Origin of the sequence: Brachybacterium timonense (assembly GCF_900258505.1) — a bacterium.
GTDB lineage: Bacteria > Actinomycetota > Actinomycetes > Actinomycetales > Dermabacteraceae > Brachybacterium > Brachybacterium timonense.
In genome coordinates, this window is record NZ_LT984895.1 from 2,523,817 (window position 1) to 2,639,159 (window position 115,343).

Sequence of the window (115,343 nt, forward strand, 5' to 3'; positions counted from 1 at the left end):
GCAGCCGGGGTGGGCGCGGCAGGCCGGTCTGCTTCGCGATTGCTCGGCCGACGGCGGTGCGGATGAATCGGGTGTAGGCGTCTGCCATGGCGATCACTTCCCGTCGGACTCGAGCAGGGCCACGGTGCCCTGGCCGCCAGCAGCACAGATGGAGATCAGGCCGCGCACGGTGCGACCTTCCTCCTGGGCACGCCGGTGCAGCACGGTGGCGAGGGTGGCGACGATGCGGCCCCCGGTGGCGGCGAAGGGGTGACCGGCGGCGAGCGAGGAGCCGTGCACGTTCAGGCGGTCGCGGTCGATGGCGCCGAGCGCGCCGTCACGGCCGAGCCGTTCACGGCAGAATTCGTCGGATTCCCAGGCGGCGAGGGTTGCGAGCACGGTGGCGGCGAAGGCCTCATGGATCTCGTAGTAGTCGATGTCCTGCAGAGTGAGGCCGTGGGCATCGAGCAGCTCAGGCACGGCATAGGCCGGCGCCATGAGCAGGCCCTCACCACCGTGCACGAAGTCCACGGCGGCGCTGCGCTGGTCCACCACGCGGGCGAGCGGGGTCAGGGAGCGGGCCTCGGCCCATTCGCGGCTGCCCAGCAGCACTGCGGAGGCGCCATCGGTCAGTGGCGTGGAGTTGCCGGCGGTCATGGTGGGTTCGTCGACCTGCGGCGAGCGCACACCGAAGACGGGCGTGAGGGTGGCGAGTTTCTCGAGGGTGGAGTCCGGCCGCAGGTTCTGATCTCGGTCAAGACCTCGGTAGCCGGTCACGAGGTCGTCGAACAGGCCCGCGTCATAGGCGGCTGCCAGGTTCTTGTGGGAGGCGAGCGCGAGCTGATCCTGCGCCTGCCGGGTGATCCCCCATGCGGCGGCGGTCAGCGCCATATGCTCGCCCATGGACAGCCCGGTACGGGGCTCAGCGTTCGCTGCGGCCTGCGGGACGAGGTCGGCAGGGCGGATGCTGGCGAGTGCTTTCACGCGCTGCATCGGGCTCTTCGCGGCGAAGGCACGGTGAAGGATGCGACGCAGGCGAGGAGTGACCTCGATCGGTGAGTCGGAGGCGGAGTCCACGCCACAGGCGATCGCGGAATCGATCTGTCCCAACCGGATCCGGTTGGCGACATGCCCCACGGTCTCGAGGCCGGTGGCGCACGCCTTGGACATGTCGAGGGCGGGGGTGCGTGGATCGAGCGGGGTGCCGAGCGCACTTTCGCGGGTGAGGTTGAGATCGGCGGCAAGCTTCAGCACGGCACCGCCGGCGATCTCACCGAGCAGCTCGCCCTGCAGGCCGAAGCGTGCAACGAGCCCATCGAGCGCGGCGGTGAGCAGGTCCTGATTGGAGATGCCGGCGTAGGCGCCGCCGGCGCGAGCGAAGGGAATGCGGTTGCCTCCGAGAACGTAGGCGTCGCGGGGGGCTGCGGTCACGGTGCACCTCTTCGGAGCTGGGTCACGGGCACGGGTTTACATCGAACCCTGAGTACTTGGTACTGTAGGTTCTGTGAACGAGACCACGCAAGCCCCCGTCGATGGCCGATCTGCCCGCTGGGCCCAGCACCGCGAACAGCGTCGCCTCGAACTGCTCGACGTGGCCCGACACCTCATCCATGAGAAGGGGCCCGACGTCACGATGGAGGACATCGCCGCCGCCTCCGGCACCTCCAAGTCGATCGTCTACCGCTACTTCGACGACAAAGCACAGCTGCAGCGCCTGCTCGGGCAGCGCATCTACGCCACCATGCACGAGCGGCTGCGCTCAGAAGTGGCCGAGCTCGAACAGCACCTGGGCCGCGCAGTCGGGGCCGATGATCGCGTGCGCGCCATGATCAACGCCTACGTGGTCACCGTGCAGCGCTCCCCGAACGTGTACCGCTTCGTGACTCGGCCGTCCGACGGGCTCCACCATTTCCTCCACTCCGTCGCTCGCCTCATCACCACCTTCCTGCCCGACGGGACGCCCTCGCCCGAACTGTGGGCTCGCGGCGCCGTCGGCTTCGTCGAGCGCAGCGTGGAGACCTGGGTGGACCAGCAGAACACAGACCCGAGCGCCGCCATCAGCGCATCAGACCTCGTCGACCATCTCGTGACCTGGCTCATGAAGGGACTGAACCCATGACCACCACCGATCATCCGCTCACCGACTCCTCCCCCACACCCACCGGGCCGATCCCGATCCCGCTGCCCGGAACGGCCAGACTCGATGTCGAACTCGTGGCCCGTGCACTCAAGGGCCGCTGGATCCAGGCCCGCGACACCGCTCGCGAACGTGCCGCCCGCCCGGAACTCGCACGACCATTGGACATGTCAGTGGCCGAGCATCGCGACCGCGTGCTCGACCAGATGCACATGTTGGCGGCAGAGAACGTCTCCTGGCCGATGCTGCCGGATTCCCTGGGCGGCCCCAATGACAACGGCGCGAACGTGGCCGCTTTCGAAGAGCTCGTGGTGGCGAACCCCTCCCTCCAGATCAAAGCCGGTGTGCAGTGGGGGCTGTTCACCTCTGCAATCCTGCAGCTCGGCACCGAGGAGCACCACCAGAAGTGGATCCCAGCCGCCATGAGCCTGGAGACCCCGGGCGCATTCGCCATGACCGAGATCGGCCACGGCTCCGACGTGCAGTCCCTGGCCACCACTGCCACCTACGACGCGCAGACCGAAGAGTGGGTGATCCACACACCGATCCGCGCAGCCTGGAAGGACTACCTGGGTAACGCTGCCCTTCACGCCCGCGCCGCCACCGTGTTCGCGCGGCTCATCACGCAGGGGGTGGACCACGGTGTGCACTGCTTCTACGTGCCGATCCGCGATGAGCACGGGGGGCTCCTGCCCGGCATCCGTTCCGAAGACGACGGCCCCAAAGGCGGCCTGAACGGGGTGGACAACGGCCGCCTCGCCTTCGACCAGGTGCGCGTGCCCCGTACGAACCTCCTGAACCGCTACGGGGATGTCGCCCCCGACGGCACCTACACCTCCCCCATCGAATCGCCAGGTCGTCGTTTCTTCACCATGCTGGGCACCCTCGTGCAGGGACGCGTGTCCCTGGATGGCTCCGCCGTGCGTGCCAGCCAGCTCGCTCTGCACATCGCTCTCACCTACGCCTCGCAACGGCGCCAGTTCTCTGCCGCGGACCCCACCCAGGAGACGGTGCTGCTGGACTACCAGGCGCATCTGCACCGTCTGCTGCCGAAGCTCGCCGCCACCTACGCGGGTGCCTTTGCTCACGAGCAGCTGCTGATCGCCTTTGACGACGTCTTCTCCGGCCGCGGCGACACGCCACAGGCCCGGGAGGACCTCGAAACGCTCGCCGCTGCCCTCAAGCCCACCTCCACACGCCTGGCGATGGACACGATCCAGGAGTGCCGCGAGGCCTGCGGAGGCCAGGGCTTTCTGGCAGAGAACCAGCTGGTGGGCCTGCACCAGGACCTCGACGTGTACTGCACCTTCGAGGGCGACAACACAGTGCTGCTGCAGCTGGTTGCCAAGCGTCTGCTGTCGGACTACACCTCGGAGCTGGCGTCGATCGACCGTGCCGGGATCGGCCGTTTCATCGCGCAGCGCGCGGAGACCCTCGCCAAGCGTCACACGCCGTGGTCGGATCTGGCGCAGGGCCTTGCCGACCGCGGTGACCGCGAACGAGCCTTCGCCTCTCTGCGCGCCGTGGAGTTCCAGGAAGAACTGTTGGCCGAACGTGCCCGCGTGAAGGTCGAGGAGGTGGCGCTCGCCCTGCGGCCCGCCGCCAAGATGTCACCGGCCGACGCCGCCGCACACGTGAACAAGCACCAGGTGGCGATGCTCGCTGCCGCCCGCGCACACGCCGATGTGGTGCGCTGGCGCGCATTCACCGCAGGCATCACCGCGATCGAGGATGAGGGCAGCCGTGACGTGCTCACCGATGTGCGTGACCTGTTCGGGTTGACCCTGATCCACGACGACCTTGCCTGGTTCCTGCTGAACGGCCTGCTCTCCACCCAGCGTGGTCGGCAGATCACCTCCGATCTACGGCGCCTGCTGTGGCGCCTGCGGCCTCATGTCCTAGACCTTGTGGCGGCCTTCGATATCCGCGAGGGCCACGTGCGCGCTCCCATCGCCCTGGGAGCGGAGGCAGAGCGGCAGCGTGAAGCCGCAGAGCATTTCCGGGCGCAGCGAGCCAGCAGTGACAGCCCGGTGAGCGAGAAGGTTCTGCGCGAACGGGAGAAGGCCCGGCGCACGCCAGCACGCTGATCTCGTAGACTCGATACGTCCTCGGGCGCCTGCGTGCGCCCGTTCCCGTGACCGAGATGGGATCCGCGAGCACCATGACCTCGTCCGAGCACGCTTCGCTCCCCGACACCGTCGAGAACGCCGCCGCCACGCCCGACGTCGACTTGCCATACGCCGACCTCGGCCTCAAGGCCGACGAGTACCAGGCGATCCGTGAGCTGCTCGGGCGCCGTCCCACAGCGGCAGAGCTGGCCATGTACTCGGTGATGTGGTCCGAGCACTGCTCGTACAAGTCGTCCAAGATCCACCTGCGGCGCTTCGGCGAGCGCACCACCGACGAGATGCGCGAGCACCTGCTGGTGGGTATGGGCGAGAACGCCGGCGTCGTCGACATCGGTGACGGCTGGGCGGTGACCTTCAAGGTCGAGTCCCACAACCACCCCAGCTTCGTGGAGCCCTACCAGGGCGCAGCCACCGGCGTGGGTGGCATCGTGCGCGACATCATCTCGATGGGCGCCCGCCCCGTGGCGGTGATGGATCAGCTGCGCTTCGGAGCGATCGACCATCCAGATACCGCCCGCGTGGTCCACGGCGTCGTCGCAGGCATCGGCGGCTACGCCAACTCTCTGGGGCTGCCGAACATCGGCGGCGAGACCGTGTTCGACGCCTCCTACCAGAACAATCCGCTGGTCAACGCCCTGTGTATCGGGGTTCTGCGCCATGAGGACATCCACCTGGCCTCCGCCACCGGCCCCGGCAACCACGTGGTGCTGTTCGGTGCCCGCACCGGCGGCGACGGCATCGGCGGCGCCTCCATCCTCGCCTCGGAGACCTTCGAGGATGAAGGCCCGGCTAAACGGCCCAGCGTCCAGGTGGGCGACCCGTTCATGGAGAAACAGCTGATCGAATGCTGCCTCGAGCTGTTCGCCAGCGGCGTGGTCGAGGGCATTCAGGATCTGGGTGCTGCCGGGATTTCGTGCGCCACCAGCGAGCTCGCCTCCAACGGCGGATCCGGCATGCACGTGGATCTCGAGAATGTGCTTCTGCGCGATCCGACCCTCACCGCCGGTGAGATCCTCATGTCGGAATCCCAGGAGCGGATGATGGCCGTGGTGACGCCGGAGAACCTCGAGCGCTTCGAGGAGATCACCCGACGCTGGGATGTGGAAGCCGCGGTGATCGGGACCGTCACCGGCGATGGCCGCCTCACCATCGACCACTTCGGGCACCGCATCGTCGACGTCGACCCCGTGACCGTGGCCCACGGCGGACCCACCTACGATCGCCCCTATGCGCGCCCTGAGTGGCAGGACGCCCTGAACGCCGACCGCGCCGAAGATCTTCCCCGCCCAGCGGGCGCTGCGGAGCTCACTGCACAGATCCGTACGCTCATCGCCTCACCGAACCTGGCCTCTGCTGCCTGGGTCACCGATCAGTACGATCGCTATGTCGGTGGCAACACAGCCCTCGCCATGCCCGATGACGCCGGTGTTCTGCGTGTGGACGAGACCACCGGCCGCGGCATCGCGCTCGCCACGGACGCGAACGGCCGCTTCACGAAGCTTGACCCCCGCACCGGCGCCCAGTTGGCCCTCGCGGAGGCGTACCGGAACGTCGCCTGTGTCGGTGCGCGGCCGCTCGCCGTCACCGACTGCCTGAATTTCGGCTCCCCCGAGGATCCCGGCCCGATGTGGCAGCTCGTGGAGGCGATCGAGGGTCTCGCCGACGCCTGCCAGGAGCTCGCTGTGCCCGTCACCGGTGGCAACGTGTCGCTGTACAACTCCACTGGTGAACCCGGCAAGATCGACTCCGCGATCCACCCCACGCCCGTCGTCGGCGTGCTCGGCGTGCTCGACGACGTCTCCCGCCGTGTGCCCTCAGGCTGGCAGGCCGAGGGCCTGTCCATCCATCTGCTGGGGACGACGCGAACGGAGTTGTCCGGGTCCGCCTGGGCCGACGTGATCCACGACCATCTGGGCGGGCTGCCACCTCAGATTGATCTTGCAGCAGAGCATGCGCTTGCCGAGGTGCTCGTGGCCGCCAGTGAGCGTGGCCTGGCCGCCGCCGCACACGACCTGTCCGAAGGCGGGCTCGCGGCGGCCCTGGCCGAGGCCTGCACACGCTTCGGCGTCGGCGCTGACGCGGATCTCACCGCAGTAGCCGAGCGCGACGGCGTGGATCTTGCCACGCTGCTGCTGTCGGAGTCGTCGGCGCGGGCGATCATCGCGGTCCCCGCTGAACAGGACGACGCTCTGGTCACCCTGTGTGCCGAGCATGGCGTGCCGCAGTTCCGCATCGGCACGACGGGCGGTTCATCGCTCACGGTGACGGGCCTCGAGGAGCTGACGGTCGCCGAACTGCACGCGCTGCGCGAAGACACCCTGCGCCGCCAGTTCGGCTGACGACGCACCGCACGTGGGCCCTGATTCCTCACGGGAACAGGGCCCACTCATGGTCAGGACGACATCATCGCAAGCGCGGGTGATGACACGCGTCGGACGGTACGCATGAACCGGCATGCCGGCTGCCAGGTGCCGGCTCGGCGCCGCGACTCAGAGCCGCGCGAAACGGTCTGCCTCGCCGCTGAAGGTGTAGCGCACCACCGAGGCGCCCGGCGCGAGATCCGCGACCACGGCATCCAAAAGCAGATCCGCTTCCCAGGTCTCCCCTGGCTCTAGCTTCACATCCGGCAGTACCGCCTCAACGACCTGCCCGTCGCTGAGCTCCACGCCCAGCTCGAGGAGGCCAAGATCCGCCGGCTCGGTGCCGTCGGCCGTGAACATCGCGTGGATAAGCACGCCCTCGGGGGTTGAATCACGCAAGTACGTGAGCGCAGTGAGCGTCACCGGCTCTGCCCCGAGGATGATGGGGATCTCCATCGCAAGCGCGTCATCAGCAGTATCGGGCTCTGCGGGCTCTTCTTCCTCGATTGCCGGCGCCGCCTCGACGTCGGCAGGATCGGGCTCGGCCAGGGAGTCGTCGGGGATCGGAGCCGGCTCCCCTTCGTCCACGACCTCGAGCTCCGGGGGGTTCATGGGGTACGGCATGCGGGCACTCCTTGGTCTATGAGCCGGTCGTTCAGATGAACGGTCGTTTGATCAGCGGACGGACGAAACGGGTGGCGCTAAGCTGGCCCGCATATGGCCTCTCGTGTGTGTTCGCGCCGTACGTAGATGACACGTTTGCTTCGATGATGCGGCCACCCCCCAGATAGATCGCGACGTGGCGGACCGTGCCGCCCCGATCGCCCCAGAAGATGAGGTCTCCGCGCTTGCGCTCGCTCAGCTTGAACGTGGCTAGCCGCTTATCCGAGTACAGCATCTGACTGGTCCGGTACGTCGGCTCGGCATGTCGCACGACGTTGATCGGCTGCGGGTCAAGGCCGGCGGAGTACAGCGCCTGCAGCACGAGACCCGAGCAGTCGTAACCGGCCACCGAGTGGTTCGACCAGCCGGCACCACCCCAGGTGTAGGGCGAGCCTTTGCATGACTGAGCGAAGCGGATCATCTCCTCGATGCGCTGGTTGCGCGTGGCGCTACGGGCCACACGCACCTTCGTCTGCCAGGCATCCATCGTGAACGGGTACTCCCGAGCGAGCTTCTGCCAGGTCGCAGGACCCACAACGCCGTCGGCCTTCAACCGGTTACGGCGCTGGAAAGCCTTCACCGCTTTCTCGGTCGCGTAGTCATACGTCTGCGCGGAGCCGGAACGAGAGATCCCCAGCTTGCGCTGGATGATGCGCACTCGGGTGCCGTTCCAGCCGCGCCGGATCGTCACCCCGCCACGTACAGACTTCGGTGCCAGAACCGGCCCGTGCAGGTGCTCTGGCGGATTCCAGCCGCTGTAGTACGTGCGGTACCCACCTTCGTAATCCTGACGCCAGCCCGCCCCATAGCCATAGATTGCGCTGCGCGGAAAGCCCAGCTTTCCCGTTACACCACCTGCGGAGGCCCACTCGCCACGGATGCCCCCGCGTACGACTCGCGCACCAGTCCTCGACGAGTACGTGATCGTTCCGCCGTTGAACTCCTGCATCCATCCCTGCACACGCGAGGCACCGGAGATCACTTTCTTGTGGTTCGCCTTCGGCTTGCCGAGCGGCCCCCAGATACCCCCGCTCGCCCAATACTGCTCCGCGATGGCACCCGCAACGCGGACACCGCGACCGAACACGCCACCATTGACGTAACGGTAGAAGAGCGCGGCGATCGCATCCCGCAGAATTGACTTCATCGGGCGGTAGGTGTTGTTGTCCCAGCCGGTCATGTAACCGACGTTCCGGGCCCAGCCGATCTCTTGTCGGAAGACGTAGCCGGGCGGCACGTCCTTATAGGCCGCGAACCCACCAACGCTCGGCGAGCCAGACAGGCGGTACAGCACCACAACAGCCTGATCGCGCTGGATCGGCAGCATCGGGCGGAATGTTCCGTCGTCCCAGCCCCGGAAGATGCCTTCGTGGCGGCACCACGTGATCTCCTTGTAGAACGTTGTGGTTGGGGTGACATCCCTGAAGGGAGAGCGAGATGGCGGGGTGAATGCCGGCTCTCCCGCGAGACGGTAGAGGAAGGCCGCCATTTCCGCGCGACGGGTCGGCTCATACGGCCGGAAGGTTCCATCACTCCAGCCGCGGCTGATCCCCCGATCAGCCATCCACTGAATCTCTTTCGCGAAGGGCTGTGAGCTTGGTACGTCACGGAAGCTCCGAGCCCACGCTGTTTCCGGCATGGCCATCGCGCCAGCGGTTCCCAGTCCAGCTGCCATGGCGCCAGCTTCAATCATGCGCCGGCGGCTGGGCCGTGGCATCTCATTCATATGCTGCGGGTGCTCCACTGGTCCCCCCTGGTTTTCATCATCACCCACGTCGTGCGACGTGAGCGCTTTCCGGCATGACGTTCCGGACTCACAGCGTGATCCTAGCTGTCGCTAGAGCCCCATACTCGCCTTTCGTCCCAACTGCATGCCTCTGCACCGAGAACACAATCGTCACATGCCCGGATACAAAGAACGCGCTTCCGCAAGCTTCCGGCGATGCGCATCCGCAACATCCCCGGGGAACGGCAGGAGATCGAGACTCGGAACCGTCTCATCGGTACCGTCCGTGAGCACCCAACCTGAGCCGAGAGCCTTCACCGAATTGTGTTTGACGTCGTAATAACCCTTTTTGCCGGACAGGGCAACGCCTCGAGCCCCATGCGCGGAGGCCACGAGGTGGTGATGGAAACGGCTGCTGACCCACACCTGGTGCGGCCCCATCGAGAAACCATCGCGCCACAGCGCCGAGAAGGGAACGAAGCCGTCCTCGGCCACGAGATCGTGCAAGGCTGCATATCCCGCGTAATCCCCACCCGGGATCGCCTCGACATAGCGCACACGCTCCCGCGGCACCTGCCACGTCTCCACGCACCGTCGCGCATACGCCACCAGGCGTTCGAAAACCCCGTCATCCTGGGCATCGTTCTGCACGCAGAGCACCACTTCGATCGGCTCGTCAGCGCCGGACGATACGCCGCCGGGAAGAGCGAGCAGCGCATCGTCGACGCCGACCTCGCAGTCCAGCAGGAACGCGCTGCCGCGGTCACGTACCGAGACGTGGTCGAACCCTGTGAAACGCTCGCCGACATCCGGCAGAAGCCCCTGACCGGTGGCGATCAGCCGGGCCCCGCCAACGGACTTCACCGCCCGCATCGCCTCGACAAGCAGCTGATTCTCTGGCCAGACGGCGTTGACGAACCCGCCACCGAGCAGATGCACCGTCGTGGCCTCACGCAGCACCTGCAGCGGGAGGTCATACAGCGGAGTCCCGAGCTCGCGCACGATCTGCGTCACCGACCGACCGGAGCCGTGCCTCGAATCCTCTACGGCGCGGAAAACTGCGTCTGTGGTGTGCAAGTGCGGATGCATCCCAGCAAAGAGCGCCGAGGCGTTCCCCGGATACCGGGTATCGAGCCAGACCTCAGCCTCGGGACGCGCCTGGGCGAGGAAACGCAGCCACGCAGCGGTGATGAACTCATCCCCATAGTTTGGATACGCGCCAATAGAGATCACGTATATACGCTCGTTCATGAGAGCCGCACTGCTCCTTCACTCGTTCTGGATGCGGTCGCCCGCTGCGTCCTAGTCTGCCCTACGACAACGCAGTCCGGGCCCCGTTCCGGGGCCCGGACTGCGTGTTCTGCGGCTCAGACGCGACCGGTGTGGCGCATCCAGCGATTGACGAACGTCGCCATCTGATCACGTTTGATGTTCACGAACGGCCGGAATGTGCCATCCGGCCAGCCGCGAGAGATCCCCGTCTCCGCGAGCCATCCGATCTCCTTATCGAAGACGACATCTGAGGTGACGTCCTTGAACATCTTCGAGCCTCGGGCCGACGTCTTGGGCTCCCCAGCGGCGCGGTACAGGAAGGCCGCGACGGCATCACGTTTGACGGGAATGAGCGGGCGGAATCGTTTGTCGGACCAGCCGCGCGCGATTCCAGACTCGTGAGCCCAGCACAGTTCCTTGTAGAACACGAAGTCGCGTGAGACATCGACGAACGGCGAGTTACGCGGCGCCGTGTACCGGGGTGAACCGAGGGCACGATAAATGAACACGATCATGGCGTCGCGCAGGTTGTCGTTATCCGGCCGGAAGGTGCGATCGCCCCACCCCGTGGTGACCTTCTTCGCAGCGAGGTCCTCGATCTCCAAGAAGAACACGCGCTCGGGCGGAACGTCCTTGAAGGTCCGCGTGACGAAACGCGTACGGCCACCCTCCAGCGCCGCAAGACCATGCTCGAAGGCCTGGATGGTGCGGGAACCGTCCTTCACGGGAGTACGGACAGGATGCCCCCACGACGGCTTCCAGGCCTTCGCGAAGGGAGAGGGCCACGCCTTCGTCGGTCGGCCTCCACCGGTGAGGATGATGCCGTTGGTGAGCAGTGTTGCGGTGTACCGACCTGCGGTATGCGCCCCATGCGTCACGGTGCCCAGGGCACGCTGACCGCCCGCCGCGTTGTAGGCGTCCAGATGCACCCGCCAGCCGCGGTCGATGAACGACTGGGCGCGGTTGCGGATCGCCCCCATCTGTCCGTAGAAAGCGTTGCCCGGGCAGTCGGTGTAGTTGACGTCGCGATGGGCGAACACACGCTGAAGTGAGATTTGCACGCCCGGTTTGAAACGGATCCGAGAGGTGGTCGGGGTCCAGGACTCTGTGGCCGAGACGCGATCCTTGAATGTGGTCAGCAGCTTCCACCCGATGATCTGCGCAACGGCTTCACGCGCGGCCCACGGCGGTGCGGCCGTGGAGTAATCGCCCATGACGGAGATGCCGAAGCTGCCAGTGTTGAAGCCGCGGGCATGGGCACCGGCGATGTTGCGATGCAGGCCTCCGCCGCGGCCCTCGAAGATCCGCCCGTACTTGTCGACCAGGATGTTGTAGCCGACGTCGGCCCAGCCCAGGGTTTGCGTGTGGTAGCTGTAGATGCCGCGCACGATCTGTGGCGACGTGGCGGAGCTGTACGAGTTCGAGCCTGCCGTGTGGTGGATGACGACAGCCTTCAGGTGATCAGCAGCCGAGGTCGAGCGCGCCCAGGACTCGTTCGCGCCCCACCCGGCGCGCGAGGTGTAGCTCGGCGACTGCGGGCCCAGCCGTGGGGTGGAGGGGTTGCTGGCGTTCGGGGTCGCGGAGGCCGCGGCATGTGCGCCTGCGGTCGCGGGACTCGAATCCTCGTCCGTCGGCGATGTTGTCACAACGTGGGCGATCAACTGGTCAGTCACGTCGGCGCCGTCCTGCGTGCCACGCACCTGGACGGCATCAACCTCTCCGAGCCAGGCGAGCTCGGTAGCGGTCGCCTCATCCCCGGTCTCGGGATCGATCGCAACCTCAAGCTGGTACCAGGGGGACCACGTGCCGTCGAGCTGACGACCCCTCGCCTCCACGACAGGGTCAGACAGTGTATCGACCCACGTCACACCAACCATGGTCGCGAGCACATCGGTAATCTCGCGAGCCGGGGCACCGTCCTCGTCGACTGCACCCGCGGCCTGCAGCTCATGCTCAGTGATACGCGTGTCACCACCGGTCACCGAGGGGTCAGCGTGCGCAGGCTTCGAGGCGGCGATGACGAATGCCGCTGGCACACCCGCAGCTGTCGCTGCGAGAAGACCGCGACGGCTGAGTCCATCACGGCGAGTGGCATCGGATCGAGCAGGATCGGACGGGAACATGGGGGAAGCTCCGTGCAGTCGGGGATGATGTGGGGGGCTCTCCGGCGCTCACGCGCGGGTCGAGAACGCGCCGATAAGGACGCCTCCACTGTAAAGCCGACTGTCCACAAGAACCATGAGACGGTTGACACCGGTACCTGTTCGTGCCGTCCCGTTCACTGAGCTGTGACCGGGATGTTGCACAGCCCGTGCCCCAGCCACTCGGTGATCACCCCGGGCATGCACAGGGCGGGCCACCCGTCTGGGTGACCCGCCCTGTGCATGGGTACAGAGATAACTCCGCGGAAGGCTCAGGCCTCCTTGGCCGACTCCTCCGACGTCGCATCCTCTGCAACCGTCTCGTCAGATGCCGCATCCTCAGCAGCCGGAGCGTCGTCGTCCTTGGCGGCCTTCTTCGCGGCGCCCTCGGCCTCCTTCACAACGGCCTGCTTCGGCGAGTACTCCTCCTGAACCAGCTCAATGACGGCCATCGGGGCGTTGTCACCCTTGCGGGGGCCGACCTTGGTGATGCGGGTGTAGCCGCCGGGACGCTCGGCGAACATCGGCGCGATCTCCTCGAACAGGACGTACACAACGCCCTTATCGCGCACTGTGCGCATGACGCGGCGACGCGAGGCGAGATCACCCTTCTTCGCCTGGGTGATCAAGCGCTCTGCAACCGGACGCAGCCGCTTGGCACGCGACTCCGTGGTGCGGATGGACTTATGACGGAACAGTTCCGTCGCGAGGTTCGACAGAATCATCCGCTCATGGGCGGGGGATCCGCCGAGGCGCGCGCCCTTGGTGGGTGCAGGCATGGTCGTTCTCCTAGATCAGATGAAGGTCAGTACTGGTCGCCGAAGCCGTCGGAGTAGGAATCCAGCGAGGACGGGTCGAACCCGGCCGGGGAATCCTTCAGCGACAGGCCGAGGTCGGCGAGCTTCGCCTTGACCTCGTCGATGGACTTCTGGCCGAAGTTGCGGATGTCAAGCAGGTCCGCCTCGGAGCGGGCCACGAGCTCGCCCACAGTGTGCACGCCCTCGCGCATGAGGCAGTTGTAGGACCGCACGGTGAGGTTCAGCTCGTTGATCGACAGGGCGAGGTCTGCGGCCATGGCCTGGTCAGTGGGCGAGGGGCCGATCTCGATACCCTCCGCCTCCTGGTTCAGCTCATGGGCCAGCCCGAACAGCTCCACCAGGGTCTTGCCTGCGGACGCGATGGCGTCACGCGGGGAGATAGCGGGCTTGGTCTCGACGTCCACGATGAGGCGGTCGAAGTCCGTGCGCTGCTCGACACGGGTGGCCTCGACCTTGTAGGTCACCTTGAGCACAGGCGAGTAGATCGAGTCGACCGGAATGCGACCGATCTCGCCGTCGACGCCCTTGTTCTGCGAGGCGGACACGTAGCCACGGCCACGCTCGACGATCAGCTCGATCTCCAGCCGGCCCTTGTCGTTCAGGGTCGCGATGTGCAGATCCGGGTTGTGGATCTCCACGCCGGCAGGCGGGGTGATGTCGCCAGCGGTGACCCGGCCCTCGCCCTCCTTGCGCAGGTACATCACGACAGGCTCATCGTTCTCCGAGGAGACGACGAGGTTCTTGATGTTGAGGATGATCTCGGTGACGTCCTCCTTGACTCCGGGAACGGTGCTGAACTCATGCAGCACACCGTCGATCCGGATCGAGGTGACCGACGCACCAGGGATGGAGGAGAGCAGAGTCCGACGCAGCGAGTTGCCGAGCGTGTAACCGAAGCCGGGCTCGAGCGGCTCGATGACGAACCGGGAGCGGTTTTCCGACACGACCTCTTCGGTCAGCGTGGGGCGCTGTGCGATGAGCACGGTATGTGTCCTTTCTGCGAGCGTCCGCTATATGACGCTCAGAAGGGGGCGGTGGCCAGGTGGAGGTGAAAGGTCCGGTGCGCACGACCCAGCGGGGCCGTGAGCGGCTGGCCACGATCAGCGCCGACGGGCACGATCGCGGCCGGAATGCTCAGACGCGGCGGCGCTTCGGCGGGCGAGTGCCGTTGTGGGCCTGGGGGGTGACGTCCTGGATGGAGCCGACCTCGAGACCGGTGGCGGTCAGCGAGCGGATCGCGGTCTCGCGACCGGAGCCCGGGCCCTTCACGAAGACGTCGACCTTCTTCAGGCCGTGCTCCTGGGCGCGGCGAGCAGCGGCCTCGGCGGCCATCTGCGCGGCGTACGGGGTGGACTTGCGTGAGCCCTTGAAGCCGACCTGTCCGGCGGAGGCCCAGGAGATCACAGCGCCGGTCGGGTCGGTGATCGACACGATGGTGTTGTTGAAGGTGCTCTTGATATGAGCCTGGCCGTTGACGATGTTCTTCTTGTCCTTGCGGCGAGGCTTGCGCGCCGCGGACGAGCGGGTCTTGGTTGCCATGCGGGAGAACTCCTCGAGTGGGTTCAGGTGATCGATGCGCCGGCTGCCTCAGCGGCGCGGAGTGTCTGCGATACGGCGGCGCACCGGGCGAGCCCAGGGCCGCCGCGGATCAGCGGGCCTTCTTCTTGCCAGCCACAGTGCGCTTGGGGCCCTTGCGGGTGCGCGCATTGGTCTTGGTGCGCTGACCGCGCACGGGAAGACCACGACGGTGACGCAGTCCCTCGTAGCTGCCGATCTCGACCTTGCGACGGATGTCTGCGGCGACCTCGCGCCGCAGGTCACCTTCGACCCGGTAGTTCGCCTCAATGTGGTCGCGCAGCTTGACGAGCTCGTCGTCACTCAGTTCGCGCACGCGCTTGTCGCCGGAGACGCCGGTTGCGGCCAGGGTCTCCTGGGCGCGGGTGCGTCCCACGCCGAAGATGTACGTCAGGGCGACCTCGAGGCGCTTTTCGCGCGGCAGATCGACTCCTACCAGACGTGCCATGTGCAGTTACTCCTACTGTTGCGGAGGCCTGAGTCGACATCTCGCCGGGTCTGCTCCCGACGCCGCGGCCTCCGTCCGCGGGTGGCCGGCCCTGAGGCCGGTGATGTCGTCTCTTCTGTTGTGGTGCCGCGGTGCGGCGGTGTCACGCAGGTGACCGGGTGAGCTGTGCTCAGCCCTGGCGCTGCTTGTGACGAGGGTTCGTGCAGATCACCATGACGCGTGCGTGGCGACGGATCACCCTGCAGTTGTCACAGATCGGCTTGACGCTCGGCTTGACCTTCATTTCTTCCTTCTCCCCGGAGGGGCGACGATGCCGCTCCCCCGACGCTTCATGACCTGGATGGCCCGGTCGGGCTCACTTGTAGCGGTAGACGATGCGGCCACGGTCCAGGTCGTACGGGCTCAGCTCGACGACCACGCGGTCCTCGGGAAGGATGCGGATGTAATGCTGGCGCATCTTCCCGGAGATGTGCGCGAGCACCATGTGGCCGTTGTCGAGCTCCACCCGGAAACGCGCATTCGCAAGCGCCTCCGAGACCGTGCCCTCGACCTCGATCACGCCGTCCTTCTTGGCCATGCCTCCCCAATCTCCATACTGCCGATGCAGTACGGTTCCGGTGTCGTCCCGTGCACTCGCCAGCCCGGCGGGCTCACGGTGCGCACAGCAGGCGGCCGTTTCCACGTCATCGATCCGTCGCCGACGACACAGACACCCGGCACACCCGATCGACCAGCCTACACGCCGCTACCCCCACGCGCGAGAGGTCTGGCGGATGACGCCCGTCACGCCTGTGGGTCTGCATTCACCCCTGGAGAGGGTCCGGTGCGGCAGTGATGCCCAGCTCGGCAAGTCGAGCCGCTCCCCCGTCGGCGGCTGTGAGCACCACCAGGCCCTGCGCAGTGACCGCGACGGAGTGTTCCCAGTGGGCGGCGCGCCCACCGCCGGTGGTGCGGACCGTCCAGTCATCGGCCTCGATGCGGTAACCGCCCGGACCTTGAATCAGCATCGGCTCGATCGCCACGCACATGCCGGGGCGAACCCTGGGCCCGCGCGAACGGGTGCGGTAGTTCATGACGTCCGGCGGCTGATGCATGGCACTTCCGATGCCATGTCCACCGAAGTCCTCCAAGTGGGAGAGGGTCTCCCCCGCTGCTTCGGTGACGAAGTCTTCGATGGCTGCGCCGACATCGCCGACCCGCTGGGCGGTCGCGAGCGCCGCGATACCGGCCCACAGTGCTTGTTCGGTGATCTGAACCAGGTCGACGTCGGCCTGACGACGAGGCGATCCCACGATGTGCGTGCGGGCAGCATCGGAGTGCCACCCCTCCACGATGCAGCCGCCGTCAATGGACACCACGTCTCCCTCGGCGAGCGCCTGATCGTCGGGGATGCCATGGACCACCACGTCATTCACGGAGATGCACACCGTGGCGGGGTAGCCCATGTATCCCTTGAAGTTCGACGTGGCGCCAGCGTCTCGGATCATGCGCTCAGCGAGCTGATCGAGCTCTTTCGTGGTCACGCCGGGCCTGATGGCCTCCTCAAGCGCATCGTGGACGCGATGGAGCAGCAGGCCGCTGCGGCGCATCAGCGCGATCTGCTCGGGGGTCTTCAGCTCAACGCGTTCGCGTCGCAGACCGCGCATCAGGCGCCGAGAACCTGCAACAGGGCGGTGGTCACATCATCGATGCTACGCATGCCATCCACCCGGCGCAGCAGGCCGCGCTTCTCGTAGACCTCCACCAGCGGCGTGGTCTGCTCCCGGTAGACCTCGATGCGCTTGCGGATGGTCTCCTCGGTGTCATCACTGCGACCCTGCTCGGCGCCGCGGGCGATCAGGCGCTCGACCACGGCGTCGTAATCCACCTCGAGCATGAGCACGGCATCCAGAGCGGAACCGGCCTCATCGAGCATCGCGTCGAGGGCGTCAACCTGCGCGAGGGTCCGCGGGTAGCCGTCCAGCAGGAAGCCTGCCTGCGCATCATCCTCGGCAAGGCGTGAGCGCACCATGTCGTTCGTGACCTCATCGGGCACGTACTCACCCTTGTCGATGTATGACTTCGCCAGCACGCCCAGCTCAGTCTCGCCCGAGACGTTGGCCCGGAAGATGTCGCCGGTGGAGATGGCGGGGATGGATAGCGCGCTGCTGATGCGGGCCGCCTGCGTGCCCTTGCCCGCTCCCGGCGGGCCGACGATGAGCAGGCGACGAGCGGCCGCAGGGCCGTCAGGGGTGGTAGTCACCGGAGGATCCCTTCGTAGTGGTGCTGCTGGAGCTTGGCGTCGATCTGCTTCACGGTGTCCAAGCCGACGCCGATGATGATCAGCACGGAAGCGCCGCCCAGTGGGAAGTCCTGCGAGGCACCCAGCAGGACGAAGGCAAGCAGCGGCATCAAGGCGATCACCGCGAGGTAGATCGCGCCCGGCGTCTGGATCCGGTTGATCACGTACTGCAGGTAGCGCTCCGTGGGTTTACCGGCGCGCACGCCCGGGACAAAGCCTCCGTACTTCTTCATGTTGTCGGCGATCTCCTCAGCGTTGAAAGTGATCGACACATAGAAGAAGGCGAAGAAGATGATCAGGGCCACGTACACCACGGCGTAGACCCAGGAGAAGGAGAAGCCCATCACCAGGTTGGAGTTGATCCACTGCACCCAACCGTCCGAGGGGTTGCCGAAGGAAGCGGCCATCTGCGGCAGGGCGAGGATCGACGTAGCGAAGATGACCGGGATGACACCGGCCTGGTTCACCTTGATCGGAATGTAGGTCGAGGTACCGCCGTACATCCGGCGTCCTACCATCCGCTTGGCGTACTGCACGGGGATGCGGCGCTGGGACTGCTCCACGAACACCACGCCAACCATCACCACGAGCGCGACGAGCGCCACGAGCGCGGTGGTCAGCCACCCCTTGATCTGGTGGATCTGTCCGAAGGCCATGGGGAACGACGCGGCGATCGACGTAAAGATCAGCAGCGACATACCGTTGCCCACGCCGCGTTCGGTGATCATCTCACCCATCCACATGATCAGCACGGTGCCGACGGTCATGGTGAGAACCATGAGCAGAAGGGTCGGGATCGACTCGTCCGGCACGACATCCAGCTGGCAGCCGACGAAGAAGTTGCCGGAGCGCACCAGCGTGATGATCGTGGTGGACTGCAGGATCGCCAGACCGATCGTGAGGTAGCGGGTGTACTGGGTGAGCTTCGCGGTGCCGGCCTGCCCCTCCTTGTGGAGCGCCTCGAAGCGAGGGATCACCACGCGCAGAAGCTGCACGATGATCGAAGCCGTGATGTAGGGCATCACGCCGAGGGCGAAGACCGACAACTGCAGCAGAGCACCGCCGGAGAACATGTTCACCAGTCCCAGCGCGCCGCCGCCCTGGGCCGTGAGTGCCTGCTCGGAGCAGATCGTCACGTTCGTGTAGTCGAAGCCGGGGGTCGGCACGAACACACCGAAGCGGTAGATCGCGAGCAGGCCGAGGGTGAAGAAGATCTTCGCCCGCAGCTCGGGGGTGCGCATCGCGCGGATGAACGCGTTCACCGATTTTCCTCCTGGAGGTCCCGGGACGGGCCGGGTCTCCCATCGTGCATCACGGCACGAGGGCCCGCAGCGCAGTGGGGCGTCCCGACGGGGCCTGCTGGCCCTCGAATGAGATGACGGGGCACCGCGGCACAGGCTATTGCGCGCCGCGATGCCCCGTCAAAAAGAGAGATTCACGCAAGCGTGACGGATCCGCCCGCCGCCGTGATCTTCTGCTCCGCCGAGGCGGAGAACTTCTGGGCGGTCACGTCGAGCTTGACGCTGACGTCACCGGTGCCGAGCACCTTGACCGGCTGATTCTTGCGCACGGCGCCCTTGGCAACGAGGTCCTCGACCGTGACAGTGCCGCCCTCGGGGAACAGCTCCTGCAGGGTCGCCAGGTTCACCACCTGGTACTCAACGCGGAAGGGGTTGGTGAAGCCGCGCAGCTTCGGCAGGCGCATGTGCAGCGGCATCTGGCCGCCCTCGAAGCCCGCCGGCACCTGGTAACGAGCCTTCGTGCCCTTGGTGCCTCGGCCAGCGGTCTTGCCCTTGGAGGCCTCACCACGGCCCACGCGGGTACGCGCGGTCTTAGCACCGGGCGCGGGGCGCAGGTCATGGAGCTTCATCGGAGAGTCGGTGCTCTCCGTCGTGTTGTCCTTGCTCATGGTCAGTCCACCTCTTCGACCGTCACCAGGTGGGTGACGGCGCGGATCATGCCGCGGATCTCGGGGCGGTCCTCCTTCACCACGGTGTCACCGATGCGCTTGAGGCCGAGGCCGCGCAGGGTGGCACGCTGGTTCTGGTTACCGCCGATGACGGAGCGGGTCTGGGTCACCTTCAGCTGCATCAGGCACCCACCTTCTCGGCGCGGGCCGCGGCGCGACCCTCAGCCTGTGCACGCAGGAGCGGCGCCGGGGCGACGTCCTCGACCGGCAGGCCGCGGCGGGCGGCCACAGCCTCGGGCTCCTCGAGCTGCTTGAGAGCATCGACGGTGGCGCGCACGATATTGATCGCGTTAGCCGAGCCCATCGACTTCGACAGCACGTCGTGCACGCCGCCGCACTCGAGGACAGCGCGCACCGGACCACCGGCGATCACGCCGGTACCCGGAGCCGCGGGGCGCAGCAGCACGATGCCGGCCGCGTCCTCGCCCTGCACCGGGTGGACGATCGTCTTCTGGACGCGGGGGATGCGGAAGAAGTTCTTCTTCGCCTCCTCAACGCCCTTGGAGATCGCTGCCGGCACCTCCTTGGCCTTGCCGTAGCCGACTCCGACGGTGCCATCGCCGTCACCGACCACGACCAGCGCGGTGAAGGTGAAGCGACGGCCGCCCTTGACGACCTTGCCCACGCGGTTGATGCTCACCACGCGCTCGAGGAAAGCGTTCTTGTCGTCCTGCTGGCCGCGATCGCGGCCACCACGGCGACCGCCGCGCTCCTCGTTGTTGCCGCGGCGACCGCGCTCGCGATCCTCGCCGCTGTTCTCGCCCCGCCGGCCGTTGGCCGCGGGACCGTTGTTCCGCTGCTGTGCAGCCATGTTCAGATCCTCTTCTCGTCCAGTGTCCGGAGGGCGTTCACAGTGCCAGGCCGGCTTCACGGGCACCGTCGGCGACGGCAGCCACGCGACCGTGATACTTGTTGCCGCCGCGGTCGAAGACAACAGCCTCAATACCGGCAGCCTTGGCGCGCTCGGCGATCAGGGCGCCGACCGAACGTGCCTTGTCCGACTTCGTGGCCTCCGCACCGCGCAGGTCCGCCTCCATGGTCGAGGCCGACGCGAGGGTGCGGCCCTCGGAGTCGTCCACGATCTGCACGAAAACGTGACGCTGGGAGCGGGTGACCACCAGGCGCGGCCGCTCGGCCGTGCCGATGATGCGACGGCGCACCCGCAGGTGACGACGACCGCGCGAGCGCAGCTTGGAGCCGCGGGATCCCTTGGTGTGCTTGAGTGCGTAACCCATGGTCACTTACCAGCCTTTCCGGCCTTGCGCAGGACGACCTCGTCCGCATAGCGCACGCCCTTGCCCTTGTACGGCTCCGGCTTGCGGATCTTGCGGATGTTCGCGGCAACCTCGCCCACCTGCTGCTTGCGGATGCCGCTCACCGAGAACTTGGTGGGGGACTCCACGGCAAAGGTGATGCCCTCCGGCGCCTTGACGACGACGGGGTGCGAGAAGCCGAGCGCGAACTCAAGGTCATTGCCCTTGGCCACGACGCGGTAACCGGTGCCGACGATCTCGAGCTTCTTGGTGAAGCCCTCGGTGACGCCAAGCACCATGTTGTGGATGAGGGTGCGGGTGAGGCCGTGCAGCGCCTTCGTCTCGCGCTCCTCGTCGGGACGCGAGACGACGATCGAGCCGTCCTCGCCGCGGTCGACGGTCAGCGGAGCGGGCACGACGTGCTCGAGCTCGCCCTTGGGGCCCTCGACCGTGACGGTCTGGCCCTCGATGGTGACGTTCTTGATGGCAGCCGGGACGGGAACCGGCCGCAGTCCAATGCGGGACATGTGACTGTCTCTCCTCTCCCGCTCACCAGATGTAGGCGAGGACTTCCCCACCCACACCCTTCTTGGCTGCCTGCTTGTCGGTGAGCAGACCGGAGGACGTGGACAGGATCGCCACGCCCAGGCCGCCCAGGACCTTCGGCAGGTTGGTGGACTTCGCGTACACGCGCAGGCCCGGCTTCGAGATCCGGCGCACACCCGAAATGGCGCGCTCCCGGCTGTCGGAGTACTTGAGCTCGAGCACGAGGTTCTTGCCGACCTCGGCCTCCTCCTCGTGCCAGCCCAGGATGTAGCCCTCGGCCTTGAGGATGTCAGCGATGCGGCTCTTCAGCTTCGAATACGGCATGGACACGGTCTCGTGGTACGCCCCGGAGGCGTTCCGGATCCGCGTGAGCATGTCCGCGATCGGATCGGTCATGGTCATGTCTGTGTGCTTCTTCCTCACCTGGTTTCCTCCGCGGACACCCGCGGAAGACCTGTGGCGATAGTCCTTACCAGCTGCTCTTCGTGACGCCGGGGAGCTCACCGCGGTGAGCCATCTCGCGCAGGCACACGCGGCACAGCCCGAACTTGCGGTACACCGAGTGCGGACGCCCGCACCGCTGGCACCGGGTGTAGGCGCGCACCGCGAACTTCGGCTTGCGCTCCGACTTCTTGATCAGGGCGGTCTTGGCCATATCAGTTCTCCTTGAAGGGGAAGCCGAGCAGCTTGAGCAGCGCCCGTCCCTCGTCGTCGGTCTTCGCGGTGGTCACGACCGTGATGTCCATGCCGCGGACGCGGTCGATCTTGTCCTGGTCGATCTCATGGAACATGACCTGCTCCGTGAGTCCGAAGGTGTAGTTGCCGTTGCCGTCGAAGTGCTTCGGCGACAGGCCGCGGAAGTCGCGGATGCGGGGCAGTGCCGTGGACAGCAGACGGTCCAGGAACTCCCACATGCGATCGCCACGCAGCGTCACATGGCAGCCGATCGGCATGCCCTCGCGCAGCTTGAACTGCGCGATGGACTTGCGGGCCTTGGTGACCTGCGGCTTCTGACCGGTGATGGCGGTGAGGTCGCGGATGGCGCCGTCGATGACCTTGGAATCGCGGGCGGCGTCACCGACGCCCATGTTCACCACGATCTTGGTCAGGCCCGGGATGAGCATGACGTTCTCGTAGCCGAACTGGTCGGTCAGCTGGCCCTTGATCTCCTCGCGGTACTTCGCCTTGAGGCGGGGCAGGGTCTTCGTGGTCGTCTCGCTCATCAGATGTCCTTCCCGGAGCGCTTGGCATAGCGCACGCGGATCTGCTTGCTGCGGCCGTTCTCGAGCTCGACGGTCTCCACGCGGAAGCCCACCTTGGTGGGCTTGTTGTCCTCGGGATCCACGAGTGCCACGTTCGAGACGTGGATCGGGGCCTCGCGCTGCTCGATCCCGCCGCCACCGCCCTGCGGAGTCGGGCGCAGGTGGTGAGTACGGCGGTTCACGCCCTCCACCAGCACACGCTGCGAGTCGGGGAACACCTCGAGCACGCGGCCCTGCTTGCCCTTGTCGCCGGGCTCGAGGCCACGCTTGGCGGCCTTGTCGGCGTCGCTCGTGCGGCCGGTGATGACCTGCACGAGGTCACCCTTCTTGATCTTCATCTTTGCCATGTCACAGCACCTCCGGTGCCAGCGAGATGATCTTCATGAAGCGCTTGTCGCGCAGCTCGCGGCCCACGGGGCCGAAGATGCGGGTTCCGCGCGGCTCACCGTCGTTCTTGAGGATCACCGCTGCGTTCTCATCGAAGCGGATGTAGGAGCCGTCGGCACGCCGACGCTCCTTGGTCGCGCGCACGACGACCGCCTTGACGACGTCACCCTTCTTGACGTTGCCGCCGGGGATCGCGTCCTTCACAGTGGCGACGATGGTGTCACCGATGCTGGCGTAACGGCGACCGGAGCCGCCGAGAACACGGATGCACAGAATCTCCTTGGCACCCGTGTTGTCAGCGACCTTGAGTCGCGACTCCTGCTGAATCACTACGTTCTCCTTGCGTCTCGCCGGTTCTCGCCCTCCACGGTGGGCTGGCCGAGCCTGGCGGAACGGACTGTCGGACTTGTCGCCCGACCTGTGCGAGTGCACAGACCGGCCGTCAGTTCCCGGGCATAAAAGAACCCCGAGCCGGACTCACACAACGACCATGGCCGCTGCGAGGTCTCCGACTGGGCTGGACGGCGCAGAGCGTCGCCCGGGTCCGGGACCGCTCCTGATGGATCCGATCCGCTGTGACGCGACGTCGGCTCGTCCCAGGAGCAACCCGTCCATACTACGCCACGCACACATCGCCGCGTAACCCCTATGGCGCGGGCGTCAGGTGTGCGCTTGGTCTCTCGCGTCTGTACGTGCCCGCATCCGAGTACGCACGTCGGCTCAGACCTACGGTGCGCCATGGCGCTCGCGCACGCGTTGAATCCCGCTACGGACCGACCGTGCAAGATCGGGCACTCCGCATGGCAGCAGAACGGGCCAACACCGAGGGTGTTGGCCCGTTCTCATGCCGCGTCCGCCCGTCGGGCGGTCAGCGGATCACTTCGCGCGCTCGAGGATCTCGACCAGGCGCCAGCGCTTGGTGGCGCTCAGCGGACGAGTCTCCATGATGAGGACGCGGTCGCCGATGCCGGCGGTGTTGTCCTCGTCGTGAGCCTTGAACTTATGGGTCTTCGTCATGACCTTGCCGTACAGAGCGTGCTTCACGCGCTCCTCGACCTCGACCACGATCGTCTTGTCCATCTTGTCCGAGGTCACGTAGCCGCGCATGGTCTTGCGGTACGGCCGGTCAGAGGACGACGCCTGGGCGCCCTCCTTGTCCAGCTCCTCGATGTCGGTGGCGTCGTTGTTCATCGTTTCGGTTCCTCGCTTCGCGGTCACTCGGCGCTACCGGGCGCCTGGCGGATCCCGAGCTCACGCTCGCGCACGATCGTGTAGATCCGTGCGATGTCCTTCTTGACGGACCGCAGCCGGCCGGAGCTCTCCAGCTGACCGGTGGCTGACTGGAAACGGAGCTTGAACAGCTCGTCCTTGGCCTTGGCCAGCTCATCGGCAAGCTTGGAGTCATCCAGCTTGTCGAGCTCCTCGGCGGTGAGCTTCGTCGCTGCCATCAGATGTCACCACCCTCTCGGCTCAGAATGCGGCACTTCATGGGGAGCTTGTGCATCGCCAGGCGCAGCGCCTCGCGAGCAACCTGCTCATCAACGCCGGCGATCTCGAACATGACGCGACCCGGCTTGACGTTGGCGACCCACCACTCCACGGAGCCCTTACCGGAGCCCATGCGGACCTCGGCAGGCTTCTTGGTGAGCGGACGGTCGGGGTAGATGTTGATGTACACCTTGCCGCCACGCTTCATGTAGCGCGTCATGGCGATACGGGCAGCCTCAATCTGACGGTTCGTGACGTACGCAGGCGAGAGCGCCTGCAGGCCGAACTCGCCGAAGGCCAGCTCGGTGCCGCCCTTGGCCATGCCACTGCGGCCGGGATGGTGCTGCTTGCGGTGCTTGGTCCTGCGGGGAATCAGCATGACCCTCAGGCCTCCGTTCCGGACTCAGCGGGCGCAGCGGCCTGCTCCGCGGCGGGCGCCGAAGCGTTCTGCTTCTGCTCCTGCTCGCGACGTGCGGCAGCGTTGCGCTCGTTGCGACGACCGCGGGGACGCTCAGCGCGGGGTCCGCGGCCTGAGCGGGGAGCCTGCGCGGCCTGCTGCTGCGCGAGCTCCTTCGCGGTCATATCGCCCTTGTAGATCCACACCTTCACGCCGATGCGGCCGAAGGCGGTACGTGCCTCGTAGAAGCCGTAGTCGATGTTCGCGCGCAGGGTGTGCAGCGGCACGCGCCCCTCGCGGTAGAACTCGCTGCGGCTCATCTCAGCACCGCCCAGGCGGCCCGAGACGGCCACGCGGATACCCTTCGCGCCAGCACGCTGCGCGGACTGGATGCCCTTGCGCATAGCGCGACGGAAGGACACGCGGGCGGCGAGCTGCTCGGCGATGCCCTGAGCGACCAGCTGAGCGTCAGCCTCGGGGTTCTTCACCTCGAGGATGTTCAGCTGGATCTGCTTACCGGTGAGCTTCTCCAGCTCGCCACGCAGACGCTCGGCCTCAGCACCACGACGCCCGATGACAATGCCGGGGCGGGCGGTGTGGAGGTCGACGCGGACACGGTCACGGGTGCGCTCGATCTCGACCTTGGAGATGCCGGCACGCTCGAGCCCCTCGGACATGAGCTTGCGGATCGCGACGTCTTCCTTCACGTAGTCGCGGTACCGCTGCCCCTCCTTGGAGGAATCGGCGAACCACCGGCTGGTGTGCTCCGTGGTGATCCCGAGGCGGAACCCGTTCGGATTGACCTTCTGGCCCATTCTTCGGTTCCCCTTACTTCTCTGCGGGAGCGACCACCACGGTTACGTGGCTGGTGCGCTTCTTGATCTGGAAGGCACGACCCTGAGCACGCGGCTGGAACCGCTTCATGGTCGGACCTTCGTCGACGTACGCGGCGGAGACGACGAGCTCACGCTCATCGAACCGCTCCCCCGCCTGGTCTGCCTTCACCCGCGCGTTGGCGATCGCGGACTTCACGAGCTTGGCGACGGGCTCGCTGGCGGCCTGCGGGGCGAACCGCAGGGTGTCCAGTGCCTCGACGGTGCTCTTGCCACGAATCAGGTCCACAACGCGGCGAGCCTTCATGGGCGACATGCGGAGATACCGCACCTGCGCCTTGGCTTCCATTGCTGTCCTGCTTTCTTCTTCGAGTTCTCGACGAGCTGCCGAACTGACCGACGGGTCAGCGACGGCGGCCCTTCCTGTCGTCCTTCTCGTGGCCCTTGAAAGTCCGCGTGGGAGCGAACTCTCCGAGCTTGTGGCCGACCATCGACTCGGTGACGAACACCGTGACGTGCTTGCGGCCGTCGTGCACTGCGAAGGTGTGGCCGAGGAAGTCCGGGGTGATGACCGAACGACGCGACCAGGTCTTGATGACGTTCTTGGTGCCCTTCTCGTTCTGGGCGTCCACCTTCTTCTGCAGGTGGTCGTCGACGAACGGGCCCTTGGCGATACTGCGAGGCATCTGCTTTTCTCCCTATCAGCGCTTCTTGCCCGTACGACGACGGCGAACGATGAGCTTGTCGCTCTCCTTGCCCGGACGGCGGGTGCGGCCCTCGGGCTGGCCCCAGGGCGACACCGGGTGACGACCGCCGGAGGTGCGGCCTTCGCCACCACCGTGCGGGTGGTCCACCGGGTTCATGACGACACCGCGGACGTGGGGGCGCTTGCCCTTCCACCGCATGCGGCCGGCCTTGCCCCAGTTGATGTTGGACTGCTCGGCGTTGCCGACCTCGCCAATGGTGGCGCGGCAGCGTGCATCGACATTGCGAATCTCCCCGGAGGGCATGCGCAGCTGCGCATACTTCCCCTCCTTGGCGACCAGCTGCACGGAGGCGCCGGCGGAGCGGGCGATCTTGGCCCCGCCGCCGGGGCGCAGCTCAATGGCGTGCACCACGGTGCCCAGCGGGATGTTCTTCAGGGGCAGGTTGTTGCCCGGCTTGATGTCCGCGCTCGGGCCGTTCTCGACGACGTCGCCCTGACGCAGCTTCGACGGGGCGAGGATGTAGCGCTTCTCGCCGTCGGTGTAGTGCAGCAGTGCGATGCGTGCGGTGCGGTTCGGGTCGTACTCGATGTGTGCGACCTTCGCGTTCACGCCGTCCTTGTCCGCGCGGCGGAAGTCGATCACGCGGTAGGCGCGCTTGTGGCCGCCACCGCGGTGGCGGGAGGTCACACGACCGCTGGCGTTGCGACCGCCGGACTTGCTCAGCGGGCGGACCAGCGACTTCTCCGGCTCGGAGCGGGTGATCTCGACGAAGTCGGCGACGCTCGAGCCACGACGGCCCGGCGTAGACGCCTTGTGCTTACGAATTCCCATGGTGGGTTTCCCTCAGACTCTCTTCGATCCTCGTGCGTCGGCGCCTCAGGCGACCGACCCTCCGAAGATGTCGATGGTTCCGTCAACCAGGGTGACAATGGCGCGCTTGGTGTCGTTGCGCTTGCCCATGCCGAAGCGCGTGCGACGCGCCTTGCCCTGGCGGTTGATGGTGTTCACCGAGGCGACCTTCACGTCGAAGATCTTCTCGACAGCGATCTTGATCTCGGTCTTGTTCGCGCGAGCGTCCACCAGGAAGGTGTACTTGCCCTCGTCCATCAGGCCGTAGCTCTTCTCGGACACGACGGGCGCGAGCAGGACGTCGCGGGGGTCCTTGTGCAGGGTGGTCACTTCGACTCCTCCTCAGTGGACGCCCGCTGGGCGTTCACGAAGCCGGCGGCCTCAGCGGCCTCCGTCGTCGCGAACCAGACCTCGGCCTTGGTGCGGCCGTACCACGGGGAATCCTCGGTGTGGAACTTCATCGAGTCCTTGTTGCCCTTGATGGTGAAGCCCTCGGGGGCGGAGCCGTCGGCCAGAGCCGCAGCGGATCCCTCGCCATAGGGGGCGTCGACATCGGCCGCGGCAGCCGTGGCCGTCGCGGGGGCGTCCTTCTTCTCATCGGCCTTCTCATCGACCTTCGTGGTGCCAGCCTGCTTGGCGGCAGCGAAGGAGGAGACCGGCACGGACAGCGTGGCCAGAGCCACGAAGTCCTCGAGCGCGCCAGCGGTGAACACGACGTCGTCACTGATCATGACGTCGAGCGTGTTGAGCTGGTCGGCGTACAGCACGTGCGCGGAGGCCAGGTTGCGGGTGCTCAGCGCGCCCAGGTTGTCATCGCGGGTCACGACCACCAGCAGGTGGCGGCGATCCGAGAGACGAGCCAGGGTCTCGCGAGCTGCGCGGGTCGAGGGGACATCACCCTCCAGCAGGGAGGAGACCACGTGCACGCGGCCGTGACGCGCCCGGTCCGAGAGAGCACCGCGCAGAGCCGCGGCCTTCATCTTCTTCGGGGTGCGCTGCGCGTAGTCGCGCGGCACGGGGCCGTGCACTGTGCCACCGCCGGTGAACTGCGGGGCGCGGATCGAGCCCTGACGAGCGCGGCCGGTGCCCTTCTGCTTGTACGGCTTGCGCCCACCGCCGGAGACCTCACCACGGGTCTTCGCCTTGTGGGTGCCCTGACGGGCGGCAGCCTGCTGGGCCACGACGACCTGGTGGATCAGGGGGACGTTGGTCTGCACGTCGAAGATCGACGCGGGGAGCTCAACGGAGCCGGTCTTCTTGCCGGCCGGGTCGAGCACATCGACAGTCAGATTCGCTGCCATCGCTCTCAGGCCTCCTTCGCGGGGCTCTTGACAGCCGAGCGGACCAGCACGAGACCGCCCTTGGGGCCGGGGACGGCTCCCTTGACGAGCACGAGGCCCTTCTCGACGTCGACCGCGTGCACGGTCAGGTTCTGAACACTGGTGCGGGCGTTACCCATGCGGCCCGCCATACGCAGGCCCTTGAAGACGCGGCCCGGGGTGGACGCGCCGCCGATGGAGCCCGGCTTGCGGTGGTTGCGGTGCTGACCGTGGGAGGCGCCCACGCCGGCGAAGCCGTGGCGCTTCATGACACCAGCGGTGCCCTTGCCCTTGGAGGTGCCCACAACGTCGACCTTCTGGCCGGCCTCGAAGACCGAGGCGTCGATCTCCTGGCCGACGGTGTAGTCGGCGGCATCGATGGTGCGCAGCTCAGCGAGGTGCCGGCGTGGGGTGACGCCAGCCTTCTCGAAGTGGCCGCGCAGCGGCTTGGACACCTTGCGGGGGTCGATCTGGCCGTAGGCGATCTGCACAGCGTCGTATCCGTCGGTCTCCACGGACCGCACCTGGGTGACGACGTTCGGGCCCGCCTGCACGACGGTCACCGGGATGAGCTTGCCCTGCTCGTCCCACACCTGGGTCATACCGAGCTTCGTGCCGAGCACGCCGGCCACGGCGCGCGCACGCTGCCCTGTCAGTTCGTTGCTCATGTCGACTTACCTCAGAGCTTGATCTCGATGTTGACGTCCGCCGGCAGGTCGAGGCGCATGAGCGAGTCCACGGCCTTGGGCGTGGGATCGACGATGTCGATCAGTCGCTTGTGCGTGCGCATCTCGAAGTGCTCACGGGAGTCCTTGTACTTGTGGGGGGAACGGATCACGCAGAACACGTTCTTCTCCGTCGGCAGCGGCACCGGGCCCACGACCGTCGCGCCCGCACTGGTGACCGTGTCGACGATCTTGCGCGCCGAGCTGTCGATCACCTCGTGGTCGTACGACTTGAGCCGGATGCGGATCTTCTGTCCCGCCATGGCGTCCTGTCTCTCTCTCGTCTGGCATGAATGCGGCCTCACACCGACACCCGAGGACGGGCGTGTCGGCCTCCGCGGGGCGCACAGGCCTCCCGTCGGCCGCCGATGTTCGGCTGCGTCTGCTGACATCCCTGCTGCGATGCGCCATCGGTGCGGGGCACCGTTCGCATCCTCGGGTTGGGCCTCATCCGGTGATCATTCGCCGCCGATGTGTCGACAGAGAACGGAACCGGGCATGTCGGCCCACGCAGACAACTCGAACAGTCTGCCACCGCTGGGCCACTGCCGACAAGACATGGCGGCGGTCTAGCCCGTCACATGCGGCACAGCTCACGTGGAAGCTCGGGCAGCGCCTGCGGGACAGCGAGGCAACGCCCGATCATGCTGCAGCTCGGCCGGGCCCTGCACGGGCCCCGGTGAGTCATTTGTTCGTGCTGGGATCAACGCCGCCCTGCAGCTGACGCTGGAAGATCACGTACACCACGAGCACGGGCACCACCGTGATGACCACCGACGCGAACATTCCTCCCCAGTCGGTGCGATACCCCTGCTGGGCCTGCAGGTTCACCAAGCCCTGCGCGAGAACGTAGTTCTCTTTCTCGGTGTTGAGCACCAGGGGCAGCAGATACTGGTTCCACAGCCCGAGAAAGTTGAAGATCGCCACCGAGATCAGCCCCGGCTTCGCCATCGGCAACATGATCTGGAAGAAGGTGCGGAAATCGCCGGCGCCATCGATAGCCGCCGCCTCACTGATCTCCTCGGGCAGACCCACGAAGAAGGAATGCATGAAGAAGACCGTGAACGGCAGCGCGAAAGCGACGTAGGAGAGGATCACACCAACCAGCCCCAGCCTTCCGTCCAGGAGTCCCATGTTCTTCAGGATGAAGAACAGCGGCAGCACCGCAAGGAAGATGGGGAAGGTGAGTCCGGCGACCATACCGAAGTAGATCAGCCGATTGCCGCGGAAGCGGAAGCGCGCCAACACGTAGGCACACATCGATCCCAGCAGCATCACGAGGAAAAGAGCCGCTCCCACCACGATGATCGTGTTGAGGAAGTACTCTCCGATGCGTGCCTCATCCCAGGCTCGCGGATAGTTGCCGAACTGCGGCACTGCGGGCAGGCCGAACGGATCGGTGAGGATCTCTTTCGACGTCTTGAACGATGTGTAGATCGTCCACAGAAGTGGGGCGATCACCATGATTGCCCACAGCGCGAGCACAAGGTGGGACACGATCCCCACGCCAGCATCACCGGTGGCGCGGCCTTCACGGCCTCGAGCCGCGGTCTCGCCCTCGATGCTCTCGCCCGCTACCTGCTGCCTCGTGTTCATCGCTTGCTCTCCTTCGACCGTCCCAGCGTGATCACGACCAGGGCCACAAGCATGGTCACCACGGCCATGACCACGCCCATCGCAGAGGCAAGACCGAACTTCCCCTCACTGAACGCGGTCTGGTACAGGTGCAGTGAGACCACCTTCGTGGAATTGGATGTTCCCCCGTTCGGGGTCATCACGGAGACGAACGTGAAAGCGTCCAGCGCGAAAATGCCCATGTACACCAGCGCTGTGGAGACGTTGTCGCGGACCATCGGCAGGACGATCTGCACTGCAGTCCGCACTCGACCAGCGCCGTCGATCCGAGCCGCTTCGAGCACCTCCTGGCCGATGCCCTTGATCGCGGCAACGAAGAGCACCATGTAGAAGCCCACGAACGTCCAGACGATCGCGAACGACACCGCGCCCAGCGCGAACCGCTGGTCACCGAGCCATGCGATACGGATCGGCTCCAACCCGAACACGCGCGCCGGAATGTTCAGCACCCCGTTGAGCAGGCCGCCGCTGGGGTGGTAGATGAAGTTGAACAGGATGGCGGTGATCACCGCCGGCACGGCGTAGGGGAAGAAACTCACGACCCGGTAGAACCCGGCGCCGCGCACACCGCGCACTCCACCTCGACTCTGACCGCCGAAGGTCAGCATGACCGCCAAGGCGTAGGCCAGCGAGATCGTCACCACCGGCAGCACGAGCAGCAGCACAAGGTTGTTGCGTAGCGAGGCCCAGAAGACCCCGTCCCGGTAGAGGGTGAGGTAGTTGTTCAGCCCGATGAACTCGATGTTCTGGGACAGCCCGCTCCAGCTCGTCAGCGAGTAGTAGAACGACTGGACGAACGGTGACACCACGAACATGAGGTACACCGTGACCGGGATACCGAGGAAGACGAGGAAGAAGAGCATCCGAGCAGGAGTCGGACGCCGCCGGCGGCGCCGGGCCGGGGAAGCCGTCACTCCCCCGGCCTGGGGCTGCGCGGGTCTTGCTGTGACCGGGAACGTCACTCGGCGACCTCGAACTTCGTGATCGAGTCGTCCTCGCGGACCGCGTCGATCATCGCCTGCTCCTTCTCACGCAGCTCGGCCGCGTCGATGTCACCCTTGAGGAACGAGGTCCAGTTGGTGACCGAGTCAGTGCCCAGGCCGTACCAGTCGGAGAAGTTGTAGGTGAAGGTGTTGTCGCCCGCCGCCTGGATGAGCTTGTTCACCGAGGCGAGAGCGGTCGAGCCGAAGCCGTCCTCGGGGACAGTGTCCTTGACGACGGACGGGGCCTTGGTGAGCTCGGAGAAGTTCGCTGCCTGCTCCTTGGAGAGCATGATGCGCAAGAACTCGGCGCCGCCGGCCGGATTCTGACCGCCGGAGGGCACGAAGAACTGCTCGGCCGCGGTGCCGTGGATGGCGCCGTAGGGCAGGGCTCCCTCGCCGACAGCCGGGTACGGGGCCGCTGTCATGTCATAGCCCTCTGGGGTGACGTCGGCCTGCTCGTTCTCGATCCAGGAGCCCGAGGGATAGAAGACGGACTCGCCCTGCACCCAGGCGGTCTGGGCGTCGGTGTGCTTGATGCCCTCACCACCGGGCTGGAAATAGCCGGCCTTGACGGCCTCACCCATCGCGTCGTAGGCCTTGACGACAGCATCCTGCGAGAAGGCGTCTGCCTCGAGACGGTCAATTGTGGTCATGACCTCTTTGCCACCGAGCTGGGCAGCCATGGACAGGGCCATCTCCTGGTAGTAGTTGGAGGCGTTCTGACCGCCGAAGGAGAAGAGATAGCGGCCCTCCCCCTTGACCTTTTCCCCGAGTGCCATCAGGTCATCCCAGGTCTGCGGAACCTCCCAACCCTTCTCTTCGAACTCCTTGGCGGAGTACCACAGGGCGAACACGGTGTAGACGTAGTTCAGCCCCAGGAACTTATCGCCGAACATGCCCGGGGATTTCACGCCGGGCAGCAGGTTGTCCTCGATGGTGCCCTCGCCGTCCAGCATGGGGGCTGCCAGCAGGTCCTCGAGGCCCGCGAGCTGCGGAACCAGCCCGTCGATCGACAGTTTCTGCGCCCCGGAGTTGTCGAACAGATCAGGCGGGTTGCCGCCAGCGAAACGAGGCTGCAGGTCCGGCTGGATGTTCACGGTCGAATCGACCGTGACGTCGGCCTCCGAGTACATCTCCTTGTACTTTTCACCGGCATCCTTACCGTACTGGTCGCCATACCCGCCGTTGAAGATCACGACCTCCACCGGAAGACTGCCGTCAACGGCCAGCGGGTTGTCGTCGCTCTTCTCCCCTTCGCCGGTGACGGAGCCGCCGCTCTCCTTCGAATCGCCGCCTCCGGCAGCACACGCCGCCAGGGCCGACGCCCCAACACTGGCGCCCGCCAGTGCAAGGAAATGACGACGCGACGCCCCGAGGCGCTCAAGGGGGGTCATCATGCGGGTGGTGTCTGCCATGGTTCCTCTTTCGTCGTTGAAAGGCCGGAAGACGCGGGTCCTCCGCCGGCTACCCGGAGTGAGACGACCGGGCGCTGTGCCTCATAGGTACCCACCATGCGCCACGGACGGAATGTCCGGCACAGCCAGGCCGCTGCAAGGCAAGAGCAGGATACCGATGATTTGCCGACCATTGTCTACATCGACACGGCAGCATCTCGCTACGTGAACAGCTCCTGCTCTTCCCTCCCCTTCCTAGCGTCAGCGCACACGACGCATGACGCGTTGCGCGCTGAATACCCGCACAGACACGTATTCACTGTCAAGCTCCTCCAGGCAGCTCCCGGTCGCGGCGGATAGCGTGACCTCATGGCACAACAGACCCGCGGCTACTCTCCCCTGACCGCCAAGCTCTACGAGCTCGATCATCCGCGCTCGCTCGGCGTGTATTCCACCTACGCCGAAGTGCAAGCTGTGGTGGACACGCTCGCTGATCATGAGTTCCCCGTGCAGCGCACGATGATCGTGGGAACCGACCTCAAGCTGCTCGAACGCGTCACGGGCCGCCGCAGCTGGGGCAACGTGATCGGCAGCGGAATCCTCTCGGGCATCTGGATGGGCCTGTTCCTGGGGCTGCTGTTCGTGCTCCTCACTGACGCCCCGTTCATCATGGTGCTCACCTCCATCCTGATGGGCGTCGTGTTTTTCACGACCTGGTCAGTGATCGGATATGCCGCCACCGGTGGCCGACGCGATTTCACCTCGATGACTGCCACAGTGCCGATGCAGTACGAGCTCATGGTTGAGCACACCGACGTCGAGGCTGCACGCCGGATCCTCATCGACACCGGCGCGATCACTCCCCCACCTGCACCTGCACGCTCCGAGCAGCCCCGCTCTGATCGTCCGAGCTACGGTCTGCCCGGGCCACGTCCCGAGACCGAGCAGACTGCGCAGGGCCGCTCTCGTCCCTCGTACGGACAGGCGGCGCCCGCGGAGCACGACGACGCGGGCTCCCCAGGCACGGACCGGTCTGACGTGCCTGGGGGTTCACGCGCATCCGCCGACGGCATCGAGGATCCTCGCGACCGCTGATACAGCGTGCTACAGCTCCTCGCGTTCCGGCGCCGACGACGCCACCGCGTCGGCCCGGACTCCGAGTACGACACAGCCCCCGGACCCTGAGGTCCGGGGGCTGCTGTGTGGTCGTGCAGACCGCGTCATGGACGCGGCTGCATCACCTGCGGGCGAAGCCCGCTGCGATCACTTGGTGATCTTGGTGACGCGGCCGGAGCCAACGGTGCGGCCACCCTCACGGATGGCGAAGCCGAGGCCCTCCTCCATGGCGATCGGCTGGATGAGCTCGACCGACATCTCGGTGTTGTCGCCGGGCATGACCATCTCGGTGCCCTCGGGCAGGGTGATCACGCCGGTCACGTCCGTGGTACGGAAGTAGAACTGCGGACGGTAGTTCGAGTAGAAGGGGTTGTGGCGGCCACCCTCGTCCTTGGACAGGATGTAGACCTGAGCCTCGAAGTTGGTGTGCGGGGTGATGGTGCCGGGCTTGGCCACGACCTGGCCGCGCTCGACGTCCTCACGCTTGGTGCCACGCAGCAGCAGGCCGCAGTTCTCGCCGGCCCATGCCTCGTCCATCTGCTTGTGGAACATCTCGATACCGGTGACGGTGGTCTTCTGCGCCGGGCGGATACCGAGGATCTCGACCTCGGAGTTCACCTCGAGCTTGCCGCGATCGACCTTGCCGGTCACCACGGTGCCACGGCCCTGAATGGTGAAGACGTCCTCGATCGGCATGAGGAACGGCTGGTCGAGATCGCGGACCGGGTCCGGGATGCTCTCGTCCACGGCCTCCATGAGCTCCTCGACGGACTTGACCCACTCCGGGTCGCCCTCAAGAGCCTTCAGCGCGGAAACCTTGATGACCGGCGCGTCCTCATCGAAGCCCTGGGAGCCCAGCATCTCGCGGACCTCCATCTCGACGAGCTCGAGGATCTCCTCGTCGTCGACCATGTCGGCCTTGTTCAGCGCGCACAGCAGGTAGGGGACGCCAACCTGCTTGGCGAGCAGAACGTGCTCGCGGGTCTGGGCCATCGGGCCGTCGGTGGCGGCCACCACGAGGATGGCGCCGTCCATCTGCGCCGCACCCGTGATCATGTTCTTCACGTAGTCGGCGTGGCCGGGGGCGTCGACGTGCGCGTAGTGACGCTTGTCGGTCTGGTACTCGATGTGCGAGACGTTGATCGTGATACCGCGCTGCTTCTCCTCCGGCGCGTTATCGATGGTGTCGAAGTCACGCTTCTCGTTCAGATCCGGGAACTTGTCGTACAGGACCTTCGAGATCGCGGCGCTCAGCGTGGTCTTGCCGTGGTCAACGTGACCGATGGTGCCGATGTTGACGTGCGGCTTGGTCCGCTCGAACTTGGCCTTCGCCATGGTGGTGTCCTCCTAGGACTGTCTATCTCGGGTACTTCTGGATCGGGAGGGAGCCCGCCGGTTGCGGACGCCCGCTGGAGGGCGGGGCGACGAGGCAGAGACTACCCCGACGCCCCGACGTCTCACTCGCCCCGGGTCTTCGCGATGATCTCGTCGGCGATGTTCGACGGGACCTCCGCGTAGCTGTCGAACTGCATGGTGTACATCGCACGGCCCTGGGTCTTGGACCGCAGGTCGCCGACGTACCCGAACATCTCCGACAGCGGGACGAGAGCACGGACGATCTTGACCCCGCTCGCGTCCTCCATCGACTGAACCTGACCGCGACGCGAGTTCAGGTCGCCGATGACATCTCCCATGTACTCCTCCGGCGTGCGCACCTCGACGCTCATGACCGGCTCGAGCAGGCACGGCTGCGCCTTCTTCAGAGCTTCCTTGGTGGCCATGGAACCGGCGATCTTGAACGCCATTTCGGAGGAGTCGACGTCGTGGTAGGCGCCGTCGATGAGCGACGCCTTCACGTTCACAACCGGGTATCCGGCGAGGATGCCGGAGGCCAGTGCGTCCTGGATGCCGGCGTCCACGCTCGGGATGTACTCGCGCGGGATGCGGCCGCCGGTGACCAGGTTCTCGAACTCGTAGAACACGCCTTCCTCCGCGTCCACGAGGGGCGCGAAGGTGATCTGCACCTTACCGAACTGGCCGGAGCCACCGGTCTGCTTCTTGTGCGTGTAGTCGAACTTCTCGACGGTGCGCTTGATGGTCTCGCGGTAGGCGACCTGCGGCTTGCCGATATTCGCCTCGACCTTGAACTCGCGCTTCATGCGGTCCACAAGGATGTCGAGGTGGAGCTCGCCCATGCCCTTGATAACGGTCTGGCCGGTCTCCTCATCGAGCTGCACCTGGAAGGTCGGATCCTCCTTGGCGAGCTTCTGGATGGCGACGCCCAGCTTCTCCTGATCACCCTTGGTCTTGGGCTCGATGGCCACCGAGATCACGGGCTCAGGGAAGCTCATGGACTCCAGCTGGATCGGGTTCTGCGGATCGCAGAGCGTGTCACCGGTGGTGGAGTCCTTCAGACCGATGAAGGCGTAGATGTGGCCGGCGAACGCCTCATCGACGGGGTTCTCCTTGTTGGAGTGCATCTGGAAGAGCTTGCCCACGCGCTCCTTCTTGCCGGTGGTGGCGTTGAGCACCTGGGCGCCCGTCTCCACGTGACCGGAGTACACACGCACGTAGGTGAGAGCACCGAAGAACGGGTGCGCGGCCACCTTGAAGGCGAGCGCGGAGAACGGCTCGTCGGTGGAGGGGGCGCGGGTCAGCTCGGTCTCCTCATCGCCCGGCTTGTGGCCCACCATCGGGGGCACATCCAGCGGCGAGGGCAGGAAGTCGATGACGGCGTTCAGCATCGGCTGCACGCCCTTGTTCTTGAAGGCGGAGCCGCAGAACACGGGGTACGCCTCGGAGTTCACGGTCAGCTTGCGGATGCCGGCCTTGAGGTCCTCGACGGAGAGGTCGCCCTCCTCGAGGTACTTCTCCATGAGCTCCTCGGAGCTCTCAGCAACGTCCTCGACGAGCTTGCTGCGGTACTCCTCAACGGTGTCGGCAAGATCCTCGGGGATCGGGATCTCAAGCTGCACCTGGCCCATCGACGGGTCGCCCTTCTTGGCGTTGAAGGCAGGCTCGTCCTCCGGGAAGACATCCGGCCACTCGTAGGCCTTCATCTCCACCAGGTCGATCACGCCGCGGAAGTCGTTCTCCGCACCGATCGGGACCTGCATCACCAGCGGCTTGGCGCCCAGGCGATCGACGATGGTCTTCACGGTGAAGAAGAAGTCGGCGCCCAGCTTGTCCATCTTGTTGACGAAGCAGATGCGGGGCACTTCGTACTTGTCGGCCTGGCGCCACACAGTCTCGGACTGGGGCTCGACGCCCTCCTTACCGTCGAACACGGCGACCGCGCCGTCGAGCACGCGCAGCGAGCGCTCCACCTCGACGGTGAAGTCGACGTGGCCGGGGGTGTCGATGATGTTGATCTGGTTGTCGTGCCAGTAGCAGGTGGTCGCGGCCGACGTGATCGTGATGCCGCGCTCCTTCTCCTGCTCCATCCAGTCCATGGTGCCGGCACCGTCATGGGTCTCGCCCATCTTGTAGTTGACACCGGTGTAGAAGAGGATGCGCTCGGTCGTGGTGGTCTTGCCGGCATCGATGTGAGCCATGATGCCGATGTTGCGGACCTTGTTGAGGTCGCTGAGCACTGCGAGTGCCACGGGCTTGTGCCTTTCTGGAGGACTGCTGCTGGTCGACGGGAGCCGGGGAGGCGTCGGGGGCCCGCCAATGCAGGCCCCCAACGTTCTCACCAGCGGTAGTGGGCGAAGGCCTTGTTCGACTCGGCCATCTTGTGCGTGTCCTCGCGGCGCTTCACAGCGGCACCGAGGCCGTTGGATGCGTCGAGGATCTCGTTCATCAGTCGCTCGGTCATGGTGTGCTCACGGCGAGCCCGCGAGTACCCGACCAGCCAGCGAAGCGCCAGCGTAGTGGAGCGACCGGCCTTGACCTCGACGGGGACCTGGTAGGTCGCGCCGCCGACGCGCCGGGAGCGCACCTCGAGGCTGGGGCGGATATTGTCGAGCGCCTTCTTGAGCGTGGCGACGGGATCCTGGCCGTTCTTCTCGCGGCAGCCTTCGAGGGCGTTGTACACGATGTTTTCGGCGACGGTCTTCTTGCCGTCAAGCAGGATCTTGTTGATGAGCTGGGTGACCAGCGGGGAACCGTAGACGGGGTCCACCACGAGCTGGCGCTTGGGAGCTGCTCCCTTACGAGGCATTACTTCTTCTCCTTCTTCGCGCCGTAGCGGGAGCGGGCTTGCTGGCGGCCCTTCACTCCCTGAGTGTCGAGGGAGCCGCGCACGATCTTGTAGCGCACGCCCGGCAGATCCTTCACACGGCCGCCGCGCACGAGCACGATGGAGTGCTCCTGCAGGTTGTGGCCGACGCCGGGGATGTAGGCGGTCACCTCGATACCGGTGGACAGGCGCACACGCGCAATCTTGCGCAGCGCCGAGTTCGGCTTCTTCGGAGTGGTGGTGTACACGCGCGTGCAGACGCCGCGGCGCTGGGGCGAACCCTTGAGCGCCGGCGTCTTCGAGGCGGCGGACTTGTCCTGCCGTCCCTTGCGCACCAACTGCTGAATAGTGGGCACTTCTTCTCTTCCTGTGCGGCCGACGGGGCTGTTGGTCCCGACGGATCACCTTCTTCGACCGCGATTGCGGCCGACGACCCAGACGCCGCTCCCCCATGCCCGGGGAACAGGCGCCCGACCCGTCCGACCGGTGGCACCGGCCGGGCGTGCGAAGGACCGTGATCGCTGCCCTCGACGCCGGGTGGGCACACCCGCCACGCCGATTTCGGGCACACCGCAAGGATCCGCTCCTCGCGGGGGACACCCTGTGCTCCGCGCTCTCACACGGGGCACCTGGGCTTTTCGTCCCTGCTCACGACCAGAGGGCACTCCGGACGCTCTTGTGAGTCTAGTGAGGTCGAGTGGATGCGGTCAAAGGGCGGCGTCTCCTCCGACGCACATCACATGCAACGGCCCGTTTCTGCTTCTGCCGCCGCCGACGGGAGCGGCCCTGCCCTCCACCTCAAGGGTGCAGGGCAGGGCCGTGACGCTATCTGGCTGGTGTGGAACCCGGTGGGTCAGCCCACGCGCTGCCAGGAGACGGTCATGACGCCGGAGCCGGGGTTGCCGATCGCGGAGAACGCGCCGTATGACAGGTCCAGGCAGCGTCCGCCGACGTATGGACCGCGGTCGTTGATCCGGACAACGACGCTCTGGCCGGTGTTGTTGTTCGTGACGCGGATGCGGGTACCCAGCGGCAGGCTCTTGTGGGCCGCGGTCATGGCGTGCTTGTTGAAGCGCTCGCCGCTGGCGGTCGGGCCACCGTGGGTGCCATCGCCCTGGCCGTAGTGGGAGGCCTTGCAGGTCTGAGTGGCACCGACGCCGGAGCCGCTCTGATCGGTGCTCGAGGTGGAACGCTTCGGGGACTCGCGATCTGCGCCGCGTGACGACTCGCCGTCACGGTTCTTCGAGGATCCGTTCGAGCGGGTCTCCTCGCGGTTCTTCGGCTTCTCCTTGGTTCCTTCGAGAACGACCTCGGTCACGGGCTCCTTGGTGACCTTTTCGGACAGGGTCTCGGTCTCCGTCACCTTGCCGTCGACGAGGGTGTCGCGAAGGGTGGTGGTCTTCTCCCCCTTGACTCCCTTGGTCTCGACCTTGGTCTCGCCGGTGAAGAGGGAGTCCGACTTCTTGGTCTCGGTGGTGAAGGCGACCTCTTCAGTCTCGGTGCGCTCCTTCTGGCGGGTGCGCACGATCTGGTAGGTGGCGCCGTCCTCGATGGCGGAGCTCTTGTCGATCTCCTTGCCATTCAGCAGTGCTTTGTCGGCATCCTGGTAATCGCCCAGAACCTTCTTCATCGCTTCGCCGACGGTGGCGGCGTTGACGGTGAAGGTGTCCTGGCCACGCTGGCCCTTGATGGTGATGGTCTTGCTGGTGGTGACCTCGACGTCCGTCCCGTCGGCGGCGAGCTCAGTGGAGACATCCGGCGTGATCGCGGCGCCCTCGAGGTCAAGGTCGAGCTCGTCCAGGGCGTCCTGCACGGTGGTGCCGGTGGTCAGGACCTCTTCAGCGGTGCCGTCGACGGTGACCGTGGCGGGGCGGCGCTGGATGACCTGGATCTCGGTGCCATCGTCCACGGTGGTGCCGAGGTCGGGGATCACGAGATCGTTCTTGTGAACCTCAATGCCCTGAGCCTTCAGGAGGTCTTCGACCGTGGTGCTGTACGTCCGCACCGTGCTCGGGGTTCCGTAGTGGTAGACGGTGATCTCGTTCTGCATGGCGTAGGCGGTGCCACCGCCGCCAACGGCCACCACGCATGCCGCGGCAGCCGCCGCGATCCAGCCCTTCGTCTTCACGTCCACGTCCTTCGCGCGACCCGGGGTCGCAGTCCTCGCTGTGTTCACGGTTCGTGTGCGGGCGGCCGATGAGCCACCGAGCCCGGGCGAGCGCGCGCTCCGCTGGGGGCGCTGCGGGGAAGATCATCGCTCGGACTGTCGCGTCATCCATCGTGGTGCCCATCATCGGGGCAGGGAAGGCGATAGACGGGAGTTTGGACGGAGCACGCACTGTTCTTTACCGTCGCGTGACGGTTCAGGGGAGCCGGGTCACGTCCCCGACCACGCATCGGCATTGTCCGCGTCGTCGGCGACGCGGACGGGACAGCTCGGCGAGCTGGACAGCGTGGTGGGGCTCGGGATCGTGGCACCAGCAGTACAGCGGAGCACTTCGTCAACGGCGACACAGCCAGGGCCCGACGGACGACGGGGCCGCCTCCCCGTCAGGGAAGCGGCCCCGTCAGTGGTCGTCGGTGGACGACTCAGCGCAGATCGGTGCGGAACGGATCGGCGTAGTCGATGTCGTCCAGGTTCACCGCGCCGTTCGTGCCGAAGCCGGAGAAGTCCAGCTCGTCGTACCCGGGAACCTGGTACATCTGAGCCTTCGCCTCGTCGGTGGGCTCCACCACGATGCGGCGGAAACGCTGCAGGCCGGTGCCGGCCGGGATCAGCTTGCCGATGATCACGTTCTCCTTGAGGCCCATGAGCATGTCGCTCTTGCGGTTCAGAGCGGCCTCGGTGAGCACGCGCGTGGTCTCCTGGAAGGACGCGGCCGACAGCCACGAATCCGTCGCAAGCGACGCCTTCGTGATGCCCATGAGCTCCGGACGGCCCGAGGCGGGCTGCCCGCCCTCGGCCAGAACGCGGCGGTTCTCCCGCTCGAAGGTGACGCGCTCGGTGAAATCGCCCGGCAGCAGATCGGTGTCGCCCGACTCGATGATCGTCACGCGACGCAGCATCTGCCGCACAATGACCTCGATGTGCTTGGCGTGGATGTCCACGCCCTGGGAGATGTACACCTTCTGGACCTCGTTCACCAGGTGCTGCTGCACCGCGCGGGGGCCGAGGATGCGCAGCACCTGCTTGGGATCCACGGAGCCCTGCGACAGCTGCTGGCCGACCTCCGCGTGCTCGCCATCGCCCACCAGGAGCGTGACGCGCTTGGAGACGGTGTAGGAGACCGGGTCCGAGCCATCGTCAGGCGTGATCGTGATCCGACGCTGCTTGTCGGTCTCCTCGATCTCCACCCGACCGGCCACCTCGGTGATCGGCGCGAAGCCAGCCGGGGTGCGAGCCTCGAACAGCTCCTGCACACGCGGCAGACCATGGGTGATATCGCCGTCAGCGCTCGCGACACCACCGGAGTGGAACGTACGCATGGTCAGCTGGGTGCCCGGCTCACCGATGGACTGCGCGGCGACGATGCCCACGGCCTCGCCGATGTCCACCAGCTGACCGGTGGCCAGCGAGCGGCCGTAGCACTTCGCGCACGTGCCCACGGCCGAGTCACAGCTGAGCACGGAGCGGATCTTCACCTCACGCACGCCGTGGGCGATCAGGTTGGCGATCAGCTCATCACCCACGTCAGCTCCCGCCGGGGCGAGCTCAGTGCCGTCCTCGTCGGTCACCGCCACAGCCAGGGTACGGCCGTAGACGGTGGTCTCCACGTTCTCGTGCGGACGCAGCGCGCCGGCCTCTTCCACCGCGATCGGCAGCACGAAGCCCTTGGCGGTACCGCAGTCCGCCTCACGGACGATGACGTCCTGAGAGACGTCCACCAGACGACGCGTGAGGTAGCCCGACTGGGCGGTCTTCAGCGCCGTATCCGCCAGACCCTTACGGGAACCGTGCGAGGCGATGAAGTACTCCAGCACCGACAGCCCCTCCTTGTAGTTGGAGAGGATCGGGCGCGGGATGATCTCACCCTTCGGGTTGTTCACCAGACCGCGCATACCGGCGATCTGGCGGATCTGCATCCAGTTGCCGCGGGCACCGGAGTGCACCACACGGTAGATCGTGTTGGACTCCTCGAAGTTGGCGCGCATCGCCTCATCGACCTCATTGGTCGCCTCGGTCCAGATGTCGATGAGCTCCATGTTGCGCTCGGCCTCGGAGACCAGACCCAGGTCACGGTTCTCCTGCACCTGCGCGGCCTTCTTCTCGTACTTCGCGACGATCTCCGCCTTGCTGTCAGGCGCGACGATGTCGGAGAACGCGAAAGAGACGCCCGAGCGGGTGCCCCACGTGAAGCCGTAGGCCTTGAGCGCGTCGAGCGACGCGGAGACCTGGCCCTTGTCGTAGCGCTCGGCCAGCTCGTTCACGATCGAGCCCAGACGCTTCTTGGCCACCTGCCCCTGCACGAACGGGAAGTCCATCGGCAGAGTCTCATTGAAGTAGACGGTGCCCAGCGTGGTGACCAGCGTGACGGGATCACCCTCGGTCCAGCCCTCGGGAGCCTCCCAGTCGCGCGGCGGCACGATCTCACCCGCGCCGAACCGGATCGTGACCGGGGCGTTGAGATCCAGATCGCCGGCGTCATAGGCCATGACTGCCTCCGCCACGGAGGCGAACGCACGGCCAGCGCCAGCGGTGTCCTCACACACCGTGGTCAGGTGGTACAGGCCGATCACCATGTCCTGCGCGGGCATGGTCACCGGGCGGCCATCCGACGGCTTGAGGATGTTGTTCGAGGACAGCATCAGGATGCGGGCCTCGGCCTGCGCCTCTGCAGACAGCGGCAGGTGCACGGCCATCTGGTCACCGTCGAAGTCCGCGTTGAAGGCGGCGCACACGAGCGGGTGCAGGTGAATGGCCTTGCCCTCCACCAGCTGCGGCTCGAAGGCCTGGATGCCCAGGCGGTGCAGGGTGGGCGCACGGTTCAGCAGCACCGGGTGCTCGGTGATGACTTCCTCGAGCACGTCCCACACCTCGGGGCGGGCGCGCTCGACCATCCGCTTGGCGGCCTTCACGTTCTGAGCGTGGGACAGCTCGACGAGGCGCTTCATCACGAACGGCTTGAACAGCTCCAGCGCCATGCCCTTGGGCAGACCGCACTGGTGCAGCTTCAGCTGCGGGCCGTTCACGATCACGGAGCGGCCGGAGTAGTCCACGCGCTTGCCCAGCAGGTTCTGGCGGAAGCGGCCCTGCTTGCCCTTAAGCATGTCGGACAGGGACTTCAGCGGGCGGTTGCCCGGGCCGGTCACCGGACGGCCACGGCGGCCGTTGTCGAACAGCGAGTCCACCGACTCCTGCAGCATCCGCTTCTCGTTGTTCACGATGATCTCAGGGGCGCCCAGGTCCAGCAGGCGCTTGAGGCGGTTGTTGCGGTTGATCACGCGGCGGTACAGGTCATTCAGGTCGGAGGTCGCGAAGCGGCCACCGTCCAGCTGCACCATCGGACGCAGGTCCGGCGGGATCACCGGGATGCAGTCCAGCACCATGCCGGTGGGCGAGTTGGTGGTGCTGCGGAAGGCGGAGACGACCTTGAGGCGCTTGAGGGCGCGAGCCTTCTTCTGGCCCTTGCCGGTGGCAATGACCTCGCGCAGGGCCTGGGCCTCGGAGTCGAGGTCGAAGGTCTCCAGACGCTTCTGGATGGCCTCAGCGCCCATACCGCCCTCGAAGTAGGTGCCGTAGCGCAGCTTCATAGCGCGGTACAGCTGCTCATCACCTTCGAGGTCGGCAACCTTCAGCGAGGTGAAGCGCTCCCACACGGCCGTGACGCGACCGATCTCGGCGTCGTACTTCTTGCGGATCTGCGCCTGCTCGCGCTCTGCGGAGTCGCGAACCTTCCGCTTGGCGTCAGCCTTCGCGCCCTCTTCCTCGAGCTGGGCGAGATCCTTCTCCGCGGAGACGGCGCGCTCATTGATGGCGGCGTCCCGCTCGTTCTCGAGCTCCTTGATCTCCAGGTCGTGGCGGCTCTGCAGATCAGGCAGGTCTTCGTGGCGGGCCTGCTCATCGACGGCGGTGATCATGTACGCCGCGAAGTAGATGACCTTCTCGAGGTCCTTCGGAGCCAGGTCCAGCAGGTAGCCCAGGCGGCTGGGCACGCCCTTGAAGTACCAGATGTGAGTCACCGGAGCGGCAAGCTCCACGTGCCCCATGCGCTGACGGCGCACATCGGACTTGGTGACCTCCACACCGCAGCGTTCACAGACGATGCCCTTGAAGCGCACGCGCTTGTACTTGCCGCAGTAGCACTCCCAGTCCCGGGTGGGACCGAAGATGCTCTCGCAGAACAGGCCGTCCATCTCGGGCTTGAGGGTGCGGTAGTTGATGGTCTCCGGCTTCTTCACCTCGCCGAAGGACCAGGAACGGATGTCGTCGGCGGTTGCGAGGCCGATGCGGAGCTCGTCAAAAGTGTTGACGTCGAGCACGGATGTCCTTCTCTCGAATCGAAAATCGTGGGGTCTGAGGGTTCAGGGCTGCGGGCGCTCCCCGCGGCCGATGGCCGCGGGGAGCGGAACCGTCAGACCTCTTCGATGGAGCCGACGCCCTCGTGGGGCCGGCGGGACAGGTCGATCCCGAGCTCCTCGGCAGCTCGGAAGACCTCTTCGTCGCTCTCACGCAGTTCGGCGCTGGAGCCGTCAGAGGACAGCACCTCCACGTTCAGGCACAGCGACTGCATCTCCTTGAGCAGCACGCGGAAGGACTCCGGGATGCCCGGTTCGGGGATGTTCTCGCCCTTGACGATCGACTCGTACACCTTCACGCGGCCGGTGACGTCATCGGACTTGATGGTCAGCAGCTCCTGCAGGGCGTACGCGGCGCCGTAGGCCTCGAGGGCCCACACCTCCATCTCGCCGAAGCGCTGGCCACCGAACTGCGCCTTACCGCCCAGCGGCTGCTGGGTGATCATCGAGTACGGGCCGGTCGAGCGGGCGTGCAGCTTGTCGTCCACCAGGTGGTGCAGCTTCAGGATGTACATGTAGCCCACGGACACCGGCACCGGGAACGGCTCACCGGAGCGGCCATCGAACAGCTGAGCCTTGCCGTCCTCCTTGACCATCTGCACACCATCGCGGTTCGGACGGTGGTTGACGATCAGCTCGTTGAGCTCGTCGCCGGTGAGGCCATCAAACACAGGGACGGCCACCGGGGTGCCAGGCTCACCGTGCAGCGCGGCCTGCGGCAGCGTCTCCGCGGAGGTGGAGTCAGCGGGCAGGTCCCAGCCGGACTTCGCGACCCACCCCAGATGGGTCTCCATCACCTGACCGATGTTCATGCGGCCGGGCACGCCCATGGGGTTGAGGATGATGTCCACGGGGGTGCCGTCCTCGAGGAACGGCATGTCCTCCACCGGCAGGATCTTCGCGATGACGCCCTTGTTGCCGTGCCGGCCCGCGAGCTTGTCACCGTCGGTGATCTTGCGCTTCTGGGCAACGTAGACGCGGACCATCTCGTTCACACCGGTGGGGAGGATGTCTCCGTCCTCCTCGTCGGTGAACACGCGTACACCGATCACGGTGCCGGACTCGCCGTGGGGCACGCGCAGCGAGGTGTCACGCACCTCACGCGCCTTCTCACCGAAGATGGCGCGCAGCAGGCGCTCCTCCGGGGTCAGCTCGGTCTCGCCCTTCGGGGTCACCTTGCCGACGAGGATGTCGCCGGGTTCGACCTCGGCACCGATGCGGATGATGCCGCGCTCGTCGAGATCGGCCAGGACATCATCGCCCACGTTGGGGATGTCACGGGTGATCTCTTCCTTGCCGAGCTTGGTGTCACGCGCATCGACCTCGTGCTCCTCGATGTGGATCGACGTGAGCACGTCATCCTGCACCAGGCGGGAGGACAGGATGATGCCGTCCTCGTAGTTGTGGCCCTCCCAGGACATGAACGCCACCAGCAGGTTCTTGCCCAGGGCGAGCTCACCGTCGTCGGTGGACGGGCCATCTGCCAGGATCGAGCCGGCCTCGACGCGGTCACCCTCGTCGAACAGGACGCGCTGGTTGTAGCAGTTGCCCGCATTCGAGCGCTGGAACTTGTCGAGCGAGTAGGTCTGACGGGTGCCGTCGTCGGCCATCACGGAGATGAGATCGGCGGACAGCTCCTCGATCACACCGGACTTCTGGGCCACCACCACATCGCCGGCGTCCACTGCGGCGCGACGCTCCATACCTGTACCGACCAGCGGCATCTCGGTGCGCAGCAGCGGCACGGCCTGACGCTGCATGTTCGAGCCCATGAGCGCACGGTTGGCGTCGTCGTGCTCGAGGAAGGGGATCATCGCGGTGGCGACGGAGACCATCTGACGCGCGGAGACGTCCATGAAGTCAACGTCCGCCGCGTCGATCAGCTCCGGCTCACCACCGGGCAGTCGGCACAGCACCTGTTCATCAGTGAAGCGGCCGTCGTCGTCCAGCTTCGCGTTCGCCTGGGCGATGACGTGACGATCCTCGTCGTCCGCGGTGAGGTAGACGATCTTGTCGGTCACCGCACCACCGGAGACCTTGCGGTACGGGGTCTCGACGAAGCCGAACGGATTGATGCGCGCGAAGGTTGCGAGCGAACCGATCAGGCCGATGTTCGGACCCTCAGGGGTCTCGATCGGGCACATGCGGCCGTAGTGCGACGGGTGGACATCGCGCACCTCCATGCCGGCGCGGTCACGGGACAGACCGCCGGGACCGAGCGCCGACAGACGACGCTTATGGGTCAGACCCGACAGCGGGTTGTTCTGGTCCATGAACTGCGACAGCTGGGAGGTTCCGAAGAACTCCTTGATCGCTGCGGTCACGGGGCGGATGTTGATCAGCGTCAGCGGCGTGATCGCTTCGACATCCTGCGTGGTCATGCGCTCGCGCACCACGCGCTCCATCCGGGACAGGCCCGTGCGGAACTGGTTCTGAATCAGCTCGCCGACGGCGCGGATGCGACGGTTGCCGAAGTGGTCGATGTCGTCGGTCTCCACACGAATGGTGCGGGAGTCAACGCTGGTCATCTCCGTCAGGCCCTCGTGAAGCGCCACCAGGTACTTGATGGTGGCGACGATGTCCTCGAGACGCAGGACGGACTCGGACAGCTGGCCCTCGATACCCAGCTTCTTGCCGATCTTGTAGCGGCCGACCTTCGCCAGGTCATAGCGCTTCTCGTTGAAGTAGAGGTTGTTCAGCATGGCCTCGCCCGCATCGCGCGTGGGCGGCTCGCCCGGACGCTGCTTGCGGTAGATGTCCATGAGCGCTTCATCCTGGGAGGTGATGCGGTCCTTCTCCAGAGTGGAGCGCATCGACTCGAACTCGCCGAACTCCTCGAGGATGTCCGCGTGGGACATGCCCAGGGCCTGCAGCAGCGTGGTGACTGACTGCTTGCGCTTGCGATCGATGCGCACGCCCACCTGGTCACGCTTGTCGACCTCGAACTCCAGCCAGGCACCGCGCGAGGGGATGATCTTGGCGTTGAAGACGTGCTTGTCGCTGGTCTTGTCGATTGTCTCCTCGAAGTACACGCCCGGGGAGCGGACCAGCTGCGAGACGACGACACGCTCGGTGCCGTTAATGATGAAGGTGCCCTTGTTGGTCATGAGCGGGAAGTCGCCCATGAAGACCGTCTGGGTCTTGATCTCGCCGGTCTCGTTGTTCATGAACTCGGCGATGACATACAGCGGAGCAGCGTAGGTGAGGTCCTTCTCCTTGCACTCCTCGACCCCGTACTTCGGCTCGTCGAAGGTGTGATCGCGGAAGGACAACGACATGTTGCCGCCGAAGTCCTCGATGGGGGAGATCTCCTCGAGGATGTCCGCAAGGCCAGAGGTCTGCGGCACATCCTCGCGGCCAGCCTCAGCAGCTTCAGCGGCACGCTCCTGCCACCGCTCATTGCCGAGCAGCCAGTCAAACGATGTGGTCTGCAGGCTCAGCAGATCCGGGACGGCAAGGGGGTCGTCGAGCTTCGCGAACGTGACGCGCGGAGAGGCGGCGCGAAGGGCGATGTCATGGGTGAGATCGGTGCTCGAGGCAGCCAAGAGTGGTCCTTCCACAGGCCGAGAACGGTGACTCCGGCGCGGCGTGGGCCCTGATGGGCGATCGCACACGGACGACAGAGGGCCCGGCCAACGCACAGCGCAAGATACGAGCATAACGAAAGACACGGATGGACACAAGGGGTGCGTGAACACCGGTCCATCCGCGTCGGCCGCCATATGCCTGGCGCGGAAGGCCGAGCCTCTTGCCTATCTGTCTCGAGCGGGCCCGGATGGGGCCCGGCGGCAGGAACAGCTCAGTACGGTGACAAGGATGCAGGCCTGCAGGCGTGTGAGTCAAGCAGGCGCGCCATCACAGCCAGCCCGCGCGCCTCATGCCTCACCGGGCTCCATCCCCCCAGCCGACGGATCCGGCCACACGCCTGAATGCACGACGCGGGCCCTGCCGTCGAGGCGGGACCCGCGTCATGCACGGTACGGCGCAGCCGCTCAGTCAGCGGTCGTGCCGCGCTTGCGACGACGTACCAATGCTGCGCCGCCGGCCACGGCGAGCAACGCGAGCACTGCGAGGCCAGCAACCTCAACGCCGGTCACGGCGAGCGGGCCGCGAGCCCCGGGGGTAGGACGGTCGGTGCGAGAACCGTCGCCCGAGCCACCGCTGTGCTCGCCTCCGCGACCACTGCCCTGGTCATCACCCTGGCCGTTACCGCCCTGGTCACCACCCTCGTTTCCGCCCTGGTCATCGCCAGGTGCAGCCGGTTCCGTGATGCGGTAGGTGGCGTGGGACGGACCCGTGAAGGTGAGCACCCCATCAGCGAACGTCGCACGCACCGGCACCTCGCGACCGTCCTCAAGCACCCGCGCCACCGCGCTGCCCTCCACACCGGGCACCGTGATCACGGCAGACAGGGAGGCATGCTCCGTGCTCATGGTCAGCGTGCGCACACGCCCATCGGCCGTGATCGATGCCGAGAGCACATCATCGGAGCGGAAGGTGGAGGTGGCTGTCACGTCGCCGTCGCGCAGCGTGATCTCCTTGAGGTTCACCGTCACCGTCACCTCACGCTCGGCGGTGCGTCCCTGATCGTCGGCGGCGAGCACGGTCACCGTCTGCTCACCGGGAACGAGCACAGTGCCCGGGGCCAGAGACAGCTCGGCACCGGCAGCCGTCGCCGCCTTCGCGTCGCCGTCGAGCTCCGTGCCGTACTGGTCGAGCACGAGCTGGGCAAGCGCACCCTGGTCCGCAAGCTGTTCGCGGTGCACCTCCAGCGAGACCGAGTCCTCACCGGTGATCGACAGCACCGACGGGATCTCGAACACGCGAGTCTGGGTGGTCATGTTCCCGGCCAGGTCCGTTGCGACAACGCTGAGGGTGTACCGGCCCGGTGCGAGATCAGCAGTGGCGAGCGTCGTCTCCAACGCCGTCTGCTTCGGTGCGGTCTGCGCCGCCGCCACGGACACGTCGCCCGGCGCCGCCGCGTCCTCAGGAGCGTTCTGCGCAGAGCCCTCAGGCGTATCCGCTGCCGCACCCCGGGCCGACGCCGCGGAGTTCGCCGTGGCCTCATCGCCGCCGCCATCAGACGGGGCCGGGGCCTGGTCCTGTGGGGCCTGCTCGTCTGCACCCTGTTCCGCGAGCAGGTCGCGGCTGTCCACCAGCACATCCTCGACGGCCTGCTCACTGGTGCTGAGGTCGGTGGCCTGATCGGCGATCACCTCACCGTTCAGGGTGACCCGCTGAGTGGCCAGGTGATCATCCGTGGAGGTGATGGTGATCTCGCGGCCATCCTCGACGATCTCGTCGTCGGCCACCTGGTCGATGCTCACGGTCGGAGCGTCCTGGTCGAGCACCACCGGGATGCCGGCCAAGAGAATGTTGCCGTTGGCGTCCCCGTACTCCAGGAGCAACGTGTCGCCATCGGCCACCGTGAGATCAGCCGAGAACTCGCGGCGGTTGGACTGCTCGCCCGGGGATCCCCTGTCGAAGCGTTCGATCACCACGGAGTCATTCAGGCGCAGGCCGTAGCCCCAACCGTCATCAGAGGCGGTTCCGCGGAACGCGACCTCTGGCGTGGCGGTGTAGAGCGTCCCACCGATGAGCGTCGGCTCATCGACCGTCAGGGTCGGGGCGGTCACGTCGAAGAAGAAGCGCACACCGCGGTCAAAGCGGACCTTGCCCTCCTTGTCGGTGATGATCATCCGGTACCCGTTCTCGCCGGTGCTCATCGGAAGGTCGACGCTGAACGTGCCGTCCTTGGCGATGGTCGCCGGGATGTCCTGCGGCTCGGGGTAGGTGCCGTCCTCACCCAGGCGCACCTCCCGGCGCAGCACGATCGAACCGGTGTTCTCCCCCGCCTTGCCGGTGAAGGTGAACACGGAGCCGTCCTCGTTGACATCCGGGGTGTTGCCCGGGACGAAGCAGGCGCCCTGCTCGAGCAGGCACTCGACGTTCGTCTCCGTGGGCAGCGTGAAGGCCGGCAGCGGCGCCTGGCGACCAGAGATCGGGACCGTCATCGGAGCGGAGTTCTGTCCGTCGGTTCCGGTGAGCACGAAGGCGTGATCCTTGGCCCCCGGGGTGACGGTGACCTCGAAGCTGCCGTCGGCGGCGACGTCGACCGGTGTGGTCTTGCCGGCGGCGGTGAGTTCGAGACCGAGCTGAGCACCCTTGCGCTCATCGGTGATGGTTCCACGCACGAGCACCGAGCCGTTGTCGTCGAGCACGGCCGCGCCGGCGTCATCCTTCGGCATGTCGGTGATCTTCACGGTCGGAGCCGTGGAGTCGTACGTGACGGTGAGCGTCTGTGAAGCGATCACCTGGCCGTCGGCGCCGAGCCCTTCGACCAGGATGTCCTGGGTTCCTTCCGTGAGGTCGACGCCATCGCGGAAGCGCCCGTTGGCCGAATCAACCGGCTTCTGGCCCGCAATGCGCACGGCGGTGATGTCAGAGGAGACGAAGCCGGAGACCACGAGCTTCCCGTCGGAGACAACTGCCGACTTCGGGCCGAGCACCTCCTTCTGCAGCTTGTCGGCACCGGCCACGACCACCTGGGAATCGGTGAAGACCTTGCTTGCGACGCCCAGGTTCAAGCCTGCGTCGACGGAGGCGACCGTCACGAACGGCACCTGTGCGGGATCGACCTCGACGGCGTAGGTGCCGTCACCGCGATCAACCACCGGGATCTCGTCGCCGGCAGCGTTCGTCACGGTCGGGGTCTCCAGCAGTCCGGAGCCGTTCTCGACCACGGAGAAGGTGAGCACGTTCTGCTCCACGGGGCCGAACGTGATCTCGGGAGCGGTGGCGTCCAGACCGAACTCAACGTCGGTGGTCTGCCACGGGTAGTCCTCGCTCAGGCGAGCGGAGACGCGGTAGGTGTAGCGCCCATCAGGCAGCGGCTCGAAGTCGGCGGTCTGGGGGTTCCAGATCGTCCCGTCGAAGGTCGCGCCGGTCCACTGGGCATCACCCGGGTTCTCTGCACCCATGTAGTCGCCGAGCAGCGGACGGTACACGTCCTGCTCCTGGCCGATGGTCTTGATGACCTTCTTGTTCGCATCGAGGATCTCGTAGCGGACATCGGTGGCGTTGCGCATCATGGCCATGTTCATGGCCACGATGTCCATGTCACCGTCGCCGTTGGGCGAGAGCCAGAACTCGCCGAGCTCGCTGGTCAGCGGGATGGTTGCACCGCCCCAGCCGGTGAGCAGCTGCGTCTGGACGTCAAGGTCATCCGTGAGCTTCTCACCCGGAGGAAGGATGATGTTCTCCGCGTTCCAGTCACCGGCAAAACCCAGGTACGGGACGGCGAGATCCACCTGGTCGGCGGCATCGGAGGCAAGCCGCAGCCATCCGCCCATGAAGTGATCTCCTCCGGCCTCCGGGGTGACCGTGACGTCGACTGTCGCCGTGCCCCCGGCCGGCACCGTGATGGAGGAGGCGCCGACCGCAAGAGTCCCCGAGGAGACCCTCACCGTGGTCGGTTCACCGGCGGCGTTGGTCTCAGCGAGCACCTGCTGGTCAGCGGGCACCGTGAAGGTGCGCGGCTGATCACCCGTGTTGGTCAGGGTCACGGTGAAGGATGCTGAACCGTTCACCTGTCGCAGCGCGGCTGCTGCCGTTCCATCCACGGTGGCGATGACGTCGGTCGCAAGGGCCCGGTCCACCTGTGCGAGGCCGGCACCCACCTGACGCGGCGAGAACGGGACGCCGTTGTCATCCGTCGGGATCAGCGCCGTGTTCATGAGCATCGTCTTCGCAAGATCGACCCGCGCGGCCCCGGTCACGTCAGGGCGGGTCTGCTTCAGGTGCTCAAGAACGAGAGCCAGCACGCCGGCCACGTTCGGGGACGCCATGGACGTGCCGGAGTTCGGACCGTACGTGTCGTCGTTGTACGTGGAGTAGACGCCTCCGCCGATGCCGGCGATCTCCGGCTCGAAGTCGAGCGTGGGCGTCGCACCCCATGACGTGAAGGAGGACGGCTCGAGACCCGTGGGGTTCTCGGAGAGCATGAGGTCCTCGGTGATGCGGATCGTCGTGCCGCCCGCGGCGATCTCCTCGCGCATGGCAAGGCCGGCCGAGCGCGGGACGATGATGCCGGGGATGGTGAACTCCTCCACGCCGGCCATGCCGAAGGTGGCTTCTCCCCCGTCCTCGTGGTTGTACATCACCACGCCCGCGGCGCCGGCGTTGATGGCGTTCTCGTACTTCTCCGTGAAGGTCAGTCCGCCGCGCTCGATCAGGGCGTAGGCACCGTTCAGGTCGCGGCCAGCGATGCCGGCCTCATCGCCGATGCCAATGTCGATGACCTCATGGGCCTGGTCATCGGGCTGGCCGGTGGCGAGCTCATAGGCGACCTGCTTCTCGGGATCGCCGTGGTAGGCAACGGCCTGGGTGAGCTCGGTGTTGTCCAGGGACGCCACCGACAGGGCAGACCCCTGGGTCGAGGGGGAGCCGACGGTACCGTCATCGTGCAGTCCCAGAGCGTCATCCGGCCCACCCGTCGGGGAGAAGTTCTGGCCATCGTTACCTGCCGCGATCACCGTGACGACCCCCGCTTCGCGGGCCGCCTCAATGGCGATGGAGGTGCCGTTGGAGGTGTTCTTCAGGCCGTTCGGCGAGCCGAGCGACATGTTGATGACGTCCGCATCGAGCTTCACGGAGTCCTCGATCGCTGCGATGATGTCGGAATCCGCGGCGCCACCGCCCTGGTTGGAGAACACCTTCATCGCCAGCAGCTGAGCATTCGGGGCGATGCCGTCGATGCGGCCGGTCTCGACCACGTCCCCGGCGTCATCGCCGGGCGAGCCGTTCGCGGCGGCAATGCCGGCGACGTGCTGGCCGTGGGGAGTCGCGGCGGTGTCCTTCACAACGAAGGATTCATCGGCGTAGTTGTAGCCGGTGGGCACCTTGCAGGTGAAACCGCCCTCGGCGGCCGAGTTGATCTCCTGAATCTTCGCGGCTGCGCAGTCATCCAGGCGCATGTCGCGGTGGCCCGGATCAATGCCGGAGTCGATGATGGAGATGACCATGCCGGTGCCATCCACACCGTGGTCACGGAACGCGGCGGGCACGCCGTGCACCTGGCGCGCCGTGTGCTCGGCGCGCTCATAGACGCGCTCACGACGCACGGACTGGACCTCGGGCTCAAGCGACAGCGCGCCCAGCTGCGACGCCGGGATGGTGGCAGACATCCCGTTGAACAGGTAGCCAAACTGCCGGTCGATCGTGAGGTCGTAGCGGTCAGACCAGCGGGTGATGAGCTCTTTCTGCGCGGAGAGCGAGGCCGACTCGCCCGACTCGGACGGATTCGACGGCTGCTTCTTCAAGGTGATGAGCACCGGGATCCGCGGCTCGGCGCTCGGGCGCTCGCCATCCTTCTCCATCGGAGCAGGGGGCACCGGCGGCGCCTGCGGCAGCGCAGGCGCAGCGAGCGCGGGGCCTGTCAGGCCCGCGGCTCCCAGGATGAGGGCGCCACCGAAGGCGGCAAGACGGCGTACGGGATTCAAGCGCACGGGGGACTCCGGGGAATGGGGAACGGATGACGTGTGCCGCGTCACTGCGGTCTAAGCCTTCAACCTAAGCGGTTCCCGCCCCGGAGGCGTGCTGTTCAGCACATATGGACGGTCACGGTTCGGATACGACCGCTCCCGGAGCCTGTGTGGACAACTGCGTGTGCCCCTATGCGCCTGTGCCGAACGACAGCACGGGCCGCCCCGCAGATGCGGGACGGCCCGTGGTGATCGAAACGATCAGGATGCGCTCGGGATCAAGCGCGGCGTCGTCACTTGACGGTGACGGAAGCGCCAGCGCCCTCGAGCTGCTCCTTGGCCTTCTCGGCAGCGTCCTTGGCGACCTTCTCCAGGACCGGCTTGGGAGCCTCGTCCACGAGAGCCTTGGCCTCCTTCAGGCCGAGGCTGGTCAGGGCGCGCACCTCCTTGATGACGGCGATCTTCGCGGAGCCAGCCGACTCGAGGATGACGTCGAACTCGTCCTTCTCCTCCTCGGCAGCGGCCTCGCCACCGCCACCGGCGGCAGCACCGCCCGCGGCGACAGCCACGGGAGCGGCGGCGGTGACCTCGAAGACCTCCTCGAACTGCTTCACGAACTCGGAGAGCTCGATGAGGGTCATCTCCTTGAAAGCTTCGATGAGCTCGTCGTTGCTGAGCTTCGCCATGGTGGCGTTCCTTCCTGTTGGTGGGACATCGTCCCGGCTTCGGATGCGGCGCGCACGCGCCTGGGTCATGCGGTTGGCTCGCCGTGTGGCGGGCCTCGTTCAGCGCTGACGCGCTGGGCGGATCAGGCAGGGGTGAGCCGGATGGCTCAGGCCTCCTGCTTGGCCCGCAGCGCGTCCACGGTGCGTGCCGCCTTGGACAGCGGTGCAGCGAACACGGCGGCGGCCTTGGACATCGACGCCTTCATAGCGCCAGCAGCCTTGGCCAGCAGAACCTCGCGGGACTCGAGGTCCGCGAGCTTCGTAACATCGGCCTCCGAGAGCAGCTTGCCCTCGAAGTATCCGGACTTGATGACGAGCTGTTCGTTCTCCTTGGCGAAGTCACGCAGGGCCTTCGCAGGCTCCACCGGCTCACCCTTGATGAAGGCGATGGCGGTGGGGCCCGAGAGCTGACCCTCGAACACGTCGATGCCAACCTCGCGGGCGGCGATCTCCGTGAGCGTGTTCTTCACCACGGCGTAGGTCGTCTCCGAGCCCAGCGACCGACGCAGCTGCTGCAGCTGCTGGACGCTGAGGCCGCGGTACTCGGTGATGACGGCCGCGTCAGACTCGCGGAAAAGCTCCGCGATCTCGGCGACGGCGCTCACCTTCTCGGGCTTCGCCATGGCCCTCCTTCCAGAGGTCTCGCGCCACCGGGTGAAGCTCCAGACACGGAAAAGGCCCCGACACGCAGGTGCCGAGGCCCGGTGCGCACACGACGCCAGGCTCCCCACAGGGGTAACGGCGCGAATATGCGACGGTCTTCTCACTCACCTGCGCAGGCCCTCCCCGTGCGGGGCGCTTCGGTCGACTCCGGGAGGAGCCGACGACCGGCGGTCTTCGGTGCCGCCCACTGTATCCGTCCCGCTGCGCACCGCGCTACCGTGCAGACGGGCGACGTGGCTCACAGCGCATACCGCGCGCGGCGCACCGTCAACGCACCACGAGGCGCGTGATCACCGTGCGCGGCGCAGCAGCCGCTGCCATAGCACCCCACCCTCGGCGCCGTACGAGCTGTACGGGCTGCACAGGCACCGCGATATCAGCGCGTCAATCCAGGACGATCGTCCCCCGCGCACATCACGCCGCTCATCACCCCCAGCGACCGCCAGTCCGTGCGGCTCGTCCCCCAGCGCACACACTGCCAGAGAATCCCCTGGTCACAGCGGGACCACAGTCCCCGGCGTGAGCATGTGACCTGCAGCGCACACGGCCCGACCTCCGCGCGGCACAGCGACCTCAAATTGCCGCTTCGACAATAAAGAATGCGCTGACCAGCAAGTTCTCACCGCCGCCACCAGCCTGCGCGAAACGCTGGTATGCGACGCGAATCTCTCGTAGCGTCATGCTCGACGGGTCCGGCCCACCGCGAGTTCGCGGAGGCACCCAGAGCTCCGGGCTCGCATGACACAAGGCGAAGGACATGACTGAGAAGAAGAAGCAGCCCCCCGCCACCGATGCCATTGCATCGATGATCGACGATCTGGCCGCGAAGGGCCAGGCAGCCCTGAAGGCCTTCGACGCCTTCGACCAGGAGACGATCACCAACATCGTCCACCACATGGCACTCGTCGGCGTGGACCAGCACATGCCCCTTGCGCGCCTGGCCGTGGACGAGACCGGTCGCGGTCTGTTCGAGGACAAGTGCGTGAAGAACATCTTCGCGACCGAGTACGTCTGGAACTCGATCAAATACGACCGCACCGTCGGCGTCATCCATGAGGACAAGCAGACGGGCGTCACCGAGATCGCCGAGCCCGTCGGCGTCGTCGCGGGCATCACGCCGGTCACGAACCCGACCTCGACCGTCATGTTCAAGTGCCTGATCTCGATCATGACCCGGAACCCGATCATCTTCGCGTTCCACCCGAGCGCCCAGAAGTGCTCCACCGCCGCTGCGCGCGTGATGTACGAGGCAGCCATCGCCCACGGCGCGCCGGAGAACTGCATCCAGTGGATCGAGCAGCCCTCCGTGGAGGCCACCGGCCAGCTGCTGAACCACCCCGGTATCGCCCTTGCTCTGGCCACCGGCGGTTCCGGCATGGTGCGCGCGGCGTACAGCACAGGAAAGCCCGCGCTCGGCGTGGGCCCCGGCAACGTGCCGGTCTACATCGAGAAGACCGCGAAGATCTCGCGCACCGTCAACGACCTGCTCATCTCGAAGACCTTCGACAACGGCATGATCTGCGCGTCGGAGCAGGCACTGATCATCGACGAGTCGATCTCCAAGGACGTGCTCACGGAGTTCAAGGAGTACGGCGCCCATGTGCTGACCAAGGAGGAGAAGAAGAAACTCGCCTCCTACATGGTCACCGATAACGGCTCGATCCTCGCGAGCGTGGTGGGCAAGTCCGCCCTCGAGATCGCGGAGGCCGCAGGTATCGACGTCGCCCCCGGCACGAAGATGCTGCTGGTCAAGATCGACGCTGTGGGCGAGAAAGACCCGTTCTCCCGCGAGAAGCTCTGCCCGGTGCTCGCCTACACCACGGCGAAGGACACCGAAGAGGCCATGCAGCTGTGCGAGCAGATGCTGGAGTTCGGGGGCCTGGGCCACACCGCCGTCATCCACACCTCCGACAAGGAGATCGAGCGCGCGTTCGGTCTGCGGATGAAGGCCTGCCGCATCATCTCCAACTCCCCCAGCGCACTGGGTGGCATCGGCGACGTGTACAACGGCCTGATCCCCTCGCTCACCCTGGGCTGCGGTTCGTACGGCCACAACTCGGTCTCGCGCAACGTGAGCGCCGTCGACCTGATCAACGTCAAGCGCATCGCTGAGAGGCGGAACAACATGCAGTGGTTCAAGGTGCCGCCGAAGACCTACTTCGAGCGGTACGCCGTCCAGTACCTGCAGAAGATGCCGGCCATCGAGCGCGTCTTCATCGTCACCGATCCGGGCATGGTGAAGTTCGGGTACGCCGACATCGTCATCGATCACCTCAAGAAGCGCCGCAACGACATCACCTGGGCCATGTTCAGCGACGTCGAGCCGAACCCCTCCTCGGCGACGGTGTTCAAGGGTGCCCAGCAGATGCGGGACTTCGAGCCGGACTGCATCATCGCGCTCGGCGGCGGCTCCGCGATGGATGCCGCCAAGGGCATGTGGCTGTTCTACGAGCAGCCGGAGTCCAGCTACTTCGGCATGAAGCAGAAGTTCATGGATATCCGTAAGCGCACGTACCGCTTCCCGAAGCTGGGACAGAAGGCCGAGTTCGTGGCGATCCCGACCACGTCGGGCACCGGCTCCGAGTGCACGCCGTTCGCGGTGATCACGGACTCGGAGAACCACGTGAAGTACCCGCTGGCGGACTACGCGCTCACGCCGACGGTCGCGATCGTGGACGCCCAGTTCGTGGATACGGTGCCGCGTCGCACCGCTGCGGATTCCGGCCTGGACGCGCTCACCCATGCGATCGAGTCGTACGTGTCGACCATGGCCAGCGACTACTCGCGCGGTCTGTCCATTCGTGCGGCGCAGCTGATCTTCGAGAATCTGCGCCCGGCGATCCTCGAGAACGACCTGGACGCCAAGGAGAACATGCACAACGCTTCGGCGATGGCCGGTATGGCCTTCGCCAACGCGTTCCTAGGCATCGTCCATTCGCTGTCGCACAAGTGCGGCGCGGAGTTCGACATCGCGCACGGCCGCACCAACGCGATCTTCTTGCCGCATGTGATCCGCTACAACGCCACGAAGCCGTACAAGCACGCGATCTTCCCGAAGTACGACTCCTACCGGGCGGATAAGGATCTCGCGGACTTCGCACGGTACATGGGCTTCAAGGCGTCCACGGTGGAAGAGGGCGTGCAGTCGCTGATCGACGAGGTCACCAAGCTCGCTCAGGACCTCGGTATCGAGATGAGTCTGAAGGCCAACGGCGCCACCAAGGAGCACCTGGATACCGTGGTGGACGAGCTCGCCTACCGCGCCTTCGAGGACCAGTGCACCCCGGCCAACCCGAAGGAGCCGCTGGTCGCTGAGCTCAAGGAGATCATCTACGACGCCTTCGAGGGCGAGGTCGGTTACTGCAAGAAGAACAACGTGAACGTGGTGGCACCTGCCGACGCCGACGCGGTCACGCTTGCCCTGCCGATCGACGGCACCGTTGATCCGGAGCCGGTGGACGCCACAGCGGATACAGCCCAGGTTGTGGATCACGTCGATCCCGAGGTGGAGCGGGAGCAGGGCAAGGCCTGACCCCAGCAGCCGTGGCTGGCGGGAACAGGCACGACCTGAACCCGCCACGCACGAACGATGAGCAGGGCCCGTCACCGGTGAACCGGTGACGGGCCCTGCTTCTGGCCTCGCCCTCCACAGGCTTGCGGCGGGGGATGCTGCTCTGCGGTACCTACGGGGGCGTCACGTCACTCTCGCTATCGTCTTCCGGGACACATCAGAAGTAACCCGTGATTACCCCCCGTGTTATCGCGCGCGAATTCACATCGAAACGCCGCGATCACATCGAGCTCACCTGCGCGGGCACAGGAAAACGAAAGCGGCGGGGTGGTCATGAAACCACCCCGCCGCTTCGCGTCAGAAGGGACCAGAGTACGAGATCAGAAGATGCCGTCGTACCCGTAGGCGAACCCGCCCACCCGCGGCGGGTGCGCGTCAGAGATGTAGTTGCCCACCTTGTCCGAGCAGATAGTCGTGCCGACGCTCCATGCGGTGTTTCCGCCGGGCAGTTTCGTATTCTTGCCGTTGTTGTTCCACGTGGTCGTTCCACTGAGCTTCGGGCCCGAGAACACGAAGCTGCTGTTGATGGTCGTGTGCTTCTTGTAGTACTCCTGGCAGCTCGTCAAGAGCTTGCCGCTCTGGTCGTACCACCCGGCGTTCGGATTGAGCTTGATGATCGACTCGAGGGTCGGCGCAATCTGCGGAGCGCGGACAAGCTCGGCGCACACCACCGCGCCCGGAGGAGTCGCGCCGAGGGAGTTCGTGCTGGTCAGCACCATGTCGGCCGTCGAGTCCTTACCACTGCCGGACCCCAGGATCTTGCTGCCAGCGGCGGCGTCCCACACCCACTCCACCGCGGGGTAGGTGACGCCGTCCCGGGTGTAGGTGACCATCTGACGCTGCCACGCGCCTCCGTAGCTGGACGTGATCACGCTGTTGTTGTAGAAGTCCTTCTGCCAGCCGCGCTTGTCATTCCAGGTCCGGTCCAGGGTGAAGTACGTGAGCTTGACCCTCAGCTGGCGACCGCCGGTGACGATATCGTACGGCGTGTTGTTGTTGATGTTGAGGTAGGGCCGAAGTCCCGACTGGCCGTTGAGAGCGCTCACCGTGTCCACGGTCCAGTAGGCCACGAGGGACTGGTTCGTCGCATTGAAGGCGTCGTCGATCGCGCGGGTCACGCTATTAGGACAGGTGGAAGCGGCGAAGGCAGGGGCGACGGTCACCACGGCGGCGGTGGGGACGGACCAGGCGACACCCTTAGCAAGCGCCCGGCGCGAGAAGTTCGTCTGACGAGCGGACATGGGGATTCTCCTGGCTGGCATCGAGATCGACAAGCGCATGAGACAGCTCGGTATCAGATTATACCGTGTCTGCTTAATCCCGCCACATCTCGCCCGGTCACGAATCTCGCATCCCGCGTCACATCCCACTCTCCCCACGCCTCTGCCCAACACTCGCTGCACCCCGGATGCGCCCGATCAGCACCTCGTCTCGCCGATCCGCTCCTGCTCCCGCCGAGCATCCCCGCCGCGCACGCCGGAGCCCTCGTTCACCACGTGGTGAACGAGGGCTCCGACAGTAGCTCTCGGCGGGTCAGCAGCCGACCTCAGCCCTCGTCCGAATCCTCGGTGAGGTTGCGGGTGCGGTTCACATCCACGGGGATGCCCGGGCCCATGGTGGTGGACACGGTGATCTTCGAGATGTAGCGGCCCTTGGAGCTGGCCGGCTTCAGGCGCAGGATCTCGTCGAGCGCTGCCACGTAGTTCTCCACCAGCTGCTTGTCGGTGAAGGAGACCTTCCCGATGATGTAGTGGAGGTTCGCGGCGCGGTCGGTGCGGAACTCGATCTTGCCGCCCTTGATGTCGGACACGGCCTTGGCGGTATCCATGGTGACGGTGCCGGTCTTCGGGTTCGGCATGAGGCCGCGGGGGCCGAGCACGCGGCCCAGCTTGCCCACCTTGCCCATGAGGTTCGGGGTGGCCACGGCCGCGTCGAAGTCGGTCCAGCCGCCAGCGACCTTCTCGATCAGCTCGTCGTCGCCGACCTCGTCGGCGCCGGCCTCACGAGCGGCCTCAGCCTGCGGACCCACCGCGAACACGATCACGCGGGAGGTCTTACCGGTGCCGTTGGGCAGATTGACAGTGCCACGCACCATCTGATCCGCCTTACGGGGATCCACGCCCAGGCGCATCGCCACCTCGACCGAGGCGTCGAACTTCGCGGGGTTGGTCTTCTGCGCCAGACGCACGGCGTCAAGCGGGGAGTAGAAGCGGCCCTCTTCGATCTTGGCCGCGCCGTCCTTGTATGCCTTGCTGCGGAATGCCATTGTCGTCAGTCCTCCACCGTGATGCCCATGGAACGTGCGGTGCCGGCCACGATCTTGGCGGCAGCCTCAATATCGTTCGCGTTCAGGTCAGGCATCTTGGTCTCCGCGATCTCGCGGACCTGCGCCTGGGTGATCTTGCCGACCTTGTCGGTGTGCGGGGTGGAGGACCCCTTCTGCAGGCCAGCGGCCTTCTTGATCAGCTCGGCGGCCGGCGGGGTCTTCGTGACGAAGGTGAACGAGCGATCCTCGTACACCGTGATCTCGACCGGCACGATGTTGCCGCGCATGTCCGCGGTGCGATCGTTGTACGCCTTGACGAACTCCATCATGTTCACGCCGGCAGCGCCGAGCGCGGGACCCACGGGCGGCGCAGGGGTGGCCTGGCCGGCCTGGATCTGGAGCTTGATGATGCTCGCGATCTTCTTCTTGGGAGCCATTGCTCTTCCTTCTGTGTCGTGGTCCGGGCGGAGCTCATCAAGCGCTCCTCCCACTGGGCGCCCGTCATGCACCGCGCGGGTGCACAAGGGCACTGTGCGACGCTACCTGCACGTCGCGACGGCGTCGAGGCCCGCCAGGAGTGATCTTCGTCGGATCACCGCGGGATCAGATCCCGAACGCGCGGCAGGCTCAGCGCCGAGGTCTGTTCGCTCAGATTTTTGCGACCTGGTCGAAAGCGAGCTCGACCGGCGTCTCGCGCCCGAAGATGGACACGAGCACCACGAGCTTCTGATGCTCGGTGTTGATCTCGGAGATCGTAGCGGGCATCGTCTCGAAGGGCCCGTCCATGACGGTCACGGACTCGCCCACCTCGAAAGCAGGCATCTTCTGCGGCGCACTCTTGGCGGACGACGAAGACGACGAACGTTTCTTCTCCGGCAGGCCAACGGACGGAGCCAGCAGCGAGTAGATCTCGTCGAAGGTCAGCGGCGTGGGATCAGTGGCGTTGCCCACGAACCCGGTGACACCGGGGGTATCGCGCACCACTCGCCAGGACTGATCGGTCAGGTCCATGCGCACCAGCACGTAGCCGGGCACGCGCACGCGCCGCACGACCTTCTTCTGGCCGTTCTTGATCTCGGTGGCATCCTCCATCGGAACCTCGACCTGGAAGATGTACTCCTCCATGTCCTGGGTCTCGATGCGTGTGGTGAGCTGGGTGCGCACACGGTTCTCGTGACCGGAGTAGGAATGGATCACGTACCACTCGCCGGGCGCGGAACGCAGTTGACGCTTGAGCGCCACCAGCGGGTCCTCTTCCGGCTCCTCGTCCGCAGCCACCTGAGCGTCAGCGCCCGCCTCATCGGACGGTGCCGACTCCTCTGCCGACTCTGCTGCGCTCGCGTCGTCCTGGTCGGTCTGCTCCTCGGCGCCCGCGGCCTCCTGTGCAGCAGCGAAGGGTGAGTCCTCACCGGCGACGGCGTCGGTCTGCTCACCCTCCGGCGCCTGCTCGGAAGCCTGAGGGGACGACGAGAACGACAGGGTGTCGTCGATGTCGTCGTAGGAGTCCTCGTGGGGTGCACTCTGGTCACTCGCCACCGTGAACCTGCTTTCTGTGGGGCCGGGGTCTGTTGCAGCTGCGCCTCGGCGCGGGCTCAGAGCCCGGCGCCCGGATCAACGAACGCGATCTGGGACAGCCAGCCGAAAGCGAAGTCGAGGCCGAAGATGAGGACGATCATGAACGTGACGAACGCGAGAACCGTGATGGAGTACATCACCAGCTCTCGTCGGCTCGGAACAACGACCTTCCTGAGCTCGGCGATGACCTGACGAACGAACAGACCGATGGCCAGGAAGGGGTTGCGCGGCGCCCGGTCGTTGCCGGTCGACGCCGCGGCCGTCGCATCGTGCCTGGAGTTCACGTCTTGACTGTCCGATCTCGTCGTGGTCATCCACGCCCAACGGGAACTCGTCCCGCCGGACTGGCAGGGCAGACAGGACTCGAACCTGCAACCTGCGGTTTTGGAGACCGCTGCGCTACCAATTGCGCCACTGCCCTGTGCGGAAGGGTGCCCTCCCGCGGCCGATCCGAGGCTGTCCCGCCGGGGGCCGGAGGGATGGCTCGGTTTCGGGCCGACGATCAGCATACAAGCCGCACCCCACGGGAGCGAATCTGCCCGCGCTGTATCCGCCCGAGATCACAGCGCGCACCATGCTCACCCACTGCCCCACAGGATCCGACGCCGACGGCCCGTCGTCCCTCACACCGTGTCCGCACGACCGGCAGCACGTCAGACCTCTCACAACAGGGCGCACGCCATGACTGCGGTTGCCGGCGCCGAACCGGAACATCATGCCTCTGGCGACTGGGCGGCGCGTCTGCGACGATGAGCAGGTGAGCACCGATGACGCACGCCCCACCCGCCCTGCCGACTCCACCCCCGCCGATGGCCTTCGCGGCACACCCGAGGACCATACCCGGCACCGCTCGGCGACGCCTGATGCGCCCCGTGAGCGGATCTCCCAGCGGATCGGGGCGATTTCGCCCTCCGCCACCCTGGCGGTGGATGCCACAGCGAAGGCGCTGAAGGCGCAGGGGCGCCCCGTGATCGGTTTCGGAGCGGGCGAGCCCGACTTCCCCACCCCGCCACACATCGTTCAGGCCGCCATCGAGGCCGCGCAGGATCCGGCGATGCACCGCTACTCCCCCGCCGCGGGCCTGCCCGCGCTGCGTGAAGCGATCGCTGACCACGTGGGCCGCACCGATCAGATCGTCCTGGATGCGGCCCAGGTGCTCGTCACCAACGGCGGCAAGCAGGCTGTGTACCAGGCCTTCGCCACACTGTTGGATCCCGGTGATGAGGTCATCCTGCCGGCGCCGTACTGGACCAGCTACCCGGAGGCGATCCGCCTGGCGGGCGCCCGTGAGGTGGAGGTCCTAGCCGGTGCGGATCAGGGCTATCTGCCCACCGTCGCTCAGCTTGAGGCGGCCCGCACCGAGCGCACCCGCGCAATCGTGCTGTGCTCCCCGTCGAACCCGACCGGCGCCGTCATGAGCACCGGCCTGATCGAGCAGGTGGGCCGCTGGGCGCTTGAGCACGGGCTGTGGGTGATCAGTGATGAGATCTACCAGCACCTGGTCTACGACGGCACTGACTTCACCTCTGTGCTGCAGGCTGTTCCGGAGCTCGCGCAGACCACGGTGCTGCTCGGTGGCGTCGCGAAGACCTTCGCGATGACCGGCTGGCGCGTGGGGTGGATGATCGGCCCGGCCGACGTGGTCAAGGCCGCCACCAACCTCCAGTCCCACCTGACGTCGAATGTGTGCAACGTGGCGCAGCGCGCCGCGATCGCAGCGCTCACCGGCCCCATTGAGCCGATCGAGCAGATGCGTGAGGCGTTCGATCGGCGCCGCCGCACCATCGTGGAGAAGCTCTCGGCTGTGCCCGGCTTCGAGGTTCCCACGCCGACGGGTGCGTTCTACGCGTTCCCGGATGTGCGCGGTGCACTCGGGCGAGAGATCCGCTCGCGCCGCGTCGAGACTTCGACGGATCTGGCCACGGTGATCCTCGAAGAGGCTGAGGTCGCCGCAGTTCCGGGTGAAGCGTTCGGCGCTCCCGGCCATCTGCGGTTCTCCTACGCACTGGGTGATGCGGAGCTCGCAGAGGGCATCGACCGCGTGATCGCGCTGCTGTCCGAATGACCAACCCCCCGCCCGAGGGGCGCCGTGATCTGCGTGCCCTCCCCAAAGCGCATCTGCACCTGCACTTCACTGGGTCGATGCGGCCCCGCACACTGCTGGAGATGGCCCAGCAGCGCAGAATCCGGTTGCCGCGGGGCCTCACCGATGGCGTCGGCCTGCAGGTGGAGCCCACGCAGCGCGGCTGGTTCCGCTTCCAGAGGCTGTACGACGCAGCACGCGCCGTGGTGGACAGTGAAGCGGCGATGCGGCGCATCATCCGTGAGGCAGCGGAGGATGACGCCGCGGAAGGCTCGGGGCGGCTCGAGCTGCAGGTGGACCCCACCAGCTATGCCCCGCACGTGGGTGGCCTCACGCCTGCCCTCGAGATCGTGCTGGATGAGGCGGAGGCGTCCGAGCGTGCCACTGGGGTGAGCGTGGGCATCATCGTCGCTGCCTCGCGCACACGTCACCCGCTGGATGCACGCACGCTGGCGCGGCTTGCCGCACGGCATGCCGGGCGAGTGATCGGCTTTGGCCTGTCCAATGACGAGCGCCGCGGTGACACGACCGCCTTCGCGCCCGCGTTCCGCATCGCGCAGAACGCCGGACTCGCGTCCGTGCCGCACGGTGGTGAACTGCTGGGCCCGGACCATGTGCACAACGTGGTGACGTCGCTGCATCCGGACCGGCTGGGGCACGGGGTGCGCTGCGTAGAGGATCCCCGATTGCTGGAGCAGATCGTTGACTCGGGCATCGGTCTGGAAGTGTGCCCGGCGTCGAACGCGTCGCTGGGCGTCTACGCAGAGGCCACCGATGTGCCGCTGCGCGCCCTCACTGATGCCGGGGCCGCGGTCGCACTCGGCGCAGATGACCCGCTGCTGTTCGGCTCGCGCCTGCTGGAGCAGTATGAGACGGCGCGCATCATGGGTTTCAGCGATACCGAGCTCGCCGCGCTCGCAGCAAGCTCGATCCGCCTCTCCCGCGCTCCCGAGGACGTCACCGCCCGCCTCCTGGCAGGGGTGGAGGACTGGCTCAGCGGTCCTGCCCTGCTCCCTCCTCCGGAAGAGCAAGGAAGAACTGCGCAGCGGTGAATCCGTGCTCGGCGAAGGCCGACGCGATCGCCTGCGCCACCTGCTGCGCGGCATCCGCCTCGATCAGCGCGATGGTGGAGCCACCGAAGCCGCCGCCGGTCATCCGCGCACCGTACGCACCGGCAGCACGGGCCGTGTCCACGGCGACGTCAAGCGGCGCAACGGTCACCTCGTAGTCGTCGCGCAGCGAGTCATGGGAGGCGTTCAGCAGGGCCCCGAGCTCGTCCACGTGCTCACGCACCGTGCCTGCGGCCAGCAGGTCGTCGAATCGCCGCACTCGATGGATCTCGGTGATGATGTGGTGGGCTCGGCGGCGCACGACCTCGTCCTCGATCCCGTCGAGCCGGGCGAGGGCCTGCTCCTCTCCGAGGTCGGCGAGGTCGCGCAGGGTCGGCACGTCCAGAGTGCGAGCGGCGGTCTCGCTGTCGGCACGGCGCGCGGCGTACTCGCCGTCCACATGGGAGTGCTCGGCGCGGGTGTCGGTGATGAGCAGGGCGAGGTCCTGAGAGGCGAGATCCCACGGCACCGGACGGGTGGAGAAGTCGCGGCAGTCCAGGAACAGGGCATGGCCCTCGCGTGAGAGCACGGACGCGGACTGGTCCAGCCCACCGGTCGAGGCGCCGGCGAAATCGGTCTCCGCGCTGATGGCAGCTTTGACGCGTTCAAGCGGCGTGGTGCCCAGCGACAGCAGCGACTCCATGGCCTCAGCGGCGGCGCATTCGAGTGCCGCCGAGCTGGACAGTCCCGAGCCGAGCGGCACCTGTCCGTCGATCAGCAGGTCCATGCCCTGCGTGGTGGAGCCGGAGATGAACGGGCGCAGCGCCCACAAGACACCAGCGACGTACGCGGGCCAGCCCGTCACGTTCTCTGGTGACAGGTCATGGGAGTCGATCTCGAGCACCTGCTCGCTCTGCGCGGAACGCAGCCGCAGCAGATTCATAGGGGTGCGGGCCGCAGCCACGAAACAGCGGTGCGAAATAGCCATCGGCAGGCACAGGCCGTCCTGATAATCGACATGCTCACCAATGATGTTCACGCGACCCGGCGCGGACCAGACACCGTCGGGCTCATAGCCGTACGCGTCAACGAACAGGTCGCGTGCACGCTGGGCTGCGGCCTCCCGCTCAGGGGCCTGTGACAGGGCGACCTGGTCAGAATCGGTGGGCTGCCCGGCGGCGGTGGAGCTCATGAGGGTCCTTCCGTGAGGGGACGCGCTCACCTGCCCCGGTGCCCGGGTGGGGCGAGCACGGTGCTGTGCGGTCCTTGATTCTATCCACGGCCCCCGGCATCCCGGGCAGGACGCGGGGCGATGCAGGTGACGGAAGCTGAGGAGAACGGTGCGCCCGCTGTACCCAGACCGTCGGTATCACAGCGCAGAACGGTGATCACGTCGGCTTCCTGCGCCGCGACGAGCACCAGATCTCCACACACCGTGAAGTGCCGAGGGTGCGCGCCCACTGCCGCCTCCTCGAGCACGCGGATCCGCGATCCGTGCTGTGTCAGCGGTTCGTACGGGCAGCGCACGAGGGTGTCGGGGCCGCGCCTGGCCATGAGCATGGTGCCGGGCTCGGGGCCGAGCGCGATATGGGATGGCGCGTCCTGCCCGTCGGCCGGTGCACCCCCGGGGACCTGCTCGGTCAGTTCCCAGCCGGGTTCCGCATCGGTCGGGTGGAACAGCGCGATAGTGCCGTTCAGTTCGCAGGCCACGAGCAGCTCGCCGCTGCCAGGCACCTGCACCAGGTGTCGCGGCCCGGAGCCGACGGGGAGGTTCAGGCGGCCCGCAGGGATGGGAACACCGCGAGGGTCCTGCCGGAACAGATCAATGCGGTCGAGCCCGAGGTCCGGGACGGCCAGCAGGCGGGTTCCATCCGGTCGGCGTACGTGCACGATCTGATGCGGGTGTGCCTGCCGCGTCGCAGCGTCCGCATCGGCATCGGCGTCTCCCGCCTCGGCCACGTCGCTCGCGGACGCCGACGACACCTGCGGACGGTGGTCGATCGTCTCCACCGGCGCCCCGTCGGCGCCGAGCCGGACGGTTTCCACGGCACCGGAGCCGTAATGCGCCACCAGCACGGTGCCCGGTGTGAGGCCGTGCTCGAGGTGACACGCACCGGAGCCGACCAGGTCCAGATCACCGATGAGCTGGAGCTCACCGCCGCTCGGATCGACCGCAATGGCGAGCAGATGCGACGGAGAGGTCTCGGTCACCGCGAGGAGCACACGAGCGTCGTGGCTCCACAGCACGAAGCTGGGGTCGGCCGCTTCGAAGCTGCCGCGGCGTTCACACGACGTGCCGGTCAGGGCGAGTATCTCCACCCCAACGCCGCGGCCCGTCCCGGTGCGCGAGTAGCAGCCGGTGGCCAGCAGCAGCGGCGTGTCGGACGCGAGGTCGCTGCTGGCATTGAGATCTGTGGCGGAACGCTGACTGGCGGTCGTCGTCTGAGCGGTCACGGTGTCTCCTGCGGCGGATCGGTGCGAGCACTGGGAACGCTGTCGAATCGTTCGAGCTCTTCCAACATCTCCGGGGTGAGCGCCGCCATCTCAGCGGTCATCGTGGACGGCTCGATCACACCGATCCCGCGTCGTCGGCGCTGCCGGGAGATCGTGGCGCGACGGCGGCGCGGCGTGGTGAACGGTGTGGTGATCACCGGGGTGTAGATGATGCCGGTGCGGCGGGTGCGGCGGATGACGCGGGAGATGAGCAGCTGGCCCAGCACAGCGCCAGCCGCGATAGCAACTGCGATCTCCGCGGCAGAGAACAGTTCGAAACCGCCGCTGACCACGTCATCCCCGAGCGCCAGCAGACCCCGGTAGATGCGGGACCCCGGAACCAGCGGGATCACGCCGCCCATCACGAACATGAGCGCGGGTGCACGGAACCGATCGGCCAGCAGCACCGACACAGCGCCGATGATGAACGCGGTGATGCCCACAGCCCAGACGCGCTCAATCAGCAGACCGCTCAGCAGATGACTCAGCACCGAGGACAGCAGCGCGATCGCTGCCATCCACACGAGATGGCGTGCCGGCGACTGGGCGCCGATGGCGTAGCCGATGCCGATCGCGCCACCGGAGACACCCAGCACCACCACGGAGACGAGTGAGACAGGCATGGCGGCGGAGACGGCGATGTCCACACCGACGGCGTCGGCCAACAACAGGCCACCGCGCACGCCCACCACGAGACCGACCGTGAGCATGATCGTCTCCAGCACCCGTCCCGCCGCTGTGATGTACCACCCGGTGATCGCGTCCTGCATCGCGCCGATCGAGGTCAGGCCCGCGAGCATCACGATGATGCAAGCCACCACCACGATGGACGAGTTCACGGTCGGGTCGATCCGCCCCACCACTATGGCGCTCAGCACCGCCACGAAACCGGCGGTTGCCTGGGTGTAGAACAGCGGGATCTGGCGCTTGCCGAACAGGTCGGCGATGCACAGCAGCAGGCCGCTCACGATCGCCGCGGCGATCATCACGAGGGTTCCGGCGCCCAGGCCGAGCGCTGCACCACCGCCCACGACCGCGTACCCCGCACAGACCATCGGCAGGCTGTACAGCGGCTTGGACTGTGGGATCTGTTCGACGCGACGGCGCGCCTCAGCAAGGTCGAGCTCGCCCTCGACGTAGCCGATCGTGACCTTCTCGAAGGCGTCCAGGCGGGCGAAGTCCTGCACACGATCGCTGGCCGCACGGATCCTCGTGAACGGTGAGGAGGTCTCGTCGGCCAGATAGGAGATGGCGACCTCGTCGAAGGTGACCTGCACGGACACATTGCGCAGGCCGGATGAGCTGGTGACCCGCAGCATCGTGGCCGTGACCTCGGAAGCGGCGGCGCCGTTGGTGAGCATGCCTTCGCCGATCCTCATGGCGAGGTCGAACACGTCATGCAGTCGCGCGATGTCGGTGGGCACGGAGCAGATCGTGTCACACGCCCGGGGTCGGCGACCACGCCCGCCGGGCAGGTCAGAGGTTCGGCGTTCCGGCCAGGAGTGCCAGCCCCACGGCGAGCGCGAGCAGGACGCTGGCATCCACGGCTCGTGAGCGGACCGCCAATGCTCCGACGGCCTGCACCGGCAGCATGATCCTGGCCAGCGCGAGCAGCGTCAGCAGGAAGGCCAGCATCACACCGGCCAGCGGTACATGCCCCATTGCGCCCACCACCACGATCACGCCGAGCGCCACGAGCGCGACCGTGAGCACCCGCTGGCGCCGGAGGGCACCGCGCAGGGATCGAGGGGACGGGGCAACCACGTTCGCCATCGTACGGTCCCCCGGCGCATGCCGTCGGCGCTACCCTGGGTGGCGGCAGAGTCGCCGCACCCGTTCCAGGAGGATTCCCCCTATGACCGCCGCCACAGACCGAGCTTTTCGCGTTGAGAAGGACCTGTTGGGACAGCGGGAGGTTCCCGCGGAGGCCTATTACGGGATCCAGACGCTGCGGGCGACTGAGAATTTTCACATCACCGGCGTGCCGGTGAGCCACTTTCCGAAACTGATCGTGGCGCTCGCCCAGGTGAAGCGGGCTGCGGCGCGGGCGAACCGGCAGCTCGGCACGCTGGATGCGGAGCGGGCGCAGGCGATCGAGCAGGCGTGCGCGGAGATCGTTGACGGCGCCCTGCACGAGCATTTCGTGGTGGACATGATCCAGGGCGGTGCCGGTACGAGCACCAACATGAACGCCAATGAGGTGATCGCGAACCGGGCGCTGGAGATCCTGGGGCACAGCCGCGGTGAGTACACGCATCTGCATCCGAACAATCACGTGAACCTGGGCCAGTCCACGAACGATGTCTATCCGACGGCGGTGCGGCTGGCGATGCTGCTGTCCTTCCCCGATCTCACGGGGGCGATGGACACGCTGATCGCGGAGCTGCGCGCCAAGGGGGCGGAGTTCGCGGATGTGCTGAAGGTGGGCCGCACCCAGATGCAGGATGCGGTCCCGATGACGCTGGGCCAGGAGTTCCACGGCTGGGCCACGACGATCGCGGAGGACGTCGAGCGTCTCACCCGGACGGCGCGGCTGTTCCGCGAGGTGAACCTGGGGGCGACGGCGATCGGCACGGGCATCACCTCGGACCCGCGGTACGCGAAGCTCGCGGTGCACGAGTTGGCTGAGCTGACATCGATCCCGTTCCGTGTCTCCGCAGATCTGGTGGAGGCGACCAGCGATACGGGTGCTTTCGTCACGTTCTCCGGTGTGCTCAAGCGGATCGCGGTGAAGATCTCGAAGGTGTGCAACGACCTGCGGTTGCTGTCGTCGGGGCCGCGCACGGGATTCGCGGAGATCACGCTGCCTGCGGTGCAGCCGGGCAGCTCGGTGATGCCGGGGAAGGTGAACCCGGTGATCCCGGAGGTTGTGAACCAGGTGGCGTTCGAGGTGATCGGTAATGATCTGACCGTGACCTTCGCCGCGGAAGGCGGTCAGCTGCAGCTGAATGCTTTCGAGCCGGTGATCTGCTTCAACATCCTGGAGTCCACGCGGATCATGACGCGGGCGATGACCACGCTGTCCGAGCGCTGCATCACGGGGATCACGGCGAACACCGAGATGCTGGATGACTATGTGCATCGCTCGATCGGCGTGATCACCGCGCTGGTTCCGGTGATCGGGTATGGGCCGTCCACGGAGATCGCGCAGGAGGCATTGCGCACGGGCCGCCCTGTCAAGGAGCTGGTGCTCGAGCGGGGTCTGCTGGATGAGGCACGGCTTGAGGGGCTACTCTCCCCCGCCGCCCTGACGCGTCCGGTGCGGCCGACGGCGACGGGCACCATCCCGGTGCTGCCTGAGGGCGAGGAGACACGGACGGTAGAGCCTGCGCTGCGTTCGGTGGACGACACCGACTACTGAGAGTCACGCCTGGCTGCGCTCCTCTCCTCACGCTGATCGCCCTCGGCGGCGGTGCGACGCGTCGTGTCTCACCGTGCGCACAACACTGACGGTCGCTTCCGGGTGTCGTGCAGAGAATCGTTCTATCGTGGCCCTCGGGGCACGGCGGATGCCGTGCTGTTGGAGAGGAGCGCGTTCCGGCATGCGGCAGCATCGACTCGCACACGGGCATCGGAAGAATCAGATCGACGGGGGCATCAGCGTCGAGCAGCAGAGTCCCGAGCACGCGGACGGCGATGTCTCACGCCGCGGCATGCTCCACCTGGGTGCGGTCGGCGCCGTCATCGGCGGCGGGATGCTCACTGCCTGCACCGACGGTGGGACGTCCGCGGATCCCTCCGCTGGATCGGATCAGGGTGGCGACGCCTCGCAAGCGCCGGAGCCGAAGACGCCCGCGCAGCTCGCTCGTGAGGCCGTCGCCGCGTTGCCGACGCACGATGATCTGGTCGGTGACCTCACCGCGCTCGATCTGAGCGGCGCCACCGGAGCGCAGATCACACTGCAGCACTCCGCCGCGCTCACCGCGCTGTCCACCGCGCTGGATGTCGCGGTGACGAAGATCCTGCGCGAGAGCAGCCTGCGTGAGGAGGAGCCGCCGCAGATCGCCTCGCGGGTCTTTGCGGCAGGCCCCGAGCTCGTGGGCTCGGTGCTCGATGTGACCGACGGTGAAGGCACCTGGGCGGCCACCCTCTGGCACCTGTGCGACGAGGACTGCGTGGTGACCTCACCCGCTCTGATCGGTGCTTCCGCGTGGTCCGACTTCACCGAGCAGGTGCGCACTGCGCTCGGTGAGGTCGAGGGCGCCGATGCTGACAAAACTGTGGAGCAGATGGCCGAGCAGCCGCGTCCCTGGGGCAACGGCCCGGCCATCATTCCGACCGCCGAGGGCAGCGCTCAGGTGCTCTTCTCCTCAGCTCCCCTGGCTGATGCTCCGGGCGAGCTGCTCGTCGAGATTCCTGCAGAGCAGATGACCGAGCTGTGGTCCGCGATCGGTCAGCGGGCGGTGGATGCGGTGGCGTCCCCGGCGGCGGTTGATCTCGAGGCTGCGTCGGCGGCGCATCGACCGGTGAAGCGCTCTGCCCGCTCACAGCTGGAGGTGGATGGCGATTCGTCGGCTGCACCGCGCCAGAGCGAGGGGCCTGGCCCGCGCACGCAGCTTGCGCCGCTTGCCGAGGAGGGGAAGCCGCCGTCGGCGGTGGCGGCTCCGGATGCCCGCGCGCTGCGCACGGTGGCGCTGACCTTCGATGATGGCCCGGCCGGGGACCTCAATACGGTGCTGCGCGAGCATCTGGCAAAACATGGCGCCGCCGCGACGTTCTTCATGATCGGGCAGAGCGCCGAGGCTGATCCGGACACGGTGCGGAAGACCGCCACAGCAGGCCACGAGATCGGTGGACACAGCTGGTCCCATCCGGATCTCACACGGGTCTCCGACCAGAAGCTCGCCAGCCAGTTCGACCGCACCGCCGAGATTCTCACCGAGCTCACCGGCAGGGCTCCCCTGCTGATGCGCCCACCGTACGGTGCCGTCAACAAGCGCGTCGAGCAGGCAGCCAGCGATCGCCAGGAGGGCGTGCAGCTGTGGAGTGTCGACTCGCTGGACTGGAAGCTGCGCGACGTGCAGAAGAACCTCGACACGATCACCTCGACCTGCAGCCGCGGCAGCGTCGTGCTCATGCACGAGATCCATCAGGCATCGGTGGACACAGTGCCGCAGCTGCTGGAGTGGTTCACCTCCGGCGAGTACACGCTGGTGACCTGCTCAGAGATGGATCTGAACCGGCTGATGCCCGCTGAGCCCGAGGGCGATCAGCAGGGGCAGGACGGCGCTTCGGCAAGCGACGGCGGCGGCGAGACCGGGCAGTGACCTGGGCGCGGCCGTTCCGGTCGCGCCGATGCGGCGAACGCTCGCCGCACTGAGTACCACCGGCCCCCACGGCATGCGCGTGCCGTGGGGGCCGACGACTCACTCGTCGGCTTCCTCCTGTTTGCCACGCATCACGAGCTTCGGGTCTGGAGTGCCCACGACCTCGGGGTTCTTTCCCTCGTACTCGAACTGAGAGAGGAAGAAGCGCATCGCGTTGATACGAGCGCGCTTCTTATCGTTGGAGCGGATGATGGTCCACGGCGCGAACTTCTTGTCCGTGCGGCGGAACATCTCCTCTTTCGCCTCGGTGTACGCATCCCACCGGTCCAGGGACTCCAGGTCCATCGGTGAGAGCTTCCAGCGGCGCACAGGATCCAGCTGACGGATCGCGAAACGGGTGCGCTGCTCCTTCTGAGACACGGAGAACCAGAACTTCGTGACGTGGATGCCGGAGTCCACCAGCATCCGCTCGAAGTGCGGCACCTGAGCCATGAACGTCTCGTACTGCTCGGGAGTGGCGAAACCCATCACGCGCTCAACCCCGGCACGGTTGTACCATGAGCGGTCGAACAGCACCATCTCGCCGGCGGTCGGCAAGTGCTGGACGTAGCGCTGGAAGTACCACTGGCCGCGTTCACGGTCGCTGGGTTTGTTCAGCGCAACCACCCGGGCGGTGCGGGGGTTCAGGTGTTCCGTGAAGCGTTTGATGGTGCCGCCCTTCCCGGCGGCGTCGCGACCCTCGAAGATGATGATCGCCTTCTGCTCGTTGTCCTCGAGCCAGTACTGGAACTTCAGCAGCTCGACCTGCAGCTTGTACTTCTCGATCTCGTACACCTCGCGGTCCATCCGCGTCTCGTACGGGTAGCCCTGCTGCCAGGTGTAGACCGGGTTGCCCTGCGGGTCGATGAGGTCCGGGTCCGGTGTGTGACCGTCCTGGACTGTGTAGCCCTCTTCACGCAGGTGCTCGATGTATTCCCGCAGCGACTGGTTGTCGGGGATCTTCACGGACGCACTCTCCTTCAGGCCAGACTCATGATGAGGCCAAGCCTACGCGCCGTGGGTGCACAGAGCGGGTCCGCGTCGCGACTCAATGCGCGAAATGGCGCGTTCCGGTGAGGTACAGCGTCACGCCCGCCTGCTCGCACGCGGCGATCACCTCGTCGTCGCGGATGGATCCACCGGGCTGCACGATCGCGCGCACGCCCGCGTCCAGGAGGATCTGGACGCCGTCGGCGAAGGGGAAGAAGGCGTCGGAGGCCGCGACCGCGCCGCGGGCTCGCTCCGGCGCCACCTCTCCTTCTGCGTGCTCGCCGAGGGTGTTGGCACGGCTAACGGCCAAGCGGCAGGAGTCCAGGCGGTTCACCTGCCCCATGCCGATGCCCACGGCGGCGCCGTCGGCGGCAAGCAGGATCGCGTTGGACTTCACGGCTCGCACGCATCGCCAGGCGAACTCGAGGTCACGCAGCGTGGCGTCGTCCGCTGCGTCGCCGGCGGCGAGTCTCCAGCCGGTCACGGCATCGCCGTCGGCGTCGATCCGGTCTCGTTCCTGCACGAGGCTCCCACCCCAGATCTCGCGGCTCTCGACGGCGTCCAGGTCCCGCGGTGTGCCGCTGATCTGGAGAATGCGCAGGTTCTTCTTGGTGCGCAGCAGCTCCAGGGCATCCTCGTCGTAGCCGGGGGCGACGATAACTTCGGTGAAGATCGGCTTGACCTGCTGGGCCATGGCAAGCGTGACGGGGCGGTTCGCGGCGATCACGCCGCCGTAGGCGGACAGCGGATCGGTGCCGTGCGCCTTGGCGTGAGCGATGGCCAGGTCCTCACCGTCGGCGGCGATCGCGATACCGCAGGGGTTGTTGTGTTTGATGACGGCCACGCACGGCGCGGTGTGGTCGTAGGCGGCGCGCAGCGCGGCGTCAGCATCGACGTAGTTGTTGTAGCTCATGGGTTTGCCGCCCAGCAGGTCAGCGGCAGCCAGGGAGCCGTCGTTCGTCGGCTGCCCCTGGAGGTAGGCGCGCTGATGAGAGTTCTCGCCGTATCGCAGGAAGGAGATGCCCAGCGACTGCGCCTGCTCATCATCCATAGCGAACGTCCGGTCGGTCATCTCACGTTCGAAGGCAAGGCGGTCAGACTCGAACAGCTCCAGCAGACGGTCCTCGTCATCCAGCTCAGCGGCGGCCTGCTCGCTCGGCACGTCCATCGGGGTCAGGCCGAGGTCTTCGACGTCCTGCTCGGCCTGCTCGCAGAACCACTCGTCGATGGCGAGGTCGTAGGCGGCAATGCGCGTGAACGCGAGGGAGGCGAAGGCACGACGCTCCGCGATAGTGAAGCCACCGCGCGCCGCGGCCTGTGCGGCATAGGCGTAGTGCGAGGCCTCGACCACCACGCCGCAGGACGCGTGGTTCTTCGCGGCCGAGCGCACCATGGCGGGGCCGCCGATATCGATCTTCTCGATGATGTCCTGAACGCTGCCACCGGCGGCAACGGTCTCCTCGAAGGGGTAGAGGTTCACGACGACGAGATCGACTGCGGCGATGCCGTGCTCGGCAAGCTGCGCGCGGTGAGATTCCAGTCGCTGGTCAGCGAGGATGCCGCCGTGGATATGGGGGTGGAGGGTCTTCACGCGCCCGTCAAGCATCTCCGGGAACTCGGTGACGGCATCGACGGGTGTGACCGGGATGCCGGCCTGCGCGATGGTCGATGCGGTGGAGCCGGTGGAGACGATCTCGCACCCGTTCTCGTGGAGTGCGCGGGCGAGGTCAACGATGCCGGTCTTGTCGTAGACGGACAGCAGGGCGCGGCGGAACGGGCGACGGTCCGATCCGGTATCTGCACTGGTCATAACGGGTCTCCTTCGGCGGGCGGGGTGGGGGAAGTCAGGTGACGCACAACGTCCACGAGCATGGGCTGTTCGATCTGCTTGATGCGCTCGTGCAGGCTCGCTTCGGTGTCGTCATCGAGCACCTCGACGGCGCGTTGAGCAAGGATCCGGCCGGTGTCGACTCCGGCATCGACCTCGATGACGCTCGCGCCGGTGACTTTCACACCATGGGCGAGGGCGTCGCGCACACCGTGAGCACCCGGGAATGAGGGCAGCAGGGCGGGGTGCGTGTTGATCATGCGGCCACCGAAAGCCTCGAGCATCGCGGGCCCCACCAGGCGCATGAACCCGGCGAGCACAACCAGCGCCGGGTCGAATCCACCGACGGTGCTCGCGAGCTGTGCATCCCAGGCAGCGCGGTCGGGATGGTCCCTCAGGCGGACAACGGCCGTGGGCACACCAGCGCGGCGCGCATGGTCCAGTCCGGGGGCGTCGACGTCGGCGATAGCGGCGACGATCTGGAACGGCGAGTCAGGCTCGGCGTGGGCGCGCAGCAGGGCCGCGAGGGTAGAGCCGCCTCCGGACAGGAGGACAACGACACGAGCGGGGGTGGTGGAGTGCACGTGGCCAGGCTAGTCCAGGGCAGCGGGCGCCTCTTCACGCGTGTCGGCCCGGCGAGTCCGAGCGGGCGTTGCGTCGGCTCCCCGCTGCGGTGCAGCGTGCGCAGTCGATCCCCAGCGGGGACCGGGCACAATGGTGGGGTGAGCGACGAGCAGAACACGCAGGACACCAGCCCCCGTCCCAACGGCCCCGAGAACACACGCCAGTACAGATCACGGCGCACTCTCGCGGCGCTGACGGTGATGCTCCTGGTGTCCGGGATGCTGATGCTGTCGCCGCTGCCGCTCTCGCTGCTGTCCGGCGTGACCGGTCTGATCGCCGCGCTGCTGCTCGTGCTCGTGGTGGTGCAGACGGTGCGGGATGGCCGACGCAGCTCTGCGGTGATCACAGCCGCGTTCGGTCTGCCGGCGGTGGCCATGATCGTGCTCGGCGCTGCAGCCTCAGCCGTGTTCTATGGGCCGCTGAAGGATGTGCAGGACTGTCAGCGCGTGGCGATCACGGAGCGGGCACGCACCGAATGCGCCCAGGTGGCCGAGGATTCGTCGGTGGCCTGGTTCAGTTCTCTGTTCGGTTCGTGATCTGGTCGGCGACTGCGGCGGGTTCCTCGTCGGCGGCACCCGTGTCAGCTGCGTCGTCGGCTTCCGCGGCGCTGGCATCGTCTGTGTCCGAATCGTCGGGCTCAGTGTCGCCCTGACTGCGCGGTTCGGCGGCGCTCGCGCCGTGTCGCGCTTCCTCTGATTCGATGCGGCGGCGTACGTCGGCCGCGGCAGCGCGGGCTCGCTGCGGCAATGGTGAGGCCAGAACGACCAGCACCGCGCCGGTAGCCAGCACTGCCTCGCCCAGCAGCGGCAGGATCAGCGAGGCGATGTCAGGCCCGAGCCGTTCGAGCCGGCCGGTGCCCAGTGACCCGGTGGCGAGCCCCGCGAGCAGCACCGTGGCAACCACCACGAGCAGCGGATGCGCCACCCAGGCCGCGATTCGCTGCTTGCGAGGCAGCTGCGCGACATCACGGACAAGGCGTACCGCCCCGAGCGCCACAGCAGCCGCTGGCAGCAGCACGAGCAGCCAGAGTGCATCCGGCGCCTGACCTGGCTGCGGCAGCGCACCGAGAAGCGGGAGTGCGGGCAGCAGACCGCCCTGCGCACCGCCGAGGGAGTATGCGGTGCCTGTCCCCAGCGTGACCTGAGCGCCGATGAGCACCGCGAGCGCCCACACAGCGAACAGCGGCAGGAGCGCAAGGTGCAGAAGAGTCAGCACGATTCCGCCGACGATGCCGGGTCGCAGATCATCCATCAGTGCGGCTTCGGCACGGATCCCCACCAGAACCATGACCGATGCTGCGGCCATGCCCAGCGCGAGCAGACTCAGCATCGTGATCGATACCGAGCGCGCGAGCGCACCGTAGGGCTCGGGCAGCAGATCGAGTATCCGCGCATCGGAGGCCACCGCTCGGACCTGGGCGCGCACCGCCCAGATCTGGCCGGCCAGGCCACCCAGGAGTGCGATGAGTGCGCCGGAGACCACCGCAGACAGCACCACGGGGCTGGAGTCGGGGCTGCGTCCCAGAGCCGCCAGCAGCCCGGTGCCGATCGCGAAGGTGACGGTCAGAGCCCCTAGGGCTGCGCCGCTGTCGCGGAGGGCGGCGGGCCTCAGACCGCCGTCGTCCTCCACGGGATCCAGCAGCACCATGGCGCGGCGCATGCTGAGCGCCACCACCATGATCAGCAGCAGGGTGAGGCCGAGCGGGGTGAGGTTCGTGGCGCCCTCGATTGCGCCCGTGTGCAGCATGATGCCGCCGCCCAAGCCCAGCACCAGGATGTTCAGGGCGATGAGAATCGCGTCGAGCGCCGTGGCCGTGGATCGCTCGGCGACGAGCTGAGCGGCGAGCGCCGTCACCGCGACGATGGCGATCGCGGTCAGCAGAGCCCCCAGCGCAGCAAGGACTCCACGCAGGAGCGGGGTGGCGATGCTCTCGCCGCTGCTGCTCACTCGATCTCCTTCCGCCGCTGGGCTCGGCACGTGACGCATAATGTCACGGATGTCTGCCCCCGCCCGTCCACGCCACAGCACTGTCGAGGACGGTGTGCTGCATGTGCGCACCGTCCGTGTGACGGACCCCGTTGATCTGGCGGCCCATGTGCCAGCCGACGCATCCGCGGTGTGGCTGCGACACGGGCAGGGCATGATCGCTCGTGGCGAGGCGTGGTCAGTATCCACAGCAGGCGCAGACCGTTTCGCACAGGCCTCTGCTGCCTTCCGTGAGCTGGCGGCGTGCGCTGTCGTACGCGATGAGGTGGGGCGGCGCACCAGTGGGCTCGTGGCGCTGGGCACGTTCTCCTATGCCGACTCCTCGCAGCGCCCGTCCACAATGCTGGTGCCGCAGGCCGTCCTCGGTGTCGAGGCGGGCGAGGCGTTTCTCACGGTGACCGCTGTTGGTGCTGAGCCCGAGCTGCCTGAGCACTGGCAGGATCTGTTCCCGGCCACGGCGCAGCCGGACTCCCTGCAGATCACCGTGGAGGCGGACCACACGCCGCTGGAGTACCAGAAGCTCGTGGCCGATGCGGTCGCCGCAGTCGCCGCGGGTGAAGCAGAGAAGGTGGTGCTGTCCGAGCGGTCGACTGTGACCGCGGAGACTGCGATCCAGCCGTCGGTACTTGCTGCCCGCCTCTCGCGGCTGTACCCGTCGTGCTGGGTGTACCGGATCGGGGATGTCGTCGGGGCGAGCCCGGAGATGCTCGCGCAGACGGAGGATGCGCGGGTCGATTCCCGTGTGCTGGCTGGTACGCGCCCGGTGGCCGACGGCGGCCAGCTAGAGGATGCCGATCGCGCGGCGTTCCACCGGGACCCCAAGGAGCGCTCCGAGCATGCCTTCGCCGTGGACTCCGTGGTGCAGCGTCTGGCGGGCGTGGCGGAGCGGATCGAGGCGTCCGCTGAGCCGTATGTGCTGCACCTGCCGGGGCTCGAGCATCTGGCCTCGGATGTGTCCGCTGTGCTGCGCCCGGGGGTGACGAGCCTGGACGTGGCGGCGCGGCTGCATCCCTCCGCTGCGGTCTCCGGTACGCCGCGCGAGCAGGCTGACGCGATCATTGCGCGGCTGGAGCCGCATGACCGCGGGGGTTACGCCTCCCCCGTCGGCTGGATGAACGCTGCGGGCGATGGCCAGTGGGCGATCGCTCTGCGCATGGCGCACCTGGTGGATGAGCACACGGTGCGGCTGCAGGCCGGTGGTGGCCTGGTGGCCGCCTCCGATCCGGTGTCTGAGCACGCTGAGGTGCTCGCGAAGACCCGTCCGATGCTGCGTGCGTTGCGGGGCGAGGATCCCGAGCATCTCCACGGCGCCTGAGACTCCGTCGCGGGGCGCGCGGCGCTCGACGTCGTGATTCAGGGACGTGTGCTGAGCGTGACCGTGAGGGAGGTCTCCTTGCCGTCGCGCAGCACAGTGACGGTGTGTTCGGAGCCGACGGGTAGGCCGCGCACGATGCCGGTCAGTCCTGCGGCGCCGTCCACCGGTACGTCGTCGACCGCGGTGACCAGATCGTCGGTCTGGAAGCCGGCGTCCTGCGCCGCGGAGTCGGGGACGACATCGACCACTTTCGCACCGGTGTAGGTGACGTCCCCGGATGTGGCTTGTGCATCCTGCGTGGTGACCCCGAGGAAGGCGTGCTGGACGCGGCCTGTGGAGACGAGCTGGTCGGCGATCATCGTGACGGTGTTCGAGGGGATCGCGAAGCCCAGGCCGATGCTGCCTGCGGACGACCCCTGTCCGGGCAGGGCTGCGATGGAGCTGTTGATGCCGATCACTTCACCGGCGGCGTTGACGAGCGGGCCACCGGAGTTGCCGGGGTTGATCGCCGCGTCGGTCTGCAGGGCGCTGGTGTAGGTGGTCTCGCTGGCGTCGCCGTCCTTGCCGCCGGCGGTGACGGGCCGGTCGACGGCGGAGATGATCCCGGTGGTGACTGTGTTGTCCAGACCGAGCGGGGTGCCGACGGCCATGACCGATTCGCCGACGCTCATCCTGGAGGAGTCCCCGAAGGTGAGCGGGGTGAGGTTCTTCGGCGGCTTGTCCAAGCGCAGAACGGCGATATCGGTGCTGGGGTCCGTGCCGATCACGGTGGCGCTGTAGGTGAGACCCGAGGTGAAGGTCACCTGCGCGGTCTTCGCACTGCCCACGACGTGGTTGTTCGTGACGATGGTGCCGTCCGTCGAGGACACCACGCCGGTTCCCTGGCTGGAGCTGTCGCCGTCCTGGACACGGATCGCGACGGTACCTGCCGAGACCTTCTGGGCGACGGCGGTCCAGTCCACGTTCTGCCGGGAGGCGACGGGCTGGATCGGCGGCTGATCAGATGCTGCGGTGGCGCTGGCCGTGGGCTGCTCGTGCTCTGCCGTGAGGGCGTCGTAGGTGAGGACGCCTCCGAGAGTCACACCGCTGGAGAGCACCATGCCCGCCGCCACCATCGCGGTGACGCCCAGCCAGCCGGGGCCACGGCGGCCCGGCTGCGGGGTCTCCAACGCCGTCGGCATGGTCGGGGTGCTCGCAGGCTGATCTGCGACGGGGTTCTGCGTCCAGCTGGTCTGCTGCGGTGCAGCTGACGCGGGTGAGGCAGCCGCCTGCGCCGCGGCGGGACGCTCAGCCGGGGCATCGTCAAAGGACCAGCTCGGCAGCAGTTGCGCCGGCTGGTCGGGGGCTGCCGGCGGCGACCAGGGGTCGCTGGGCGGTGTGGTCTGCGGATCGTGCTCGTTGTGCATGGGGCTCATCGCACACCAGGCGTGCGGGAGGACGGTGAGTCTGCGCTGGAAGATGCCTGCACGACGAGGATCTGGCGGCCGGTGTCGGTGGCTGCGAGGGCTGACGGAAGCTCGTTCGGGGTGATGCTGCGGGCGCGTGCGCCGCATGCGGCCGCGAGCTCAGCGATGCGGGCACCGTGGGGGGTGGTGAAGAAACGTTCGAGCAGGTCGGTGGGGGCCTGGGCATGTTCGAGACCGCTGAAGATGCGTCCACCGCCGTCGTCAACGACGATCACCTGCAGGTCTGGTTCCTGCTCGAGCGGGCCGATCAGCAGTCCGGTCGCATCGTGCAGGGCAGTGAGGTCGCCGAGGAGCACGCGGACGCGGCCGGTCTGATGCCGTAGAGCAAGACCGGTGGCCATCGACAGGGTGCCATCGATCCCAGCGAGGCCCCGGTTCGCGATCACGCGGGCACGGGTGGGCCCGGCGTGCTGGTCGAGGTCGCGCACGAGTGCGGAGGCGCCGAGCACGAGCAGGTCACCCGCCCCGCTCGCCTCCCACACGTCGAGGGCGGCGCGTGCCTGCCAGGTGAGTGCGGTGTGGTCCGGCATGGCGTGCTGCTGCGCAAGGGCGGTCCAGGCGTGCACGGCGTTTGCACGGTCACGGGCGGTATCCAGCGGCGCGGGCGTGGCTGCGGGCACCACGAGGGTGGCGCGACGCGCAGCGTCGTTCCAGCGCAGTGTCGGGTCCACCACGATCTGTTCAACGTCGTCGGCGCCGAGCAGGTCCCGCATCACGGCACGGGACAGCGTGGGGTGTCCCAGGGTGACTACGCGCTGCGGGCGCAGGGGATGCCCGGGCGTGGTCATCACCGTGTGCAGCGCTGCCGGGTAGCCGGGGATGAAGGTCGCACCGTGCCGAGCGCCGGAGCTTGGTTCGGCCAGCAGCGGCAGCGAAGCAGCGCGGGCAAACTCCGCGGCCTGCGGCCCTGCGCCGTCACCGGCGAGGACGACGGTGCGGGCGTCCACCGGGATCTCCACCGGGGCGGGTGATGCGGGCGGGGTTCGCCGCGTGAGGGTGATGCGCTGAGCATCGTCGGGGCCAACGCGCCCGCCCTGTGGCACGAGCGGGTCGCGGAAGCACAGGTTCAGGTGCGCTGGGCCGGGGTCTTCCCCGGTTGCGGCGGCCATGGCGCGGGCGGCGAGGTTCGTGGCCAGACGCAGTTCGACGTCGCTCGCCCGTGGGCCTGTCGGGGCGGGTACGTCCGCGTGGAAACGCACGAAGCGTGTGAACAGGTCCCGCTGGTCGGTGGTCTGGTTCGCGCCAGCACCGCGCAGCTCAGCTGGCCTGTCCGCGGTGAGCACCACGAGCGGGATGCGGGAGTGGTGCGCCTCCATCACGGCGGCGAGCAGGTGCGCGGTGGCGGTACCCGAGGTGGTGGCGACAGCGGCGGGACGGCACGGATCGTGGCGGGAGAGCCCAAGCGCGGTGAAGGCAGCTGCGCGCTCATCGATGCGCACATGTGCATCGAGACTGGTGGCGAGGTCCGGTGCAGCAAGCGCGTAGACGAGCGGGGCGGAGCGGGATCCGGGGGCCAGCACGATCGAACCGAGCCCGCACGCGGTGAGCGCACGCAGCAGCACGACGGCTTCGTCGACGGCGCCGGAACCGGTGGGGGCGGGCGTCGCGATGCGCAGCGGATCGTTCGAGGGCATGCGCTCAGGGTAGTGGTGGCGCGGTCACAGCTGCTCGGCGCAGGCCTCAAGACGCTGCTGCCAGCGCTGCTCGGTCTCGGGCGTGGCACGGTGGCGTTCCAGTAGGGCGGCATCCGCTGCCGGTCGGGTGACAGGCAGGGCGCCGTCTCGAGTGTGCAGCGGCTGGGTGACCAGGTCTGCGGTGAGCAGGGAGGCGGTGCCCAGTCCGCAGTCATGCGGCAGGTCCGGGAGGGCTGCGGCCAGGGCGAGCCCGGCACTGAGGCCGATGCTGGTCTCGAGCGCGGAGGAGACCACTACCGGTAACCCGGCCTGCTCGGCGAGTTCCAGGCAGCGGCGGATCCCGCCGAGCGGCTGTACCTTCATCACCAGCACATCCGCAGCGTCCGCTCGGGCGACCCGCAGGGGATCCTCGGCGCGTCGCACGGACTCATCGGCGGCGATCGGCACGTCGACGCGGCGTCGGACAGCGGCGAGCTCCTCGATGGTGGCGCAGGGCTGTTCGACGTATTCGAGGCCGCCCGCGGCGCGCTCCAGCTCGGTGATGGCATGCACGGCCTCGTCGACCTGCCAGGCGGCGTTCGCGTCGATGCGGATGCGGGCGTCTGGACCCATCGCGTCGCGCACCGCGGCGAGCCGTTCGGCGTCCTGCATGAGGGTGCTGCCGGGATCGGCCACTTTCACTTTCGCGGTCCGTGCGGAGCCGACGCGGGCGACCCGGTGGGCAAGCGCCGGGGCGACGACGGGGATGGTGACGTTCACGCGCACCACCTCGCGTACAAGCTCGGGACGCGGTGCGGTGGCGTCGGCGAGGGCGGACCGCAGCCAGGCGGCGGACTCCTGGGCGTCGTAGTCCCAGAACGGGGAGAACTCGGCCCAGCCGGCAGGCCCGTGCAGCAGCAGGCCCTCCCTCTCGGTGATCTGCCGGAAGCGTGCAGCCATCGGAATCGCGTAGGCGTGGATGGCGTCGATGCCCTGGTCACGGAGCACAGCGGGGATCTGCATGCCTCGAGGGTACGCGGGGCACCACCAGTCGATCGCGGTGACGCTCGCTCCTACGAAGCTGCACCGACGATGCCACAGAACCCCGGGGCTCCGCGCCCCCGGGCGTGGCGGAGGCGAGGGGAGTGCAGACGCGACCCACACCGTCTAGCTGGCACATCTATTGCACATACAAGAACGCAGAGGCACTATGGAGGGGTGGCGCTCCTGGATGACTTCGTCGTGGCCCTCGATCTTGCCGCGGGCAATTATGGGCTGGTGACGCGATCGCAGCTCGTGGCCGAGGGGCTCTCGTCGAGCTCGATTGCACGCCTGGCCGACAGGCGGCGTGCTCTTGTTCCGCTCGGGGGTGGCCTGTACGTCGTCCCCGCCCTGGAGGATCTGCGGTTCGGCCACATGCGGGCGGCGCTGCAACGCACGGATCCACAGCGGTGGCTCGAGCAGATCGCGGCCGATCCTCTCGGCGCGGACTCCGGGGTGCTGAGCCATCACGCCGCTGCCGAGCTGCACGGTGCTCCGGATCTCCCCGAGGAGGTCCACGTGACGGTCCCGCGCCGTCGGCGCCTCTCGCGGCTCATCGCCCACACTGCGCAGCTCGCCCCCGAGGACGTCGTCATCATCGAGGGCATGCCCGTAACGTCGGTGGAGCGCACGACCCATGACCTGGGACGCTGGCCGATGGACGGTGAGCATCGATCGCGGTGGGTCGAGTACGCCCTCGACGAGGGGCTGCTGACGCCCAGCACAGCGCGCGAGCTGCTGGGCCCCTCAGCCGAAGACACCCTGATGTACCTGCCCGGAGCAGCGTAAGGTGGCCTACTCGACCTCGCGTGGCCTGGCCAGCGCCATCCAGGAGAGCGCCCGGGGAGGCGGCGGGCAGAGCGCGATGACCGAATTCTTCGCCCAGCGCCTCATCGCCCGGCTCGCGACCGCCTACCCCGACCAGTGGATTCTCAAGGGCGGCCACGCGATGCTCGCCCGGCTCCCGGACGTCGCACGCACGACCCGGGACATCGACGCAGCCTTCGCTGCCTCTTCGCGGGAGACCGCGATCGCGGAGCTCGAGCAGGCGGCGCAGACCGCACCGGAGGATCCGGACTTCCTCGAGTTCGAGCTGGTGAAGTCCAAGCCTGGCCACGTCGAGGACCTCGCCTCCCTCTCCTTCCAGGCTCGGTTCGGCGGCAAGGTGCATGGGAACGTGAAGCTGGACGTGCAGGTCGTCCACGACCGCCAGGAGCTCGGAGAGCTGGTGCCACTGGGCCGAAGAGTGGACCCCCCGAAACAGGGAGGGTGGCCGGAGCGGGTCCGTGTGATCCCGGTGGCCGATCACATGGCGGAGAAGCTCGTCGCCCTCTACAGCGTCCACAACGGGCGTCCCTCGAGCCGGGAGCGCGACGTCGTCGACCTCGCACTTCTAGCCCACTACGCACCACCCGAGCCCGGTGCTCTTGAGCCGGCGCTTGACCGGGCGCTGTCCCGACCGACGGTGCCCTCGGCCACCGTCGAGCTCCCGCCGCGGTTCGTCGTCCCGGACCGACTCCGGCCAGCCTTCGAGCGCGATGCCCAGGGCCTGTCGTGGGAGACGTCGATGCGTGAGATCGCCGCGGTCACGGATCCAGCACTCCAAGGTCATGCGGGCCCGGGGCCTCGCAGCTCATCTGGCGCAGAACAGCCCACCGAGCCGGTGCGCAAGGCTGCCACCGGACCAGGTGAGGGGGACGCCGTCGAGGGTGCGCCCGGAGCCGTGTACGTGCGTCCACACACTCGCGGCGGTCACCAAGTACCTGGGTACTGGCGCGCAGCCCCGGGTGACAGCTCGGCCGAGCCGGACTGAGACCCCCATAGTTCTTCGCGGTCGCGTCGGCGTGTGATCGGCACGAGGGGGCACATCCGCCACGCGGTGATACATCCATCCAAGGTGTTTCATTGCGTGCATGAGGAGCGCGATCGTGGATCCAGCTGAGGAACTCGCGCGAGCACTGCATCGCCGAGGGGACCCGATGAGCGCCCGCGCGTTCCTCGAGGTGCTCCAGGAGGCTGCGGGAGGATCCTCGGCGCCCCTCACGGCGGGCGAGCGGAAGTTCCTGCTCAGCCACGCGGGGATGAGCGAGGAGGACCTGAGCGAGCAGGGTCGTGCGGCGCCCCGTCTGGAGCTCGCCCGCGACCGGTTCGCGCTCGATGCTGCGGCACTGGAGGGTGCGTTGTTAACGAGCGAGGTCGCTGCTCTCCTCGGGCGCGCCGAGGCCAACGTGCGCCGGTCCCGCCTCTCAGGCGATCTCTACGCACCGAACCCCGGTGATCCGGCTGGGCTGCAGTTCCCGCGCTGGCAGTTCACCTCTGCTGGGGGTGCGGTGCCGGGACTGCGCCGGATCATCCCCGCGTTCCCGGATACCCACCCGCTGGTGGTCGCCCGGTTCATGACACAGCCCCACGACGACCTGGACGGCATGAGCCCGGTCGAGTGGCTGGCTAGTGACGGCCCGGTGGACCCGGTCATGGCTCTGGTCGAGTACCTGGGGTACGTGTGAGCCGCTCGCTCCCGAAGGCTCCCCGCGCCCCGAAGGCCCCGCTGCGACTCGACCCGCATGACGTCATCGCCTGGTCGGCGCCGCTCTGGAGTATCCATGCGATCGCTGGAGCGCACCCGGTCGCCTGGAACGAGCTGCGCGCCTTCGGACCGGTCTCGACATGACGGTGGGATCCCCATCCGGAGCCGCGCCAGCTGCACAACGCGGCCGGGTCCCCATTCCGGGGGCTGACGCCAGCGGTCGCCTACACGGCGGCGAATCCCGACACCGCGTTCGTCGAGGTGTCCCAGAACGGCATCATCACCCTGTCCCCCGACCGAGCCCTGACCGCCTGGGAGCCCGGCGGGCCCCGTCATCGTCCTGTTCCCCGCAGCCAAACGCCACTTCCCGGCAGCGCCGGCATTCACACGGGGCCTGGACCACCCCGACGTCGCAACCCTCGCCCGCCGCGCGGGCCACCGATTCGACTGGCCCGTGCACCTGTAGTCCACGAGATACTCCGCGCTCGCGCGACGCTGATACACAGCACGTTCTGATCCTGCGCTACTTCCCCATGGTCGACGGGCAGGCACCGGTCACATCGCGGGTGGCGATGGACTCGATCCTCAGGGTGGCGACCCCGTGGACGGTGCGTGCGGGCAACGGGTTCTCCCCCTTATCCACGGTCCGCCGGCACCGGACACTCATTCTGTTGAGTCAAGCCGTATACAAACGCCGCGAGATACATGACGATGACAACCCCTGTGACCACCCAGGCAGCGGTCGCATGCCTCTCCCGCCCGCGCAGCGGAAGCCCATCGTCACCCCGAGTGGACCCCGACACATGCAAAATCTGGTCGATGACCCCCCAGAACCCCCCCCCGCCACACGTGACAAGCTTGACCACTCCCAAGACCGTGTGGCCTAGATAGAATCGATCAGCGCCACATAAGCCAAGGAAAAGCGCAAGAAGCCACGTCGCCACGAATGATTTCTGTGACACTCGGCCCGCAGCGCCGATCGAAGCGTCGGCGGGCGTCGATTGGTCATCCCGCGCACCGTACGAAGATCCGGCCGACGGATGCCCCCCGGTCTCTCCAGTCGGGGCCCGCCCGCCCCACTCTTCGGCAGGCTGACCTCCGTGCCCACAAGGCTCTTCTGCCTCGCCGCCGGAATGGTGCGAACGTCCTTCGGTCATCGTGACTCCCGAGGTCCAGGCCTACCAAGCACGCCCGCAGCATCAGGGGCGTAGCGCCGTCTCATGGATTGTTCCGTTCCCTGACGTCGCCTGTGCAAATATACCCATGCTACGTACATCGGGCAGCCCGGTTCTCTCTCATCGGCCACATTCATGAGATCGGAACAGCCCAAAGCCGAACGAGAAGAGTTTCTGCTGGCGCAGGGCCGAGGCACCCGCCGTCGATGCACCATCGTGGAACATGCACCGCTGCGGCATCTCGCATGCGCCACGGGACCGTACGGGGCGTCATCACCATAGGCGAGGCCGTCGTCGGCACCGGCGTTCTGTTCGCACAACGATGGGAAAACGCTATGAGTTCTGCTGTTCATCTGCGCGCTGTCACCGTGGACGATGCGCCCGCAGTGCTGGACGTTTTCTCATCGCATCCCGATATGGAGCGCCAGGGCCGCGTCACCACGCTCGCCGAAGCACAGGCCCTGACCGCGCGGCTGTGCGGTGACGGGCAGCGTGCTGTCGCGATCTGCAATGCCACAGATCATCTGCTCGGCGTCGTCGCGCTCACGATCGATGCCGAGAACCGCAACGCCTGGTTCTTCTACTGGTTGCACGCCGCGCACCGCGGACGTGGTCTCACCTCGCGGGCTGCAGCGACCGTCGCGGCTACCGTGGAGCCCATGACATCCTCCGCTCCCCTGCCCCGCCAGGTCTCCGATACCTTCGACCCGTCGCGCTGGCGCGACATCGACGAGCGAGAGCTGGGCGGCGCTGCCTTCACCGACATCACCTACCACCGTGCTGTCGAGCGCGATGACGCGGGCGCGATCGTGCGCGACCTGCCCTGCGTGCGCATCGCCTTCGACCGGCCCGAGGTGCGCAATGCGTTCCGGCCGCACACCGTGGATGAGCTGTACCGCGCCCTGGATCATGCCCGGTTGGACACCGGTGTGGGCGTGATCCTGCTGACCGGCAACGGCCCCTCCCCCAAGGACGGCGGCCACTCCTTCTGCTCCGGCGGTGACCAACGGATCCGCGGCCGTTCCGGCTACGAGTACGCCGAGGAGGAGGACTCAGCGACCGCCCGCGCCGGATCCGCAGGCCGTCTGCACATCCTCGAGGTGCAGCGGCTCATGCGCACCATGGGCAAGGTGACGATCGCCCTAGTGAATGGCTGGGCGGCAGGCGGGGGCCACTCCCTGCACGTCGTCGCGGATCTGTCCATCGCCTCCCGTGAGCACGCCCGTTTCAAGCAGACCGACGCGAACGTCGGTTCCTTCGACGGCGGCTACGGCTCCGCGTACCTCGCCAAGCAGGTGGGTCAGAAGCGGGCCCGCGAGATCTTCTTCCTTGCCGAGGAGTACTCCGCGCAGGACGCCTACGACTGGGGCGCCGTGAACCGGGTGGTGGATCACGCCGAGATCGAGAACGAGGGCCTGCGCATGGCCTCCGTCATCGCCACCAAGTCGCCGCAGGCGATCCGCATGTTGAAGTTCGCCTTCAACCTCGCTGACGACGGGCTCATGGGCCAGCAGGTTTTCGCCGGCGAAGCAACGCGCCTGGCGTACATGACGGACGAGGCCGTCGAGGGCCGCGACGCATTCCTGGGCAAGCGCGCCCCGGACTGGTCTCGCTTCCCCCATCCGCAGGGCTGAGTATGAGCACCGAGCACAGCCTCGCCCCTGGCGGCGACGTCACCCGACAGGGCAGCGTGGAGCGCCACAGAAGCATCAGCACCGAGGATCTCTCCTCACGATCCTGGCTGCGTCCGGCGCCCTATGACGCTTCCGCCGCCTCCCTCGCCGAGCATGTGCACGCGATCACGCAGGTGATGGGCGGTCAGGGCCGTCTCTGGCTGGGCCCGTTCGACCCTCCGCCGCAGGTGCCCGCCGCTGCTCGCGAGACGGCGCTGGTGGTGCCGACGTCGGGTTCCACCGGTCAGGCGAAGGCTGTGGCGCAGACCCGTCGGGCGCTGATCGCCTCCCACGATGCGACCGCCGCGCTGTTCGCTGCCGACGGCACGGCCGCGGAGACGGCAGGGCATGGCTTCTGGCTGCCGCTGCTACCGCCCACCCACATCGCCGGTATCCAGGTGATCGCCCGCGCCTGCCGCACCGCCCAGGTGCTCGGTCTGCGGGCCCCGGCGCTCCCGGATCCGCTGCCGGATCTGCGTAGACACTTTGACGCCGACGCCTTCGCTGATGTCGCCGAGCCTGCTCTCGCCCAGGCAGAAGCGGCGGGTCTACCAGCCTTCACTTCGCTTGTGCCGACGCAGCTCGCCCGGATCATCACGGGGACGAGCGGCGCCGATGCCCGGGCCCGCGGACTGCTGCGCCACTTCGCCGCTGTGCTCGTGGGTGGTGCAGCGATCGCGCCCGACGTGCTCGCGCGCGCTCGCGGTGCACGCATCGCCGTGCGCACCACCTATGGCTCCTCCGAGACCGCCGGCGGCTGCGTGTATGACCGCAGACCGCTGGACGGGGTGCGTCTGCGGATCGAGGATCCCGATGAGGAGGGGGCTGGCCGTCTGCTGATCTCCTCCCCCACCCTGGCGCTCGGTTATCTCACCGCTGACGGCGAACTGCTGGCAGCGGGCACGACGCACGAAGGCGCGCCGTGGCTGCGCACCTCCGATCTCGCGCGGCTCGAGAACGATCTGCTGACGGTGATCGGTCGCGCCGATGATGTGATCATCACCGGTGGCCGCAAAGTGCTGCCCCAGGACGTCGAGCGCGCGATCGACCGATCCCTCATGCTGCGCGACATCGTCACCGACGCCGTCGTCGTCGGTGTGCCGGATTCAGAATGGGGTGAGCGGATCGAAGCGCTCGTGGTCCTGTCACAGCTGGTCGAGCCGACGGAAGCGACCGCCCTGGTGCACTCCGCGCTGCGCACCAGCGAGGTACCCGGGTGGATGATCCCCAAACGGGTGCATGCGGTCAGCGAGCTGCCGCTGCTGGGGATCGGTAAGATCGATCGGTCCGCCGCACAGGCACTAGCTCAGGCGCGCGGCGCCCGGGACGGAACTGGCCCGGGCATGGTCTAACCCATCCCTGAAGGAGTTCCGTGGCCACCGTTGCGCAGTGGATCGAAGGGGCGCGGCCCCGTACCTGGCCGGCCGCTGTTGCTCCCGTCGCTGCCGGTACGGGCGCCGCAGTGCTCGATCTGCGGCTCACGCAGACGGGGATCGACGTGGGTCAGCTGCTGCTGCGCTCCGTGCTCGCATTGTTGGTCGCGCTCAGCCTGCAGATCGGCGTGAACTACGCCAACGACTATTCCGACGGGGTGCGCGGCACCGACGATGACCGGGTCGGCCCGTTCCGCCTGACCGGCTCCGGCGCCGCGAAGCCCGCAACAGTGAAGGCAGCGGCCTTCGCTGCGCTCGGCGCGGGTGGTGTGTTCGGTCTCGTGCTGATCGCCCTCGCGGGGATCTGGTGGACGCTCGCAGTGGGTGCCGCCGCCATTGCGGCAGCCTGGTTCTACACCGGCGGGAAGAAGCCGTACGGGTATCTGGGGCTTGGTGAGCTGTTCGTCTTCGTGTTCTTCGGGCTCGTGGCCGTCAACGGCACCGCGTATGCGATCACCGACCGCTTCACCTGGCCCGCCCTGCTGCTCTCGATCGCGATCGGCCTGCTGGCCTGCGCGATCATGCTGACCAACAACCTGCGGGACATCCCCACCGACGCCGCCAGCGGCAAGCACACCCTCGCGGTGCGGCTCGGGGACCGACGCACCCGCCGGCTGTTCACCGCGATGACGCTGCTGCCCTTCGCGCTGCTGGTGCCCATCGCGATCGTGCACTGGCCGGTGCTGCTGGGGTTCGGAGCGCTGCCGCTCGCGATCGGGCCGGTGCGCCGGGTGCTCTCCGGTGCGACAGGCCACGATCTGATCCCGGTGCTGGGGTCGACGGGGCGGCTCGAGCTGGTCTACGCGCTCCTGCTGACGGTGGGCCTCATCCTCTGAGCACCCCGGACTGCGCTCGCCGGGCTCTTTAGGTGTGCCTGATCCACTCAACGCCGGGCAGGGCTCACCGGGCTCGTCGAGCGTCTCTGTCCCGCTCAGCGCCGCACCGTGTGCTCGCCGGACTCGTCGTCTTTCGTTCTGGAGGTCAACGCACCGGAATCAGCCGGGGCGGAGTCAGTGTCCCCGGCAGCAGCGTCGTCGGAATCAGCGTCGACCAGGGCGTCCTCGTCGTCGGCGTCGGTGTCGCGCGCCGGCCCGCGACGCGCACGTCGGCGCTCATCGGCGGCACGCCAGCGTTGAGCGGCGGCGTCTCGCTGCCGATCCAGCAGCAGGATCGACACCAGCATCGCCAGGAACGCCGCGAGCACACCCGCCAGCAGCAGGCCCACCCCGGCGAGCGTGAGCAGCCACCAGATCACAACCCACAGAGCGAGCCTCATCAGGGCATACACGGCGAACTCACGCATGTGCACCAGGGTAGCCGCGTCGCCGTCGGCACCGTGACACCGCGGCTCCCAGGTGGGCAAGACCGCCAGTGGGACCATAGAGGGCATGACCGACGTCCCTGATCCGGCGCAGGCGCTGATGCACGCTGCCGATGCCGCCCGTGTCACGTCCTCGATCAGTGATGCCGCGCAGGCGGTGCGCTCCTTCATCGCGGAATACGAGTACGGGCTGCAAGAGGTCTCCACGAAGGTGGAGATCCTCCAGGACCAGTTCCTGCTGCGCGGTGGCCACAATCCGATCGAGCACGTGAAGACGCGCGTGAAGTCACCCGAATCCATCGTCGACAAGGCGCGGCGCCGCGGTGTGCGCCTTGAGCTGTCCGCGATCCGACAAGAGATCCGTGACATCGCTGGTATGCGGATCACCTGCCCCTATGTGAGTGACGCCTATCTGGTGGCCGATGCGCTACGACGCCAGCAGGACCTCGTCACGCTCCTGGTGAAGGACTACATCGCCCACCCGAAGCCGAACGGGTACCGCTCACTGCATCTGCACGTCTCGGTGCCGGTGTTCTTGCCGGACCAAACCATCCACGTGCCCGTGGAGGTGCAGATCCGCACCATCGCCATGGACTTCTGGGCCTCCACCGAGCACGAGCTGCGCTACAAGTTCGCCGGGGATATCCCGCCGGAGGTCTCGCGCACCCTGTCGGAGGTTGCCGCCACGGCCACAGCGCTCGATGCGCAGATGGCGCAGCTGCGGGACCTGGCCTTCGGCAGCGAGCAGAGTCCAGCCCCGTAGACTTCCCCCATGGCCCGCGTCGTTCCCGTCGTCCTGTCTATCGCCCTGACGGTATTCGCGCTCGCCGACTGCATCCAGACTGAGGATTCTCGCGTGCGCGGCATCCCGAAATGGGCGTGGATCATTCTTATCGTCCTGGTCCCCTGGGTGGGGCCGATCACGTGGCTGCTCGTCGGCAAGGAGCGGGGACGCGGCGGTTTCGGTGCTCCCCGCCCGCGTCCGGTACGGCGCGATGGCCCGCTGGCACCCGACGATGATCCTGAGTTCCTACGCCGGCTCGACGAAGACATCCAGCGTGAACGCCGCGAGCGCCAGCGTCAGCAGCGCCAGCGTGACCAGGAGCGCAATGATCGTGGGGACGGGGACCCGGGCGATGACGGTCGCACCCCGAACCCGTAAGACGCAGCCCGAATGCGGGCCCTGGACGGCCGACGGGCTCTGCAGAACTGTCACGGGTGAGACGGGGAACCCGGCGCCTGCAGGGAATGGCTCACAGACCGCTATAGGAGTGGAAGCCGTTGATCACGGTGTTGACCACCGTGTAGTTGAAGATCACGGCGACGAAGCCGATCAGCGCGATCCACGCGGCGCGGCTGCCGCGGAAGAACGCCGTGTTGCGGGCATGCAGGTAGGCGGCGTAGACGATCCAGATGACGAATGTCCACACTTCCTTCGCGTCCCAGCCCCAGAATCGGCCCCAGGCCTCTCGCGCCCAGATCGCACCGAAGATCAGCGTGAACGTCCAGCAGACGAAGCCGATCGCGTGGATACGGAAGCTGAGTGATTCGAGCTGACGCGAGGACGGCAGATGGTCCAGCACATGGCCGACACGGCCCCAGTGCGTCGGCGTCCCTGCCAGGAGTGCCCGCTCGTGGCGCGCCTGCACCAGCTGCAGCGACGCGATCACGGCGCCCAGGATCGACAGCGCCGTCGCTGCGACCGCCACTGAGATGTGGATGTACAGCCAATGGGAGTTGCGCAGGCTCGGCGTGAGCGCCGCCGCCGGCACGATCCACAGGGTCTGCGCGAGCAGCATCACCAGCAGCATCGGCGCCACCACGAACAAGCCCAGGCTGCGGGCGTCACGTCGACGAGCAGCGAACAGCAAGAACACGAGCATCACACCAGCCGCGCTGGTCATCGCGAACTCGTACATATTGGCCCACGGGGCGCGCTGCGTGGCCACACCGCGCATCACCACGCCGCTCGTGTGCAAAACACAAGCCACCACTGCCATCGTGAAGGCGAAGCGGCGCGGCGTCATACCCTGCCGCTCATCATTCACGCCGCCATCGACCTGATCGCGCCCGGGTGCTGCCGTGGTGGAGCGACCTGCCGGAGCATTGTCAGCCACCGGATCTGTCGGCAGGCTCGCGCTGTCCGTGGTGCCCGCGGAGGCAGTCGCGGGGGCTTCCGCAGCGGCGGAAACGCCGGCGCCTACCAGCTCACGGTCATGCTCACGCTCACGGGCCTCGAGGCGAGCATCGCCGCGGCGCTGCGAGATAAGAGTGATGTCCGCGCCGAAGCCGAACAGCGCGAGCACATACAGGGTGATCGCAAGCACGATCGTGAGGTTGGACACCTCGGCCAGCTGCTGGTTGATCACGAAAGATCTCCTCCAGGAGTCTCGGGGCGGCGGGGTGGGCCGCTCTGGTGGGAATCCGCGTCGGGGCGCGGCTGCACAGAGGCGTCGGCGTCGACCGGGTCCGTTCGCGGCACCAGGCGCTCGGCGAGGGCGTGCACGTCATCCTCGAGGGACGCGTCCTCACTGCGTGCCAATCCTGCCACCTCAAGCCGAGCACCGTCAGCGGTGGGGTGCACGCGCACCCACACGCGGCGCCGCGGCACGAACAGCGACAGGATCAGCCCGCCTGTGGCCACGAGGGCAGAGACCAGGATCCAGCGCTCGAAGGGGTTGTGTGCGACGTCGAATGCCGCGTAACGACGCACACCGTCGACGGCGATGGTCGTGCCGTCGGGCAGGGTGGTCTCCTGCCCGGGCCGCAGGTTGATCAGCGCCGGGGAACCGCTGTCGTCGGTGACGGGGCTGAGGGCTGTGATGTCGATTTCGTAGGCGTTCTGCGGGATACCGGAGTCCAGGCCCAGATCGCCGGTGTACACGGTGGCGGCGAGCTGCGGATCCAGCAGGTCCGGGAAGATCGAGTGAGGCCCCTTCTCGTCGATCCGCCCGGTGGGCAGGAAGAAGCCGACCATGGCGAGCTGCTCGGGCTGTGCGTCGGGGGCTTTGAGCACTGCCTGCGAGGTGTAGCCGCGGTCCCCCGTCGGCACGGTGATCAGGGGGCCTTCGGCGACGACGGCGCCGCTGGGATCCGTGATGGTGATCTCCGGGGCGTACCCGTTGCCGAGCAGGAACAGGTCCGCGCCCGGCACGCTCAGGGGTTTGTTCACCTGGACTGTCTGGGAGTACGGCGCGCGGTCAGGGGTCGTGATCTCGACGTCGGCCTCGAAGCTGCGCGGCTCACCAATGGTGTGGGATCCGGGCGTGGCGTCGTACTCGGCACGGAAGTCCGTGAGGGTGAGGTGGAAGTCCGGCAGGTCCGCCTGATCGAACCAGGGGCCGGGCCGGAAGGAATCGTAGCGGGCCAGCGAATTGGAGAATCCTTCGCCCTCCACCACGGTGATCTGGCCGCGGTACTGGGTCAGGTGCCCTCCGGCGAGGCAGATGAGCACGGCCACCAGTCCGATGTGGAACAGCAGGTTGCCGGTCTCTCGCAGATGGCCGCGCTCGGCGCTGACCGATCGCGAGCGGGGTTCATCCCGGATCACAGTGCGGTAGCGGGTACGGCGCAGTTGCGTGCGCGCAACCTCCACCAGCGCATCCGGGTCAGCGCCTGGAATGTCGATCTCGCGGTGGCCCACAAAGCGCGTCAGGCGCGACGGCGTGCGCGGCGGTTCGGAGCGCAGCTGCTTCACGTGCGTGCCGATACGCGGCACGATGCAGCCGATCAGGGAGATGAACAGCAGCAAATAGATCGCGGAGAACCACGGCGAGGTGAACACCTCGAAGAAGCCCAGCGCATCGAGGATCTCTCCCCAGCGACCGTTTTCTGCCAGGAACTGTTCGGTCAGGGCGGGGTTCACGCCGCGCTGGGGGTACAGCGATCCGGGAATCGCGGCGACGGCCAGCAGCATCAGCAGGATGAGGGCGGTCTGCATGCTGGTCAGCTGCCGCCACAGGTACAGGGCGAGGCCGCGCGGGCCGAGCGCGGGAGCCTGGGTTCGGCCAGTGCGCGCCATGGTCACACCACCGGTTCGAATCCGGAGATCATCACGCTCAGGCGACCCATCCAGTCGGACCATAGCCCGGTGATCAGCAGCACGCCGATGCCGATCAGGAGCGCGCCGGAGAGGATGCCGATGGTGCGGCGGTGCTCGGCGAGCAGGCGGCTGAGCCGCAGGGCTCGCTCGAACAGCAGGGCGAACAGCACGAACGGCAGCCCCAGCCCCAGTGAATAGGCAAGAGAGAGGATGGCGCCGCGCAGGGCCGCGCCACCGTCGGCGCCGGCGTCGAGGCTGAGCGCGAGGATCGCGGCGTAGGTGGGGCCGATACACGGAGTCCAGCTGAGCCCGAACACCATGCCCATCAGCGGGGCACCCAGCAGTCCAGCGTCGGGCCGGCGAGATGAGCCGCGCGGCATGCTCAGTGCAGGCACGAGCCCCAGGAACACCAGCCCCATGAGGATCACGACGGCGCCGGCGATGCGATTGACCCACACCATGTGGGTCTGCAGCAGGTATCCGACTGTGCCGGCGAATCCGCCGAGGATCATGAACACCACGGTGAAGCCGGCGATGAACAAGGCGGCGCCCAGCACCATCCGGCCCTGTTCACTGCCGCGGGTCGCGGAGGAGACACGGGCGAATCTGCTGCCGCTGCCCCGTCGGCTGCTGCGGGCCGACGGGCCGGCCCCTGCAGCCACGACAGCACTCTGCCCGCCGAGCCCGGAGACGTACCCGAGATATCCAGGCACCACCGGCAGGACGCACGGCGAGAGAAAGGCGACCAGGCCGGCTGCGGCGGCCACCGCCATGGCCAGCAACAGCGAACCGGACAGGGCGGTGGCCTGGAAGGCCTCGGCGATGTCAGCGATCATCGCTGCTCCGCCAACACGGAATCGACCATGGTGCGCAGCACGGAGGGGTCGATCGCTCCGGAGATGCGGGCGGCCACGCGTCCTTCATGGTCCAGCACGAGGGTGGAGGGCACCGCGTTGGGCGCTACCTGGCCGCGCAAGGCGTACATGATCTGTGCGTCGGCATCGGGCAGTGAGGGATAGGTGATGCTGTAGGTCTTCTCGAAGGCCTGCGCGGGCCCGGCCGCATCACGCACGTTCACGCCGACGAACTGCACCCCGTCGGGCTCTGTCTGCTCATGAACCGCCTGCAGATCGGGAGCCTCTTTGCGACAGGGCGGACAGGAGGCGTACCAGACGTTGATGACGAGCACGTTGCCGCGAACATCGGCGGTCGAGAACTCCTCACCGTCGAAGGTGGTGCCGGAGAACTCGATCGGCTCGCCGCGATCGGCGGGTGGGATCTCCGTCGTGACACCGTCACCGCTGACGTAGCCGGCGTCGCCCTGATACCGGTCCGAGGTATCGGAGTCGCCGCATGCGGCGAGCGCCGCGCTCGCAGGCAGGGCCAGGGTTGCACCGAGCAGGGCACGCCGACGAACCGCGCGGGGCTGGTAGCCAGATGCGGGGCTCGCGGCGGGACTCATGTGAGCCTCCCGCCGGTGGCGTCGACCGTTCCGGCCAGAAGCGTAGCGGCAGGCTCGGCGTAGGGGATGCCAGCCAGGTGCGGGCCGACGAACCGCAGGCTGGTCACGGAGCACAACGAGCACTGGCGTCGCCGAGGGTCATGCCACAGGGGACGACGTTCTGCGCTGCGGCGGGTCACCCAGATGGGCAGCTGGTGCAGTACGAGCACGGCCTCGCGCCCCTCAGCTTCTGCGCGTGCCTCGTGCACGGCGGCGGTAACGCGGCGCACCTGCTCGACGTACGGTTCACCCCAGGAGGGACGGAAGGGATTCGCGAACCAGCGCCAGTTGCGTGGATCGGTCAGACGTGCCTGGCCGTGGCCCATGCGGTGGCCTTCGAAGTGGTTGAGCGCTTCGGTCAGCCGCTGGTCGTGGCTCACGGGGAGGGTGTGCACGGCAGCGATGGGGGCAGCGGTCTGTTGGGCGCGCAGCAGCGGGGAGGAGCGCACGAGGGCGATGTCAGCCTCGGCGAGGTGATCGGCCACCAGGCGCGCCATGGCCTGGCCGCGCTCGGTCAGGCGGTATCCGGGAAGACGGCCGTAAAGGATCTTCCCGGGGTTGTGCACCTCGCCGTGGCGCACGAGGTGAACGATGGTGGTGGTCATGGCGTGTTGTGTCCTCCCGGGGGCTGAGCCGCCTCACGGTACCAATCGAACCTCCATGGACGCCGAGTGCACGCCGTGATCAGCAGCAGATGTCAGCAGTCGGGGTCAGCCTCTGGGGTCGGCGGAGGTGCCGGTTCGGATCCCTCGGGGACGATATCGGCCATGAGGTCGCCGAGCTGGAGAAAGCGCTCCCGACCCAGGCGGTCCAACAGGAGACTGCGCACGGACTGCACATGCGCGGGGGCGGCACGGCGCAGCAGGTTCATGCCCGCCGGGGTCATGCGGGCTATGCGGCCACGACCGTCGGCGGCGCAGCGCTGACGCTCGACCAGGCCGCGTTTCTCAAGGCGACCCACCGTATGCGTGAGGCGGGAACGGGAGTGGACCACGGCATCGGCGAGCAGGGACATGCGCACAGCGTTCCCGTCGGCTTCCGAGAGGCGCACGAGGATCTCATATTCAGCGAGCGTGAGGTCGACCTCCGGGTCGCTCTCCAGGGTGCGTGAGAGCTCCTCGAGCAGGAGGTAGGTCGTGAAGAGGTACGTGCGCCACGCCACCTGCTCCTCGGCATCCAGCCAACGAGTCACGCCATTGGCGTCCTCACGGCTGGGGGTGGCGTGTCCCGTATCAGTGGTGCTGTTGTGGTCCTTGTCCTGCATTGCCTCTTCCACTCTGCGCTCGTGCGTGCTCGTGTGACCGAGCCGCTTGCATGATCCACCAGAATTAGTTTAGATTTCAAGCGTCAGGGCCGTGTCGCACCAGAACGGCCCGCCGATCACGAAGGAGCATCCTATGACTGCCCTACCCGAAGGCCTCACCCCCGGAACCTGGACCCTCGACGCCACCCACACCGCCGCTGCCTTCAGCGTGCGTCACGCCGGTATCTCCACGACGCGCGGCCAGTTCACCGATGTCGAGGGCACCCTCACCGTCGGCGACTCCCTGGAGAGTCTGCATTTCGAGGCGGTGCTGAAGACCGACTCGATCTCCACCGCGAATACGGATCGGGACAATCACCTCAAGAGCGCGGAGTTCTTCGACGCCGCGACCTACCCCGAGATCCGCTTCGTCTCCACCAAGGTCACCGGCGACACGCTGACAGGTGAGCTCACCATCCGCGACGTCACCCGCGAGGTCGAGCTCGACTTCAGCTACGAGGGCGCTGCCAGCGACCCGTTCGGTACGTACCGCGCCGGCTTCACCGGCCAGACCACGATCTCCCGCAAGGACTTCGGACTGACCTGGAACGCAGCCCTGGAGGCCGGCGGCGTGCTGGTGGCCGACAACGTCGCGATCTCCATCGAGGCGGAGTTCACCGCCCCGACAGCCGCCTGAGCATCTCGCTCACCACGAGCTGGGAACGGGTCGGTCGCCGCGAGGTGGCCGGCCCGTTCGGCTACCGTTGCGACCATGGCGACCACGGCAGAGCACCCACGGATCCCTGCGCCCTCCGCGGACGACGTGCGCGTCGTCTACCTCACGCGAAGCGGCTGCCACCTGTGCGATGAGGCACTGCCCGTGGTGCGCGCGGAGGCAGACAGGGTGGGAAGCGCCGTGGATGTCCTGGACATCGACGCCGATCCTGAGCTGCGCTCGGACTGGGATCACGACGTGCCTGTGGTGATCATCGATGGGCGCGTGCATGCGCGGTACCGCGTGGAGGCCGCGCAGCTGCGGGCTGCGCTCAAGCTCCCGTGGTGGAAGAAGCTTCTGCGTCGCTGAAGCACCGGTGCTCGCCGCTGAGGTACCTGCACTCGCCTGCCACTCCAGCCGGGCCCGCTCTGCGCATCGGCTCCGCGTGTCATGTCGGCCCACACGACAACGGCCCCGGACCGAGGTCCGGGGCCGTGAACGTCTCAGGGCGTCACTTCTTGTTGCGACGCTGGTGACGGGTCTTGCGCAGCAGCTTGCGGTGCTTCTTCTTGGACATCCGCTTGCGGCGCTTCTTGATGACAGAGCCCATGGGTCCCTCAGTTCTGCAGGCAGTGGCCTGCGGGTGGTGGATGCAGTCGATGCAGGTATGCGCGGCCCGCGGATGCTTCGCGCCCGATGCGCGCTCGCGGTCCGGCGCCACGATCAGCGCAACATTCTACACCCCGCTCTTCGCGCGCTTCCCCTCGGCCAGTGCGAGATCTCTCGCAGCATCTGCGGCTGCCGTGAGCGTCGTCTGCACCGGGTCGACCACGAGCTCTTGGCCAACGCTGCGCACCCGTTCCAGCAGGAGACGCCGGGCGCGGCGGCGCATCCAGGCACCCGCCGCGGCGGCGATCGCGCTGCCCGCGACGGTGAGCAACAGCCCGGCCGCAAGCCCCAGCACAATGAGCGCCACCGGTAGGGGGATCGGGATCCACAGGTCCTCGATCATCGGCATCGGTGGTGGCGGGATCGCAGCGGCGTTCAGGGCGGCGTTCAGCGCTAGCCAGCCCAGGCCCACCACCCAGGTGAGCATCGCGAGCCACTGCAGCACGTCCATCACCGGCCACCACCAGGCGCGGCGGCGCGCCCGCAGATCCGCACCTGCCACGGCACGGTCGAGTGCATCGGGCAGCTCCTCCTGCCTCATGCGGGCGGCGCGTCGCACGGCGGAACGCCAGGGATCACTGCCACCGGCGCTGGCGGCGTCGGCAAAGGTGCGCACGCCGCCGGAGGCGCGGGCCCGCACGGCCGCATCGGGCTCCGGCAGGGAGGTACGTGCGAGGTCCTCACCGTCGCGCTCCTGCCCGATGTTCCAGCGGGCCAGGGGATCAGGGCGGAACCGTCGCACCCAGCGCAGTGGCGGCCACCCCACGCGACCAGCGGCGCGGAAACGATAGGAAGCTCCTACGGCCTTCGCCACTGGCTCCACGCGGGCAGCAACTCCCAGGTCAGCAACGAGGGTGTCGACGTCGGTGGAGCGAATACGGTCACTCATGCCGGTGGGGTCTGCGCTCTCGCGCAGTGTGGCAGCGGCACCGGCAACATCGGCACGTTGACGCGCGGCGATCGCCTCGCGTGAGCGGGCGATCTCCCCCAGGTAGCCGCGCAGGTCATCGATCCCCTCGCCAGTGTGCGCGGAGACGGCGAGAACCGGCGCGGAGGCGAGGCCATCGCGGCGGGAAAGCGCCGTCAACGACGCAATAACGTCGTCACGCTCAACGGGGCGAATGCGGTCGATCTGGTTAAGCACGAGCACGGTCACGGCGTCATGGCCGGCGAAGCGGCGCACGAACTCCTGATGGAGCACGGCGTCGGCGTACTTCTGCGGGTCTGTGACCCACACAAGCACGTCCACCATCCCGGTCATGCGCTCAGCGATCGCCCGGTTGGCAGCTTCCACAGAGTCCAGGTCCGGCAGGTCGAGCATGATCAGGCCGCTCGTGGACTCGGGTGCGGCGGTGGCATCGTCGGCGCGGCGCCGGGCACGTCGGCCCGTCCGCGATTGCTGCTCGAGGGCAGCGAGGGTCACAGCAAGCGGGCCGTCCGCCGCCAGATGCCGACGATCACTCACGCCCAGCCAGTCCAGTAGTTCCTCGCTGCCGGCGTCGCCAAGCACCGCTGCAACCGGCTGGCTGGTGGTGGGTCGGCGCACTGCGGCGCGCGTGACCTCCTCCCCCACCACGGCGTTCACCAGGGACGACTTTCCCGATCCGGTGGCGCCGAAAAACCCGACGACGGTGTGCTCGGCGCTGAGGGCGCGGCGGCGGTCCGTGCGCTCGAGCACGTGCCGGGCCTCCTCGACAGCCGCGGCGGGCGCCACCCCAGCGAGGGCGTCGGCGCTGCGGGTGAGGGCGTCGATCTGTTCGAGCAGGCTTCCAGCTCGCGCGGGGCGGGGGCTCATCGTTCCTCCCGAACCTGGGCGGCGAGCTGATCGAGCCGCCGCGCATCCGCGTCGAGCTGTGCGGCGGCGTCGGGCGTCTCGAGCTCGGCCAGGCGCTCGTGGAATGGTTCAGCACGATCGGCCACCAGCGTGTCCAGTCGTGCGGCCAGGCGGCCGCGGGCGATCTTCGTCAGGCGCCGCACGGCGTCGTCACCGAAGATCGTCTCCAGCAGCTTCTGCCCGATCACGGCGGCGCCGGCGCCGGCACCGACTTCCAGACCGGTGGGGATGAAAGCGGTGGAGGCGAACACCACCACCATCAGGGCGACACCCACCGCGTTCACACCAAGCGACAGCAGGCGGGCCTTCGTACGCCGGTCAGCGCCCTCCTTCCGGACCAGGTCCAACACATCCCCTTGCCAGGCGCGCACGGCGGCAGAGACGTCCTCGCCGTACCCCTCGGGGATACGGGAGAGGTCGCGTCCTTCCGCCAGGTAGCGGCCAGCGCTGCGGGAGCGCCACGCGGTGTCAGCGCGTTCGGCACCCCGCGCGGTTTCGTCGATCACGACATGCACGAGCCCGGTGCCGAGCGCCTGCTCGGCGGCGATCGACGGGGCTGGTCGACCGCTGAGGGCGAGGCCGATGCGGTCACGCAGCCGCCCCACGAAGCTCTCCAGGCCACGGAACAGCTCACCGGTGCCCACCACGTCCTGCCAACGGGCCAGCACTTCGCCGCGCAGCAGGGAGCCGTCGCCGATAGCGTCGTCGATGCGGTCGCGGGCGTCGGTGAAGGCGGCGTCCACGTGGGATCGCAGCAGGTCGATCTCTGCTTGCTGGGTGCGGGCGTGCTCGGCCAGGGACCGGGCGGAGCCGGCGAGCGCGCTGATGCCGCCTGCGAGTGTGCGGCGCGCGATGGCACCGCGGCCCGCGTCATCGGCGGCCAGATGCTGCAGGTGGGAGCGCAGCTCGGTGATCCGCTCGGGCGGGAGCATGCCGTCGTCGTCGACTTCGTCTTCGAGCACCAGGAACAGCCGCTCCACCTCGATGCCGGCGTTCTCGAGCATGCCGCGCAGGTCCCCGCCGAGTTCCTCGGCGACACCGGGCCGCGGCGGGATGCGGTTCATGACCACATCAACGGTGATGTCGCGTTCGGCGGCGGTGCGCAGCACCTCCCAGGGCACAGCGTCCGCGTAGCGGTTGGCGGTGGTGACGAACAGCCACAGGTCCGCGGCGCGCAGCAGCTGGCGGGCGAGTTCGCGGTTCCCGGTGGAGACCGAGTCGATATCGGGGGCATCCAGCAGCGCGAGCCCCTGCGGGATCGCTGTATCGGCAACGAGCTCAAGACTGGTGGCCGGTGCCGTATTCGTCTGTGCACTGCTGGTGCCTCCAGCGGGCTGGGCCGTGGTGTCCTCGGTGCCGGTGATGCGGCTCAGTCCGGGCAGGATGCGGGTACCGGCGAACCACGCGGCATCCTCGGGATGATGCAGCAGCACGGGCCGACGGGTGGTGGGCCGGATCGCGCCAGAACGGGAGACGTGGCGCCCGACGAGGGCGTTGACCAGAGTGGATTTCCCGGCGCCGGTGGATCCACCCACCACCACGAGCAGCGGCGCGTCCAGGGAGGCCAGGCGCGGCGCGACGTGGTCGGAGAGCTGGGCGAGGGCGGCGGCAGTCTCCTCGCGGGCCTCCTGCGCACCGTCGATCGGCAGCGGCTGGTCGAGGGCGCGCAGGTGCGTGGCGACGTCCTCGAGCACGGCGGCGGTCTGGCTGCTCATCGAAACCCCTCGTCGGTCGCGGGCGGGCGCCGACGGGTGTGCGCGGCGCGAGCCTCATTGTCGCAGGCGCGTCATCGCCCGCCGTGTTCGCGTGACGCAGCTGACCTTCAGTCGAGGAACGGATCCAGGCCCCATTCGGGGAATGCGGCGCGGCGGGCGGCCTGGATCGCACGGTCGAGCGGGTCTTCGGGGTCCATGCCCTCGCTCCAGGGCCGACGCTGCGCGAGCGGGACCCTGTCACCCCAGCAGCGTCCGCCCGGCTCGTCGGGGATGCCGTGTTCAAGGCGGGCACGGGACTCCGCGGCCACGTACGCATCGGGCAGGGCGTCGTCCCCCGGGATCGGGTCACCGGTGGCGACGGCGATGAGCTGCGCCCAGGAGCGCGGCACCACGTCGATCACGGCGTAGCCTCCGCCGCCAAGAGCGAGCCAGCGGCCATCGCAGACCTCGTCGGCCACATCGCGCAGAATCTCCATCGCGGCGCGCTGCGCTTCGAGGGTGACAGTGAAGTCCGCGAGCGGATCCATGCGGTGGGTGTCCGCGCCGTGCTGGGTGACCAGCAGAGTGGGGCGGATCGCGCGGGCGAGAGCGGGCACGGTCGCTTCGACGGCGCGCAGCCAGCCGTCGGGGCCCGTGCGCGGTGGCAGCGGCACATTGATCGCACTGCCCTGTGCGGCGGTGCCGCCGCTGTCTTGGATGAAGCCGGTGCCAGGGAACAGCACCTCACCGGTCTCGTGCAAGGACAGGGTGATGGCACGCGGTTCATCCCACAGCGCCATTTCCACGCCGTCACCGTGATGCACGTCCACGTCGATGTACAGCACGCGCTCCTCACCGGCGGCGAGCGCGTGCCGGATAGCGACAGCGGCGTCGTTGTAGATGCAGAAGCCGGAGGCGCGGCCGGGTCGCGCATGATGCATGCCACCGGCCACATGCACGGCGCGGTGCACACGGCCGGAGCGGATCGCATCCACGGCCGCGATGGAACCACCCACCAGCCGCGCGGAGGCGGTGTGCATGCCGCGGAAGGCGGGCACATCGTCGCCGCCGATGCCGAAGCTGATCAGTTCGTCGTGAGCGGCGAGGTCCAGCGGTTCGGAGGCTCGCGCAACCGCATCCAGGTAGGCGTCGGTGTGGACGGTCGCGAGCTGGTCGCGGCTGGCCACGGGCGCGTCGATGATCTGCACGCCGGGGCGCTGCAGAAGTCCCGCTTCGCAGGCCAGCTCGTGTGTGAGCGTCAACCGCACCGGGGACATCGGATGGTAGGGGCCGAAGTCGTAGTCAGCCAGCTGCGGCGACCACACCACCGCGCACCCGGGCGTCTGCTCATCTCCGGACACAGGCGCGGGCAGTGTGGCGGGGGACATGACGCCGAGCGTAGCGGGGCGGCGGCCGCGCCGCGATGTCCACGGGGCCGTAGACTCCTGCCGCAGTCGGAGCACCCGCGCCCTGCTGCATGGGAGGTCACATGACACGGCGGCAGGACGACGCTGCACTGGCGCAGCAGCCCGCCGTCTCGCTGCTGGAGCGCGTCCACAATCAGGTGCGCGATGTGCTCGGCAGCGCAGCCCGTTTCACACCGGCACGGCTTGCTCTCGTGGTGCTCACGGCGATGATCGGTGTGTCGACACTGCTGCTGCTCCTCCCCGTCTCCAGTGCTCGCGGCACCCGCACGAGCCTGGTGGATGCTCTGTTCACGGCCGTCTCCGCTATCACCGTCACGGGCCTGGTGACGGTGGAGACCGGAACGCACTGGTCCACATTCGGCCTGGTCGTGATCATGGCGACGATCAAGGTGGGTGGCCTGGGTGTGCTCACGCTGGCCTCGCTGATGAGTCTGTCGGTGATGCGCCGCATGGGCCTTGCGCAGCGGGTGATCACTGCATCGGAGACGAAGGCGGAGCGGCTCGCGGAGGTCGGCGGGGTGCTGCGCACCATCCTGGTGACGTCCACAGGCTTTGAAGCGGCGACGTTCCTGGCGCTCGTGCCGTACATGATCGCCACCGAGCACCGCCCGGGGGAATCGCTGTTCCTGGGGCTCTTCTATGCGATCAGTGCGTTCAACAACGCCGGTTTCGTGCCGGAGGCGGCGGGCACCACGCAGTATCTGGGTGACCCGTTCTTCTCGATCCCGATCGCCGTGGCGGTGTTCGTGGGGTCCCTGGGGTTCCCGGTGATTCTGGTGGTGGTGCGGAACTGGCGCACCCCGAAGCATTGGACGCTGCACGCGAAGCTGACGCTGTACACCTCGGCACTGCTGTTCGTGGGTGGCTGGCTGGGGATCGCCGCAATGGAATGGGGCAATCCCGACACGCTGGGCGCACAGTCCACCGGCACGAAGCTGCTGGCCAGCGCCTTCGCGTCCGTGATGCCACGCTCGGGCGGCTTCTCCACGGTGGATATCGGCGCTATGCAGCCGGAGACCCACCTGTTCTTGGACATTCTGATGTTCATCGGCGGTGGCTCTGGTTCAACCGGTGGCGGTATCAAGGTGACCACGTTCGCGCTGCTGGCTTTGTCGATCTGGGCGGAGGTGCGCGGAAATCCGGACGTCGAGGTATTCCGTCGCCGCATTCCGCAGGAGACGATTCGCCAGGCGATCGGCGTGTTGGCACTGTCGGTCGCGATCGTGCTGGTGGCATCGATGGCGTTGCTGGCGATGACTCCGTACACGCTGGATCAGGTGCTGTTCGAGATCCTTTCTGCTTTCGGCACGGTGGGTCTGAGTACCGGCATCACGGCGGATCTGCAGACCGCCGCGAAGTATGTGCTGATCGCCTGCATGTACGTGGGGCGCCTGGGGCCGATGTCGCTCGGTGCGGCGCTTGCTATGCGCGAGTCGAAGCGTGTGGTGCGTCTGCCGGTTGAGCGGCCGATCGTCGGCTGATACCGGGCGACCGGCTGGCGGCCGAGAGGATGGGAGGCCGACGGGACGAGCACCGACCGGCCGAGAGCCGACGGGCAGCGAACAGCCCGCCTGTCGACTGCGGCGGTCGACTCTAGACTGTGGCGGACTGTTCCGCTGGCCGAGGAGGATGCGTGGCACGCAGCGTGCGCGACAACAACGGGGTGCTCGTGATCGGGCTGGGGCGCTTCGGCGTCTCCATCGCTCTGACTCTCGAGCAGCTCGGCACTGACGTGCTGGCCATCGACACCAAACCTGAGCTGGTGCAGAAGTACTCCACGGTGCTCACTCATGTGGTGGAGGCTGACGCCACGCAGATGGACACGCTCGCGCAGGTGGGTGCCGCCGACTTCTCCGTGGCGGTGGTGGGGGTGGGCACCTCGCTCGAGTCCAGCGTGCTGATCACAGCGAACCTGGTGGATCTGGGCCGCCCGGTCATCTGGGCGAAGGCGATCTCGAATGCGCACGGCAAGATCCTCGAACGCATCGGCGCCCACCACGTGGTCTATCCGGAGGCCGACGCCGGCAAACGAGTGGCTCACCTGGTCAACGGTCGGCTGATGGACTTCATCGAGTTCGACGACGATTTCGCGATCGTGAAGATGCGGCCGCCGCAGGAGATTCAGGGATTCACGCTCGCCCAGTCGGACATCCGCTCGAACTACGGGGTGACTGTAGTGGGCGTGAAGTCGCCGGGACGTGACTTCACCTATGCCACCCCGGAGACGATGGTGGCGCCGCATGACGTGCTCATCGTCTCCGGGCACACCACGCTGATCGAGCGTTTCTCGAACCGGCCCTGACCCGAGCGAACCGACGGGAAAGACGCCGACGGAGACTGGGCGGATTCAACTGGTCGTTGCAACACCCTGTCAGAGAGGGTGGTCATGGGTCGTCCAGCGGGATGGTTGAAGGAGCTCACGGGAAGGAATCCGATGATCTCGCCCGGGGCCCCATCGAGCAGGCGGAGCATCGAGCGAGAGTTCTGGGTGCGGATCGCCAGTGGGGCCTCGTCCGAGGATGCGGCGGCGGCGATCGGCGTGTCACCCGCGGTCGGGGCCCGCTGGTTCCGTCAAGGTGGCGGCATGCCGACGATCACGTTGTCCCCGCCAGGTGGACGGTACCTGTCATTCGCCGAGCGTGAAGAAATCGCGCTGATGCACTCCGGTGGTCTTGGTGTCCGCGAGATCGCACGCAGGCTCGGCCGGGATGCCTCGACGATCTCACGAGAGCTCCGCCGGAATGCGGCGACTCGGGGTGGGAAGCTCGAGTATCGGGCTTCGGTCGCACAGTGGAAGGCCGAACTGCTGGCCCGTCGCCCGAAGACCGCGAAGCTCGTAAGCAACCCAAGATTGCGCGAGTACGTTCAACAGCGCCTGGACGGGTGCCTGCGCTTGCCCGACGGAACTTGTGTCGACGGACCCAAGGTGGCGGAGTGGAAGGGCCGGAACAAGCCGCGCCGGGGCGACCGGAAGTGGTCTCTGGCGTGGAGCCCGGAGCAGATCGCTCAGCGAGTCAAGGTCGAGTTCCCCGATGATGAGAGCATGCGGATCAGTCACGAAGCGATATACCAGGCCCTCTACATCGAAGGGCGCGGAGCGCTCAGGCGTGAACTTGTCGCCGCGTTGCGGACCGGTCGATCACTGCGCAAGCCCAGAGCAAGGACGCGGAATAAGCCCCAGGGGCACGTCACTGCCGACGTCGTCATCTCCCAGCGGCCGGCCGAAGCCGCTGACCGGGCGGTGCCAGGCCATTGGGAAGGCGACTTGATCATCGGCACGAACCGATCTGCGATCGGCACCCTCGTCGAACGCAGCAGCCGCACGACGATACTGGTGCACCTGCCCCGCCTGCCTGGCTACGGCCAGCAGCCCCGAGAGAAGAACGGTCCGGCCCTGGCTGGCTACGGGGCCGGCGCGATGGCCCAGGCGCTGACCTCGTCAATCACGAACCTGCCGGCCCAATTACGCAAGACGCTGACCTGGGACCGTGGCAAAGAGCTCTCCGATCACGCGCAATTCTCGCTCGAGACGGGCACTCAGGTGTACTTCGCCGACCCCCACTCGCCGTGGCAGCGCCCGACGAACGAGAACACGAACGGGGTTCTGCGTCAGTACTTCCCGAAAGGCACAGATCTCACACGCTGGAGCGCACTGGAGCTCGAAGCCGTCGCATACACGCTCAACAACCGCCCCCGGAAAGTCCTCGGCTGGAGAACTCCCGCTGAGGTCTTCGCCGACCAGCTACACTCACTCGACAACACCGGTGTTGCAACCACCGATTGAATCCGCCCTGTCCCCCGCCGTGGTGACCGACGGAGAGGACGCCGCAGGCGTGTAGACCCCGGCGGAGAGAGGGCGCGCAGGAGGAATGCCGCACCGTGGACGGGCACTCACGCGCCGGCCACGGCGGGCACCGTCAGCCCTCGGTGAGCTCGCGCGACCGCTCTGCGGAGGCCTGCATGGCACTCGCCACACCGGCACGCACACCCAGCCGCTCCAGAACAGCGAGGCCCTCGACCGTCGTGCCGCCGGGGCTGGAGACGCCGTTCTTCGCGACCGCCGGGTGCTCGCCGGTCTGCTGAAGCATGGTGGCGGCGCCGCGCACGGTCTGCTGCACGAGCCGGGACGCGAGATCGCGGCGCAGCCCGAGCCGCACGGCTTCATCGGTCATGGCCTCGATCAGGGAGAAGACGAAGCCGGACAGGGATCCTGCAGCGCCGATGAAGGCGTGCACCTGGTCTTCGGTGATGTCGACGACCACGCCGGCGGCGGAGAACAGATCGTGCGCAAGGTCGTGGAGGCGCTCGTCCACGCGGGAGCCGTGCATGAGGCCCACAGCGCCCTCCCCCACGCTGATCGGCGTGTTCGGCATGGCGCGCAGCACCGGCTGTCCATCCGGCAGAGCGTTCTCGATGTCTGCGATGGTCACGGCAGCGGCCAAGGAGATCACGATCGTCTCGGGCCGCAGCTTGTCGCGCACCTGCAGCAGCTGGTCGAGGATCTGGTGCGGTTTCACACCGAGCACGAGAACGTCGGCGGTGCCGGCAGCCTTGTCGCGGTCAGCAGCGGTGGCGTCGAGCTCGCGGGCGGCGGCCTCTGAGCTGTCCCGGCTGGAGTTCACCACGAGCAGGTGGTGGCGTGGCACGCCGGCGGCGCGCAGTGCGCGCACGACGGCGCCGCCCATATTCCCGGCGCCGAGCACCGTGATGGTGAGGTCGGGGAGGTCCGGGATGGTGGCGGTGTCAGCGGGGCGGGGGCTGGTGCGGTCGCTCATGCCTCCAGCGTAGGGGCATGCCGCGGGGCATCTGCTCAGGAGCCGCGGCCCCAGTGGGGTGGAACGTCACGCAGCAGCTCGGCTTCATGAGCGTCCTTCGCGGTGGCGCCGCGGGGCTGCTCGGGGCTGTCCCAGGTGATCGGCTTACCGGTGAGCGACGAGATCACGACACGGCGTGTTGCTGGCCGGACATCGTCACGGCTGTCTGTCGCGGAGGACTGAGCAGTATCCGATGTGCAGGCCGGCTCTGCCGGCTGAGCACCGTCGGTGGACCAAGAAGGCTCGGAGGGGCGACGGTGCTCGGGCTGCTCGGTGCTCACTGTCGTTCCTGATAGCGGCGGATGGCGCTCGCGACGGACACGTCCAACAGAACGGAACGCTGTTCGAAGCCCAGGAAGGCACGCACCTCGGCGGCGAGCTGGTCCTCGAGCCGGGCGCGCCCATCAGAGCAGACGTACTCCACCACCGCGTCGAAGTCCTCACTGGAGTAGAACGACAGCGGGTGTCCGGCGGGGATCTGCGGGCGCGGCAGACGGTGGCGGATGGTGCCCGCTCCGGTGGGGCCGCCGCCTGCTTCGTCGGCGAGCGCGAAGGTCAGGGCGCGGTCCACGGCGCGGCGGATCCGCTCCGCTTCCCCGTCGGGGTCGATGAACAGCGCCCAGGACCACACGCGTTCAGTGGTCCATCCCACCGCCTCGAGACGCTCGGCACGCAGCCGGTCACGTTCGCGCTGGCTAGCGGTGGCAACGTACCGCTCACCATCGGTGTCGACGGCCACCAGCAGTCGGCCCGGCAGACTCGGATGCCCAAGCGCCAGTTCGATGCGCTCTCCATCAAGCCCGAAGTCGTGCTCGACCAGCAGGCCCAGGCGGGCGAGGCGATCGGCCAGATCGCGCACGAGAGCATCGGTCTCCAGTTCGCGGCGCGGCTGATCGCTGGCAGGCTCGGGGTCGGCAGTCTCTGCTGGTTCCTCGGCGGTGCCGGCGGGGTCGTCGGCGCTGCCGACGGGTTCCGCGGCGCTGTCCGCCGCACTGTGAGAGCCAGTGCCTGCCGACTGGCCGTCGGCCACGTCGCCTGCGGGCTCGGCATTCTCGTCCCGCGCGCTCTGGGAGGAGCTATCGGCGTTCTCCTCGTCGGCCCCGCCATCACGGGGCTGTCCGTCGGCCGACTCATCGGATGTGCCGTCTGCGTCCGCACCGCTTTCACGTCGTGCAAGCGCCGCCTCGATCGCGGCATCGAGATCATCGTCGGACAGCTCGTTCTCGTCCGCTGTCTCCGCTGCGTCCGCGGCGTCAGCGGGGGCCTGCGCTGGAGCGGAACTGACGTTGGCCGCATCGGTCTGCTGCGTGCCGAACGTGGGGATGTCCCGAGCCGTCTCATCCCCAGAATCCACGGGAGCGGCCTGCTCGCTGCCCACGCGCTGCGCGGTGCGCGGCACGACCGGCACGTCATTGCCGCCGCGCAGAACCCACAGAAGGGCACGCAGATCACGGGCACCTTCGGTGCGCAGCCGAGCCGGGTCCAGGTCCTCGACGCCAATGGCGCTGACCACGGTGACACGGCCACGAGCGCGGGTGAGCACCGTGGCGAGCGCTTTGCGTCCAGTAGGTTCAGACAGCGGACCGAAGGAGTGCAGCAGGCGGCCGTGCGGGGTCTTCCCGAAGCCGATCGACACGATGGTGTCATCGCGCAGAATGCTCGATGCGTGCACAGCGGGCACCACGGTGAAGAACTCCTCCGCATCAGGCGCAAAGAAGTCACGCAACGCCGGGATCACAGAAACGGTCTGCATGACGCGCTCCATGACGCGCCGGGCGTGCTCCGGCGTCAGGGTGAGCACGGCGAGGGACCGCTCGGGCCGGGTGCGGGCATGCTCGATCACCAGATCAGTGACACGACGCAGCTCCGCTTCAGTGCTCTCGACGTACTCAGCGCCCTCGACCACAGGGCCGCGACCGTTGTCCACCATGATCAGCCGATCAGGATCCAGGGGGATCGGCCCGGGCATGGCACGAACCTCACCGGCGAGCGCGCGGCGCTGGGCGAAGAGGCGAGCTCCCTCGGTGGCGGGGCGGGGATCGTGGAGCACCTCCACATGCGGGGCGATCTCCAGCATGTCGTCCAGCAGGCAGGGCTGATCACCGCCGTACTCGAGCGGGTCACCCACCACAACGGTGCGGGTGCCGCGCACGATCGCTGGCAGAGCTGCGGCGGTGGGCAGACGCCCGCCGTCGGCGATGATCACCACGTCCACGTGGCGGCCGCGCGGCAGCACCATCGGCACCAGGTACGGGGAGGCGAGCCAGGCGGGCCGGGCGCGGAAGAGGATGTCCTCGTACTTTGCAGTCAGATCTCGTACGGACACGGTCGAGGACCGGGCGAGCTCCGCGATAGCAGCGCGGGAGGTGTCCGGGTAGCGCTTCATGGTGGAGACCAGCACCTCGTCGGCAGCCGCATGAATCCGCGGCGCCGCATCGGCCAAGTACTGGGCATCCAGGCGACGGAAGCGTTCGGCCACCTGCGACAGGGACGTGCCGTCGTACTGGGAGATGGTGGGCTCGGCGCCAGCAATCAGCTCCAGCACGCTACGCCACCAGGCAAGCTCCAACTCGGAGTCAACGTCCTCGCGGGACACGCGGCGGGCACGCAGATCCTCCACGAGCTCGCCCAAGCCGTCGAAGTCCAGACGGCGCAGCAGTGTCGTGCGGCGCGGCAGATCGGCGAGGTCGTCAGCGTCGGTGTCCAGGGCGTGCAGGCGACGCTCGACTTCCTCCAGGTCGGTGCGCAGCAGGCCGTCGCCAGCCGCGGTGCCGTCCAGCAGCACCGCGAGTTCATCCACGGCACGCTGGGTCTGAGATACCGCCCGGTGCGCGACCTCGAGTCGTTCCGGAAGCATCGGCACCGCGTCGACGTCGATCGCCTCGCGGCGCCAATCGGTCAGCAACCTCGCAGCCTCTGTGAGGGAGCCGTGCAGATCCGGGGCCACAGCGGTGGGGCGTTGCAGTGCGCTGGCTCGACGCACAAGGCGCCGGCGTACGTTCCAGCCGAGCGTGACGCCATGCTCGGCACGCCAGGCCTTGTCGGCGGTGGCGGGGACCATCTCCTCGAGCTCGGCACGGAACACGGCGGGCTGGAACACTGCGAGGGTTTCACGGGCGCGGTCAATCAGGGCCAGGCGCGCCACGGCTTCATCGAGAGTTGTCGCCTCACGCAGGCCGATATCGCCGCCGGTAGCACGCAGTGCGCGATGCAGCCGCGGCAGCAGGTCCTCACGCAGATCAGTGACGAGCGTGCGGGCACGTTCGGCCTGCGTGTCGGAGGAGATCTGCGCGCCGTACCAGGCGGACTTCTCCGGGCCGGCATCGAGCACACCGGCATCCGAGGCTTCGCGCAGGGCATCGGCATAGCGTGCACGATCCTCGCCAATCATGGAGGCAGCCACCTCGGGACGCAGCCGCACGGTGGTCACCGGCGCAGGATCCCGACGGGTCAGAGCTGCGAGCGCGGAGATCGCGTCATGCGCGGAGACCCCCCAGGGCTGCTGGGTGCGGTGCATCGCCTCCACATGCCCGGTGAGGATGCTGCGGGCCTCCTCGAGCCCTTCCGGTTCCGCGGCATCCGCGTCGGTCAGACCGTGGGAGCCGGCGCGGCGCAGGCTGCGCAGCAGGGCCGCGGAGGCATTGCGCTGCAGTGACGGGTCCGGCGACAGGTCGAAGACGAGCTCCTCGAGGTCACGCTGCCGGGCGACCTCGACGAGCTGGGCGAGGTTGCGGCGGCGTTGGGAGACGATCAGCACGCTGCGGCCGCGGGCGTTGAGTTCGGCGGCAAGGTTCACCACGAGGTCGAGCCCGTCGGTGCCGGGAGCGACCGCTGCCGCCACGTCATCCCCCGCGAGGACGTGTTCGAGCACGCGCCGGTGGTCCTGATCCACGACGGCCACCAGATCGTTCTCGGGGATTCGCGGCAGCAGCTCGGGGTCCTGGGCGAGGGCGCGGGTGCGTTCACGCAGCGCCTGCCGGGCCGGTTCGACGCCCGCGAGCGCCGCGACCAGGTCGTGGCTGGCCCAGTCCTCCGGGTTCTCCGCGAGGTCACCGGCCACGGAGCCGGCGGCGTCCATGAGGTTGCCCACCACGAGGGCGTGGACGATGCG

At 67.4% G+C, this 115,343-nt stretch carries 105 protein-coding genes and 1 tRNA gene (2 of these 106 only partly in view); 25 read left to right on the forward strand and 81 right to left on the reverse strand.

Features of this window, described 5'->3' with window-relative positions; translation table 11 throughout:
• Positions 1-88: the 5' portion of a 3-oxoacyl-ACP reductase gene (locus C8271_RS11225; RefSeq protein ID WP_106508043.1), read on the reverse strand. It extends 1,253 nt beyond the left edge of the window; the window shows 88 of its 1,341 coding nt (coding positions 1-88); its start codon is at positions 86-88; its stop codon lies beyond the left edge, outside the window.
• A gap of 5 nt (positions 89-93) precedes the next feature.
• The gene (locus tag C8271_RS11230) at positions 94-1,410 is read right to left on the reverse strand and encodes an acetyl-CoA C-acetyltransferase (RefSeq protein ID WP_106507358.1); all 1,317 of its coding nucleotides are present in this window, start codon (positions 1,408-1,410) and stop codon (positions 94-96) included.
• Between the two features lie 73 nt (positions 1,411-1,483).
• Here C8271_RS11230 and C8271_RS11235 point away from each other — a divergent pair, with 73 nt between their 5' ends.
• The 3 genes from C8271_RS11235 to purL all read left to right on the forward strand — a co-directional run bounded on the left by C8271_RS11235 (position 1,484) and on the right by purL (position 6,584).
• The gene (locus C8271_RS11235; protein ID WP_106507359.1) at positions 1,484-2,098 is read left to right on the forward strand and encodes a TetR/AcrR family transcriptional regulator; all 615 of its coding nucleotides are present in this window, start codon (positions 1,484-1,486) and stop codon (positions 2,096-2,098) included.
• Positions 2,095-4,203, forward strand: coding sequence for an acyl-CoA dehydrogenase family protein (locus C8271_RS11240; RefSeq protein WP_106507360.1), 2,109 nt, complete (start codon positions 2,095-2,097; stop codon positions 4,201-4,203). The genes C8271_RS11235 and C8271_RS11240 overlap by 4 nt, the downstream gene beginning before the upstream one ends.
• Before the next feature lie 74 nt (positions 4,204-4,277).
• Complete coding sequence (gene purL, locus C8271_RS11245) at positions 4,278-6,584, forward strand: phosphoribosylformylglycinamidine synthase subunit PurL (RefSeq protein ID WP_245921115.1); 2,307 nt, start codon at positions 4,278-4,280, stop codon at positions 6,582-6,584.
• A gap of 150 nt (positions 6,585-6,734) precedes the next feature.
• Here purL and C8271_RS11250 read toward each other — a convergent pair whose 3' ends face one another.
• The 37 genes from C8271_RS11250 to ngcE all read right to left on the reverse strand — a co-directional run bounded on the left by C8271_RS11250 (position 6,735) and on the right by ngcE (position 33,297).
• The gene (locus C8271_RS11250) at positions 6,735-7,229 is read right to left on the reverse strand and encodes a hypothetical protein (protein WP_106507361.1); all 495 of its coding nucleotides are present in this window, start codon (positions 7,227-7,229) and stop codon (positions 6,735-6,737) included.
• A gap of 31 nt (positions 7,230-7,260) precedes the next feature.
• On the reverse strand, positions 7,261-8,943 hold the full coding sequence (locus tag C8271_RS11255; RefSeq protein ID WP_170957875.1) for an S-layer homology domain-containing protein: 1,683 nt from the start codon (positions 8,941-8,943) through the stop codon (positions 7,261-7,263).
• Positions 8,944-9,165: 222 nt separating this feature from the next.
• Positions 9,166-10,245, reverse strand: a complete 1,080-nt coding sequence (locus C8271_RS11260) for a polysaccharide pyruvyl transferase family protein (protein WP_106507363.1) — start codon at positions 10,243-10,245, stop codon at positions 9,166-9,168.
• A gap of 116 nt (positions 10,246-10,361) precedes the next feature.
• Complete coding sequence (locus C8271_RS11265; protein ID WP_106507364.1) at positions 10,362-12,389, reverse strand: S-layer homology domain-containing protein; 2,028 nt, start codon at positions 12,387-12,389, stop codon at positions 10,362-10,364.
• A gap of 290 nt (positions 12,390-12,679) precedes the next feature.
• A complete protein-coding gene (gene rplQ / locus C8271_RS11270; protein ID WP_106507365.1) occupies positions 12,680-13,186 on the reverse strand; it encodes a 50S ribosomal protein L17 in 507 nt (168 codons plus the stop codon).
• Positions 13,187-13,212: 26 nt separating this feature from the next.
• Positions 13,213-14,208, reverse strand: a complete 996-nt coding sequence (locus C8271_RS11275) for a DNA-directed RNA polymerase subunit alpha (RefSeq protein ID WP_106507366.1) — start codon at positions 14,206-14,208, stop codon at positions 13,213-13,215.
• Between the two features lie 151 nt (positions 14,209-14,359).
• The gene (gene rpsK / locus C8271_RS11280) at positions 14,360-14,764 is read right to left on the reverse strand and encodes a 30S ribosomal protein S11 (RefSeq protein WP_106507367.1); all 405 of its coding nucleotides are present in this window, start codon (positions 14,762-14,764) and stop codon (positions 14,360-14,362) included.
• Between the two features lie 109 nt (positions 14,765-14,873).
• Complete coding sequence (rpsM, locus tag C8271_RS11285; RefSeq protein WP_106507368.1) at positions 14,874-15,248, reverse strand: 30S ribosomal protein S13; 375 nt, start codon at positions 15,246-15,248, stop codon at positions 14,874-14,876.
• Between the two features lie 169 nt (positions 15,249-15,417).
• The gene (gene rpmJ, locus C8271_RS11290) at positions 15,418-15,531 is read right to left on the reverse strand and encodes a 50S ribosomal protein L36 (RefSeq protein ID WP_106507369.1); all 114 of its coding nucleotides are present in this window, start codon (positions 15,529-15,531) and stop codon (positions 15,418-15,420) included.
• A gap of 72 nt (positions 15,532-15,603) precedes the next feature.
• Complete coding sequence (infA, locus tag C8271_RS11295; protein ID WP_106507370.1) at positions 15,604-15,825, reverse strand: translation initiation factor IF-1; 222 nt, start codon at positions 15,823-15,825, stop codon at positions 15,604-15,606.
• 226 nt (positions 15,826-16,051) lie between these two features.
• Positions 16,052-16,894 (reverse strand): type I methionyl aminopeptidase, encoded by an 843-nt coding sequence (gene map, locus C8271_RS11300; RefSeq protein WP_106507371.1) that lies wholly within the window; start codon positions 16,892-16,894, stop codon positions 16,052-16,054.
• On the reverse strand, positions 16,894-17,490 hold the full coding sequence (locus tag C8271_RS11305) for an adenylate kinase (protein WP_106507372.1): 597 nt from the start codon (positions 17,488-17,490) through the stop codon (positions 16,894-16,896). The genes map and C8271_RS11305 overlap by 1 nt, the downstream gene beginning before the upstream one ends.
• Complete coding sequence (gene secY / locus C8271_RS11310) at positions 17,487-18,791, reverse strand: preprotein translocase subunit SecY (RefSeq protein WP_106507373.1); 1,305 nt, start codon at positions 18,789-18,791, stop codon at positions 17,487-17,489. Before secY ends, C8271_RS11305 begins: the two co-directional genes overlap by 4 nt.
• Positions 18,792-18,964: 173 nt before the next feature.
• Positions 18,965-19,438, reverse strand: coding sequence for a 50S ribosomal protein L15 (rplO, locus tag C8271_RS11315; protein ID WP_106507374.1), 474 nt, complete (start codon positions 19,436-19,438; stop codon positions 18,965-18,967).
• Positions 19,439-19,440: 2 nt separating this feature from the next.
• Positions 19,441-19,623 (reverse strand): 50S ribosomal protein L30, encoded by a 183-nt coding sequence (rpmD, locus tag C8271_RS11320; RefSeq protein WP_281260379.1) that lies wholly within the window; start codon positions 19,621-19,623, stop codon positions 19,441-19,443.
• Positions 19,620-20,309, reverse strand: a complete 690-nt coding sequence (rpsE, locus tag C8271_RS11325; RefSeq protein ID WP_106507376.1) for a 30S ribosomal protein S5 — start codon at positions 20,307-20,309, stop codon at positions 19,620-19,622. The genes rpmD and rpsE overlap by 4 nt, the downstream gene beginning before the upstream one ends.
• 37 nt (positions 20,310-20,346) lie before the next feature.
• Complete coding sequence (gene rplR / locus C8271_RS11330; RefSeq protein WP_106508045.1) at positions 20,347-20,733, reverse strand: 50S ribosomal protein L18; 387 nt, start codon at positions 20,731-20,733, stop codon at positions 20,347-20,349.
• 2 nt (positions 20,734-20,735) lie between these two features.
• Positions 20,736-21,278, reverse strand: a complete 543-nt coding sequence (gene rplF, locus C8271_RS11335) for a 50S ribosomal protein L6 (protein WP_106507377.1) — start codon at positions 21,276-21,278, stop codon at positions 20,736-20,738.
• Positions 21,279-21,300: 22 nt separating this feature from the next.
• Positions 21,301-21,699: a 30S ribosomal protein S8 gene (rpsH, locus tag C8271_RS11340; RefSeq protein WP_106507378.1), complete on the reverse strand. Its 399-nt coding sequence runs from the start codon at positions 21,697-21,699 to the stop codon at positions 21,301-21,303.
• Positions 21,700-21,766: 67 nt separating this feature from the next.
• A complete protein-coding gene (locus C8271_RS11345; RefSeq protein ID WP_010550318.1) occupies positions 21,767-21,952 on the reverse strand; it encodes a type Z 30S ribosomal protein S14 in 186 nt (61 codons plus the stop codon).
• A gap of 1 nt (position 21,953) precedes the next feature.
• Positions 21,954-22,520 carry a 50S ribosomal protein L5 gene (gene rplE, locus C8271_RS11350; RefSeq protein ID WP_106507379.1) on the reverse strand — a complete coding sequence of 189 codons (567 nt, stop codon included), beginning with the start codon at positions 22,518-22,520 and terminating at the stop codon, positions 21,954-21,956.
• Positions 22,520-22,906, reverse strand: coding sequence for a 50S ribosomal protein L24 (gene rplX, locus C8271_RS11355; protein ID WP_106507380.1), 387 nt, complete (start codon positions 22,904-22,906; stop codon positions 22,520-22,522). Before rplX ends, rplE begins: the two co-directional genes overlap by 1 nt.
• A 1-nt stretch (position 22,907) precedes the next feature.
• Complete coding sequence (rplN, locus tag C8271_RS11360) at positions 22,908-23,276, reverse strand: 50S ribosomal protein L14 (RefSeq protein WP_010532520.1); 369 nt, start codon at positions 23,274-23,276, stop codon at positions 22,908-22,910.
• A gap of 546 nt (positions 23,277-23,822) precedes the next feature.
• Positions 23,823-24,137: a 30S ribosomal protein S17 gene (gene rpsQ, locus C8271_RS11365; protein WP_106507381.1), complete on the reverse strand. Its 315-nt coding sequence runs from the start codon at positions 24,135-24,137 to the stop codon at positions 23,823-23,825.
• Positions 24,138-24,160: 23 nt separating this feature from the next.
• Positions 24,161-24,394, reverse strand: coding sequence for a 50S ribosomal protein L29 (rpmC, locus tag C8271_RS11370; RefSeq protein WP_106507382.1), 234 nt, complete (start codon positions 24,392-24,394; stop codon positions 24,161-24,163).
• Complete coding sequence (gene rplP / locus C8271_RS11375; protein WP_106507383.1) at positions 24,394-24,813, reverse strand: 50S ribosomal protein L16; 420 nt, start codon at positions 24,811-24,813, stop codon at positions 24,394-24,396. Before rplP ends, rpmC begins: the two co-directional genes overlap by 1 nt.
• 5 nt (positions 24,814-24,818) lie before the next feature.
• On the reverse strand, positions 24,819-25,646 hold the full coding sequence (gene rpsC / locus C8271_RS11380; RefSeq protein WP_106507384.1) for a 30S ribosomal protein S3: 828 nt from the start codon (positions 25,644-25,646) through the stop codon (positions 24,819-24,821).
• A gap of 13 nt (positions 25,647-25,659) precedes the next feature.
• Positions 25,660-26,013, reverse strand: coding sequence for a 50S ribosomal protein L22 (rplV, locus tag C8271_RS11385; protein ID WP_106507385.1), 354 nt, complete (start codon positions 26,011-26,013; stop codon positions 25,660-25,662).
• A gap of 55 nt (positions 26,014-26,068) precedes the next feature.
• Positions 26,069-26,350: a 30S ribosomal protein S19 gene (rpsS, locus tag C8271_RS11390; RefSeq protein ID WP_106507386.1), complete on the reverse strand. Its 282-nt coding sequence runs from the start codon at positions 26,348-26,350 to the stop codon at positions 26,069-26,071.
• Positions 26,351-26,365: 15 nt separating this feature from the next.
• Positions 26,366-27,202, reverse strand: coding sequence for a 50S ribosomal protein L2 (gene rplB / locus C8271_RS11395; RefSeq protein WP_106507387.1), 837 nt, complete (start codon positions 27,200-27,202; stop codon positions 26,366-26,368).
• 45 nt (positions 27,203-27,247) lie between these two features.
• Positions 27,248-27,550: a 50S ribosomal protein L23 gene (gene rplW / locus C8271_RS11400; RefSeq protein ID WP_106507388.1), complete on the reverse strand. Its 303-nt coding sequence runs from the start codon at positions 27,548-27,550 to the stop codon at positions 27,248-27,250.
• The gene (gene rplD, locus C8271_RS11405; protein ID WP_106507389.1) at positions 27,547-28,521 is read right to left on the reverse strand and encodes a 50S ribosomal protein L4, sunset domain variant; all 975 of its coding nucleotides are present in this window, start codon (positions 28,519-28,521) and stop codon (positions 27,547-27,549) included. Before rplD ends, rplW begins: the two co-directional genes overlap by 4 nt.
• 5 nt (positions 28,522-28,526) lie before the next feature.
• A complete protein-coding gene (rplC, locus tag C8271_RS11410; RefSeq protein ID WP_106507390.1) occupies positions 28,527-29,207 on the reverse strand; it encodes a 50S ribosomal protein L3 in 681 nt (226 codons plus the stop codon).
• An 11-nt stretch (positions 29,208-29,218) separates the two neighbouring features.
• On the reverse strand, positions 29,219-29,527 hold the full coding sequence (gene rpsJ, locus C8271_RS11415) for a 30S ribosomal protein S10 (RefSeq protein ID WP_015776378.1): 309 nt from the start codon (positions 29,525-29,527) through the stop codon (positions 29,219-29,221).
• Positions 29,528-29,948: 421 nt separating this feature from the next.
• Positions 29,949-30,860, reverse strand: coding sequence for a carbohydrate ABC transporter permease (locus C8271_RS11420; RefSeq protein ID WP_106507391.1), 912 nt, complete (start codon positions 30,858-30,860; stop codon positions 29,949-29,951).
• Complete coding sequence (locus C8271_RS11425) at positions 30,857-31,762, reverse strand: carbohydrate ABC transporter permease (RefSeq protein WP_106507392.1); 906 nt, start codon at positions 31,760-31,762, stop codon at positions 30,857-30,859. The genes C8271_RS11420 and C8271_RS11425 overlap by 4 nt, the downstream gene beginning before the upstream one ends.
• 95 nt (positions 31,763-31,857) lie before the next feature.
• Positions 31,858-33,297: an N-acetylglucosamine/diacetylchitobiose ABC transporter substrate-binding protein gene (gene ngcE, locus C8271_RS11430; protein WP_106507393.1), complete on the reverse strand. Its 1,440-nt coding sequence runs from the start codon at positions 33,295-33,297 to the stop codon at positions 31,858-31,860.
• Between the two features lie 348 nt (positions 33,298-33,645).
• Here ngcE and C8271_RS11435 point away from each other — a divergent pair, with 348 nt between their 5' ends.
• A complete protein-coding gene (locus C8271_RS11435) occupies positions 33,646-34,371 on the forward strand; it encodes a YflT domain-containing protein (protein ID WP_212591344.1) in 726 nt (241 codons plus the stop codon).
• Positions 34,372-34,539: 168 nt separating this feature from the next.
• Here the strand turns inward: C8271_RS11435 and tuf are convergent, their stop codons facing one another.
• From tuf to rplJ, 10 genes are all read right to left on the reverse strand, one after another.
• Positions 34,540-35,727 carry an elongation factor Tu gene (gene tuf, locus C8271_RS11440; RefSeq protein WP_106507394.1) on the reverse strand — a complete coding sequence of 396 codons (1,188 nt, stop codon included), beginning with the start codon at positions 35,725-35,727 and terminating at the stop codon, positions 34,540-34,542.
• 122 nt (positions 35,728-35,849) lie between these two features.
• Complete coding sequence (gene fusA / locus C8271_RS11445) at positions 35,850-37,997, reverse strand: elongation factor G (RefSeq protein ID WP_106507395.1); 2,148 nt, start codon at positions 37,995-37,997, stop codon at positions 35,850-35,852.
• Between the two features lie 86 nt (positions 37,998-38,083).
• Complete coding sequence (gene rpsG, locus C8271_RS11450) at positions 38,084-38,554, reverse strand: 30S ribosomal protein S7 (protein ID WP_106507396.1); 471 nt, start codon at positions 38,552-38,554, stop codon at positions 38,084-38,086.
• Positions 38,554-38,928, reverse strand: a complete 375-nt coding sequence (rpsL, locus tag C8271_RS11455) for a 30S ribosomal protein S12 (RefSeq protein ID WP_106507397.1) — start codon at positions 38,926-38,928, stop codon at positions 38,554-38,556. The genes rpsG and rpsL overlap by 1 nt, the downstream gene beginning before the upstream one ends.
• Positions 38,929-39,425: 497 nt before the next feature.
• Positions 39,426-40,700 carry a septal ring lytic transglycosylase RlpA family protein gene (locus tag C8271_RS11460; RefSeq protein WP_106507398.1) on the reverse strand — a complete coding sequence of 425 codons (1,275 nt, stop codon included), beginning with the start codon at positions 40,698-40,700 and terminating at the stop codon, positions 39,426-39,428.
• A gap of 461 nt (positions 40,701-41,161) precedes the next feature.
• Entirely contained in the window at positions 41,162-45,052 is a 3,891-nt protein-coding gene (locus tag C8271_RS11465) for a DNA-directed RNA polymerase subunit beta' (protein ID WP_106507399.1), read from the reverse strand.
• Positions 45,053-45,144: 92 nt separating this feature from the next.
• Complete coding sequence (rpoB, locus tag C8271_RS11470; protein ID WP_106507400.1) at positions 45,145-48,633, reverse strand: DNA-directed RNA polymerase subunit beta; 3,489 nt, start codon at positions 48,631-48,633, stop codon at positions 45,145-45,147.
• Between the two features lie 447 nt (positions 48,634-49,080).
• A complete protein-coding gene (locus C8271_RS11475) occupies positions 49,081-54,594 on the reverse strand; it encodes a S8 family serine peptidase (RefSeq protein WP_170957876.1) in 5,514 nt (1,837 codons plus the stop codon).
• A gap of 269 nt (positions 54,595-54,863) precedes the next feature.
• Positions 54,864-55,256, reverse strand: a complete 393-nt coding sequence (gene rplL / locus C8271_RS11480; protein WP_106507401.1) for a 50S ribosomal protein L7/L12 — start codon at positions 55,254-55,256, stop codon at positions 54,864-54,866.
• A gap of 146 nt (positions 55,257-55,402) precedes the next feature.
• Positions 55,403-55,918, reverse strand: a complete 516-nt coding sequence (gene rplJ, locus C8271_RS11485; RefSeq protein WP_106507402.1) for a 50S ribosomal protein L10 — start codon at positions 55,916-55,918, stop codon at positions 55,403-55,405.
• 797 nt (positions 55,919-56,715) lie between these two features.
• On the opposite strand from rplJ, the gene adhE reads away from it, so the two are divergent.
• Positions 56,716-59,490 carry a bifunctional acetaldehyde-CoA/alcohol dehydrogenase gene (gene adhE / locus C8271_RS11490; protein ID WP_106507403.1) on the forward strand — a complete coding sequence of 925 codons (2,775 nt, stop codon included), beginning with the start codon at positions 56,716-56,718 and terminating at the stop codon, positions 59,488-59,490.
• Between the two features lie 359 nt (positions 59,491-59,849).
• On the opposite strand, the gene C8271_RS11495 is transcribed toward adhE, so the two are convergent.
• From C8271_RS11495 to C8271_RS11520, 6 genes are all read right to left on the reverse strand, one after another.
• On the reverse strand, positions 59,850-60,770 hold the full coding sequence (locus tag C8271_RS11495) for a hypothetical protein (RefSeq protein WP_106507404.1): 921 nt from the start codon (positions 60,768-60,770) through the stop codon (positions 59,850-59,852).
• A gap of 305 nt (positions 60,771-61,075) precedes the next feature.
• On the reverse strand, positions 61,076-61,795 hold the full coding sequence (gene rplA, locus C8271_RS11500) for a 50S ribosomal protein L1 (RefSeq protein WP_106507405.1): 720 nt from the start codon (positions 61,793-61,795) through the stop codon (positions 61,076-61,078).
• A 5-nt stretch (positions 61,796-61,800) separates the two neighbouring features.
• The gene (gene rplK / locus C8271_RS11505; RefSeq protein WP_106507406.1) at positions 61,801-62,232 is read right to left on the reverse strand and encodes a 50S ribosomal protein L11; all 432 of its coding nucleotides are present in this window, start codon (positions 62,230-62,232) and stop codon (positions 61,801-61,803) included.
• Between the two features lie 211 nt (positions 62,233-62,443).
• On the reverse strand, positions 62,444-63,331 hold the full coding sequence (gene nusG / locus C8271_RS11510) for a transcription termination/antitermination protein NusG (protein ID WP_106507407.1): 888 nt from the start codon (positions 63,329-63,331) through the stop codon (positions 62,444-62,446).
• A gap of 56 nt (positions 63,332-63,387) precedes the next feature.
• A complete protein-coding gene (gene secE / locus C8271_RS11515) occupies positions 63,388-63,654 on the reverse strand; it encodes a preprotein translocase subunit SecE (RefSeq protein ID WP_245921116.1) in 267 nt (88 codons plus the stop codon).
• Positions 63,655-63,715: 61 nt separating this feature from the next.
• Positions 63,716-63,791 (reverse strand) — tRNA-Trp (locus C8271_RS11520).
• Positions 63,792-64,250: 459 nt separating this feature from the next.
• On the opposite strand from C8271_RS11520, the gene C8271_RS11525 reads away from it, so the two are divergent.
• Together C8271_RS11525 and C8271_RS11530 are read left to right on the forward strand one after the other, a co-directional pair.
• Positions 64,251-65,435: a pyridoxal phosphate-dependent aminotransferase gene (locus C8271_RS11525; RefSeq protein WP_245921195.1), complete on the forward strand. Its 1,185-nt coding sequence runs from the start codon at positions 64,251-64,253 to the stop codon at positions 65,433-65,435.
• Positions 65,432-66,505 (forward strand): adenosine deaminase, encoded by a 1,074-nt coding sequence (locus C8271_RS11530; RefSeq protein ID WP_106507409.1) that lies wholly within the window; start codon positions 65,432-65,434, stop codon positions 66,503-66,505. Before C8271_RS11525 ends, C8271_RS11530 begins: the two co-directional genes overlap by 4 nt.
• Here C8271_RS11530 and galK read toward each other — a convergent pair.
• The 4 genes from galK to C8271_RS11550 form a co-directional block, all read right to left on the reverse strand.
• Entirely contained in the window at positions 66,447-67,694 is a 1,248-nt protein-coding gene (galK, locus tag C8271_RS11535) for a galactokinase (protein ID WP_106507410.1), read from the reverse strand. The two genes, C8271_RS11530 and galK, sit on opposite strands and share 59 nt — an antisense overlap.
• An 80-nt stretch (positions 67,695-67,774) precedes the next feature.
• Positions 67,775-68,956, reverse strand: a complete 1,182-nt coding sequence (locus tag C8271_RS11540) for a lactonase family protein (protein WP_170957877.1) — start codon at positions 68,954-68,956, stop codon at positions 67,775-67,777.
• On the reverse strand, positions 68,953-70,419 hold the full coding sequence (locus C8271_RS11545; RefSeq protein ID WP_106507412.1) for a threonine/serine exporter family protein: 1,467 nt from the start codon (positions 70,417-70,419) through the stop codon (positions 68,953-68,955). Before C8271_RS11545 ends, C8271_RS11540 begins: the two co-directional genes overlap by 4 nt.
• Before the next feature lie 52 nt (positions 70,420-70,471).
• Positions 70,472-70,768 (reverse strand): DUF3017 domain-containing protein, encoded by a 297-nt coding sequence (locus C8271_RS11550; RefSeq protein WP_106507413.1) that lies wholly within the window; start codon positions 70,766-70,768, stop codon positions 70,472-70,474.
• 82 nt (positions 70,769-70,850) lie between these two features.
• Here C8271_RS11550 and C8271_RS11555 point away from each other — a divergent pair, with 82 nt between their 5' ends.
• Positions 70,851-72,356, forward strand: coding sequence for an aspartate ammonia-lyase (locus C8271_RS11555; RefSeq protein WP_106507414.1), 1,506 nt, complete (start codon positions 70,851-70,853; stop codon positions 72,354-72,356).
• A gap of 181 nt (positions 72,357-72,537) precedes the next feature.
• Entirely contained in the window at positions 72,538-74,262 is a 1,725-nt protein-coding gene (locus C8271_RS11560) for a polysaccharide deacetylase family protein (RefSeq protein ID WP_170957878.1), read from the forward strand.
• A 99-nt stretch (positions 74,263-74,361) separates the two neighbouring features.
• On the opposite strand, the gene ppk2 is transcribed toward C8271_RS11560, so the two are convergent.
• From ppk2 to purN, 3 genes are all read right to left on the reverse strand, one after another.
• Complete coding sequence (ppk2, locus tag C8271_RS11565; protein WP_106507416.1) at positions 74,362-75,267, reverse strand: polyphosphate kinase 2; 906 nt, start codon at positions 75,265-75,267, stop codon at positions 74,362-74,364.
• Positions 75,268-75,349: 82 nt separating this feature from the next.
• On the reverse strand, positions 75,350-77,101 hold the full coding sequence (purH, locus tag C8271_RS11570) for a bifunctional phosphoribosylaminoimidazolecarboxamide formyltransferase/IMP cyclohydrolase (protein ID WP_106507417.1): 1,752 nt from the start codon (positions 77,099-77,101) through the stop codon (positions 75,350-75,352).
• Positions 77,098-77,703 (reverse strand): phosphoribosylglycinamide formyltransferase, encoded by a 606-nt coding sequence (gene purN, locus C8271_RS11575; protein ID WP_106507418.1) that lies wholly within the window; start codon positions 77,701-77,703, stop codon positions 77,098-77,100. The genes purH and purN overlap by 4 nt, the downstream gene beginning before the upstream one ends.
• A 138-nt stretch (positions 77,704-77,841) precedes the next feature.
• Between purN and C8271_RS11580 the strand changes: the two genes are divergently transcribed.
• Entirely contained in the window at positions 77,842-78,279 is a 438-nt protein-coding gene (locus C8271_RS11580) for a hypothetical protein (RefSeq protein ID WP_106507419.1), read from the forward strand.
• Here C8271_RS11580 and C8271_RS11585 read toward each other — a convergent pair.
• A complete protein-coding gene (locus C8271_RS11585) occupies positions 78,257-79,690 on the reverse strand; it encodes a cell division protein PerM (protein ID WP_106507420.1) in 1,434 nt (477 codons plus the stop codon). The two genes, C8271_RS11580 and C8271_RS11585, sit on opposite strands and share 23 nt — an antisense overlap.
• A gap of 49 nt (positions 79,691-79,739) precedes the next feature.
• On the opposite strand from C8271_RS11585, the gene C8271_RS11590 reads away from it, so the two are divergent.
• Positions 79,740-81,044, forward strand: a complete 1,305-nt coding sequence (locus C8271_RS11590; RefSeq protein WP_245921118.1) for an isochorismate synthase — start codon at positions 79,740-79,742, stop codon at positions 81,042-81,044.
• A gap of 38 nt (positions 81,045-81,082) precedes the next feature.
• On the opposite strand, the gene C8271_RS11595 is transcribed toward C8271_RS11590, so the two are convergent.
• Genes C8271_RS11595 through C8271_RS11605 form a run of 3 tightly spaced genes read right to left on the reverse strand, consistent with a single transcriptional unit; the run spans position 81,083 to position 85,146 of the window.
• On the reverse strand, positions 81,083-82,450 hold the full coding sequence (locus tag C8271_RS11595; RefSeq protein ID WP_245921119.1) for a S1C family serine protease: 1,368 nt from the start codon (positions 82,448-82,450) through the stop codon (positions 81,083-81,085).
• Between the two features lie 5 nt (positions 82,451-82,455).
• On the reverse strand, positions 82,456-84,144 hold the full coding sequence (gene menD, locus C8271_RS11600; RefSeq protein ID WP_106507423.1) for a 2-succinyl-5-enolpyruvyl-6-hydroxy-3-cyclohexene-1-carboxylic-acid synthase: 1,689 nt from the start codon (positions 84,142-84,144) through the stop codon (positions 82,456-82,458).
• 24 nt (positions 84,145-84,168) lie between these two features.
• Positions 84,169-85,146, reverse strand: a complete 978-nt coding sequence (locus C8271_RS11605; RefSeq protein WP_106507424.1) for an o-succinylbenzoate synthase — start codon at positions 85,144-85,146, stop codon at positions 84,169-84,171.
• Positions 85,147-85,341: 195 nt separating this feature from the next.
• Between C8271_RS11605 and C8271_RS11610 the strand changes: the two genes are divergently transcribed.
• The 4 genes from C8271_RS11610 to C8271_RS13890 all read left to right on the forward strand — a co-directional run bounded on the left by C8271_RS11610 (position 85,342) and on the right by C8271_RS13890 (position 87,835).
• Positions 85,342-85,953 (forward strand): type IV toxin-antitoxin system AbiEi family antitoxin domain-containing protein, encoded by a 612-nt coding sequence (locus C8271_RS11610; protein WP_106507425.1) that lies wholly within the window; start codon positions 85,342-85,344, stop codon positions 85,951-85,953.
• A gap of 1 nt (position 85,954) precedes the next feature.
• On the forward strand, positions 85,955-86,977 hold the full coding sequence (locus C8271_RS11615; RefSeq protein ID WP_106507426.1) for a nucleotidyl transferase AbiEii/AbiGii toxin family protein: 1,023 nt from the start codon (positions 85,955-85,957) through the stop codon (positions 86,975-86,977).
• A 100-nt stretch (positions 86,978-87,077) separates the two neighbouring features.
• Entirely contained in the window at positions 87,078-87,671 is a 594-nt protein-coding gene (locus C8271_RS11620; protein ID WP_138774568.1) for a hypothetical protein, read from the forward strand.
• Positions 87,668-87,835: a hypothetical protein gene (locus tag C8271_RS13890; protein ID WP_170957879.1), complete on the forward strand. Its 168-nt coding sequence runs from the start codon at positions 87,668-87,670 to the stop codon at positions 87,833-87,835. The genes C8271_RS11620 and C8271_RS13890 overlap by 4 nt, the downstream gene beginning before the upstream one ends.
• Positions 87,836-88,326: 491 nt before the next feature.
• On the opposite strand, the gene C8271_RS14520 is transcribed toward C8271_RS13890, so the two are convergent.
• Positions 88,327-88,848 carry a TM2 domain-containing protein gene (locus tag C8271_RS14520; protein WP_106507428.1) on the reverse strand — a complete coding sequence of 174 codons (522 nt, stop codon included), beginning with the start codon at positions 88,846-88,848 and terminating at the stop codon, positions 88,327-88,329.
• Positions 88,849-89,201: 353 nt separating this feature from the next.
• Here C8271_RS14520 and C8271_RS11630 point away from each other — a divergent pair, with 353 nt between their 5' ends.
• Genes C8271_RS11630 through C8271_RS11640 form a run of 3 tightly spaced genes read left to right on the forward strand, consistent with a single transcriptional unit; the run spans position 89,202 to position 92,808 of the window.
• Positions 89,202-90,500, forward strand: a complete 1,299-nt coding sequence (locus C8271_RS11630; RefSeq protein ID WP_106508048.1) for a 1,4-dihydroxy-2-naphthoyl-CoA synthase — start codon at positions 89,202-89,204, stop codon at positions 90,498-90,500.
• Between the two features lie 2 nt (positions 90,501-90,502).
• The gene (locus tag C8271_RS11635; RefSeq protein ID WP_106507429.1) at positions 90,503-91,891 is read left to right on the forward strand and encodes an AMP-binding protein; all 1,389 of its coding nucleotides are present in this window, start codon (positions 90,503-90,505) and stop codon (positions 91,889-91,891) included.
• A gap of 20 nt (positions 91,892-91,911) precedes the next feature.
• Positions 91,912-92,808 (forward strand): 1,4-dihydroxy-2-naphthoate polyprenyltransferase, encoded by an 897-nt coding sequence (locus tag C8271_RS11640; RefSeq protein ID WP_106507430.1) that lies wholly within the window; start codon positions 91,912-91,914, stop codon positions 92,806-92,808.
• A 95-nt stretch (positions 92,809-92,903) separates the two neighbouring features.
• Here the strand turns inward: C8271_RS11640 and C8271_RS11645 are convergent, their stop codons facing one another.
• Positions 92,904-93,275, reverse strand: coding sequence for a DUF4229 domain-containing protein (locus tag C8271_RS11645; protein WP_106508049.1), 372 nt, complete (start codon positions 93,273-93,275; stop codon positions 92,904-92,906).
• A gap of 85 nt (positions 93,276-93,360) precedes the next feature.
• On the opposite strand from C8271_RS11645, the gene C8271_RS11650 reads away from it, so the two are divergent.
• Together C8271_RS11650 and C8271_RS11655 are read left to right on the forward strand one after the other, a co-directional pair.
• Positions 93,361-94,056, forward strand: a complete 696-nt coding sequence (locus C8271_RS11650; RefSeq protein ID WP_106507431.1) for a GTP pyrophosphokinase — start codon at positions 93,361-93,363, stop codon at positions 94,054-94,056.
• Positions 94,057-94,065: 9 nt separating this feature from the next.
• On the forward strand, positions 94,066-94,455 hold the full coding sequence (locus tag C8271_RS11655; RefSeq protein ID WP_106507432.1) for a PLD nuclease N-terminal domain-containing protein: 390 nt from the start codon (positions 94,066-94,068) through the stop codon (positions 94,453-94,455).
• Between the two features lie 91 nt (positions 94,456-94,546).
• Here the strand turns inward: C8271_RS11655 and ccsB are convergent, their stop codons facing one another.
• The 6 genes from ccsB to C8271_RS11685 all read right to left on the reverse strand — a co-directional run bounded on the left by ccsB (position 94,547) and on the right by C8271_RS11685 (position 100,100).
• A complete protein-coding gene (gene ccsB, locus C8271_RS11660; RefSeq protein WP_106507433.1) occupies positions 94,547-95,662 on the reverse strand; it encodes a c-type cytochrome biogenesis protein CcsB in 1,116 nt (371 codons plus the stop codon).
• Positions 95,659-97,314 (reverse strand): cytochrome c biogenesis protein ResB, encoded by a 1,656-nt coding sequence (gene resB / locus C8271_RS11665; RefSeq protein WP_106507434.1) that lies wholly within the window; start codon positions 97,312-97,314, stop codon positions 95,659-95,661. Before resB ends, ccsB begins: the two co-directional genes overlap by 4 nt.
• Before the next feature lie 2 nt (positions 97,315-97,316).
• Entirely contained in the window at positions 97,317-98,171 is an 855-nt protein-coding gene (locus C8271_RS11670) for a cytochrome c biogenesis CcdA family protein (protein ID WP_106507435.1), read from the reverse strand.
• A complete protein-coding gene (locus C8271_RS11675; RefSeq protein WP_106507436.1) occupies positions 98,168-98,797 on the reverse strand; it encodes a TlpA family protein disulfide reductase in 630 nt (209 codons plus the stop codon). Before C8271_RS11675 ends, C8271_RS11670 begins: the two co-directional genes overlap by 4 nt.
• Positions 98,794-99,441 (reverse strand): histidine phosphatase family protein, encoded by a 648-nt coding sequence (locus tag C8271_RS11680; RefSeq protein WP_106507437.1) that lies wholly within the window; start codon positions 99,439-99,441, stop codon positions 98,794-98,796. Before C8271_RS11680 ends, C8271_RS11675 begins: the two co-directional genes overlap by 4 nt.
• A 92-nt stretch (positions 99,442-99,533) precedes the next feature.
• On the reverse strand, positions 99,534-100,100 hold the full coding sequence (locus C8271_RS11685; protein WP_106507438.1) for a MarR family winged helix-turn-helix transcriptional regulator: 567 nt from the start codon (positions 100,098-100,100) through the stop codon (positions 99,534-99,536).
• Between the two features lie 133 nt (positions 100,101-100,233).
• On the opposite strand from C8271_RS11685, the gene C8271_RS11690 reads away from it, so the two are divergent.
• Positions 100,234-100,776 carry a YceI family protein gene (locus tag C8271_RS11690; protein WP_106507439.1) on the forward strand — a complete coding sequence of 181 codons (543 nt, stop codon included), beginning with the start codon at positions 100,234-100,236 and terminating at the stop codon, positions 100,774-100,776.
• A 75-nt stretch (positions 100,777-100,851) separates the two neighbouring features.
• Positions 100,852-101,163 carry a glutaredoxin family protein gene (locus C8271_RS11695; RefSeq protein WP_106507440.1) on the forward strand — a complete coding sequence of 104 codons (312 nt, stop codon included), beginning with the start codon at positions 100,852-100,854 and terminating at the stop codon, positions 101,161-101,163.
• A gap of 142 nt (positions 101,164-101,305) precedes the next feature.
• Here the strand turns inward: C8271_RS11695 and C8271_RS11700 are convergent, their stop codons facing one another.
• From C8271_RS11700 to C8271_RS11715, 4 genes are all read right to left on the reverse strand, one after another.
• On the reverse strand, positions 101,306-101,404 hold the full coding sequence (locus tag C8271_RS11700; RefSeq protein WP_005504750.1) for a 30S ribosomal protein bS22: 99 nt from the start codon (positions 101,402-101,404) through the stop codon (positions 101,306-101,308).
• A gap of 126 nt (positions 101,405-101,530) precedes the next feature.
• Positions 101,531-103,258, reverse strand: coding sequence for a GTPase family protein (locus C8271_RS11705; RefSeq protein WP_106507441.1), 1,728 nt, complete (start codon positions 103,256-103,258; stop codon positions 101,531-101,533).
• A complete protein-coding gene (locus tag C8271_RS11710) occupies positions 103,255-105,012 on the reverse strand; it encodes a dynamin family protein (RefSeq protein ID WP_106507442.1) in 1,758 nt (585 codons plus the stop codon). The genes C8271_RS11705 and C8271_RS11710 overlap by 4 nt, the downstream gene beginning before the upstream one ends.
• Positions 105,013-105,119: 107 nt before the next feature.
• Entirely contained in the window at positions 105,120-106,379 is a 1,260-nt protein-coding gene (locus C8271_RS11715) for an acetoin utilization protein AcuC (RefSeq protein ID WP_106507443.1), read from the reverse strand.
• Between the two features lie 101 nt (positions 106,380-106,480).
• Between C8271_RS11715 and C8271_RS11720 the strand changes: the two genes are divergently transcribed.
• From C8271_RS11720 to C8271_RS11730, 3 genes are all read left to right on the forward strand, one after another.
• Positions 106,481-107,899, forward strand: coding sequence for a TrkH family potassium uptake protein (locus tag C8271_RS11720; protein ID WP_106507444.1), 1,419 nt, complete (start codon positions 106,481-106,483; stop codon positions 107,897-107,899).
• 152 nt (positions 107,900-108,051) lie between these two features.
• Positions 108,052-108,720 carry a potassium channel family protein gene (locus tag C8271_RS11725; RefSeq protein WP_106507445.1) on the forward strand — a complete coding sequence of 223 codons (669 nt, stop codon included), beginning with the start codon at positions 108,052-108,054 and terminating at the stop codon, positions 108,718-108,720.
• An 84-nt stretch (positions 108,721-108,804) separates the two neighbouring features.
• Complete coding sequence (locus tag C8271_RS11730; RefSeq protein WP_425428177.1) at positions 108,805-110,202, forward strand: IS30 family transposase; 1,398 nt, start codon at positions 108,805-108,807, stop codon at positions 110,200-110,202.
• 133 nt (positions 110,203-110,335) lie between these two features.
• On the opposite strand, the gene proC is transcribed toward C8271_RS11730, so the two are convergent.
• The 3 genes in view from proC to C8271_RS11745 are tightly spaced (at most 35 nt apart) and all read right to left on the reverse strand, a layout consistent with a single transcriptional unit that may run on beyond the window.
• Positions 110,336-111,193, reverse strand: coding sequence for a pyrroline-5-carboxylate reductase (gene proC, locus C8271_RS11735; protein WP_106507446.1), 858 nt, complete (start codon positions 111,191-111,193; stop codon positions 110,336-110,338).
• Between the two features lie 35 nt (positions 111,194-111,228).
• A complete protein-coding gene (locus C8271_RS11740; protein ID WP_106507447.1) occupies positions 111,229-111,513 on the reverse strand; it encodes a hypothetical protein in 285 nt (94 codons plus the stop codon).
• On the reverse strand, positions 111,510-115,343 hold the 3' portion of the coding sequence (locus C8271_RS11745; RefSeq protein ID WP_106507448.1) for a DUF4011 domain-containing protein. Its footprint extends 924 nt past the window's final position; 3,834 of the gene's 4,758 nt are visible here — the last part of the coding sequence; its start codon lies off the right edge, out of view; its stop codon occupies positions 111,510-111,512. Before C8271_RS11745 ends, C8271_RS11740 begins: the two co-directional genes overlap by 4 nt.

What these genes read in the sequence shown, in the direction of transcription:
- rpsQ (WP_106507381.1), bottom strand. Translation starts at nt 24,137, where the DNA reads ATGAACAACGACGCCACCGACATCGAGGAGCTGGACAAGGAGGGCGCC.
- C8271_RS11635 (WP_106507429.1), top strand. Translation starts at nt 90,503, where the DNA reads ATGAGCACCGAGCACAGCCTCGCCCCTGGCGGCGACGTCACCCGACAG.
- proC (WP_106507446.1), bottom strand. Translation starts at nt 111,193, where the DNA reads ATGAGCGACCGCACCAGCCCCCGCCCCGCTGACACCGCCACCATCCCG.
- C8271_RS11530 (WP_106507409.1), top strand. Translation starts at nt 65,432, where the DNA reads ATGACCAACCCCCCGCCCGAGGGGCGCCGTGATCTGCGTGCCCTCCCC.
- rplC (WP_106507390.1), bottom strand. Translation starts at nt 29,207, where the DNA reads ATGAGCAACGAACTGACAGGGCAGCGTGCGCGCGCCGTGGCCGGCGTG.
- rpsK (WP_106507367.1), bottom strand. Translation starts at nt 14,764, where the DNA reads ATGGCAACCAAGACCCGCTCGTCCGCGGCGCGCAAGCCTCGCCGCAAG.
- rpsJ (WP_015776378.1), bottom strand. Translation starts at nt 29,527, where the DNA reads ATGGCGGGACAGAAGATCCGCATCCGGCTCAAGTCGTACGACCACGAG.
- C8271_RS11550 (WP_106507413.1), bottom strand. Translation starts at nt 70,768, where the DNA reads ATGGCGAACGTGGTTGCCCCGTCCCCTCGATCCCTGCGCGGTGCCCTC.
- C8271_RS11670 (WP_106507435.1), bottom strand. Translation starts at nt 98,171, where the DNA reads ATGATCGCTGACATCGCCGAGGCCTTCCAGGCCACCGCCCTGTCCGGT.
- ngcE (WP_106507393.1), bottom strand. Translation starts at nt 33,297, where the DNA reads ATGGCAGACACCACCCGCATGATGACCCCCCTTGAGCGCCTCGGGGCG.
- C8271_RS11345 (WP_010550318.1), bottom strand. Translation starts at nt 21,952, where the DNA reads ATGGCCAAGACCGCCCTGATCAAGAAGTCGGAGCGCAAGCCGAAGTTC.
- rplV (WP_106507385.1), bottom strand. Translation starts at nt 26,013, where the DNA reads ATGGAAGCCAAGGCGCAGGTGCGGTATCTCCGCATGTCGCCCATGAAG.
- infA (WP_106507370.1), bottom strand. Translation starts at nt 15,825, where the DNA reads ATGGCCAAGAAGGACGGCGTGATCGAGGTCGAGGGCACGGTCTCGGAG.
- C8271_RS11420 (WP_106507391.1), bottom strand. Translation starts at nt 30,860, where the DNA reads ATGAACACGAGGCAGCAGGTAGCGGGCGAGAGCATCGAGGGCGAGACC.
- rplD (WP_106507389.1), bottom strand. Translation starts at nt 28,521, where the DNA reads ATGGCAGCGAATCTGACTGTCGATGTGCTCGACCCGGCCGGCAAGAAG.
- C8271_RS11620 (WP_138774568.1), top strand. Translation starts at nt 87,078, where the DNA reads ATGAGGAGCGCGATCGTGGATCCAGCTGAGGAACTCGCGCGAGCACTG.
- rplO (WP_106507374.1), bottom strand. Translation starts at nt 19,438, where the DNA reads ATGAGCAAGGACAACACGACGGAGAGCACCGACTCTCCGATGAAGCTC.
- C8271_RS11255 (WP_170957875.1), bottom strand. Translation starts at nt 8,943, where the DNA reads ATGGCAGCTGGACTGGGAACCGCTGGCGCGATGGCCATGCCGGAAACA.
- rpsM (WP_106507368.1), bottom strand. Translation starts at nt 15,248, where the DNA reads ATGGCACGTCTGGTAGGAGTCGATCTGCCGCGCGAAAAGCGCCTCGAG.
- rplP (WP_106507383.1), bottom strand. Translation starts at nt 24,813, where the DNA reads ATGCTGATTCCCCGCAGGACCAAGCACCGCAAGCAGCACCATCCCGGC.
- C8271_RS11240 (WP_106507360.1), top strand. Translation starts at nt 2,095, where the DNA reads ATGACCACCACCGATCATCCGCTCACCGACTCCTCCCCCACACCCACC.
- C8271_RS11655 (WP_106507432.1), top strand. Translation starts at nt 94,066, where the DNA reads ATGGCCCGCGTCGTTCCCGTCGTCCTGTCTATCGCCCTGACGGTATTC.
- C8271_RS11425 (WP_106507392.1), bottom strand. Translation starts at nt 31,762, where the DNA reads ATGCTCTTCTTCCTCGTCTTCCTCGGTATCCCGGTCACGGTGTACCTC.
- rpsC (WP_106507384.1), bottom strand. Translation starts at nt 25,646, where the DNA reads ATGGGCCAGAAGGTCAATCCGAACGGGTTCCGCCTCGGGATCACCACG.
- C8271_RS11555 (WP_106507414.1), top strand. Translation starts at nt 70,851, where the DNA reads ATGACCGCCGCCACAGACCGAGCTTTTCGCGTTGAGAAGGACCTGTTG.
- rplX (WP_106507380.1), bottom strand. Translation starts at nt 22,906, where the DNA reads ATGGCAAAGATGAAGATCAAGAAGGGTGACCTCGTGCAGGTCATCACC.
- C8271_RS11710 (WP_106507442.1), bottom strand. Translation starts at nt 105,012, where the DNA reads ATGAGCAGCCAGACCGCCGCCGTGCTCGAGGACGTCGCCACGCACCTG.
- C8271_RS11705 (WP_106507441.1), bottom strand. Translation starts at nt 103,258, where the DNA reads ATGAGCCCCCGCCCCGCGCGAGCTGGAAGCCTGCTCGAACAGATCGAC.
- C8271_RS11250 (WP_106507361.1), bottom strand. Translation starts at nt 7,229, where the DNA reads ATGCCGTACCCCATGAACCCCCCGGAGCTCGAGGTCGTGGACGAAGGG.
- C8271_RS11650 (WP_106507431.1), top strand. Translation starts at nt 93,361, where the DNA reads ATGACCGACGTCCCTGATCCGGCGCAGGCGCTGATGCACGCTGCCGAT.
- C8271_RS11720 (WP_106507444.1), top strand. Translation starts at nt 106,481, where the DNA reads ATGACACGGCGGCAGGACGACGCTGCACTGGCGCAGCAGCCCGCCGTC.
- tuf (WP_106507394.1), bottom strand. Translation starts at nt 35,727, where the DNA reads ATGGCGAAGGCCAAGTTCGAGCGGACCAAGCCGCACGTCAACATCGGC.
- rpmC (WP_106507382.1), bottom strand. Translation starts at nt 24,394, where the DNA reads ATGGCAGCGACGAAGCTCACCGCCGAGGAGCTCGACAAGCTGGATGAC.
- C8271_RS11265 (WP_106507364.1), bottom strand. Translation starts at nt 12,389, where the DNA reads ATGTTCCCGTCCGATCCTGCTCGATCCGATGCCACTCGCCGTGATGGA.
- rplJ (WP_106507402.1), bottom strand. Translation starts at nt 55,918, where the DNA reads ATGGCGAAGCCCGAGAAGGTGAGCGCCGTCGCCGAGATCGCGGAGCTT.
- adhE (WP_106507403.1), top strand. Translation starts at nt 56,716, where the DNA reads ATGACTGAGAAGAAGAAGCAGCCCCCCGCCACCGATGCCATTGCATCG.
- C8271_RS11260 (WP_106507363.1), bottom strand. Translation starts at nt 10,245, where the DNA reads ATGAACGAGCGTATATACGTGATCTCTATTGGCGCGTATCCAAACTAT.
- purL (WP_245921115.1), top strand. Translation starts at nt 4,278, where the DNA reads ATGACCTCGTCCGAGCACGCTTCGCTCCCCGACACCGTCGAGAACGCC.
- rplR (WP_106508045.1), bottom strand. Translation starts at nt 20,733, where the DNA reads ATGGGTTACGCACTCAAGCACACCAAGGGATCCCGCGGCTCCAAGCTG.
- C8271_RS14520 (WP_106507428.1), bottom strand. Translation starts at nt 88,848, where the DNA reads ATGACCGAAGGACGTTCGCACCATTCCGGCGGCGAGGCAGAAGAGCCT.
- rplK (WP_106507406.1), bottom strand. Translation starts at nt 62,232, where the DNA reads ATGGCTCCCAAGAAGAAGATCGCGAGCATCATCAAGCTCCAGATCCAG.
- C8271_RS11690 (WP_106507439.1), top strand. Translation starts at nt 100,234, where the DNA reads ATGACTGCCCTACCCGAAGGCCTCACCCCCGGAACCTGGACCCTCGAC.
- map (WP_106507371.1), bottom strand. Translation starts at nt 16,894, where the DNA reads ATGCGCGGTCTGCGACGCGAACGCGTTGAGCTGAAGACCCCCGAGCAG.
- C8271_RS11685 (WP_106507438.1), bottom strand. Translation starts at nt 100,100, where the DNA reads ATGCAGGACAAGGACCACAACAGCACCACTGATACGGGACACGCCACC.
- rpsG (WP_106507396.1), bottom strand. Translation starts at nt 38,554, where the DNA reads ATGCCTCGTAAGGGAGCAGCTCCCAAGCGCCAGCTCGTGGTGGACCCC.
- rpsH (WP_106507378.1), bottom strand. Translation starts at nt 21,699, where the DNA reads ATGACCATGACCGATCCGATCGCGGACATGCTCACGCGGATCCGGAAC.
- C8271_RS11435 (WP_212591344.1), top strand. Translation starts at nt 33,646, where the DNA reads ATGGCACAACAGACCCGCGGCTACTCTCCCCTGACCGCCAAGCTCTAC.
- rplL (WP_106507401.1), bottom strand. Translation starts at nt 55,256, where the DNA reads ATGGCGAAGCTCAGCAACGACGAGCTCATCGAAGCTTTCAAGGAGATG.
- rplF (WP_106507377.1), bottom strand. Translation starts at nt 21,278, where the DNA reads ATGTCCCGCATTGGACTGCGGCCGGTTCCCGTCCCGGCTGCCATCAAG.
- C8271_RS11605 (WP_106507424.1), bottom strand. Translation starts at nt 85,146, where the DNA reads ATGCAGATCCCCGCTGTGCTCCGTGACCAGGGCATCGACGCCATCCAC.
- C8271_RS11715 (WP_106507443.1), bottom strand. Translation starts at nt 106,379, where the DNA reads ATGTCCCCCGCCACACTGCCCGCGCCTGTGTCCGGAGATGAGCAGACG.
- rplE (WP_106507379.1), bottom strand. Translation starts at nt 22,520, where the DNA reads ATGAGCGAGACGACCACGAAGACCCTGCCCCGCCTCAAGGCGAAGTAC.
- rpsE (WP_106507376.1), bottom strand. Translation starts at nt 20,309, where the DNA reads ATGGCTGCACAGCAGCGGAACAACGGTCCCGCGGCCAACGGCCGGCGG.
- C8271_RS11595 (WP_245921119.1), bottom strand. Translation starts at nt 82,450, where the DNA reads ATGCACAACGAGCACGATCCGCAGACCACACCGCCCAGCGACCCCTGG.
- rpmJ (WP_106507369.1), bottom strand. Translation starts at nt 15,531, where the DNA reads ATGAAGGTCAAGCCGAGCGTCAAGCCGATCTGTGACAACTGCAGGGTG.
- rplQ (WP_106507365.1), bottom strand. Translation starts at nt 13,186, where the DNA reads ATGCCTGCACCCACCAAGGGCGCGCGCCTCGGCGGATCCCCCGCCCAT.
- C8271_RS11675 (WP_106507436.1), bottom strand. Translation starts at nt 98,797, where the DNA reads ATGAGTCCCGCCGCGAGCCCCGCATCTGGCTACCAGCCCCGCGCGGTT.
- C8271_RS11590 (WP_245921118.1), top strand. Translation starts at nt 79,740, where the DNA reads ATGTCTGCCCCCGCCCGTCCACGCCACAGCACTGTCGAGGACGGTGTG.
- rplA (WP_106507405.1), bottom strand. Translation starts at nt 61,795, where the DNA reads ATGGCATTCCGCAGCAAGGCATACAAGGACGGCGCGGCCAAGATCGAA.
- galK (WP_106507410.1), bottom strand. Translation starts at nt 67,694, where the DNA reads ATGAGCTCCACCGCCGCCGGGCAGCCCACCGATTCTGACCAGGTCGCC.
- C8271_RS11730 (WP_425428177.1), top strand. Translation starts at nt 108,805, where the DNA reads ATGGGTCGTCCAGCGGGATGGTTGAAGGAGCTCACGGGAAGGAATCCG.
- resB (WP_106507434.1), bottom strand. Translation starts at nt 97,314, where the DNA reads ATGGCGCGCACTGGCCGAACCCAGGCTCCCGCGCTCGGCCCGCGCGGC.
- rplB (WP_106507387.1), bottom strand. Translation starts at nt 27,202, where the DNA reads ATGGGAATTCGTAAGCACAAGGCGTCTACGCCGGGCCGTCGTGGCTCG.
- C8271_RS11680 (WP_106507437.1), bottom strand. Translation starts at nt 99,441, where the DNA reads ATGACCACCACCATCGTTCACCTCGTGCGCCACGGCGAGGTGCACAAC.
- menD (WP_106507423.1), bottom strand. Translation starts at nt 84,144, where the DNA reads ATGCCCTCGAACGATCCGCTGCGCATCGCGACGCCCGCCCCCACCGGT.
- C8271_RS11560 (WP_170957878.1), top strand. Translation starts at nt 72,538, where the DNA reads ATGCGGCAGCATCGACTCGCACACGGGCATCGGAAGAATCAGATCGAC.
- C8271_RS11495 (WP_106507404.1), bottom strand. Translation starts at nt 60,770, where the DNA reads ATGTCCGCTCGTCAGACGAACTTCTCGCGCCGGGCGCTTGCTAAGGGT.
- C8271_RS11695 (WP_106507440.1), top strand. Translation starts at nt 100,852, where the DNA reads ATGGCGACCACGGCAGAGCACCCACGGATCCCTGCGCCCTCCGCGGAC.
- C8271_RS11630 (WP_106508048.1), top strand. Translation starts at nt 89,202, where the DNA reads ATGAGTTCTGCTGTTCATCTGCGCGCTGTCACCGTGGACGATGCGCCC.
- rpsS (WP_106507386.1), bottom strand. Translation starts at nt 26,350, where the DNA reads ATGCCTCGCAGTATCGCCAAGGGCCCGTTCGTCGACGACCACCTGCAG.
- C8271_RS11645 (WP_106508049.1), bottom strand. Translation starts at nt 93,275, where the DNA reads ATGCGTGAGTTCGCCGTGTATGCCCTGATGAGGCTCGCTCTGTGGGTT.
- C8271_RS11700 (WP_005504750.1), bottom strand. Translation starts at nt 101,404, where the DNA reads ATGGGCTCTGTCATCAAGAAGCGCCGCAAGCGGATGTCCAAGAAGAAG.
- purH (WP_106507417.1), bottom strand. Translation starts at nt 77,101, where the DNA reads ATGACCAGTGCAGATACCGGATCGGACCGTCGCCCGTTCCGCCGCGCC.